This is a genomic window from Klebsiella sp. Lac1, assembly GCF_009825425.1.
Classification (GTDB): domain Bacteria; phylum Pseudomonadota; class Gammaproteobacteria; order Enterobacterales; family Enterobacteriaceae; genus Klebsiella; species Klebsiella electrica.
Window position 1 is genome coordinate 57,672 of the sequence record NZ_VJZJ01000001.1, and the last position, 113,330, is coordinate 171,001.

A 113,330-nucleotide genomic window follows, 5' to 3' on the forward strand; every position below is an offset into this window, starting at 1 on the left:
TTTTGGCTGTTCCGCAGCGCCAGCCTGCCATGCCATCATCATTCCCGCGACCGCGGCGGATATACGAACTGCACCAGTGATGTATTGTTTCATTATATTGTCCGTGTGAGTGGAAATTAATGCAATTGGCTAATTTCATCCCCGTACAGCCGATGCAGAATATCCTGAGTCAGCCGTAAGGGATGGTCGTCAAAAATAATGTTGCCCTTCGCTACGCCAATCACCCGCGTGCAATACTCTTTCACCAGTTCCACCGAGTGCAGGTTCACCATCACGCTGATGCCCTGTTCACTGATTTCGCGCAGTACGTTCATGATGCGCTGGGTGTTTTTCGGATCGAGAGAGGCGACAGGCTCATCGGCCAGCAAAATACCGGGGTTCTGCATCAGCGCGCGACAAATCGCCACGCGCTGCATCTGCCCGCCGGAGAGGTTTTCTGCCCGCTGCAGGGCATGGGGCAGCATATTCATCCACTCCAGCAGCGAGATGGCGCGCGCGCGGTCGGCGTCAGGGAAGATCTTAAACAGGGATTTCAGCGTGGAAGTCTGGCTCAGCCGGCCCAGCAGGACGTTGGTTAACACGTCAAGACGCGGCACCAGGCAGAAGTCCTGGAAAATCATGCCGCACTCGCTACGCCAGGCGTTCAGCGCGCGGCCTTTTAGCTTCGCCACATCGTGCGGCGTGCCCACTTCCGGGTAGCTGAGGATCTCACCGCTGGTGGCGCTGTGGGTGCCGTTCAGCACATGCAGCAGCGTCGACTTCCCGGCGCCGGAGCGGCCAATCACGCCCACCAGCTCGCCGGCATGCAGATCAAAACTGATGTTATCGAGTACGGTTTGCTGCGCGCTGTAAGACTTATTCAGGTTACGCACGCTTAAGACTTTCCGCTGCCGGTCGGTATTCGGCTGACCAAAATGCGGATAATCGGTTTCGGTTACCGCGGCAAGAGAACTATTCATAAGAGCGTCCAGATTCGTCATTAAACTGGGCACTATTAATGGTTTTTTATGTGATCGTTATATGACGGTAAGACGAAAAAACGGTGAACGGTGCGGTTATTGCGCGAGCAATGTCGCGCAATCCGTCGGGACGAAGGGCCAGACCGGCGGCGCAGGGGTGGATGCGCCGCCGTGTCTTAGCCGCGGGCGTAGCGCCGGAGATAGCGACGGTTAGCCAGCAGGCTCAGGCCGCAGCACAGCAGGTAATAGACCGCGCCGGTGAAGACAAAAATCGCCAGCGGGTAGATTTGTACCCGGTTATTGACCTGGCCGGCGACGGTGGTGAGCTCCGGCACGTTGACAATAAACGCCAGCGAGGTGTCTTTCAGCAGGTTGATAAAAATCCCGACCAGCGAGGGCTGAACATTGCGCAGCGCCTGCGGCAGCAGGATCACACGCAGCGCTTGCCCGGCAGAAAATCCCTGGGTTCGCGCCGCTTCAAATTGCCCGGCGGGCAATGACTGCAGCCCCGCCAGCACCGAGTGCATCACCGAGGCGGCGGTAAACCATGCCAGCGCCAGGGTGACGGTCACCGCCCCCGGCAGGTCGCTCCCGGTCAGCATCGGCAGCAGATACCAGAGCCAAAAAATGACGAAAATAAGCGGAATGCCGCGAATCAGCTCCGCCCACAGGAACAGCAGCCGGCGCACCAGGCCGCCATAACGCCAGGCGGCGCCTGCCAGCAGAATACCGAGGGGAAGCGCCAGCGCCGCGGCGCCGAGCGCCATCATCAGCGTCAACGCCACGCCGCCGGGAATGCCGTCCGCCAGCCGTCCCCACAGCAGGTAATCGAGGTTATCGGCGATAACCGCCAGATTAGCGTTCATGCTGTGCGCTCCTGTGCTGCGTGTTGCCCGGACCCAGACGCGCCAGCGCCATCCCCATCACCACCCCAAGCGCCAGATACAGCGCCGTGCCGACGGCGAAGGCTTCCAGCGCGTGGGCGTTATAGCTTTCGATTTGCCGCACCTGGTAGGTCAGTTCGGCAAAGCCGATGCCGCTGGCCAGCGACGAGAGCTTCATCAGGTTCAGATACTGGCCGATAATCGGTTGCCAGGCGTTCGCCAGCCCCTGCGGCAGCAGAATATGACGCAGTTCGCCCCACGGCGTAAAACCCTGCGCGAGGGCAGCTTCTCGCTGACCGTGGCTGACGGCGCGCAGCCCGGAGGCGATCTCTTCGACCAGAAACGCCGAGGTGAATACCCCCAGCCCCCACATCGAGCAGAGAAACTCCGGGGTCAGCCACCAGACGTTACCCGGCAGAATGGACCAGGCGTGGTCGGCATTGATGAAATCTCGCGCCGTCAGCGGCAGCAGGTTCCAGGCGGCGAAATACCAGAACAGCAGTTGTACCAGCAGCGGCGTATTGCGAAACAGCGAGACCCAGCAGGCCACCAGCCCGCGTCCGGCGCGGCCGCCGCCTAAGCGCAGCGCCAGCAGCAGCACCGCCAGGAGCGTGGCCAGCACCATCCCGGCGAGGCTGACCCGCACGGTGGTCAGAAAGCCGGAGATTATCCACTGCAGCGGCTGCCCACTCAGTACGCCGTGCCAGTCGAGACCCGGGGTCACTCGAGACTCTCCTGGTGCAGCGGATTGAGCAACTTTTGCAGAAAACGCCGCGTGCGGGCGTGCTGTGGCCGGGCGAAAAAGTCCGCCGGCGGCGCCACTTCGAGAATATCGCCACCGTCGATAAACACCACCCGGTCGGCAATTTCACGGGCAAACTGCATCTCATGCGTCACCACCACCATGGTAATGCCGCTGTGCGCCAGCTGCTTCATGACCAGCAACACTTCGCCGATCATTTCCGGATCCAGCGCCGAGGTGGGTTCATCGAAGAGAATAATTTGCGGCGACGAGGCGAGGGCGCGGGCAATGGCCACGCGCTGCTGCTGGCCGCCGGAGAGCTGGGCCGGCATCTGGCGGGCTTTATCCTCCAGCCCGACCTGTTGCAGCAGCGCCAGCGCGCGTTCGCGGGCGGCGGTTTTTTCCCAGCCGTGCACGCGCTCCAGCGCCAGGGTGATATTTTCCTGCGCCGTCAGATGGGCATAGAGGTTGAACTGCTGGAAAACAAAGCCCACGCGGCTGCGTAACTGACGCAGCGCGCTGTCCGTAAGGTGGCGAGTGGGTTTGCCGTCGATCAGAATCTCGCCTGCGCTAAGGGATTCGAGCTGATTGACCAGGCGGATCAGCGTTGATTTCCCCGATCCTGACGGCCCGAGGATCGCGACCACTTCCCCGGGTTCGACCTGTAGATTGATACCGTTGAGCACCTGATGGTCGCCGTAGCGTTTTGCCGCCTGGCGAAATTCTATACTGGCGCGCTGCAAATGCGAAAAATCCGCGGACGAAGCCGCGGAGCGTGAAAACAGACCCGATAACATATTATTTAGCTTCTATGGTAAACGCGCGCGGCTGTGGAGTTTTGGTGGCAGGGCCAAACCAGACATCATAGATTTTGGCGGCCTGGCCCGATTTTTCCAGATTGACCAGTTCGTCGTTGACTGCTTTCAGCAGCGCCGGTTCGCCTTTCTTGACGCCAACGCCAATCTCTTCTTTGCTCAGCAAATCGGGGATGATTTTAAAGTTGGCTTTGTCCGGCGCCTCTGCCAGCAGGCCGGCGAGAATGGTGCTGTCCTGGGTGATGGCCTGCACGTTACCGTTACGCAGGGCGGTCAGCGCCAGCGGGATATCGTCATAAGAGAGCACGCGTGATTGCGGGAAGCGCTGATGCAGCGCCTGTTCGCCGGTGGTGCCTTTTACCGCGCCGATGCGCGCTTTGCTGTAATCATCAAGCTTGTCCGCCGATTTCACCGGGACGAGGAACTGCTGGCCGGTAACGAAGTATGGTGTAGAGAAATCAATAACCTGTGCACGCTCCGGCGTAATGGTGATATCGGCGACGATCAGGTCGGCCTTACCGGATTGCAGCAGCGGGATACGGTTCGCCGGGTTAGTAGCGACCAGCTCCAGTTTTACGCCGAGCGATTTCGCCAGCGCCTGAGCGAAATCAACGTCATAGCCCACCAGCTGGTGAGTTTTGGGGTCGACCGAACCAAACGGCGGGTTCGCATCGAAGGTGGCAACTTTTACCACGCCAGCGGCTTTGATATCTGCCAGCTGGTCTGCCTGAGCCTGGGCGGTCAGCGCCAGAATCCCCAGCGCCAGCGCGATTTTTGTTTTTGCAATGCGCATGATTATTTCCCCTGAATCCCTGTTTTTATGTTGTGGCTGTTACGCTCCCACAAACCGACCGTCTCCGACAAAGAAGAAAAAGTTCTTATCTATATCAAAAAAGAACTTAGAGATAGCGTGGGTATTTCCCCGGTGGCGCTGCGCTGACCGGGCTACGGGTTCGCCGCGATGTTGTGGCTTTGTCGCCCGGACAGGCGCGCAGCGCCGCCTCCGGGGCAGACTGGAATGGGGGCAATATGCGTCTTCCGGGATTGAAAACCCGGAATTGATATTTCCAGCCAGGCGCCTTCTGTGGTTGAAATACGTTCAGGCAAATCGCTTCCCGACGGAGGAGAAATGAAAGTAGCACTATGGCAACGATTAACGCGCTGGCTGGCTTTTTTATCTAACGGTGAAGCCGGGCAGCAGGATACCCAACGGATGATGGAGGCAATATTGCCGGTCGCCAGCCTTTACGGCGTGGATATCGGCAATGTTGAAACACGGTGGTTCCGTCATGATAAAACATACTGAGCGACGCAGGACGCGTGAAGCCTACTGGAACGAGGTGTGCTTTGTGTAGCGCGAGGCTGCTGGAGGTTGCGGCGAGCGGGATGCCATGCCGCAGCCTCCAGCAGCTTTAAATTTGTTGAACCCCCAGCGGTTTCACCCTGCCATGCAGCGCCGGGTTATCGCTCTCATCCTTAAGGCGCACGCCGGTCAGACGACGTAAAAAAGCCTGCTCCAGCAGCCACGCCAGCTTAAAGGCGGCGGCATCATAGTTCAGCCCGTCCGGGCGAATATTCGAAATACAGTTACGCTCCGACTCCAGCCGCTGACGATGCGGTTGCCAGGTCAGATAGACGCCAAGGCTGTCCGGCGAAGAGAGCCCCGGCCGCTCGCCGATTAATATCGCCACCGCTCTGGCCTTCAGCGTTTCGCCAATATCATCCCCCAGCGCCACCCGGGACTGATGGGCAAGCACCACCGGCGCGAGGCTGATGCCCAGCGTGTGCAGATAGGGCAGCAGCGCGCGAATCAGCGGCAGGGCCTGACGATGCACGGCATATGAGGAGAGCCCGTCGCCAATCACCAGCAGCAGATCCGCCGGACGCACGCCGCTGGCGGCGAGATCGGCGCGGCTGGCCTCATCCAGCCGCCGCCCGAGATCGGGACGGTTAAGATAAATATGCCGATCGCTGGCGGCGCTGCGCACCGTGAGCGTCGAGAGGCCCAGTTCCGCCAGCGGCGCTTCCAGCTGCTCGCTTTCAAACGGCCGGTGGATGGCGTCGCGCGCCCGGGCATGAGCCAGACCAAAGTTGAGCACTTCGCGCGTCGGCAGGCTGGCGCCGCTGCGCCCCAGCGCAATGCGCGCATCGGTAAATTCACGCAGCGGGTTCCAGGCGTCGGGGGGATTCATACCGGTTCTCCTTACGGCAGGACGGACAGCAGCGGATGGAGGGCATCGGTCAGACGCAGGGTGCCATCCGGGTCGATAATGCGCATTTTCGCCAGCCAGGCGGCAAACTCCGGGGCGTGCTTCAGGCCGAGCAGGCGACGGGCGTACAGCGCATCGTGAAACGAGGTGCTCTGATAGTTGAGCATGATATCGTCCGCGCCCGGCACGCCGATTAAGAACGTCAGTCCGGCGGTGCACAGCAGAGTCAGCAGCGTATCCATATCATCCTGATCCGCTTCGGCGTGGTTGGTGTAGCAGACGTCGCAGCCGATCGGCAGCCCCATCAGCTTGCCGCAGAAGTGATCCTCCAGACCGGCGCGGATGATCTGCTTACCGTCGTAGAGATATTCCGGGCCGATAAAACCGACCACCGTATTGACCAGCAGTGGGTCGAAGTGGCGAGCCACGGCGTAGGCGCGCGCTTCGCAGGTCTGCTGATCGACGCCGTGATGCGCATTGGCGGAGAGGGCGCTTCCCTGGCCGGTTTCGAAATACATCACGTTATTGCCCAGTGTGCCGCGATTAAGGCTCAGCGCCGCCTCGCGCGCCTCCTGCAATAAGGCCAGATTAATACCAAAGCCGCTGTTGGCCGCTTCCGTGCCTGCCACCGACTGGAACACCAGATCGACCGGCGCGCCGCGCTCAATCAGCTGCAGGGTGTTGGTGACGTGGGTCAGAATGCAGGACTGGGTAGGGATGGCGAAGCGCTGAATAATATCGTCGAGCATATGGTTGAGCTGCGCCAGCACCGGCAGGCTGTCGCTGGCCGGGTTAATGCCGATCACCGCATCGCCCGCGCCGTACAGCAGGCCGTCAAGCATGCTGGCGGCAATGCCCTTCATATCATCCGTCGGGTGATTAGGCTGCAGGCGGACGCTAAGGTGGCCCGGCAACCCTATCGTATTGCGAAAGCGGGTAATGACCTGGCACTTACTGGCGGCGAGGATCAGATCCTGATTGCGCATCAGTTTGCTGACTGCCGCCGCCATTTCCGGCGTTATCGCCCGCGCGACCCGTTGCAGGGTGGCGGTATCGGTCGCGTCATCCAGCAACCAGTCGCGAAAATCGCCGACCGTCAGGTGGCGAATGGCGGCGAAGCCACCGCTGTCGTGGGTGTCGATAATCAGCCGGGTGACTTCGTCCTGTTCATACGGGATCGGCGGGTTAGCCAGAATCTCGCTTAGCGGGACATCCGCCAGCGCGATTTTCGCCGCCATGCGCTCCTCGGCGCTCCCGGCGATCACGCCCGCCAGCGCATCGCCGGATCGCGCCGGCGACGCTTTCGCCATCAGCGTTTTCAGACTATCAAAGCGCCAGACCTGGCCTGATAGCGTTGTTTTATACATGTCGCCTCCTCAGGAGACAATGCGCAGCTGTGGATCCGCCGGCGCACGTTCGCGGGAGGATGCGGTTTTGCGAAACCACAGATAGCCTCCCAGCATCATCGCCGCGAAAATCAGCGCCAGCAGCGGGTTATACCAGACCATCGCCACCAGACAGAGTACCGCCATCGCCAGGGCGAAGGCCGGTGCCCACGGGTAGAGCGGCGCGCGGAACGGACGAATCAAATTCGGCTCGCTGCGGCGCAGCTTAAACAGCGCCGCCATCGAGGTGATATACATAACAATAGCGCCAAATACCGACATGGTGACGATACAGGCGGTCAGCGGCATCCCGCTGATGGTGATCAGCGAGTCGGAGAAAATGGCCGCGATACCGACCACACCGCCGGCGAGGATCGCCAGATACGGCGTGCGGGTGCGGCGGTTGAGGGTGGCAAGACTGGCAGGGAGATAGCCCGCCCGCGCCAGCGAGTAGATCTGCCGGGAATAGCCCATGATAATGCCGTGAAACGAGGCCACCAGACCGAACAGACCCAGCCATACCAGCATATGCAGCCAGCCGCTGCTGGTGCCAACCACCATTTTCATTGCCTGCGGCAGCGGGTCGTTGATGTTAGCCAGGGTGCGCCAGTCGCCGACGCCCCCGGCAAACACCATCACGCCGATGGCCAGTACGGTGAGGGTCAGAATACCGCCGCCCAGCGCGCGCGGGATGGTACGCTGCGGGTCTTTGGCCTCTTCCGCGGCCATCGATGCGCCTTCAATCGCCAGAAAGAACCAGATAGCAAAGGGAATCGCGGCAAACATCCCCGGCAGCGCCAGGCCGCTGAAACTCTCTGCCCCGGCCCAGCCGTTGGCGGTAAAGTGGCTCCATGAGAAGCCCGGCGCCACCACGCCCATAAACACCAGCAGCTCGAAAATCGCCAGCAGGGTGACGATCAGCTCGAAGGTGGCGGCAATGCCGACGCCGAGGATGTTCAGCGTCATAAAGATAACGTAGGCGCCGCAGGCGACCCATTTGGGGTCCAGCGCCGGGAACTGGACGTTAAGATAGGCGCCGATCGCCATGGCAATCGCCGGAGGGGCAAAGACAAACTCAATCAGGGTGGCGAAACCGGCAATAAAGCCGCCGGTGGGGCCGAATGCGCGGTAGGCGTAAGCGAATGGCCCGCCCGCGTGCGGAATGGCGGTGGTCAGCTCGGTAAAGCTAAAGATAAAGGCGCAGTACATGGCGGCAATCGCCAGCGCGACAATCATAAAGCCCAGGGTCCCGGCCTGCGACCAGCCGTAGCTCCAGCCAAAATACTCACCTGAAATCACCAGCCCGACGGCTATCCCCCATAAACGGAAACTGCCGAGCGTTCTTTTTAGCGTTGTGGTTTGCTCTGTCATTGTCGATGCCTCGCCAGATAAAGTTACCCGGCTCACCACGCTATTTTATTTGCCAGTTTAGGCCTGGGCAGTGCGCAACAAAATACGAGAGTATTTTGAACGCCCTTTAGGGCGGCCCGCAGGGTGAGCGCAGCGAATAAATCCTCACGTACTACGTGTACGCGCCGGTTTTTGCTCGCTGTCGATGCTCAAACTGCCTGCAAATAATGACGGCTGGTGAGCCTGGTATTTCAGTTATGTGGAGGCTTGCAAAGAGAGTGCCAGGTCATACCACGGATAAACGCGGTGCTTTAAGCAAACGACGATCAAAAAAAGGGCAGACCACACCTGGCGAAAGAGTCGCAGTGGTGCAGCTGCCCGCAAATGTGGCGTGAGGGGGGCAGCACGGCGCCGGCGTTTTTTTTGCTCCATTGAGCCAGGCCGCTTTGCAATTTAGCAGTGGTCGCGGTATAAGGAATGTCTTATCTGGATGTTTAGATGTCTATACGCCCATGAGGTCAAATGCAAACAACACAACAACAAGGTGGGCAGCTTAAGCGCACCATGAAGACGCGCCACCTGATCATGCTGTCGCTGGGCGGCGTCATTGGCACAGGGTTATTCTTTAATACCGGCTATATTATCTCCACGACCGGTGCGGCGGGTACGCTGCTGGCCTATCTGATCGGCGCGCTGGTGGTCTGGCTGGTGATGCAGTGCCTGGGCGAGCTGTCGGTGGCGATGCCGGAAACCGGCGCTTTTCACGTCTATGCCGCACGCTATCTCGGTCCGGCGACCGGTTATACCGTGGCGTGGCTCTACTGGCTGACCTGGACCGTGGCGCTCGGTTCAAGCTTTACCGCCGCCGGGTTCTGCATGCAGTACTGGTTTCCGCAGGTGCCGGTGTGGGTCTGGTGCGTGGTGTTCTGCGCGGTGATTTTCGCCCTCAACGTCATCTCCACACGCTTCTTTGCCGAAGGCGAATTCTGGTTTTCGCTGGTGAAAGTCGTCACCATTATTGCCTTTATCATTCTTGGCGGTGCCGCCATCTTTGGCTTTATCCCGATGCAGGATGGCTCACCGGCGCCGGGGCTGCACAACATTACCGCCGAAGGCTGGTTCCCTCACGGTGGGCTGCCGATTCTGATGACCATGGTGGCGGTGAATTTCGCTTTCTCCGGTACCGAGATTATCGGTATCGCCGCCGGCGAGACGCAAAACCCGCATCAGGTCATCCCGGTCGCTATCCGCACGACCATCGCGCGACTGATTATCTTTTTTATCGGCACCGTTTTTGTGCTGGCGGCGCTGATCCCGATGCAGCAGGCGGGGGTGGAAAAAAGCCCGTTTGTGCTGGTGTTCGAAAAGGTGGGTATCCCCTATGCGGCAGACATTTTTAACTTTGTGATTCTCACAGCTATTCTCTCCGCGGCGAATTCCGGGCTGTATGCGTCCGGGCGGATGCTGTGGTCGCTGTCGAACGAAAAGACGCTGCCGGCCTGTTTTGCCAAAGTGAACAAGAACGGCGTGCCGCTGATCGCGCTGTCGGTCAGTATGCTGGGCGGTGTACTGGCGCTGTTTTCCAGCGTTGTGGCGCCGGATACGGTCTTTGTCGCGCTGTCGGCGATTTCCGGTTTTGCGGTGGTGGCGGTCTGGCTGAGCATCTGCGCAGCGCACTTTATGTTCCGTCGCCGCCACCTCCAGCAGGGCAAAGCGCTGAGCGAACTGCACTATCGCGCGCCGTGGTATCCGCTGGTGCCGGTGCTGGGCTTTATTTTGTGCCTGGTGGCCTGCATTGGCCTCGCCTTTGACCCCAGCCAGAGAATTGCGTTGTGGTGCGGGATCCCGTTCGTCGCCCTGTGTTATGGTGCGTACTATCTGACTCGTTCACGGACATTGACCCAGGAGCCTCAACATGTCGCAGAATAATCCGTTAACCGCCATCCTGGACGCACAGCCCTTTATCTTGCTGGACGGCGCGATGGCGACGGAGCTGGAAGCGCGCGGCTGCAATCTCGCCGACAGTCTGTGGTCGGCGAAAGTGCTGGTCGACAACCCGGAGCTTATCCGCGAGGTCCACCTCGACTATTTCCGCGCAGGTGCGCAGGTGGCGATCACTGCCAGCTACCAGGCCACCCCGGCGGGGTTTGCCGCCCGTGGGCTGGATGAAGCGCAGTCGAAGGCGCTGATCGGTAAGAGCGTTGAACTGGCGCGCAAGGCTCGGGAAGCGTATCTTGCCGAAAACCCGCAGGCGGGCGCGCTGCTGGTTGCCGGTTCGGTCGGGCCGTACGGCGCGTATCTTGCCGATGGTTCGGAGTATCGCGGCGATTATGTCCGTAGCCACGAAGCGTTTCAGGCGTTCCACCGTCCGCGCGTGGAAGCGCTGCTGGACGCCGGCGCCGATCTGCTGGCCTGTGAAACTATGCCCAATGTTGCCGAGATTAAGGCGCTGGCAGAGCTGCTGACCGCGTACCCTCGCGCGCGGGCGTGGTTCTCGTTTACCCTGCGCGATGCACAGCATCTCAGCGACGGCACGCCGCTGCGGGAAGTGGTTGCCGTGCTGGCAAACTACCCGCAGGTGGTGGCGCTGGGGATTAACTGTATCGCGCTGGAAAACACTACCGCGGCGCTGGAGTATCTGCATAGCCTGACGGCGCTGCCGCTGGTTGTTTACCCCAACTCCGGCGAGCATTATGACCCGGTGACCAAGACCTGGCACCATCACGGTGAAGCCTGCGCCACCCTGGCAGGTTATTTGCCGCAATGGCAGGCTGCGGGCGCGAAGCTGATTGGTGGCTGCTGCCGCACGACGCCGAAGGATATCGCTGAATTGAACGCGCAGCGCTGAGTTTGTGCCGGGTGGCGCTGCGCTTACCCGGCCTACAAGGTATCCAACCCCCAGGCGCGTCACCCGTCCTGCAACGTACACGAACCGTAGGCCGGGTAAGGCGAAGCCGCCACCCGGCGTCAGTTACGCCGCATCGGCCAGCACAAACATCCCGTACGGATGGATGTCGAGGTAACACAGCTCACCCGACCGGCTGCCGAACCGCCAGCGCGGTGGCGCGATGCTCACCCGACCCGCAACGTACACGAACCGTAGGCCGGGTAAGGCGCAAGCCGCCACCCGGCGTCAGTTACGCCGCATCGGCCAGCACAAACATCCCGTACGGGTGGATTTCGAGATAATACTGTTCGCCGACGTCCGGTTGCAGCCGCGTCGCATTTACCTGCAATAGGATCTCCTGCCCGTGCCACTCCACCGTCACCTCATACTGCGGCCCCATATAGGCCACGTGGCGGATGGTGCAGCGCTGGCTCTCCTCGCCGCGATCGCTCAGGGTAATCGCCTCCGGACGTACGCCGACGCTGCCTTCGCCCTGGGCGGCAAAATGCGGCGGTCTCGGCAGCCGATAGCCGTAGATATCGACAAAATCCTCGCTGAAGGCGGCCGGGAACAGGTTGGCATCGCCCATAAAACTCGCCATAAAGCGCGATGCGGGCTGACGATAAAGATCCTGCGGCGAGCCGATCTGCATGATATGCCCCTTGTTCATCACCAGCACGGTGTCGGACACCGCAAAGGCTTCGCTCTGATCGTGGGTCACGTACAGCGAGGTGATATCAAACTGCTTTTGCAGCTCGCGGATCTTATCGCGCATACTGCGCCGCAGGTTGGCGTCGAGGTTACTCAACGGCTCGTCAAACAACAGTACCTTCGGTTTGAGGATCAGCGCGCGCGCCAGCGCCACACGCTGCTGCTGACCGCCGGAGATCTGATCGACATAGCGGTCCTCGAATCCTTCCAGATCGACCATCGCCAGCGCTTCTTTCACCCGCGCTTTCACTTCGCTGCGCGACACGCCCAGCATCTTCAGACCGTAGCCGACGTTATCCCCCAGCGACATATGCGGGAACAGGGCGTAAGACTGAAACACCATGCAGATATCGCGCTGCTGAATCGAGCGATGGGTAACGTCTTCGCCGTCGATAAAAATCTGCCCTTCGCTCGGTTTTTCCAGCCCGGCCACCAGGCGCAGAATCGTGGTCTTGCCGCAGCCGGACGGACCAAGCAGCGTCACCATTTGCCCCTGTGGGATGGTGAGATTGATTGTGTCGATGACCGTGTTGCTGCCGAATCGCTTGGTGACGTTGCGCAGCTCAACAAAATTTTTCTGACTCATAGTGCGCTCCATTACGCCTGGTTTTTGGCTTTAGACCGGGAGATACGCGCTTCCCCAATCAGCCAGTCAAAGATGAAAATAATCGCCAGCATCACCACGATCAGAATCGACCCGTAGGCGATCGCCACGCCGTATTCGCCGTCTTCCACGCGGTTGAGGATGTAGGCGGTGGCGACACGGGTATCCGGCGTGACGAGGAACACAATGGCGCTGACGGTGGTAATGGCGCGCACAAAGCTGTAGATCAGCGCCGAGAGAATAGCCGGACGCAGCAGCGGCAGCAGAATGTGCGTAATGGTGCGTAGGCTCCCGGCGCGCAGGCTGAGCGAGGCTTCATCCAGCGATTTGTCTATCTGCCCTAAGCCCGCGATCCCGGCGCGAATACCGACCGGCACGTTACGCATCACCATCGAGATAATGACAATCGCCGCGGTTCCCGTCAGGTACACCGGGGCGCTGTTAAAGGCCAGGATGTAGGAAACACCTGCCACGGTGCCCGGCACCGCGAAGCACAGCATAGTGGTAAACTCGATGGTCTTTTTGCCTTTAAACTGCTGGCGCACCACGATCCAGGCGATCAGCAGGCCGAAGGCGGCGGTGATCGGCGCGGCGATCCCGGCGTAGAGCAGGGTATCGAGCAGCGAAGGCCATGCGCCGTCGCTCATCCCCTGACCGAACAGCTTGATGAAGTTATCCAGCGTCAGGGTGTAGTCCACGCCCCAGTTAACGGTAAAACTGCCGTAGAAAATGCTGCCGTAGAGCAGGGCGTTGAAGGCCACCCACACCGCCAGAATAGCGATCACGCCCCAGACCAGCGTCACCGGCAGCGGCTGTACGTCGCCGCGATAGGATTTACCGGAGACCGTGACGTAGGAGCGCTTGCCGATCCACATATACTGAATGCAGAACACCAGCAGCGAGAACAGCAGCAGGAACGCGCCCAGCGTGCTTGCCGCCTGATAATCGAGCTGTGAACCGGTGATATAGAAGTAGATCTGCGTCGCCAGCACATCGAAGTTGCCGCCGAGCACCAGCGGGTTGCTGAAGTCGGCCAGCGACTGGACGATGACGATTAAAAACGCATTCGCCAGCGCCGGTTTCAGCAGGGGGACAAACACGCCGTTAAACGTCTGCCAGCGACTGGCGCGCAGGGTGTACGACGCCTCTTCCAGCGACGGATGAATGGTTTTAATGGCCCCGTCGAGGATCATAAAGGCCATTGGGGTAAACGCCAGCACCTGCGCCAGCCAGATGCCGGTAAACCCGTACAGCCAGTTGGTATTGGTCAAACCGAACCACTCGACCATCAATTCGGTGACGTAGCCGGAACGGCCCATCATCAGGGTGACGCCGAGGCCGACGACGAACGGCGGGGTGACGATCGGCAGAATCGAGAAGATGCGGCCGATAACGGCGCTGCGTTGAGCGATGCGGGTGGTGTAAATCGCCAGCACCAGGCCGAAGAAAGTGCAGCCGATGCCTACCGCAATTGACAGCGCGATTGAGTTGAGGATCACCTGAATGATATGCGCCTGCGATAGCACATTCATAAACGCCAGCGGGGCAAACTCGCCGGCGTCGTTGGTGAACATCGGGATGAAAATGGCGATGCTCGGCCAGACGATAAAGACGCCGATTAACGCCACGATGGTGACCAGCGAACCGATCACAAAGCGGTCGCCGCCCAGCCATTCGAGGCGGGTGAGCGCCAGGGTCATGACAGCCCCCAGCGCGACAAACAGCACGATAGTGGCGTAGCCTAACCCGCGCCCTTCAACGGTGGCGCTGATGACGATAAACGCCATACATAACAACGCCCAGCCCGCGTCGAGGTAGTGGCGGCTGCGCTGCTCCCGCGCGGCTTCCTGCCATGGACGAAGCAGCAGCAGGCTCGGTAAGAGATACCACAGCCAGCTGACATTCAACTGCGACCAGCCGTAGGCCGCGACGATTTCATCGCTCGTGGATTCCAGCAGGCCGTAATCCAGGCTCCAGCTCGGCAGCAGGGCGAACGCCAGCCAGCCGAACAAAACCCAAAGGAATATCGCATCCCGTTTTTTCCCGGGATGGAGTGCAAGTGTGTGTGACATACGTTTTCCGCTGTTCAATCCCGAACAGGCCGGATAAGCGTGAGCGCCATCCGGCATTCAGGGTGACGATGATTGCCGGGTGGCGGCGTTGCCTTACCCGGCCTACGTAACCTTAACGTCAGGAAGTCATGGTGTGGGCTTATTTACCCATTTTCACTTCGCTGACCCATTTATTGATCAACGCTTTACGGACGTCGGTTGAGCCGTATTTATCCATGTCGTAGTTGATAAGCTTCAGGTCGTCGAGCTTCAGCGAGTTCGGCGAGGTTTCGGCGCTGGTGTTGGTCAGGATCTGATAGGATTTGCCCTTTTTCCACGCCAGCTCCTGGGCCTCTTTTGACAGCACCCAGTCGACGAACAGTCTGGCGTTGTCGAGGTTGCGCGCGCCCTTGAGGATGCTGACGCCGCCAATTTCATAGCCGGTGCCTTCGCACGGTGAGATCAGCTCCAGCGGCGCGCCCTGTTCTTTTTCCAGCGAGTAGTCATGCAGGAAGCCGATGCCGATGGCGGTTTCACCACGGGCGGCGTTGCGCGCCGGGGCGATACCGGATTTGGTGTACTGCGAGACGTTGGCGTTGAGCTGTTTCAGGTAATCAAAGGCCTGGTCTTCTCCCCACAGCTGGGCGAAGGTCGCCAGCGCGGTATAGGCGGTGCCGGAGCTTTGCGGGTCGGCTATCTGGATTTCGCCTTTGTATTCCGCTTTCGTCAGATCCTTCCAGCATTTTGGCACCGGCAGGTTTTTCTCTTTCAGACGCTGGGTGTTCACGCCGAAGCCGAGGATGCCGACGTACACCGCCGAGGAGTAGTTGCCTTTCAGCTTCGCCGGATCGCGGAACTGCGCCATCACCTGCGCAAGATTGGGCGACTTATAGGGTTGCAGCAGACCCATTTCACCGGCCTGGGACTGCGGATCGAGGGTACCGCCGTACCAGACATCGGCCTGCGGGTTTTTCTTCTCGGCATCGACTTTCGCCAGCGTGCTGCCGGAGCCGTTGCGGATAAACGAGGTTTTCACGTCATATTTTTCGCCGAAGGCTTTGGTTTCGGCTTCACACATTTCGTTGGTGGCGCTGCAATAGACCACCAGACGACCTTTGGCCTGCGCCGCGCCGCTTAATGTCGCCAGCGCAATGCCGGAAGCTATCAGGGTAGTGAGCAGAGTTTTTTTCATTATTTTATCCTTTGAGCAGCAGAGGTAGTAATGCTCGCCATCAGCAGCGGCATCAGCAATAAACCCATCAGTACCGCGGCGACCGAGAGCAAACTGAACATCCCCGACCAGCCGTAGCGTTCAATGACCAGCGACAGAGGCCAGCCCGCCAGCGCTGCCCCCAGATAGGCGAACAGGCCGAGAAATCCGCTGATTGAACCCGCCGCCGCTTTGTGTCCGCACTCCACCGCCGCGAGGCCAATCAGCATTTGCGGGCCAAAAACGAAGAAGCCCACCGTAAAGAAACAGACTGCCAGCAGCGCGTAGTGATGCACCGGCGCCAGCCAGAGGGCGGCGACGGAGACCATCAGCCCCAGGGTGAACAGCAAAATCATCGGCGCCCGCTGGCCGCTGAACAGCAGATCCGACCCCCAACCGGCGAACAGCGCGCCAAGCAGGCCGCCCGCTTCAAACAGCATCACCGTGGCATTGGCGCTGAGTAAATTGACGCCGTGGCTCTCGGTTAGCCAGATGTTGCCCCAGTCGTTGAGCGCAATACGGATCAGGTAGACCAGCACGTAAGAGACGCCCAGCAGCCAGATCATGGAGTTCTTCAGCATCGTGGTACGCAGCATCTGCCACAGTCCCATCGGCGGGCTTTGCTGCTCCTGACGCAGTTCTAAGGGGTCGTTACGCCAGGTGCCCACTGACGGCAATCCCTCTTCCTCTGGCGTGCCTTTCAGTTGCAGCGTTAACCAGATTCCCAGAGCCATGCTGATTATCCCTGGCATCAGCATCGCCGCCTGCCAGCCCCACCAGTGGGCGGCAAAGGCGCTAATCAGCGGGATAATCGCCCCGCCAATGTTGATAGACATATTCCAGCAGCCCCACCAGAAGCCGCGTTCGTTGCGCGAATACCAGTGGGTCAGCAGGCGGGCGCAGGGCGGCCATCCCCAGCCCTGAAAGAAGCCGTTCAGCGTCCAGACCGCCAGCAGCAGTGGTAACGACTCGCCAAAGGCGAACACCACGTTCAGCAGGCCGGTGGCGAACAGGCCTGCGCCCATAAACCCGCGCTGCCCGTGGCTGTCATGCCACAGCCCGGCGGTAAATTTCGACAGGCCGTAGGCCAGGTAAAACAGCGACCCCAGCAGGCCGATATCGCCTTTATCCAGCCCCAGATCCGTTTGCAGCGCCGGTAGCACGTAGTTGACGCTTTTACGCGTCAGATAAAACGCGGCATAGCCGATCACCATGTACATCAGCAATTGTGGACGCAGCGTCCGGTAATGTTGGGTGATGTCGCTTGCTGAGCGTGCGTGCATGGCCGTCTCCGTTTTGCTGACTATAAGAAAGTGAATTCGAAAGGGGATGAGAGAAAGTCCGCAGTGGCTAAGACTTTTTCCTGGTCAGAAGGTGATTTGTTGCAAATTTGTGGGCAGGTTAACAATTACCCGCGTCCCGCGCTGCGATTCCAGCGTCAGCTCGCCCCCGAGGGCGCTGACCCGCTCGCGCATCCCCTGAATGCCAAAACCGGCCATGTTGTCGGCACTGATCCCCACACCGTTGTCGGTCACGTCCAGATGCAGCACATCTCCCTGCTGACGCAGGACAATCCGCACCTCGCTGGCTCCGGCGTGTTTACAGACGTTGTTGAGCAACTCCTGTAACAACCGGTAGAGAGTGAAGCGCACCGTTTCATTTTCGGGCGTGGCGGTAAGCTGATAGTCAAACTGGCAACGAATACCGCGCTCGGCAAAGGCAAACTCGTTGAGCAGATGGTGCAACGCTTCTTTAAACGACAGTTCGTCCAGGGCCGGGGGGCGTAGCTGGCGCAACAGCTGGCGGGTAGAGTGGTGGATCCGGCGGGCGAGATCGTTGATCTGGCTGGCGGCGGCCTGAGTCTGCGCCGGATCGCGCGCCCGTTTCACCAGCTGCGACTGGATCTGAATGGCGGTGATGTTCTGGCCGATTTCGTCGTGCAGTTCGCGCGCCAGACTCTTGCGCGTATCTTCTTCGGTATGCACCAGTTTCTCGGCCAGCGCCCGTCGCGCCGCCAGCTCCGTTTCCAGCCGCTGGCGGTAGTGGTGCAGGTTTTGCGCCAGGTGCTGCTGGCGGCTGATGGCGATCCCCAGACCAATCCCCAGTAATGCCTGGGTCGCCAGGAAAATTTCCAGCTCCACCAGATTGCTGAAGCCGACGCCAACCTGGCGGGCGATGGTGATCATCATGCTGCCCAGCAGGCCGGAGAGGACGCCGCCCTGCCAGCCGAACTTCCACGCCATCACCACGTTTGGCAAAAACACCACAATTAACAGCAGGCGCTCGATTTCCGGCGACAGCACCATTTGGGTGCCGATGCCGATGATAAAGAACAGGCTGCACCAGATAATTAACGAGGTACGCAGCGGCGGGTTGTTAGTATCCAGCCCCAGCAGATGATAGCGGTGCTGCTGGCGCAGAAATTCAAAAACCAGATAGACGAACGGGGTCAGCAGTACGCCGCCGGTAAACGAGGCCAGCCCGAGCATCATCGCCGGGCTTTTGACCCACGGCGAGAGCAGGACCGTGTTGATTAACGAACTTGCGGTCACCGTCGCCAGCAGCAGCGTCAGCCGCTGCCAGTAGAGGGGAAAACGATGCCAGAACTGTTGGGCGAGAGCGGCAGGGAGCAGGCTAATCAACGGCGCAGCCAGCAGAATATAGCCGTTCAGCAGCTGTTCGCCGCGCAGCCAGAGCAGCATCAGCAGAGGGGGGATCACCAGTGCGGGCCAGTAGCGGCGCGAAAGCAGGATCAGCAGCGCCAGATAAACGCCGTGCGGTAAAAACAGCGCCGCCTGCTGGCCGCTATGGGTCAGGTAAAACCCCAGCGTCCACAGCATCAGCCAGCCGCTACCCCAGGCCAGGACGATGAACAGCGAAATGACCCCATGGCGAAGGCTGCGCGACATCAATGCCCTGCCAGCAGCTGATGGTCGAGAGCGAAGTGCACCAGTTCAATCGTGCTTTGGCATTGCAGCTTGCCCAGCACGTTGGCGCGATGAACATGTACCGTTTTGTGGCTGAGGTCGAGCTGGAAGGCAATCTCTTTTACGCTGTCGCCTTTGACCAGTAAATCAAACACTTCGCGCTCGCGCGGGGTGAGCACTTCCAGCACCTGCGCCGGCTGTTGCCCGCCGCGCAACGCCCTGAGTGCATCGGCGCACAGGTAATGGCCGCCCATGCCGACGGAACGTACCGCCTGCACTAACTCTTCCGGTCCGCAGCGCTTGGTCAGATAGCCGCTGGCGCCCGCATCAAGCGCGCTCTGTACGAACGTCGGGGTGTCGTAAATGCTGAGAATAATGGCGCGAAACTGCGGCTTTTGCGCGCGCAGACGCTTGAGCAAACTAAGGCCGTTTTCATCCGGCATGGCGATATCCATCACCGCCACGTTGATGTCATCGCGCAATAACGCAGGCCAGGCTTGCGCCGCGCTGCTGAACTGGCCAACAACGTCAAGATCCTCTTCGAGGCTGAGTAGCTGCGCAAAACCGGAACGCACCACCACATGGTCATCGACCAGCACCACACGAATCATGTTTCTGCTCTCTTACTGAATCATGGCCCTATGATGCCTGCCGCCGCTGTGCTGGCAATCTTCGAGGTGCGGATATGTAACGAATGTAACGAAATCTTAATACACGTCATCCTTCAGGCTGCCTCTCTGCGAGGGCAGCCTGCGGCTGTACAAATTCGTTCCCTTGCCGCCTCGACGCATCTTGAATGATTTTGTGTATAAGCATTGCCGTTTTTTTTCTAAAAACGCTTTGTTCTTAGCCAGAATTTTTAATTACTTCATCAAACGTATCGCACCGGAAATACTGCACCCATAACAACTATGGGAAGCAGACACTATGGCACTATCATCGCGTATCACACTTATCGCCACACTGGCGCTGGCGGCATTTCAGGCGCAGGCGGTCAACGTCACCGTCGCGTATCAGACTTCCGCTGAACCGGCGAAAGTCGCCCAGGCGGATAACACCTTTGCCAAAGCGAGCGGCGCCACCGTCGACTGGCGCAAATTCGACAGCGGTTCAAGCATCGTGCGGGCGCTGGCTTCCGGCGATGTGCAAATCGGCAACCTCGGCTCCAGCCCGCTGGTGGTCGCCGCCACGCAGCAGGTGCCGATTGAAGTGTTCCTGCTGGCGTCAAAGCTTGGCAACTCTGAAGCGCTGGTGGTGAAGAAGAGCATCAGCAAACCGCAAGACCTGATCGGCAAACGCATCGCTGTCCCTTTTATCTCCACCACCCATTACAGTCTGCTGTCGGCGCTCAAACACTGGGGCATTAAGCCGGGCCAGGTGCAGATTATCAACCTACAGCCGCCGGCGATTATTGCCGCCTGGCAGCGCGGCGACATCGACGGCGCCTACGTCTGGGCGCCGGCAGTGAACGAACTGGAAAAAGAGGGCAAAGTGCTGACCGACTCATCCCAGGTGGGGGAATGGGGCGCGCCGACGCTGGATGTCTGGGTGGTACGCAAAGATTTTGCCGAGAAACACCCTGAGATTGTGAAAGCCTTTGCCAAAAGCGCTATCGATGCCCAGCAACCGTATATTGCCAACCCGGATGCGTGGCTGAAGCAGGCGGATAATATTAGCAAGCTGTCGCGCCTGAGCGGCGTGCCGGATGCCGATGTTCCGGGGCTGGTAAAAGGCAATACCTATCTGACCGCCGCCCAGCAGGTGCAGGAGCTGAACGGGCCGGTGAATCAAGCCATTATCGACACCGCGAAGTTTCTTAAAGAACAGGGCAAAGTGCCCGCCGCCGGGAACGATTACAGCCAGTACGTTACCGACCGTTTTGTGAAGTAAGGGGGCCACGATGCTGCAAATCTCGCATCTTTCCGCCGACTACGGCGGCAAACCAGCGCTGGCGGATATCAACCTGACGCTGGACAGCGGCGAACTGCTGGTGGTCCTCGGCCCCTCCGGCTGCGGGAAAACCACGCTGCTGAATCTGATTGCCGGATTCGTGCCTTATCAGCACGGCAGCATCACCCTTGAAGGCCTGCGGGTACAAGGGCCGGGCGCCGAGCGCGGCGTGGTGTTTCAGCATGAAGGGCTGCTGCCGTGGCGCAACGTACAGGATAACGTCGCGCTGGGACTCCAGCTGGCGGGCGAGGATAAAGCCGTCCGCCGGGAAACCGCGGCGCGGATGCTGAAAAAAGTCGGCCTCGAAGGCGCGGAAAAGCGCTTTATCTGGCAGCTCTCCGGCGGCCAGCGCCAGCGGGTCGGCATCGCCCGTGCGCTGGCGGCAAACCCGCAGCTGCTGTTGCTGGATGAGCCGTTTGGCGCGCTGGATGCCTTCACCCGCGAACAGATGCAAACCCTGCTGCTTGCCCTGTGGCACGAGACCGGCAAGCAGGTGCTGCTGATTACGCATGATATTGAAGAGGCGGTATTTATGGCGACCGAACTGGTGCTGCTGTCGCCGGGACCGGGCCGGGTGCTGGAGCGGCTGCCGCTCGATTTTGGCCGCCGCTTTGTCGCCGGCGAACCCTGCCGCAGCATCAAATCGGACCCGCAATTTATCGCACAGCGTGAATATGTCCTGAGCCGGGTATTTGAACAACGGGAGGCCTTCTCATGAGCGTGGTGATTCATGACAAACCACAGCCGCGGACGCTGAAGTGGCGCTGGCCGCTCTCCCGCCAGCTGACGCTGAGTTTCGCCACGCTGGCGGTGCTGCTGGCGATCTGGTGGGGGGTTACCGCCCTACAGCTGATTAGCCCGCTGTTTCTGCCGCCGCCGCAGCAGGTATTACAGAAACTGATCGCCATTGCCGGTCCGCAGGGCTTTATGGATGCCACCCTCTGGCAGCATCTGGCGGCGAGTCTGGCGCGGATCGCGATCGCTCTGGTCGCGGCGACGATCCTGGGCGTACCGGTCGGGATCGCCATGGGCCTGAGTCCGACGATCCGCGGGATTCTCGATCCGTTGATCGAACTGTATCGACCGGTGCCGCCGCTGGCGTGGCTGCCGCTGGTGATCATTTGGTTCGGCATTGGCGAAACGCCCAAAATCTTACTGATTTATCTCGCGATTTTTGCGCCGGTGGTGATGTCGACGCTGGCGGGAGTGAAAAGCGCCCAGCAGGTGCGTATTCGCGCCGCGCAATCTTTAGGCGCCAGCCGGGCGCAGGTGCTGTGGCTGGTGATTTTGCCCGGTGCATTACCGGAAATTCTCACCGGCCTGCGCATCGGGCTGGGGGTGGGCTGGTCAACGCTGGTGGCTGCCGAACTGATTGCCGCCACCCGCGGATTAGGTTTTATGGTGCAGTCCGCCGGTGAGTTCCTCGCCACCGATGTGGTGCTGCCCGGCATCGCGGTGATTGCGATCATCGCCTTTTTACTGGAACTGGGGCTGCGCGCGTTGCAGCGTCGCCTGACGCCCTGGCATGGAGAAGTCCAATGAGCGAACGTTTAAGCATTACCCCGCTGGGGCCATATATTGGCGCGCAGATATCCGGCGTCGATATCACCCGCCCGCTGAGCGACAACCAGTTTGAGCAGCTGTATCACGCGGTGCTGCGCCATCAGGTGGTGTTCCTGCGCGAGCAGAATATCACCCCCCGGCAGCAGCGGGATCTCGCCCTGCGTTTTGGCGACCTGCATATTCATCCGGTTTATCCCCATGCGCCGGGCGTGGATGAGATTATCGTTCTCGATACCCACGACGATAATCCGCCGGATAACGATAACTGGCACACCGATGTCACCTTTATCGAGACGCCGCCCGCCGGGGCGATCCTGGCGGCAAAAGAGCTGCCTGCAACCGGCGGCGATACCCTGTGGACCAGCGGTGTTGCGGCGTATGAGGCGCTCTCTGAACCCTTTCGCCAGCTGCTAGGCGGCCTGCGGGCGGAACATGATTTCCGTAAATCGTTCCAGGAGTATAAATACCGCAAAAGCGAAGAGGAGCATCAGCGCTGGCAGGAGGCGGTCGTGAAAAACCCGCCGCTGCTGCATCCGGTGGTGCGGACTCATCCGGTGACCGGCAAGCAGGCGCTGTTTGTTAACGAAGGGTTCACCACCCGCATTGTCGACGTGACGGAAAAAGAGAGCGCGACGCTGCTCAGTTTCCTGTTTGCCCACGTCACGAAGCCGGAGTTTCAGGTGCGCTGGCGCTGGCAGCCGAACGACGTGGCGATTTGGGATAACCGCGTGACGCAGCATTATGCGAATGCGGATTACCTGCCGCAGCGCAGGATTATGCACCGGGCGACGATTCTGGGGGATAAGCCGTATTACCGGGCGGGGTAATTTTTATCGCCTGTACCCGGCTAAGGCGCAATGCGCCGCAAGCCGGGAAATGAGCAAGTTACCGGGCAAACGCAACGCGCCGCCTCCGGGAAGAGGCTTTTATGCCGATTTTGGCGCGTCTAAATGGGTGCCAATATAGCGCTGATAGCGATTGGCCTTCAGATAGGTCAAATCCACCAGCACCAGACCATCGACGCAATTGTTGAAATCCGGGTCGCTGCCGAAATCGATAAACTGCACGCCGCCCGGTTCGCACACTTCAGAATACTGCTTATACAGCGGCGGAATCGCACAACCGAGGTTGCCGAGCAGGGATTTCAGTCTGGCTAAGTCATCGTTGTAATCCTCGCCACCAAACTGCGCCAGCACATCGGGGAGTGAGGCCGGATAAGGGCGACGAGACTTTGCTAACGAATGGGTCGCCGGGAACCACAGGCGATAGAAAGCCACCAGCAGATCGCGCGCCGCGGGCGGCAGGCCACCGGAAATGGATACCGGACCGAACAGATAGCGGTAGTGCGGATACCGCGCCAGCCAGGCGCCGATGCCCGACCACAGATAGTCCAGACCGCGACGTCCCCAGTAGCGCGGCTGAATAAAGCTGCGCCCGAGCTCGATGCCGTGCTTAAGAATATCATCCATGCGCTCGTCGTAGTGGAACAGACTATAGCTGTAGATACCTTCCAGACCGCGTTTTTCCAGCTGCATGGCGGTGGGCATAAAGCGATAGGCGCCGACGATTTCCAGGTCCTCTTCGTCCCACAGAATCAGGTGCAGGTAATCGTCATCATACCCGTCGATGTCGCGGCGTTTGCCGCTGCCTTCACCGACTGCGCGAAAGGCAAATTCGCGCAGGCGACCCAGCTCACGCAGCAGCGGCGCATCTTCCTGACCGCTGCGCTGCCACAGGTAGATGATTTTGCCATCTGCCGTGCGCCCGAGACACTCCGCCTGGTTGAGTTCGCGTTTAAGCAGGGCGCGATCCTCGGGGCGCGCAATTGCGCTTTCGGTTTTGAATACCCCCGCAAGCCCCTTGCCGAATTGCTCCAGGTGGCGATAGCAACGCTCAGTCAGCTCGCGAGAAGAGCTCTGAGGGTCGAACCAGCTTGACCAGGCAATCTGTTGACCAATATTGACCGGCAGGCTGCTGTTGCGACGGCGGAACATTTGCTGCATCAGCAGGAGCAGGGGGAGGTTTTCTGAAACCAGAGTACTGGCGTAAAACAGCGCGCTGTTGTGCGCGCGGATCCACGCCGGCAGGAGCGGGGCGCGGTATTTGGCCGCCAGTTTAATAAAGCCAGAGTGCCATTTTTTATCGCGGATGCCGCGGCGCGTCAGGCGTGAGACTTCCCCTGCCGGGAAAAAGATCAGCACGCCGCCGTTTTGCAACTGGAGATCCATCTGTTGCAGCGCGGCTTTGGCGGTACGGCCGTTGATATTATCGACGGGAATAAACAGCGAGCTCAACGGTTCAAGATGAGTCAACAGGCGGTTAGTCACGACCTTGACATCGCGGCGTACGCGGGAAACGGCATAGAGTAGCGCAAGGCCATCAAGCGTGCCGGTGGGATGGTTAGCGACGATCACCAGCGGACCGTGTTCAGGGATTTGTTCCAGATCGTGCGCCGGAATAGCGCAGCGGATATTGAGATGTTCAAGCACCTGTTCGACCGTATCAAGCCCTTTCAGGTGGCGATGGCGAGCGGCAAATTGTTGAAACTCTTCCTCATGAAGTAATTTTTTGAGTAGTTTTTTTTGCCAGGGTGCAGGCCTCGCCTGAGGCCACAGGTCGTCGAGTACATTGTCGAGACTAAACATAGCGCTTCCTCCTCCGTCCTGCCCTGACAGTAGAAGGTGCAGATGTCGCTCAGATTACAGTTGAGTGAAGATTTGGGATTGGCGCGAGTTCATGTCCCCGGGTTGCGGCTGACGCCTGACCCGGGCTACGGGGCTACCGGAGCAGGCCGTAACCCCGGTAAGCGCAGCGCCACCGGGGGAAGTCTGGAGCCGTATTTAAATACCGGAGCTGTCCCGGGTTGCGGCTGACGCCTGACCCGGGCTACAGGGCTACCGGAGCAGGTCGTAGCCCCGCTAAGCGCAGCGCAACCGGGGGGAAGACAGGAGCCGTATTTAAATGCCGGAGCAGTCCCGGGTTGCGGCTGACGCCTGACCCGGGCTACAGGACTACCGGAGCAGGCCGTAGCCCCGGTAAGCGCAGCGCCACCGGGGGAAGTCAGGAGCCGTATTTAAATGCCGGAGCTGTCCCGGGCTGCGGCTGGCGCCTGACCCGGGCTACAGGGCTACCGGAGCAGGTCGTAGCCCCGGTAAGCGTAGCGCCACCGGGGGAATGGCAGGGAATTAACGCAGGATTTTCTTTTCGGCCAGATCGAGGGCGAAGTAGCTGAAGATCAGATCGGCACCAGCGCGTTTGATAGCGCCGAGGCTTTCCAGCACCACTTTCTCTTCATCAATAGCCCCCGCCTGGGCGGCAAATTTAATCATCGCGTATTCGCCGCTCACCTGATAAGCCCCCAGCGGCAGGTTGGTACGCTCGCGCAGGTCGCGCAGGATATCAAGGTATGGGCCGGCGGGTTTGACCATCAGGCAATCTGCGCCCTGAGCTTCATCCAGCAGCGACTCACGAATCGCTTCGCGGCGATTCATCGGGCTCATCTGATAGGTTTTACGATCGCCTTTCAGCGCGGTACCGGCGGCTTCGCGGAACGGGCCGTAAAACGAAGAAGCAAATTTGGTGGAGTAGGACATGATGGCCGTCTGCGTAAAACCGGCGGCGTCGAGCGCCTGGCGAATCGCCTGCACCTGGCCATCCATTGCGGCGGAAGGCGCAATAAAGTCGGCGCCAGCAGCGGCGGCAACTACCGCCTGCTTGCCAAGATTTTCCAGGGTTGCATCGTTGTCCACGCCGTGTTCGCAGAGCACGCCGCAGTGACCGTGCGAGGTGTATTCGCAAAAACAGGTATCGGACATGACGATCATCTCCGGTACGGTATCCTTACAGATGCGTGACATGCGTGCGACAAGGCCGTTCTCGTTCCAGGTATCGCTGCCGATGGCATCGGTGTGATGGGAAATACCAAAGGTCATGACCGAACGAATACCGGCGTTGGCGATACGTTCGATTTCACGGGCCAGGTATCTCTCGGGAATTCGCATCACGCCTGGCATCGCGTCAATGGTTTTGTAATCGTCGATTTCTTCTTCAACAAAGATCGGCAACACGAGGTCATTCAAACTCAGTGTTGTCTCTTCAAACATGGCGCGCAGCGCGGCGGATTGACGCAAACGGCGGGGGCGAGTGATTAAATCTGTCATGTGTTTGCCTGATTTTGTGAAATGAAAGCGCGCAGTATACCTGAATTTGCGTACGGGTGTTTTACGAAAGTGGCTCAAAAGCTGCCTGTGCAGAAGGAAGGGATAATGAGAGTGTGAAGCTACTGTGTGTGATAGCGTTAAATATATTTGCAGATGATGTTTTTATTTTTGGTATGTATTAACTATTGATGAATTTATTGATTGTTGACGAAGATAGAATCTGCTTTTAATTTATTCATTGGAATTTTGTTTTAGGTTTAAATATTCACTTGTTGTATGATATGTCTGCTCCCCTTTAATTTACTGAAATTTTTTATTTTCTTTTCTAAACTAACGACTTGTATCATGAGGCCATTGTCCGGTTTCGGACTTTAGGTGAAGAATAATTGAACCTTTCTCTGGTGATACCGCATAATCGTTGTCGCGAAGCATAATAATATTCTTCTATGCATAAATAATTGATGGATCAACGATATTACGTCCCGAGGAGGGATGACAAATGCACCCCTGGAAAAAGAAATTTGTAGTTTCACAATTAGCATTAGCCTGTACGTTGGCAGTCACCTCTCAGGCAAATGCTTCTAATGATATTTCTGGAACCGCCTACACAACATTTAAACATTATAATGACGCTGCCTATGCTGACGGTGTTTACTATAATGGTTATGTCGGTTGGAATAATTACGCGACTGATAGTATTTATAACGGTGATATTTATCCGGTAATTAATAAAGCTGTCGTCAATGGCGTGATCTCTACTTACTATCTTGATGATGGGCTTGCGACCAACACCAATAGCAATAGTCTGACCATTAAAGACAGCACAATTCATGGGATGATCACCTCTGAGTGCATGACTACCGTTTGTGTAGATCGCGATGCGACCGGTTATGTTTATGACCGTCTGGCGCTGACCGTTGATAACTCAACCATTGATGATAACTATGAACATTATACCTATAACGGTACGCAGGCTGATGGCACCGTAGATACCCATATTGTTGACGTTTACGATCTGGGGACGGCCATTACGCTGGATCAAGAGGTGGATCTGGTTATCAAAAATAACTCCCATGTCGCGGGTATTGACCTGACTCAGGGTTATGAGTGGAGAGATATTGACGATAATACTGTCATCACGGGCGTCGACAGCAGCGAAGTGTTTCATAATACAATCAATGTGATTGATTCTACCGTGACGTCAGGTTCATGGTCAGATGAAGGCACCTCCGGTTGGTTCGGTAACAACAATAACGCCAGCGATTATAGCGGTAACGGTTTTAATGCTGATGATATTGCGATCTCTGCCATCGCAAATCCGAATGCGGATAACGCGATGCAGACGACCGTTAACCTCAACCATTCTACCCTCATGGGCGATATCCTGTTTTCCAGCAATTTTGACGAGAATTTCTTCCCGAATGGCGCAGACAGCTATCGTGATACCGATACTGCGGTAGACACTAACGGCTGGGATGGCACTGACCGTATGGATGTCACGTTAAATAACGGCAGTAAGTGGGTTGGGGCAGCGATGTCCATGCATCAGGTAGATTCTGATGGCGATGGCGTTTATGACAGCTTTGACGTGGGCACTGAAGCAACGGCTACGCTGCTTGATATTACCGCGAATAGCCTATGGCCATGGTCAACTTATGGTATCAATAACAGCGACACGGCCTATGATGAAAGCGGTCATGTTATTGGCAACGAAGTCTACCAGAGTGGTCTGTTTAATGTGACGCTGAACGGCGGCTCGCGCTGGGATACCACCAAAGTTTCTCTGATTGATACCTTGAGCATCAACAGCGGTTCTGTCGTGAGCGTCGCGGATTCCACCCTGGTTTCTGACACCATCTCTCTGACCGGCGGCTCTGCCCTGAAGATCAATGAAGATGGTCATGTGGCGACCAACGCGCTGACTATTGATAACAGTAACGTAACGATTGCCGATGATGTCTCCGCCGGCTGGGGTGTGGACGATGCCGCACTGTATGCCAACACTATCAACATCACGAATAATGGTATGTTGGATGTGGGCAACAGCACGGCGTACGCGCTGCAGGCCGATATGCTGAATCTGACCAGTTCGACGGATGCAAACGGGAACGTGTACTCTGGTGTGCTTAATATCGGCAGCAATAGCTTCGTGCTGAATGCCGATCTCACGAACGATCGTACTCATGACGCCACTAAGGCTAACTACGGCTACGGCACAATCGCGATGAACTCCGATGGCCACCTGACCGTGAACGGTAATGGCGACGCCGACACCTCTTTCGATCAGTCCGAAGTGGATAACGCAGGCGACAGCGTTGCGGCCGCGACAGGCAACTACAGAGTTCGTATTGATAATGCGGATGGTAAGGGCTCCATTGCTGATTACAAAGGCAAAGAGCTGATTTATGTGAACGACAAAAACAGCACGGCTACCTTTTCTGCGGCTAACAAAGCCGATCTCGGTGCTTACACCTACCAGGCTAAGCAGGAAGGCAACACCGTTGTTCTGGAGCAGAGCAGGCTGACCGACTATGCGAACATGGCGCTGAGCATCCCGTCTGCCAACAGCAATATCTGGAACCTGCAGCAGGATACCGTGGCAACTCGTCTGACCCAGTCGCGTCATGGCCTGGCCGATAACGGCGGCGCCTGGGGAAGCTACTTCGGCGGTAGTTTCAACGGCGACAATGGCACTATCGGCTACGATCAGAATGTTAACGGCGTCATGGTGGGTCTTGATAGCAAAATTGACGGTAACGATGCTGAGTGGATCGTCGGTGCCGCTGCGGGCTTTGTGAAAGGGGATCTGAGCGATCGTACCGGTCAGGTGGATCAGGACAGCCAGACGGCTTACCTCTACACTTCTGCTCATTTTGCAAACAACTTCTTTGTTGACGGTTCTGTTAACTACTCTCACTTCAACAACGAACTGTCGGCAAACATGAGTAACGGTCAGTACGTTGACGGCAGTACCTCTTCAGATGCCTGGGGCTTTGGTCTGAAACTGGGCTATGACGCGAAGCTGGGTAATGCCGGCTATGTGACGCCGTACGGCAGCATATCGGGTCTGTTCCAGTCTGGTGACGACTATCGCCTGAGCAATGGCCTGAAAGTGGGTGGTCAGTCTTACGACAGTATGCGCTATGAACTGGGCGTTGATGCGGGTTATACCTTCACCTACGGTAACGATCAGGCGCTGACGCCTTACTTCAAGCTGGCTTACGTGTATGACGACGCCAGCAACCACGCTGACGTAAACGGTGATTCTATCAATAACGGTACCGAAGGTTCTGCGGTTCGTGTTGGGCTGGGTACGCAGTTCAGTTTTACCCGCAATTTCAGCGCCTACTCGGATGTTAGCTATCTCGGTGGTGGTGATGTGGATCAAGACTGGGCCGCTAACGTGGGCGTTAAATATACCTGGTAAGATTATTTACAGTGAGAAAAGCATTGTAGATATTTAATCGAAGACTATGCCCGTCAAGGATTTGACGGGCATTATTGTCAGGAACGTATCAATGTTATCGCTGAGTAAACCGCTTGATGCATTTGGTCAGCTAGATCAATACTTGTCCAGATATGGCACTCACTTCGAATTTTGTCGTGAAAAACAGCTTATATTCGTTAATGATATACATTGCGCCGAAACGGTTGTCATTCTGGAAGGCGTGATTTCTCTGCGTAGAAACGAAAATATCCTCATTGGCATCACCCAGGCTCCTTTTATTATCGGGTTGGCTGATAGCGTGATGAAAAATGAGATGCGATATCAATTAATGACGGAAGGGAAATGTAAGGGTTACCATCTTCCTTCTTTACAAGCGCTTAAAATAGTTGAACAGAATAATTTGTGGCGCGACGCATTCTGTTGGTTGGTATGGCATAGTCGTATTATGGAACAACGCGATTTGCAATTGATTGGGCATAATTCCTATGAACAAATTCGCGCGACGCTGCTGTCGATGATTGACTGGGATGAACAATTGCGTTTTCGTATTGGGGTAATGAATTATATTCATCAAAAAACGCGTATTTCACGCTCTGTTGTTGCCGAGGTACTTGCCGCCCTGCGCAAGGGCGGATATATCGAGATGGATAAAGGCAAACTGATTAGCATCAACCATTTGCCTGCAGATTATTAATTTGGTCGCGAGACTAAATCAGGATTCCGGGATCGGCGCCGGTTGCCTGCCGCTGAGTTCGCTGACCAGATCGTTAATACCGTCGCTCATATTGCTAAAGCGGGTCAGCGATGAACGGGTGACCACCACGAACGCGCCGACGTTCGCCTGCGGATTCATCGCCATATAGGTAATGAATCCACCGCCGCCGCCGGTTTTTTGAATAATACCCGGATGGCCATCTTTCGGTTTCATATAGACCCAGCCAAGTCCCAGAGCGTCGGCTTTGCCCGGCACATCCATACCGATAACCCGTGTTAGCTGACTACGTTGATAAATCAATGTCTGCATACGGTCAGCCTGCTGCCCGCGGGTATAGAAATCGGAGGAAAGGAACTGCTGCATCCAGCGCATCATATCGCCTGGCGTCGAGTAGACGCCGCCGCTGCCGATCGCCGCCAGCGTATTGTTGCACGGGCTGGCGCCTTTCTCGGCGACCATCAGCCGGCGGCACTGATCCGGTGAGGGCGTAAAGGTGGTGTCTTTCATACCCAGCGGCCGGGTAATTTGTTCTTCAAACAGCTGCGGATAAGGTTTTCCCGCCGCGGTGGAAAGGGCGTCTGCCAGCAGATCAAAGGCGAGATTGGAGTAGGCGGCCTGCGAACCCGGGGCGGCTTTCAGCGAGGCAGTCGACAACCACGACCAGCGATCCTGGCGCGTTGGCCAGACGAAGACCGGACGATGGGCAGCACCACCGGGCTGTTCGCGCGGCAGCGCGCTGGTGTGAGTCGCCAGATTGACCAGCGTAATCGGCGTGCCCTGATACGTCGGCACCCGGGCACCCGGCGGCGCGTATTTGCTGAGCGGGTCGTTGAGCTTCACGACGCCCTGATCGAGCATTTTTACCAGCATCTCGCTGGTCATCAGTTTACTCAGCGAAGCAATGCGGATAACCGAATCCAGCTGCGGATGCTCATTATTGCCCGGACGCGTTTCACCGAAGCTGCGAAACACACGCTGATTGCCGTCGATCACCACCAGTGCCATGCCGGTGGCGCCGCTACCATAATAGATATGGTTTGCGTAACGATCGACAACATTAGCGGCAAATTCCGGGTCAACGATCGGTTGAGCTGCCTGGACCGATGTCCATGACGCCGCACACAGCGCAGCAAAAATAAGCAGACTACGTTTCAACTGGGGTATCCATAATCATAAGAAAATATATAGGGCATATTTATACTACGAAGCGCGGCTGAACGAAGTGGAATAACGGCAATATTTAGCATAAAAACGTAACCGTGCGTAAAAAGGACTTTTTTATGCTTTCGGACATCCTCTTTCCCCGGCGGGCGGGTATGATGAGCGTTTGATTTATCGGGTGACGAGAGAGAAATATGGCGGCTCAACGAGTAGTGGTGGTAGTAGATATGCAAAATGGCGTCTTTGCGACGCCGCGTATTGAGCGCGAACGCTGCGTCGCGCATATTAACCGTCTGATTCGCGCCGCGGATCGCGTGATTTTTATCCAGCATGCCGAGGACGATGGTCTGGAAGAGGGGAGTGAAGGTTTTGCGCTGCTGGCGGAGCTGGAACAACCCGCAGACGCCCTCTATGTCACCAAAACCGCCTGCGATGCGTTCTATAAAACACGTCTTGCGCAGGTTCTGAGCGAGCAGCAGATCCAGCAGTTCGTGGTTTGCGGCTGTGCGACCGATTATTGTGTCGATACCACCATCAAAAACGGCGCCAGCCGCGGCTATGCAATTACCGTTGCCGAAGATGCGCATACCACTGCCAACCGTCCGGCTGCGCAGGCCACAACGCTTATCGATCACTACAACGATGTCTGGCGTACGCTTACCGTACCCGGCAATCCTGTCCGCGTGAAATCCATAGAAACAATTCTGGCCGAATGGCAGACGAACTAAGCTGCTGATATTTGGTCTCATCATCCGACCGTCCTCCCCAGACTGCTACAGCAATGCGGCGGGCGCTCTCGTGGCACACAGCATAGCCAGAACGATAAAGAAGTTAGCAGGAGTACATGATGTTTAAATCTTTTTTCCCCAAACCGGGGCCGTTTTTTCTCTCTGCCTTTGTCTGGTCGCTGCTTGCAGTGATCTTTTGGCAGGCGGGCGGTGGCGACTGGCTGCTGCGTTTAACCGGGGCATCACAAAATGTTGCCATCAGCGCTGCGCGATTCTGGTCGCTGAACTATCTGGTGTTTTACGCCTACTACGTTTTCTGCGTGGGCGTTTTTGCGCTGTTCTGGTTTACCTTCTGTCCACACCGCTGGCAATACTGGTCAATTCTTGGCACCTCGTTGATCATCTTCGTAACCTGGTTTCTGGTGGAAGTCGGGGTGGCGATCAACGCCTGGTACGCGCCGTTCTACGATCTGATTCAGTCCGCGCTGGCGACGCCGCATAAAGTCAGCATTAACCAGTTTTACCAGGAAACCGGCGTGTTCCTCGGGATCGCGGTGATCGCGGTGATTATCGGCGTGATGAACAACTTCTTCGTCAGCCACTACGTTTTCCGCTGGCGTACGGCGATGAACGAACACTATATGGCCCACTGGCATCACCTGCGCCACATCGAAGGTGCCGCTCAGCGTGTGCAGGAAGATACCATGCGCTTTGCTTCCACTCTCGAGGATATGGGGGTGAGCTTTATCAACGCCGTGATGACGTTGATTGCCTTCCTGCCGGTGCTGGTTACGCTGTCTGAACATGTGCCGGATCTACCGATTGTGGGTCATCTGCCGTATGGCCTGGTGATTGCTGCGGTGGTGTGGTCACTGATGGGTACCGGTATGCTGGCGGTTGTGGGGATCAAACTGCCGGGACTGGAATTTAAAAACCAACGCGTGGAAGCGGCGTATCGTAAAGAGCTGGTGTACGGCGAAGATGATGAATCCCGCGCCACGCCGCCGACGGTGCGCGAGCTGTTTAGCGCCGTTCGTCGCAACTATTTCCGCCTCTATTTCCACTACATGTATTTCAACATCGCCCGCATTCTTTATCTGCAGGTGGATAATGTTTTCGGTTTGTTCCTGCTGTTTCCGTCGATCGTTGCCGGTACGATTACGCTGGGCCTGATGACGCAGATTACCAACGTGTTCGGCCAGGTACGCGGCTCGTTCCAGTATCTGATTAGCTCGTGGACGACGCTGGTGGAACTGATGTCCATCTACAAACGTCTGCGTAGTTTTGAACACGAACTCGATGGTAAAGAGCTGCAGCCCGTCACCCAGACGTTGAACTGATTTAGCGAACCCTACCCATAGCAGAGGCAGATTGAAGGATGATACAGAGACAAGGACAGTGCAGAACAACCGCGGTACCACGTCGGGTTTCCTGCGCTCTGACGCTGCTGGCTGGGGGGATTCTGAGTGCCTGTACCAGCAATACAGCGCCGGCGCTGAAAGAGGGCGAAAAGGCCGTTGACGTGGCCGCCGTGGTGCGGCAAAAGATGCCCGCCAGCGTGAAGGACAGGGACGAGTGGGCGCAGGCGATTGCCAAAACCTTCGCCAGCCAGAAGCTGGCGCCGACGGAGGAGAACGTCTGTTCGGTGCTGGCCGTCGCGCAGCAGGAGTCCAACTATCAAGCCGATCCGGTAGTGCCGGGGCTGAGCAGAATCGCCTGGCAAGAGATAGACCGCCGGGCCGGGAAGATGCACATCCCGGTTTTCCTTGTGCACACGGCGCTGAAAATTCCGTCACCCAACGGCAAAAGCTACAGCGAGCGGCTGGATAACGTGAAAACGGAAAAGCAGCTTAGCGCTGTGTTTGACGATTTTATCGGCATGGTGCCCATGGGGCAGAAACTGTTCGGCTCACTTAACCCGGTGCATACCGGCGGCCCGATGCAGGTGAGCATTGCGTTTGCCGAACAGCATACCGATGGCTATCCGTGGAAAATCAGCGGCACCGTGCGCCAGGAAGTGTTCAGCCTGCGCGGCGGCCTGTGGTTTGGTACCTGGCACCTGCTCAACTATCCGGCGAACTACAGCGCGCCGCTGTATCGTTTTGCCGACTTTAACGCGGGCTGGTATGCCAGCCGCAATGCGGCGTTTCAGAATGCGGTCAGTAAAGCGAGCGGTGTGAAGCTGGCGCTGGACGGTGATTTAATTCGTTATGATAGCGATGACGCAGGGACGACGGAGCTGGCGGTACGCCGTTTAGCCGGGCAGCTGGCGATGAGCGATGATGACATCCACCGGCAGTTGAAAAAAGGCGACAGCCTGGCGTTTGAGAAAACCGAGCTGTATCAGCAGGTTTTCCGTCTGGCGGATAAGAAAGCAGGCAAAGCGCTACCGCGAGAGATACTGCCGGGGATTCAGCTTGAGAGCCCTAAGATTACGCGTAATCTGACCACGGCCTGGTTTGCGAAACGGGTCGATGAAAGGCGGGCCAGCTGTATGGCGCGTCGCTAGCGGTTATCGCTCCAGCGCAGGATAAGCCCCAACATGCCGATCAACAGGCCGCCGAACAGGAAGGGGATCAGGCCAAACAGGGTCCCCACCGCCAGCCCAATCTTAATTCGCGGCGAGCTGCTGTCTTCGATTTGCATCAGGTGCTCGAAAACACCGGGGGCATGTACCAGCATGCTTAACATCTGCGCGCCGGCCCAGAAACAGAACAGCACAAACAGGGCATAGGCAATATTGCTGCGGGTGATGGCGCTTCTTTTTTTCGCGGCAATAAGTGATTTTGAAAAGGCGAACTCAGCCATCTTCCCCTCCGAACTTGACTGATCTGCTGGTTTGCATCGTGGCATAGCGATGATTCTGGCAGCGGGAAGGGGTTCTCAGTATCAGATTGCTGGTAATTTACGACCAGGAATATTCCTGTTTTCTGGCCGGGAGCGGGTGGGCGGATCATTTTGCGGAACTTAGAGCGATATCCCAATGTGTGATAATTCTCTCCGGGGCTACAGACCGCGGATTCCGGCTGTGCGAAGATGCCTTTTTTGTTGTCGGAGGGGTTATGAAACTCACTGAAAAAATCCGCCGTGACTGGCATTACTACGCGTTTGCGCTGGGATTAATTTTTATACTGAACGGTGTGGTGGGGCTGTTGGGCTTTGAAACGCAAGGCTGGCAATCCTATGCCGTCGGGCTGGTGACCTGGGTGATTAGCTTCTGGATTGCCGGAAAGATTATCCGCCGCCAGACCGGGGTTGAGGAAGCGTAGGCCGGACACGCCCGCCGTGGCGGGAGCAGTGCCGGGACTGAGGCGCAGCGCCTCAGATAACCCGGGTAAGGCGCCATGCGCCATCACCCGGGAAGACAATCAGTTCATCGATGTCTTCAGCGCACGGTCTGCCGCATGGCGCTCCAGCGCCAGTTCAATCAGCCGGCTGATCAGGCTGGTGTAGTCCAGGCCGCTGGCCTGCCACAGCTTCGGATACATACTGATGTTGGTAAAACCTGGCAGCGTATTGATTTCGTTGATAATGACCGCGTTTTCTTCCGTCAGGAAAACATCAACGCGCGCCATGCCGCTGCATCCCAGCGTCTGGTAGGCCCGAACGGCAATATCGCGGATTTTATCGTTGATATCGCTGGCAATGGCCGCAGGAACCACCACTTTCGCCCCCTGATCGTCGATATACTTGGTATCGTAGGCGTAGAACTCGCTGTTAAGGACGATTTCGCCGCAGGTACTGGCCTGAGGATGATCGTTCCCCAGCACCGCACACTCAATTTCCCGTCCTTTAATTCCTTGTTCCACCACCACTTTATGGTCGAATTCAAAGGCCAACGCGACCGCCTGCTGGTACTGCTCTTCGCTGTTGACCTTGCTGACGCCGACCGAAGAGCCCTGGTTGGCCGGTTTGACAAACAGCGGCAGGCCAAGCTTGTCTTTCACCTGCGTAAAGCTGAACTGCTGGCGGTTGGCGCGGGTCAGAGTGATGAACGGGGCAATCGCCAGTCCGGCATCGCGCAGCAGGCGCTTAGTGACGTCTTTGTCCATGCAGGCGGCGGAGCCGAGGACGTCGGAACCGACGAAGGGCAGATTAGCCATCCGCAGCATGCCCTGTAGCGAGCCGTCTTCCCCGAGGGTACCGTGGACAATCGGGAAAATCACGTCGATGGCGGCCAGCGGTTGGCCGCTGTCGGCGTTGATCAACTGCTGCGCGTCACGACCGGGAATTTGCGCCAGCGTGATGTCGGAAGGGCGCAGCGCGATACGGGCAGGATCCTGCGGGTTTAACAGATAGTTACCAGCATCGTTGATATGCCAGAGCCCCTGTTTATCAATGCCGAGCAGAACGACATCAAAGCGTGTTTTATCAATTGCTTCAACGATATTTTTCGCCGACTGCAGCGACACTTCATGTTCTGCCGACTTACCGCCAAAAACGATCCCAACCCTCAGCTTAGCCATTTCAACTTCCATCCTGATGACAACAAAACACATAACATAGCATGTGCAATGCACGCATGGCTGCCAGAATGTTGAATGCGGAAAACGGCAGGCTAAAAGCTGTTCGATTGCCGTCCCCGGTGCCCGGCGCGTCAGCAGAACGCGCTGAGGGGGCGGCGGTTAATCCTGATAATGTTCGACAAAAAGTGTTATCGAGCGATAAAACACTAAACTCAGCATCAGCGCATCTCTGGTAATACGTCGATGAGTGGAAATTGCTAAGCTAGGTAATAATTCACAAAAAATTAATGAATACGTGTAGTTATGGAATCCTGGAAGGTCAATCTCATCTCCGTCTGGTTTGGTTGTTTTTTCACCGGCCTGGCTATCAGTCAAATTCTGCCTTTTTTGCCGCTTTATGTTTCCCAGCTCGGCGTGACGTCTCACGAGGCGCTATCGATGTGGTCGGGGCTGACGTTCAGCGTCACCTTCCTGGTGTCGGCTATTGTCTCACCCATGTGGGGCAGTCTGGCCGATCGTAAAGGGCGTAAGCTGATGCTGCTGCGCGCCTCCCTGGGCATGGCGATTGCCATTCTGCTTCAGGCCTTCGCCACTAACGTCTGGCAACTGTTTATCCTGCGTGCGGTGATGGGGTTGACCTCAGGCTATATTCCCAACGCGATGGCGCTGGTGGCCTCCCAGGTGCCACGGGAACGCAGCGGCTGGGCGCTCAGTACGCTTTCGACGGCGCAAATCAGCGGGGTTATCGGCGGACCGCTGCTGGGCGGTTTTCTGGCCGACCATGTCGGGCTGCGGGCGGTCTTTTTTATCACCGCGATTTTGCTGACGGTCAGTTTTCTCGTCACGCTATTTCTGATTAAAGAGGGCGTAAGGCCGCAAACCGGCAAGGCCTTACGCTTAAGCGGCAGGGAAGTGCTGGCGTCGCTGCCTTATCCGGGGCTGGTGATTAGCCTGTTTTTCACAACCCTGGTCATTCAATTGTGCAATGGCTCTATCGGTCCCATACTGGCGTTGTTTATCAAATCAATGGCGCCGGACAGCAGCAATATCGCCTTTCTCGCCGGGATGATTGCCGCCGTGCCCGGGGTTTCCGCGCTGATCTCCGCGCCGCGTTTAGGCAAACTTGGCGATCGCATCGGCACCTCGCGCATCTTGCTGGCCACCTTGTGTTGCGCGGTGGTGATGTTCTTCGCCATGTCGTTCGTCACCACCCCGCTGCAGCTGGGCATTTTGCGTTTCCTGCTGGGCTTTGCCGACGGCGCAATGCTGCCAGCGGTGCAGACTCTGCTGCTCAAATACAGCAGTGATAAGGTGACCGGACGTATTTTCGGTTATAACCAGTCGTTTATGTACTTGGGCAATGTGGTCGGGCCGCTGATTGGCGCGTCGGTATCGGCAATGGCCGGTTTTCGCTGGGTCTTTATTGCCACCGCGGTTATCGTGCTGATTAACCTTTGGCAACTGGCCGTGATGCTGCAACGCAGTCGCCGTACCGCCGCCTAGCCTCTTTCCCCCGGCATTGACGCCCGAGCGTGAATGCCGCCCTCAGATCTCCGCTTCCTACAAATGTCGTCCTGATCACAAATTAATCATTTCTCTTCTTTTCCCTCTTTAAAATACAACTGTTACGCGTATACAGTTACGCATAACAGTACATGGGAAAGAGTTTTTTATGAAAAATTTATTCGATTTATCCGGCAAACGCGCGCTGATCACCGGATCAGCCAGGGGGATTGGCTATCTGCTGGCGGAAGGCCTGGCTGCGTATGGGGCGGAGATTATTATCAATGACCGCACGCAGCAGAAAGCAGATGACGCGGCGCAGGCGCTGCGTGCGCAGGGCTATCGTGCGACGGGCGTGGCTTTTGATGTTACCCGCAGCGTTGAGGTTGAACAGGCCATTGCGCGGATTGAGGCGCAGATTGGGGCGATTGATATTTTGATTAACAACGCCGGGATCCAGCGTCGTTATCCCTTCACCGAGTTTCCAGAGGAAGAGTGGGACCAGGTGATTGAGGTTAATCAGAAAGGGGTTTTCCTTGTTTCACAGCAGGTGGCTAAATATATGATGACGCGCCGCTCGGGGAAAATAATTAATATTTGTTCAATGCAGAGTGAATTAGGTCGTAAGACGATTACACCGTATGCCGCGTCGAAAGGGGCGGTCAAAATGCTGACGCGTGGCATGTGTGTGGAGCTGGCAGAATATAATATTCAGGTTAATGGTATTGCGCCGGGTTATTTTGCCACAGAAATGACCGCGGCATTAGTTAACGATCGGGATTTTTCTGCCTGGCTTTATCAAAGGACCCCGGCCGCGCGCTGGGGAAAACCGGAAGAATTAATTGGCGCCGCGGTCTATCTGGTCTCCCCGGCGGCCAATTTTGTCAATGGACATCTGTTGTTTGTTGATGGCGGGATGCTCGCCGCTGTTTGAGCCGTGCGTCGCCTTTTAGCGGCCGGGTCCGGCCGCCAGAAAGCTGACGAATAGATAAAATAATGACCCCCGTTTGATTATGCACTTTATCTGAGGATGGCATATGCAAATGCTCGCGAAATTACCAGCGCGTCGCTGGTGGTATTTAATGCCGGTGATTTTTATTACCTATAGTCTGGCGTATCTCGATCGTGCGAATTATGGTTTTGCCGCCGCTGCCGGTATTGAAAGTGATTTAGGAATAACTAAAGGGACATCATCGCTTATTGGCGCTCTGTTCTTCCTGGGGTATTTCTTTTTTCAGGTTCCCGGTGCGATGTACGCCGTAAAACGCAGCGTGCGAAAAATGATTTTCTTCAGCCTGGTATTATGGGGCTTTTGCGCGGCGGCCACCGGGTTTGTCAGCAATATTCCGATGTTAATGGTTATTCGCTTTACTCTCGGGGTAGTCGAGGCGGCGGTGATGCCGGCGATGCTGATTTACATCAGCAACTGGTTTACCAAAACCGAGCGTTCACGCGCTAATACCTTCCTGATTCTTGGCAACCCGGTGACGGTATTGTGGATGTCGATTGTCTCCGGCTACCTGATTCAGTCCTGGGGCTGGCGGGAAATGTTTATTATCGAAGGCATTCCGGCGGTGCTATGGGCTATCTGCTGGTGGATTCTGGTGCGCGATAAACCGTCGGAAGTCTCCTGGCTGACTGCGCAGGAGAAGCAGGTTCTGCAACAGGCGATGGATAGCGAACAGAGCCATATCAAACCGGTGCGTAACTATGGCGAGGCGCTGCGTTCACGAAATGTGATTATGCTTTGCGCCGTCCATGCGCTGTGGAGTATCGGGGTTTATGGCTTCATGATGTGGATGCCGTCGATTCTGAAAAATGCGGCGCAGATGGATATCGTGGCGGTAGGCTGGCTGGCGGCGGTGCCGTATCTGGCGGCGATTTGTCTGATGCTGACGGTCTCCTGGCTGTCGGATAAATTCCAGAATCGTAAACTGTTCATCTGGCCGCTGTTGCTGATTGCCGCCGTGGCGTTCTTCGGTTCCTGGATGACAGGCAATCAGTCTTTCTGGTCCTCCTACGGGCTGCTGGTTATTGCCGCCGCCTGTATGTATGCGCCCTATGGTCCCTTCTTCGCGCTGATCCCGGAGCTGCTGCCGCGCAACGTATCGGGGGTGTCGATGGGGTTAATTAATAGCTTTGGCGCGCTCGGCGCTTTCCTTGGCGCCTGGCTGGTGGGGTATCTCAATGGCATCATGGGCGGTCCTGGCGCGTCGTACACCTTTATGGCCATCGCGCTGCTGGCATCGGTGGTGCTGATGTACAACGTGCGGGCCAACGACGCCAGCACTGCCGCGCTGACGACGACAAAAAAGCTTGCGGGTTAACAGAATAGAAGCGGCTGTGGTAAGGTTCTCTGCGAGCATATGAGTCGTTTGTCGCAGAGAACCCGATGAAAAACAACCGGATGACATTACAGGATATCGCGAACCTGGCCGGTCTTAATAAAATGACGGTCAGCCGTTATTTACGAGACCCGGGCCAGGTATCGCAGCGCAGCCGTGAATTGATCGCTAAGGTCATGGAAGAGAACAACTATATTCCTAACCGGGCGCCGGAAATCCTGCTCAATGCCCGCAGCAAAACCATCGGCGTGCTGATTCCCTCCTTCCGTAACCAGATTTTCGCCGATGTGCTCGCCGGCATTGAATCCGTCACTTCCGCGCACCAGTATCAGACCCTGATCGCCAACTACGGCTACGATCCGCAGCGTGAAGAGCGCGAAGTGCTCAATTTGCTCTCCTACAACATCGACGGGCTGATTCTGACCGGTAAGCAGCACACCGACCGCATGATCCAGTATGTCCGCGCCAGCGGGATCCCGGTGGCGGAGCTGATGGATATCGGCGGGCAGCCGCTCGATATCCAGGTGGGGTTTGATAACGAGAAAGCCGGCTGGGATATGGCCCATGCGTTTCTCGAAAGCGGCAAACGAAAAATCGCCTTTTTTGGTTCAATGGACGATCCCCGCGATCTGAGCCGTTTCCGCGGGACAGAGCAAGCGGTGGCGGCCTGTGGCCTGAAGGCGTATCACATCACGCCGCGCACCATCTCCTCGGTGGCGCTGGGCCGCCAGATGTTCCTGCAAATGCAGCAGTCGCATCCGGATATTGACGCGATTTTTTGTACCAATGACGATCTGGCGGTCGGCGTGCTGCTGGAGTGTCAGGCGCAGGGGATTGCGGTGCCGCAGGAGATAGCGATTGCCGGCTTCCACGGGCTGGAGATTGGCCGCGCGCGGCTGCAAAAAATCGCCAGCGTCATTACTCCTCGTTATGACATCGGTAAAACGGCGAGTGAAATCCTGATAGCCCGTCTGGTGGGTAAAGATGCGCCAGATAGCGTGAATTTGGCCTATCAGATCTATTATGGCGATACGTTATAATTATTACCGCAATAGCAATATTCTTTTTTATGATTATCTATTGAATTTAGTTATGCAACGTATGATGCCTGCCTTAAGTTTATTCCTGGTGGCGGTCGGCGAATGAGCAAAACGTTTCGCTTATTATATTGCGAGATAAGCGATCATTTTTAAAAAATAATACTGGTATCTGATGGCTAATGTATGACATAACTAGCAAATAATGGAACCTGCATAAGGATACAGTGCTGTGAAGAATCTCATTGCTGAATTACTGGTAAAGCTGGCGCAAAAGGAGGAAGAAGCAAAGGAGCTGACGGTGCAGGTTGAGGCGCTGGAAGTTGTCGTGACGGCGTTGCTTCGCCATATGGCGCAGGATGCGCAGCAGGCATTAATTAACGATATTGAGCACGCTATTGAGCAGGCAAGTCCCGGCCCGCTGGTGGACGATCGCGACGCCCAACTGCTGCAGCAATATATAAAAAAGCTGTTACGGCATCCGCGTAATTAGTTCTTTTGACAGGATATGGATGCTGTCATTTTACTGTCATCTCGCTTTTATAAAGTCTCCCTCGTTTTGTTTTTTAAGTATTTTTTACATGGAGACGACAAAAGTGAAATTCAACGCCCTCTTTATTGCCCTGTTACCTCTGCTGGGCTCCCCGGTTATTCATGCTGAAACCACGACTGCCCCGCTTCTGGAAAATCGTGCCGCTCAGGGCGATATCACGACGCCCGGCGGTGCGCGTCGTTTAACCGGCGATCAAACGGCCCTGCTGCAGGCTTCGTTAATCAACAAACCCGCCAAAAATATTATTCTGCTGATTGGCGACGGGATGGGCGATTCTGAAATTACGGCGGCACGCAATTATGCCGAAGGCGCCGGCGGTTTCTTTAAGGGCATTGATGCGCTGCCGCTGACCGGTCAGTACACGCATTATTCTCTGGATAAAAAAACCGGCAAACCGGATTACGTGACCGATTCCGCCGCGTCCGCTACCGCCTGGACGACCGGCGTAAAAAGCTATAACGGCGCGCTGGGGGTCGATATTCATGAAAAAGATCATCAGACCATCCTCGAACTGGCGAAAGCCGCAGGGTTTGCCACCGGCAACGTCTCTACGGCAGAACTGCAGGATGCCACGCCAGCAGCTCAGGTCGCACATGTGACTTCACGTAAATGCTACGGTCCGAGCGTCACCAGCGAAAAATGTCCTGGCAACGCGCTGGAGAAGGGCGGTAAAGGCTCGATTACCGAGCAGTTGCTGAATGCCCGCGCTGATGTGACCTTAGGCGGCGGGGCAAAAACATTCGCCGAAACCGCGACGGCCGGTGAATGGCAGGGCAAAACGCTGCATGAGCAGGCTATTGCCCGCGGCTACCAGATTGTCACCGATGCCAGCTCGCTGGCCGCGGTCAGCGAAGCCAACCAGGGCAAACCGCTGCTGGGTCTTTTCGCCGACGGCAACATGCCGGTTCGCTGGGAAGGACCGAAAGCGTCTTACCACGGCAATATCGATAAGCCGGCGATAACCTGTACCCCGAACAGCAAACGTGACGCTTCCGTGCCGACGCTGGCGCAGATGACCGAGAAAGCGATCGGTCTTCTGAGCAGCAACGAGAAAGGATTCTTCCTGCAGGTTGAGGGCGCCTCCATCGATAAACAGGATCACGCGGCGAACCCGTGCGGTCAGATTGGCGAAACTGTCGACCTTGATGAAGCGGTACAAAAAGCGCTGGAGTTTGCCAAAAAAGAGGGGAATACGCTGGTTGTGGTCACCGCGGACCACGCGCACGCCAGCCAGATTATTCCGGCCGATTCCAAAGCTCCGGGCCTGACTCAGGCGCTGACGACCAAAGACGGTTCGGTGATGGTCATCAGCTACGGCAACTCGGAAGAGGAGTCGATGGAACATACCGGCACGCAGCTGCGTATTGCCGCTTATGGTCCGCATGCCGCTAACGTTGTGGGCTTAACCGATCAGACCGATCTGTTTTACACTATGAAAGCCGCACTGGGCCTGAAATAAGCCGCTGCCGATGGTGAATTATTGCCATCGGCTGGTTTTTTTTCCCGCCAGTGACCAGGCTTACAGTGATTGACTGACAAAAGGATGGTGTGATGAAAATAACAATGTTGGTGACCCTGCTTTTTGGTCTTATCTTCATGACGGCGGTGAATGCTGCGGAAAAAACGTTAACGCCCCAGCAGCAAAAAATGGCGACCTGCAACAAAGAGGCCTCGTCGAAAACGCTGAAAGGGGACGAGCGTAAAGCGTTTATGAGTCAGTGTCTCAAGAAAGAAGCGCCAGCGCCGGAAAGTAAGGGTCTGACGCCTCAGCAGCAAAAAATGCGCGAGTGCAACGGTCAGGCGACCCAGCAGTCTCTGAAAGGGGACGATCGTAACAAGTTTATGAGTGCCTGCCTGAAGAAACAGGGTTAACGGCGCGGGTGTCGAAACTGACGCGATAAAAACGGGTGAGGAGTCTCCTCACCCGTTCTCGACAGGAGGGGATCAGGAGCGGCTGAGCTTCTCTGATTTTTCCATGCATTTGACCATGGCCTCGATGACCGCAGAGCGGAACCCTTTCTCTTCCAGTACCCGCACGGCTTCGATGGTGGTCCCGCCTGGCGAGCAGACCCTGTCTTTCAGCGTTCCCGGATGTTCTCCGCTTTCGAGCACCATTTTGGCCGACCCCATCACCGCCTGAGCGGCAAATTTGTACGCCTGAGCGCGCGGCATACCGCCGAGAACGGCGGCATCCGCCATCGCTTCAATAAACATGAAGACATAGGCTGGCGCGGAACCGCTCACGCCCACCACCGGGTGGATCATCGGCTCGGCGATAATTTCGGCCTGGCCGAAGCAGCGGAAAATCGTCAGCGTTTCGGCGACCTCTTCGCTGGTGACCAGCGCGTTAGGCGTCACAGAGGTCATCCCGGCGTTAACCAGCGATGGGGTGTTCGGCATCGCGCGGACGATCTTGCGATCGTGGCCCAGCGCCCGCGCCAGCTGATCGAGCGTGACGCCAGCGGCAATTGAGATAACCAGCGAGTCTTTATTCAGGCTGGAGGCGATTTCACTGAGCACTTTAATCATGATCCCCGGCTTAACCGCGCCGAAGATGATATCGGCGATCTGAGCGACTTCCTGCGCGCTCTGCGCGGCATTAATGCCGTACTGGTCGTGCAGGGCCGCCACTTTGTCCGGCGACGGGGTGTAGACCCAAATTTGCCCAGGCTGCACCTGTCCGCTGGCGATCAGACCGCCCAGAATGGCCTTACCCATATTCCCGCAGCCGATAAAGCCAATTTTCTTCTCCATCACCGTTCCCCTTTGCTTATTTTGTCGTGAGTTATCTAGCTTATCACTCCAGCGCTTCCCCGGGGGACAAAAGCAGGTGACAATGACGCCTCCCTTTTTCGTCGACAGGAGCCGGAATGGCTATTTGGGTTGATGCGGACGCGTGTCCGAACGTCATTAAAGAGATTTTATTCCGCGCCGCCGAGCGTACGCAGACCTCGCTGACGCTGGTTGCCAACCAGCCGCTGCGGGTACCACCGTCACGGGTGATCCGCACGCTGCGCGTGCCGCAGGGGTTTGATGTGGCCGATAACGAAATCGTCCGCTTGTGTCAACCGGGCGACCTGGTGATTACCGCCGATATTCCGCTGGCGGCGGAAGTGCTGGCCAAGGGCGGCGCAGCCTTAAATCCGCGCGGCGAGCGCTACAGCGAGGCGACCATTCGCGAACGTCTGACGATGCGCGATTTTATGGAAACGATGCGGGCCAGCGGCGTACAAACCGGCGGCCCGGATAGTTTGTCGCAGCGCGACCGGCAACAATTTGCCGCCGCGCTGGAGAAGTGGCTGTCAGAGACGAAACGCCAGCAGGGTTAAACCCAGCTGTCGTCATCGCCGCCGAAATCGTCGTCGTTACCCATACCGGCGTCGAAGTCAGAGTTCCAGGTGTTATTATCCGCGAGGAACTGATTATCGTCCTGACGGAACGGATCGTCGGCGCCGGACAACTCCTGCGTCTGACTGAGGTCGGGCTGCGGTTTTTCTTCAATAATATTGACGATCTCCTGCGGATGCGAGCCGCTGAACATATTGGTCAGCATATTGCCCAGCACCACGCCGCCTGCCACGCCTGCCGCCGTTTGTAGCGCCCCGGCCATAAAGCCGCCGCCGCTGCGCGCCGCCTGTGGCGCATAGTTCTGCTGCGGCGCTTGCGGCGCATACTGCGGTTGCGCGCTGGCCTGCGGGCGGCCATATTGTTCGGCCCCGGGAATGGGGTCGGATCCGCGGGTCTGACCGCCGCCAAACAGGCCGGAGAGGAACCCACCGCTGCTCGGTTTTGCCGCCTGGAGCTGCGTCACCTGGCTTTCCAGCGCCTGGATACGATCGTTGAGCTGCTTGATGGCGGCTTCCTGGATCAGTATCGTTTGCGCCATATAATAGGGCGCGGCGGGCTGCTCTTTCATGTGTTGCGCAATCCGCTCCTCGGCGCTGGCATCGCGCGAAGCGCTCTGCGTCCCGGCCTCTTTCAGGCGGGAAAACAGTCCATCAATAAGGCGTTGTTCTTCAGATTGCATGGTACTTTCCTCTGTCATACTGGTCGTTTAGCGTCAGAGTGCGACTGAACGTACCATGTTGTAAATATGTTGATGCGTAAAGCTATGCATAAATGTGTTACCGTTTACGCCAGCCGGCGGCTGAAAAATAACCTTGTTGAATAAGTAAATCTGGAATAACACTTAATGCAATGATAGGTTTACGCGATAAATCCTTTTGCTATCTGTGGTAGCCTGGATTTTTCATATTAATGTAACGTTTTTTTTACGATTATTGCCGGCGATTTTGCAGGCACCATTGCTTACTATTCGTATTCATTTTCCCGCGATATGCGGAACCAGGGGGTCTTCGGTAATGACATTGCCAATCTTTCTCATCGGGCCGCGCGGCTGCGGTAAAACGACAATCGGCCATGCGCTGGCGCGGGCGCGTCATTACCAGTTCACCGATACCGATCATGCGCTGCAGGAGCGTGAGCAGCGTACGGTCGCGACCATTGTTGAGCAGGAAGGCTGGGCGCGTTTTCGCGAGCTGGAGTCAGAGGCGCTGGAAGCGGCCACGCTGCCGCAAACGGTGGTGGCGACCGGCGGCGGTATTATTCTGGCTGAAGGTAACCGCCAGTTCATGCGCGAAAACGGCGTGGTGATTTACCTGCAGGTGCCAGTTGCGGCCCTGATTGACCGTCTTGAAGCGTATCCGAAAACCGAGCAGCGTCCGACGCTGACCGGCAAACCGGTGCGCGATGAAGTCGGCGAAGTGCTGGCGCAGCGAGAAGCGCTGTATCGCGCCACCGCGCATCATATTATCGATGCCACCGCGACACCGGATGACGTCGTCGGGCAAATTCTGGCGACGTTGCAGAATGCCTTCGCGCCGCAAGAAGCGCAGTGCGCTGAGGCTGCAAGAGAGTAAGGGACGCTGTCCCGCGCTGCGAGTTAAGACTTTACTGACGGTAAAGGGCGCAGGGGCTCCTATACTTAATAGCTCTGATGGCCGAAGAAGGAAGAGCTATGCCCACCCAACCTCCCTATCCGAGAGAAGCGCGTATCGTTGCCGTTGTGAAAGGTCCCGCAGGCCAGGGGGAGACCTGGTACCAGCTGCGCGCCGATTTCCCGACTGCCGATTCACTGATCAGTGAACACCCTACGGAACAGGAAGCGCTGGATGCTAAACAGCGCTACGAAGACCCGGATAAATCATAATCTCGCCCGCCCGGAATGCCCTTTGCGCAGAGGAATACCGGGCCTCCATCACATTTTTCATTCATCAGCGCTGCTGATGATTCCCTAACGTACGGATTTTTCAGGCAGGCGCCTGAGGCTATATTAATCTTTACATTCAACGGCGGCGCTAAGCTGCTACGCTTCTGGACGGTTGATTTTTAGTCAACAGGGGGGCGGATGTCGTATGTAGTAAGCCTGTGCTGAAGCAGTGGTAGTGAAAAGGTACGTGATATGAGTACAACGATGGCGATTTTAACCGTTGGCGTGGTACCGGTGGCGGAAGTTTTGCCGCTTTTAACCGAACATATCAGGGAAGAGCAGATCACTCATATTAGCCTGTTAGGCAAAATGACGCGTGAAGACGTTATGGAAGATTATGCCCTTGATTCCGGCGATGAATGCCTGCTGACGTTATTGAATGATAACCTGCCGGTCGAGGTTTCGCGCCAGAAGGTCGAGCGTGATTTAAAGCATATTATCGCGATGCTCGACAGGCAAGAATATGATGTCATTCTGTTTTTGAGTTCCGAAATGCTCAGCGGCCTCACGGCGCGCAAGGCTATTTTACTGGAACCACAGCGGATTATTCCGCCGCTGGTGGCGTCGATTGTAGACGGGCATCAGGTCGGGGTTATCGTTCCCGTTGAGGAGGTGCTGCCCATGCAGCAGCAAAAATGGCTGTCGTTAGAACACGCGCCTTACTATGCGTTAGCCAACCCGATCAGCGGCAGCGATAGCGATTTATTACGCGCCGGACGGGCGCTGCTGGAGCAGGGCGCCGATGTGCTGGTGCTGGACTGCCTGGGTTACCACCAGCATCATCGCGACGTATTGCAAAAAGCGCTGGATGTGCCGGTTCTGCTGTCAAATGTGCTGGTTTCCCGGCTGGCTGCAGAACTATTAGTTTAACATGGTCCGATAGCGTAATTTTGCGTGACAGGGGCAAGGAGCGCCCCCTATATTGAGGCTTCAACAAAAGATCATAAGGGCTTGTTTATGCTTCAAAGCAATGAATACTTCGACGGAAAAGTGAAATCTATTGGCTTCACCAGCAGCAGCACCGGTCGCGCGAGCGTCGGGGTGATGGCAGAAGGGGAATATACCTTTGGTACCGCGCAGCCGGAAGAGATGACGGTGGTGAGCGGTGCGCTGAATGTGCTGCTGCCGGGGGAGACCGAGTGGAAAGTGTATGCCGCCGGTGAAGTATTCAATGTACCAGGCAATAGCGAGTTTCATCTGCAGGTGGCTGAGCCAACCTCTTATCTGTGCCGCTATCTGTGATTCAACGCCTTCCTGCCGCGGCAGGAAGGCGTTTTGCCCGCTTTGTCGGGCGCTGATTAGCGCTGCGCTTCGCCACCCAGAGCTTCTACCAGATTCTGAATCAACGCCGCCAGTTCGCCGGTCATCAGAATAAAGTCGGCGTCAAAACGCTGAGCGAAATCTTCCCGGTCAATATCTTCATTCTGGTCACGCAGTTCGTCGCAGAACTTCAGGCGCTTGATCGAACCATCTTCGCACATCAGGAACTGAATACGCTGCTGCCAGTCGAGGGCCAGCTTAGTGACCACTTTGCCCGCTTCAATATGTACGGCGATTTCATCGCTGACCAGATCCTGTTTCTTCGCCCGAATGACGCCGCCATCTTCCAGCATGGCCTTCAGTTCAGCTTCATCCAGCAGCTGGAAGCCCTGAGCGACGGACCCGGAGCGGACCCATTCGGTGAGCGTCAGCTCGATCGGGTTTTCCAGCGCCAGCGGAACGACCGGCAGCGATCCTAACGTTTTACGCAGCAGCGCCAGCGTATCTTCCGCTTTCTTCGCGCTGGCACAATCCACCATGATCAGCCCGTTGACGGTATCGATCCACATCATGGTCTGGCTGAAGCGGCTAAAAGCACGGGGCAGCAGAGAATGCAGCACTTCGTCTTTCAGCGAATCTTTCTCGGTTTTTTTCAGCTTACGGCCCTGATCGGCTTCCAGCTTGAGGATCTTGGCTTCCAGCGCCTGTTTGATAACCGGTGACGGCAGGATCTTCTCTTCTTTGCGTGCGCAGATAACGATCTGGCCATTTGCGGTATGCGTCAGCGCATCGCTGTGTGATCCCATTGGCGATACCCAGCCGGTCTTCGCCATATCCTGGCTACCGCAAGGGGTAAATGTCAGCCCGGCCAGCTGTTTTTCCATCTCCTCGGCACGCAATGAAATGTCGCGGCTGAGACGGTAAACCATTAAATTTTTGAACCACAGCATGATAATTTCCACGGCGTTATCGTTAAATCCAGCGGGCATAATAGCGAATTGTCGCTATGCTTGCATTGTTAATCGGGGAGAGGAGCTTACAGTGCGTATTGGTATCGATTTGGGCGGCACGAAAACGGAAGTCATTGCCCTGAGTGACCATGGAGAACAGTTATTTCGCCACCGTTTGCCGACTCCACGCGAGGATTATCGGCAAACGATCGAGAATATCGCCACGCTGGTGGAGATGGCCGAGCAGGCGACCGGGCAGCGCGGCAGCGTCGGCGTCGGGATCCCCGGCTCGATTTCGCCCTATACCGGGGTCGTGAAAAATGCCAACTCCACCTGGCTCAACGGTCAGCCGTTTGACAAAGACCTGAGCCAGCGCTTAAACCGCGAAGTACGCCTGGCAAATGATGCCAACTGCCTGGCGGTTTCCGAAGCGGTAGACGGTGCCGCCGCCGGGGCGCAGACCGTGTTTGCGGTGATTATCGGTACCGGATGCGGGGCCGGCGTGGCGATACAGGGGCGTTCCCATATTGGCGGCAACGGCACCGCGGGGGAGTGGGGTCACAACCCGCTACCGTGGATGGATGATGATGAACTGCGCTATCGCGCCGAAGTGCCGTGCTATTGCGGTAAGCAGGGATGTATTGAAACCTTTATCTCCGGGACCGGTTTTGCCACCGATTACCAGCGTTTGAGCGGCCAGTCGCTAACGGGCAATGCGATTATGCAGCGGGTCGGCGCGCAGGACCCGCTGGCCGAGCAGGCGTTAAAGCGTTATGAGAGGCGTCTGGCAAAGTCGTTGGCCCACGTGGTCAACATCCTCGATCCGGATGTGATTGTCCTCGGCGGTGGGATGAGCAACGTCGAACGTCTCTACCAGACGGTGCCTGAGCTGGTGAAATCATGGGTATTCGGCGGGGAGTGCGAGACGCCGATTCGAAAAGCCGTACACGGCGACTCCAGCGGCGTGCGCGGCGCGGCCTGGCTGTGGCCGCTGTAAATCAGCGTGACCCCGTTGCCCTGGTCAGCAGGGGCAACGGGGGGGTAATCACAGATCGGGGATCTCATCCAGGTGAGAGTAAATCGTCAGCCCCCTTTTTTTCCCTTCCTCGACATCAAGATCGGCGCCCCGGGACTCCCCCGGTATACGCAAAATCGCGTCGCAGCGGCTAATCAAACGATGGGCGACGGGATATAAAAACTCTTCGCTGATCGGATCGCCTGTTTCCTTTGAACCAGCGGCTTTGGCCAGAGGTAAAGCGAGCCACTCGCCAATAACGGGAATATGCCCTTTACGATAAATATTCAGCGCAACCTGTGCCATGACGTTCAGGTTGGCAGCAATCAGTTCCGGGCGATCATTGGTGCCGCTGCGGACGGGACCCGCAACCAGGATAAGACAACTTTTCATCTCTCAGACCTTCTTAATATGTGAGCGGGAAGACGGGAAACCCGATGGATATCCGCAAAGGCGTTTTTACCTGGCGCACACCTGTCGGGGACATTGCATCTGCACGTTTGTGCACGAATGGCGGTGATAATAGATTTTTTCCGCCTTTAGTGCCTGAAACGTCATGTTTGTGCCTGTTTATTCGCATTATAGAAATTAAAATGAAATTATCATGCATGTTCGTGCGATATCAAGATAATTCGTGAAATTACGGCAAGGATAATGCACCGGAGAAGTGCGACCTTTCCTCGAAAGGAAAGGTCTGTAGCGAGGGAAATACTCGGGGGTTACTCGACGGAAAACATTTTATCCAGCCGGCTGTAGCCAAGCCCGTTGATTTTCTTAACTTTGATCTGCACCGGAATGCGCTCTTTCATGGCTTCAACGTGGCTTATCACGCCGATCACCTTACCGCTGGCATTGAGAGCGTCGAGCGCATCCAGCGCCGTATCCAGCGTTTCGCTATCGAGCGTGCCGAACCCTTCATCAAGGAACAGCGAATCAATGCGCGTTTTGTGGCTCACCAGATCGGACAGCGCCAGCGCCAGCGCGAGACTGACCAGGAAGCTTTCACCGCCGGAGAGGGTGCGGGTATCGCGTACCGCATCCGCCTGCCAGGTATCAACCACTTCCAGCTCCAGCGCCTCGCTGGCCTTGCGCTGGAGTTGATAGCGCCCGTGCAGGCGATTCAGCTGATGGTTCGCCAGCCAGACCAGGTTATCCAGCGTTAGCCCCTGGGCGAATTTACGGAACTTATCCCCTTCTTTAGAACCGATCAGCGCATTAAGCCATGCCCAGTCTTCGAGCTGCTGCCCGGCAAGCGCGATCTCCTGCTGCAATGTTTGCTGGCGTTGTTGGTTCACGGCGTTGTGTTTCAGCTGCTGGTGGAGTTCTCCCTGGCGGGCGCTGTTTTCTCGCAGCTGCGGCGCCAGCTGGAGCAGACGAGCCTGGACCTGTTCCAGCGGGAGGGTGAGGTCGACATCGGCCGGCGGCTGTTGTTGATGCCGGGTGAGCGCATCGCGGGCGCGCAGCGCCAGGGCATTATTTTGCTGTAAGGCATTTTCCAGCGTCTGTTTGAGCTGCTCCAGCCGCTGGCGCGTCTCTTCATCGAGCAGGGCGGCGAGAAAGGCCCGCTGGTCGGCAAACGGACTGCGGGAGAGTGCGCCAGCGAACTGAGCGTGCGTCTCGCGCAGCGCTTCCTGCTGCTGGCTTTCCTGTTGGCTCAGCGTCCGCCACTGGCTGTGCAGTGCCAGGCAGTCGTCATGCACCTGACGCCAGCCCGCCAGCGGCGCCGGGGAGGCTACCTCGTCCGTCGACAGGAGTTCTGGTGCTATCTCCGGAAGCGTTTCCAGCAGCGGCGTCAGCTGTTGCAACTGCTCCTGAAGGGCGACGAATTGGTTCTGCTTTTCCTGCCACAAGCGGGTTTCCGCTTCCCGCAGCTCCAGCCACTCCGCCGTCCGATCGGCCTGCGGAACGCTGAGCGCGAAGGGCGAGAGTTCTGCCTCCAGCTGCGTGCGACGCTGTTCCTGCTCCTGTCGGAGCTGCCGCAGCTGTTGCTCGCCCGCCTGCTGCTGGGCCTGCCAGGCCAGCCGCTGCTGGTGCTGGTACAACTGCTGTTCGTTCTCTTGCTGGGACGCCAGCCAGCCGGGAATATCATCCTGCGGCTGCAGGTCGCAATGCAGTCCGCTGACGGTTGTCTGCCACTGTGAGGTGAGCGCTTGCTCCTGCTGGAGGAGTGAGTCCAGCTCCTCTTTCTCTTTAACCTGTTGTTTAAGCAGCGCCTCAAGCTGGCCGCGTAGCTGGGCGCCTTCTTCCGCCAGCTGTTTGACTTCACGCTCCAGGCTATCCCGGCGGGCCTGATTCACGCCGGGCTCCAGCGCCCGGTATTGCGCGACGGCCGGGTGTTCGCTGGAACCACAGAGCGGACAAGGGGCGCCGGGCTGCAGGCGAGCGCGCTCTTCTTCCAGCCCGACAATGCGCGCTTCCAGCTCACAAATAGCCTTCACATCGCTGAATTGCTGATGTTTTTCTTTGTATGCCAGGCGGAGCTGGGCCAGGGTTGTTTCCAGCTTTTCCTGTTCCTCGCGACGGGCCTGCTCCGTGGTTTGCAGCTGCTGCTGGCGCTGGCGAAGCGGCAACAGGCGGCTATGCAGCGTCGAAAGCTGCTGGCGCAGCGGACGGGCGGCGGTATGTTGTGCCAGGCTGGCGGCGACCTGGTCGGCATCCAGCGTCAGCGTTGCAGGCGGCAGCTCCGCCAGCTGGCGGATGGTTTCCGTCAGGCTCTGTTGTACGACGTTGTGCTGCTGTTCATCGCGCGTCTGCTGCTGGAAAGCGGCCCGCCAGCCCGCCAGCGCGTTGCCCCACTGGCGATAGCGATCGTGCTCTTTAAGCCACAGGTTGAGGGCGTGATGGGCATCCTGTAAGCGCGCCATCTGCTGGCTGGCGGCAAGACGTATCCCAGCGCGCAGCCGCAGTCTGTCCTGTAAGCGAGTATTTACTTCCCCTACCTGGCGGTGGGTTTGCGCCAGCGCGGCGGTTTGCTCCTGCTGTCGGGTCCACAGCGGGCGAAGCTGCTCGGCCGGCTGGGCGTTGAGCAGCGTGGCAAGCTGCGGCTGGGCCTGTTCCAGCGCCTGCTGTGCGTCCTGTAACCGGACCTGAGATTGCGAGGCTTCCGCGCTCAGCTCTTGCTGACGCAGCAGCCACTGCTGCGTCGCCTGCAGGCGGGCTTGCTCCGTAAGCTGTAGGCGTTCTTCATCAGTAAGCGCTTGCAAACTTTGCTGTAGGGCCTGCTGCTGCTCATCGCTCAGCAGCACAACGCCGGAGGCCTGAGCCTGAAGTTTCTCCAGTTCGTTGCGGGCGAGCTTATGTTTTTCAAACACCTGTGCGGATATCTGGCCGTATATTTCGGTGCCGGTCAGCTCTTCCAGCAGCTCAGCGCGTTCTTTCGGTTTGGCGTTGAGGAACGCGGCGAACTGACCCTGGGAAAGCAGCATTGAGCGGGTAAAGCGGCCGTAATCCAGTCCAGTGAGCGAGGCGGTAAGTTCGAGCTTATCTTTGACTTTATCGGCGAGGATCTGCCCGTCGTCGCAGCGGGCCAGCTCAACGCGCGGGGCCTGCAGGTTGCCCTCCGGCTGATTGCGGGCGCGGTTCTGGCTCCAGAAGGCGCGATAGGCCGTCCCTTTGACCTCGAATTCCACTTCCGCCAGACACTCGGCGGTATCGCGGGTCATCAGATCGTTTTGCGATTGCGATACGCTGCTCAGACGGGGCGTTTCGTGATACAGCGCGAGGCAGATAGCGTCCAGCAGCGTGGTTTTCCCGGCGCCGGTGGGGCCGGTGATGGCAAACAGCCCGTTGCTGGCGAACGGTTCGGCGGTGAAGTCGATTTTCCATTCGCCTTTTAACGAGTTGATATTTTTCAGGCGCAAACTCAGAATTTTCACAGGTGCTCCTCACCATTCAGACTATGCAGCGTTTCGTTGAACAACTGCTTCAAACGCAGTTGCTGCGCCTCTTCCAGCGTTTCCTGCGCCAGACGGCGTGCAAACACTTCCTCGACCCGCAGTTCGCTCAGCGTTTCCCGCCGCTCTCCCGCCAGGATGCGTTCACGTTGGGCGCGGCTACGGCGAACCAGCAGCACTTCCACCGGCAGATCTTCGGTCTGAGCCTGAATTTTGCGCTGAATATCATGGAGATATTCGTCACTGGTAATTTCGATGTCCAGCCAGACGACCGGCTCTTGCGGCGCATCCCGCCACTGGGTGAGCTGTTCGCTGATGCTGGCGAAATCGCCTTTCAGCACCGCCAGCGGCTGCGTTACCGGCACCGTCAGAGGATGGACCTCGCTCAGATGCCCGTCGCTGAAGGTCACCAGATTGACGCTTTTGCTTTTTCCCGTCTCGTCAAAGCTGAGGGCGATAGGCGAGCCGCTGTAGCGAATATGTTCGCTGCCGCCGATTTTCTGCGCCCGGTGAATATGGCCGAGGGCAATATAATCAACGGGCGGGAAATGGCTGGCGGGAAACGCCTCCAGCGTGCCGATGTAGATATCGCGCACCGCATCGCTTTTGCTGGCGCCGACGGTGGTCAGGTGGCCGCTAGCGACGATCGGCAGCGGACGATCGCCGCGCAGGGCGCAGGCCGCTTCATACTGCTGCTGATAATAGTCGCTGATGGCGCTTAACAGCAGCTGCTGCTTTTCGCCGCTGGAGTGGCCGGCCTGGCTGGTGACCAGTTCACGCGGGCGCAGGAAGGGGACCGGGCAAAATATGGCGCCGGGCGTGCCGTCGCGCTGCGGCAGAATAAAGGGGGCATGGCCGGCGCTGGCCACCACCGTGGTTTTCAGAAAGGCCAGAATATCGCGGGATTCATTCAGCGTCGCCACCGAATCGTGGTTGCCCGCCAGTACCACCAGCTGGCAGCCGGTCTGCTGTAGCTGAACCACAAAGCGGTTATACAGCTCGCGGGCGTAGCTTGGCGGCGAGCCGGTATCAAAGATGTCGCCGGCGACAATAATGGCATCGACCTCGTGCGCCTGCGCGCTGGTCAACAGCCAGTCGAGAAAGGCCGAGTGTTCGGCGGCGCGACTCTTGCTGTAAAAGTTCTGGCCAAGATGCCAGTCAGAGGTGTGGATGATGCGCATAAGTATTCCCTGGCGAAAAAGCATTGGCGCATTATATACCTGTCATCCCGCAGGTTGCCCTCTAAACACAGGCAGGATCGATTGTTACTCCTTGTCATTATTCAAAATCCGCTATCATATGACGGTCATTTTCTTCATAAATCTGTCACAAAACTGACGCATAATGGCGCCGCACTCTATACTGATGGCTAAAAAATACAGGGTAAATAATGGCGAGAAGAATTCTGGTCGTTGAAGATGAAGCTCCGATCCGCGAAATGGTCTGCTTTGTTCTGGAGCAAAACGGCTTTCAGCCCGTCGAGGCGGAAGATTATGACAGTGCGGTGAGTCAACTCAATGAACCCTGGCCTGATTTGATTCTCCTCGACTGGATGCTGCCGGGCGGATCGGGTCTGCAGTTTATCAAGCTGCTGAAGCGTGAGGCGATGACCCGCGATATTCCGGTGGTCATGCTCACCGCGCGCGGCGAAGAAGAGGATCGCGTGCGTGGTCTGGAAACCGGCGCCGATGATTACATCACCAAGCCTTTTTCACCGAAAGAACTGGTGGCGCGAATCAAAGCGGTGATGCGCCGTATTTCGCCGATGGCAGTGGAAGAAGTGATTGAAATGCAAGGGCTTAGCCTTGATCCTTCCTCCCACCGCGTGATGACCGGTGAAAGTCCGCTGGACATGGGGCCGACGGAGTTTAAATTATTACACTTCTTTATGACTCACCCGGAACGCGTCTACAGCCGCGAACAGCTGCTGAATCACGTCTGGGGGACCAATGTGTATGTAGAAGACAGAACGGTGGATGTGCATATTCGTCGTCTGCGCAAAGCGCTGGAACATAGCGGACATGACCGGATGGTACAGACGGTCCGCGGCACGGGATATCGTTTCTCCGCCCGTTTCTGAATCTCGACAGGAGTGTGAACCGTGCTGGAACGGCTGTCATGGAAAAGGCTGGCGCTTGAGCTTTTCTTATGTTGTATCCCGGCCCTGATTCTCGGGGCGGTAGTGGGTTATCTGCCGTGGTTTTTGCTGGCGGCAGTCACCGGACTTCTCATCTGGCATTTCTGGAATTTATTACGTCTTTCATGGTGGCTATGGGTCGACCGTAGCATGACGCCGCCGCCGGGGCGAGGCAGCTGGGAACCGCTGCTCTACGGCCTCCACCAGATGCAGATGCGCAATAAAAAGCGCCGACGCGAGCTGGGCAATCTGATCAAACGCTTTCGTAGCGGGGCGGAATCTTTGCCCGATGCGGTGGTGCTGACGACGGAAGAGGGGGCTATTTTCTGGTGTAATGGCCTGGCTCAGCAGATCCTGAATCTGCGCTGGCCGGACGACAGCGGCCAAAATATTCTCAATCTCCTGCGCTATCCTGAATTTGCTAACTACCTCAAAAACAGGAATTTCTCAAAACCGCTCAATCTGATCCTCAATACTTCCCGTCATCTGGAGATCCGCGTGATGTCCTACAGCGACAAACAGTGGCTGATGGTGGCGCGCGATGTGACGCAGATGCATCAGCTGGAAGGCGCGCGGCGCAACTTTTTTGCCAACGTCAGCCACGAGCTGCGCACGCCGTTAACGGTGCTGCAGGGTTATCTGGAGATGATGCAGGAGCAGGAGCTGGAAGGGACGACGCGCGAAAAAGCGCTGCATACGATGCGCGAACAAACCCAGCGCATGGAGGGCTTAGTCAAACAGCTGCTGACGCTGTCGCGGATTGAAGCGGCGCCGACGCTGGTCATGAATGACAAAATCGACGTACCGATGATGCTGCGGGTGGTGGAGCGAGAAGCGCAGACGCTCAGCCAGCAGAAGCAGACGATCCACTTCCACGTCGATGAGACGTTGCTGGTACTGGGTAACGAAGAGCAGCTGCGCAGCGCGGTGTCCAATCTGGTGTATAACGCAATCAACCATACGCCAGCGGGGACAGAGATTACCGTCAGCTGGCAACGGGCGCCGCATGGCGCGTTGTTCAGCGTTGAGGATAATGGTCCGGGGATTGCGCCTGAGCATATTCCGCGTCTGACCGAGCGATTTTATCGCGTGGATAAGGCGCGTTCGCGGCAAACCGGCGGCAGCGGCCTTGGGCTGGCCATCGTGAAACATGCGGTGAATCATCACGATAGTCGCCTGGAAATTGAGAGTACGGTAGGCCTGGGGACGCGGTTTAGCTTCTTACTCCCGGAACGTTTAATTGCCAAAAAAAGCGCCTGAGCGCGCCGTTGTCAACATGACTTGCCAATGACCAGCTTCGGCTGGTCATTTTCGTTTGTCGTCACTTTTTAGCCGCGTAATTAATGAACGTCCGCTGCTTTTTTGTTCGCATGATTAGCCGGATGTTTTCCTGTGATATGGTCAATAATCCCACTCCTTAAAGTAGACTTAGCATAATCATCTGCTTTTGCGATCCCGCCTTGCATTAAAACGTTATAAGCGTTTAAATTGCCCCCCATGCTGTCGCAGACAGACTGTTTTTGCGTGGTAATTCAAAAAACAATTCTTTCCCACGCGTATTCGGGAGCATATCCCGCTGATTTTTCCGGCAACCACCGCGGTATCCTCCCTCAGGGGAAGACACGGTTTTTTTCCGTTTGTTAACAACACCACATCCACAGGCAGTAATGAATTTATGACCCATCAGTTAAAATCTCGCGACATTATCGCGTTGGGCTTTATGACCTTCGCGTTGTTCGTTGGCGCAGGCAACATTATCTTCCCTCCGATGGTCGGTTTACAGGCTGGTGAACACGTCTGGACCGCCGCTATTGGCTTTCTGATTACCGCCGTGGGTTTACCGGTGCTGACGGTGGTGGCGCTGGCGAAAGTCGGCGGTGGCGTGGAAAGCCTGAGTACGCCGATCGGCAAAGTGGCCGGCATCCTGCTGGCCGTGGTCTGCTATCTGGCCGTTGGCCCGCTGTTTGCGACGCCGCGTACCGCAACGGTCTCTTTTGAAGTCGGGATTGCCCCGCTGACCGGCGATGGCGAGATGCCGCTGATGATTTACAGCGTGATCTACTTCGCGCTGGTGATCCTCGTCTCGCTCTATCCGGGCAAACTGCTGGATACGGTGGGCAATTTCCTTGCTCCGTTGAAAATTATCGCCCTGATCATTTTGTCCGTTGCGGCAATGATCTGGCCGGCTGGCCCAATCAGCAATGCGCTGGAAGCTTACCGCACCGCGCCGTTCTCTAACGGCTTCGTCAACGGCTATCTGACCATGGATACGCTTGGTGCAATGGTCTTCGGTATCGTCATTGTTAACGCCGCGCGTTCCCGCGGCGTAAGTGAAGCGCGCCTGCTGACTCGCTACACCGTCTGGGCCGGGCTGATGGCCGGTGTGGGGCTGACGCTGCTGTATCTGGCGCTGTTCCGCCTCGGGTCTGATAGCGCAACGCTGGTGGAGCAATCCGCCAACGGCGCGGCGATTCTGCATGCCTATGTCCAGCACACCTTCGGTGGCGCGGGGAGCTTTATGCTGGCGGCGCTGATTTTCATCGCTTGTCTGGTGACCGCGGTGGGCCTGACCTGCGCTTGCGCAGAGTTCTTTGCGCAGTACCTGCCGTTATCCTATCGTACGCTGGTGTTTATCCTCGGTATTTTCTCGATGGCGGTCTCCAATCTCGGTCTGAGCCATCTGATTCAGATTTCGATTCCGGTATTGACGGCTATCTATCCGCCTTGTATCGCCCTGGTGGTCTTAAGCTTTACCCGCAACTGGTGGCATAATTCGTCCCGCGTCATTGCGCCGGCCATGTTTATCAGCCTGATGTTTGGTATCATCGACGGCATTAAATCGTCGGCGTTCGCCGACATGTTACCGGCCTGGACCTCGCGTCTGCCGCTGGCTGAACAGGGTCTGGCCTGGCTGATGCCTACCGCGGTGATGATGGTTCTGGCGGCGATCTGGGACCGCGCGGCAGGACGGCAGGTGACCTCCAGCGCGCATTAAGCGGCGGTTTTAATCAGTGTTAAGCCACGGGGCTTTGGGTCCCGTGGTTTTTTGTTTTTCAGGTAATCCTCTTTTAGGGCTTGCTCCGCTGAAGACCTGAAGAGAAAAACGGCATGGAATACGATGGAAAGTAGTAACAAACTTAAGCGCGGGCTAAGTACCCGGCATATCCGCTTTATGGCGCTGGGATCCGCGATTGGTACCGGCCTGTTCTATGGTTCAGCCGACGCCATTAAAATGGCCGGCCCGAGCGTCCTGCTGGCCTATATTATCGGCGGGGTGGCCGCGTATATCATTATGCGCGCGCTGGGCGAAATGTCGGTACATAACCCTGCCGCCAGCTCATTTTCGCGCTATGCGCAGGATTATCTCGGCCCGCTGGCGGGCTATATCACCGGCTGGACCTACTGTTTTGAAATTCTGATTGTGGCGATTGCCGACGTGACGGCGTTCGGGATTTATATGGGCGTCTGGTTTCCGACGGTCCCGCACTGGATCTGGGTGCTCAGCGTGGTGCTGGTTATCTGCGCCGTCAATCTGATGAGCGTTAAGGTCTTCGGCGAGCTGGAGTTCTGGTTCTCGTTCTTTAAAGTCGCCACCATCATCATCATGATTATTGCCGGTTTCGGCATCATTATCTGGGGTATCGGTAACGGCGGGCAGCCTACCGGCATCCATAATCTGTGGAGCAATGGCGGCTTCTTCAGCAACGGCTGGCTGGGAATGGTCATGTCGCTGCAGATGGTGATGTTCGCCTACGGCGGGATAGAGATTATCGGCATCACCGCCGGCGAGGCGAAAGACCCGGAGAAATCCATTCCGCGCGCGATTAATTCGGTTCCGATGCGCATCCTGGTGTTCTATGTGGGCACGCTGTTCGTGATTATGTCCATTTATCCGTGGAATCAGGTGGGTACTGACGGCAGCCCGTTCGTTCTGACTTTCCAGCATATGGGTATCGCGTTTGCTGCCAGTATCCTTAACTTTGTGGTGTTGACCGCCTCGCTGTCGGCGATTAACAGCGACGTATTCGGCGTCGGGCGTATGCTGCACGGGATGGCCGAGCAGGGCAGCGCGCCGAAGATTTTCGCCAAAACCTCGCGTCGCGGGATCCCGTGGGTGACGGTGATGGTAATGACCGTTGCGCTGCTGTTTGCGGTCTATCTTAACTACATCATGCCGGAAAACGTCTTCCTGGTGATTGCGTCGCTGGCCACTTTCGCCACCGTCTGGGTGTGGATAATGATCCTGCTGTCGCAGATTGCTTTCCGCCGTCGTCTGTCGCCGGAAGAGGCGAAAGCGCTGAAGTTTAAAGTGCCGGGCGGCATAACCACCACCGCCGTGGGCCTGGTGTTCCTCGTCTTTATTATTGCGCTGATTGGCTACCATCCGGATACCCGTATCTCGCTGTACGTCGGTTTCGCCTGGATTGTGCTGCTGCTGGCTGGCTGGCAGTTGAAAACCCGCCGCGACCGTCAGCTGGCGCAGGCGCAGTAACGTGTCCCCGCGCCTGCCGGATTTGGCAGGCGCGTTCTCCACCCCCGTTATCCTCCCCCAATAATTTCTGTGATGATGAGTCATACGCCTGTGGGCTGTGGCAAGGTGTGCCCATTCTAAAGAGAGAGGAATGACGATGTTGAAGGCATGGCACCTGCCTGTGGCTCCGTTTATCAAGGAGCAGCAGGAACGACTCTTTATCACTTTATGGCTCAGCGGCGATAATCTGCCGCAGCGGGTGACGTTGCGTGCGGAAGAAGACAATGAAGAGCTCTCGCTGCCGATGCGCCGACTGCGCCAGGAGCCGTATCCGGGCGTTGTGGCGTGGCGGGGCGAACTCAATCTTGCCGGCGGTCAGCCGCGTCGGCGCTACAGTTTTAAGCTGCTGTGGGCCGATCGTCAGCGCTGGTTTACGCCGCAGGGCTTTAACCGTTTCCCGCCGGCGCGACTGGAACAGTTCGCCGTCGATCTACCGGATAGCGGCCCGCAGTGGGTGGCCGATCAGGTCTTTTATCAAATTTTCCCTGACCGTTTTGCGCGCAGCGAGCCGCGAGAAGCGGAGCAGGATCGGGTCTATTATCATCACGCCGCCGGGCACGACATCGTGCGGAAATCGTGGAATGAGCCGTTAACCGGCGAAGCGGGCGGGTCGACATTCTACGGCGGCGACCTGGATGGGATCAGCGAGAAGCTGCCGTATCTCAAACAGCTTGGCGTGACCGCGCTCTATCTGAACCCGGTATTTGTCGCCCCCAGCGTGCATAAATACGATACCGAAGATTACCGCCGCGTCGATCCGCAATTCGGCGGCGATGGCGCGCTGCTGCGTCTGCGCCACAATACGCAGCGGGAAGGGATGCGTCTGATCCTCGACGGCGTGTTTAACCATACCGGCGATTCGCACGCCTGGTTCGACCGCCACCAGCGCAGCAGCAGCGGGGCGTGTCACCATGCCGATTCGCCGTGGCGCGACTGGTTTACCCTCTCGCCAGAAGGGGAAGCGCATAGCTGGCTGGGCTACGCCAGTCTGCCTAAGCTGGATTACCAGTCCGCGAGCCTGGTGAATGAAATCTACGCCGGAGAAGACAGCATTGTCCGCCACTGGTTGAAGGCGCCGTGGAGCATGGACGGCTGGCGGCTGGACGTGGTGCATATGCTGGGCGAAGGCGGCGGGGCGCGCAACAACCTGCGCCATATTGCCGGTATTACCGCGGCGGCGAAGCAGGCCCAGCCCGACGCCTTTGTCTTTGGCGAACATTTTGGCGACGCCCGCCAGTGGCTCCAGGCGGACGCTGAAGATGCCGCCATGAACTACCGCGGTTTTACCTTCCCGCTGTGGGGGTTCCTCGCTAATACCGATATCTCTTACGACCCGCAGAAGATTGATGCGCAGACCTGCGTCGCCTGGATGGATAACTACCGCGCCGGGCTGTCGCATCAACAGCAACTGCGGATGTTTAACCAGCTCGACAGCCACGATACCGCGCGCTTTAAGTCGCTGCTGGGCAAAGATATCGCCCGCCTGCCGCTGGCGGTCGTGTGGCTGTTTTGCTGGCCGGGCGTACCGTGCATCTACTACGGCGATGAAGTGGGCGTCGATGGCAACAACGATCCCTTCTGTCGTAAACCCTTCCCGTGGGATCCCGCCCTGCAGGATACCGCGCTGCTGGGGCTGTATCAGCGAATGGCGAAGCTGCGCAAAGCCAGTAAGGCATTGCGATACGGCGGCTGTCAGGTGATTTATGCCGAAGAGAACGTGGTGGTCTTTGTTCGCGTGTATAAGCAGTTGCGCGTGCTGGTAGCCATCAACCGCGGCGAGGCCTGCGAAGTGGTTGTCGAGGATTCGCCGCTGCTGGACGTTGGCGAGTGGCAGGTGAAAGAGGGCGTCGGCGCGTTGCATGATGGCGTCCTGAGCCTGGCCGCTATTTCCGCCTGCGTCTGGTTTAGCCGTTAGCCGTAGAGCGGGTTCAGAAACGGGTCGTGGAGAATCGCCTCCCGCCACCAGCGCTGGGCGAGGCCGTCGTTATCGCTACGCCAGGCGATATTCAACGACCGTAGGGCGTAGGTGGTGGTTTGTTGATGGCGCCGAGAATCATATCTGCGCCGGTCCGCTCTTCCCTGGCTCCAGCCAGCTCCCAGCTGTACGGACTGTTTTTCCAGATCTTTTGCGGCGTTGCTCAATGAGGCCGATCGCCTACGGCAAGATCCTCGCTACCGGCAGCAGCGATCGGATCATGAGTTTTGCTGCCCAGGGGACGCAGATAGTCGATCTGCAAGGCCATACGGTGATCCCCGGTCTCAACGATTTCCACCTGCACCTGATCCGCGGCGGACTGAATTATAATCTCGAGCTGAGCTGGGAGGGGGTTCCGTCGCTGGCGGACGCGCTGTGGATGCTGAAAGATCAGGCCGATCGCACGCCGTCTCCGCAGTGGGTGCGCGATGGCCGCGGTAACCCCACCGGGATGCTGATCGCTAAACCTAACGCGATGATCCTCTACGCGACCCTGGCGAAAGGGCCGAAACTGCCGCTGGAGCAGCAGGTCAATTCGACGCGCCAGTTTATGCGTGAGCTGAACCGGCTTGGCCTTACCAGCGCGATTGATGCCGGGGGTGGTTTCCAGAACTATCCGAAAGATTATGAAATTATTGAACAGCTGCATGCGCAACAGCAGATGACCGTGCGTATTGCCTATAACCTGTTTACCCAGCGGCCAAAACAGGAGCTGGATGATTTCGAACGCTGGGCCGATATGCTGAAACCGGGGCAGGGGACCGACTTTTTCCGCGCCAACGGCGCTGGTGAAATGCTGGTCTTCCCGGCGGCGGATTTTGAAGATTTTCTGCAACCGCGCCCTGACCTGCCGGAAGGGATGGAAGATGAGCTGGAGCGGGTGGAGCACCGCTGGCCGTTCCACCTGCATGCCACCTATGATGAATCCATCAGCCGGATGCTGGATGTTTTTGAGAAGGTGAACCGCGATATTCCGTTTAACGGCCTGAACTGGTTCTTTGACCATGCGGAGACCATTACCGAGCGGAATATTGAGCGCGTGAAGGCGCTCGGCGGCGGTATCGCGGTGCAGCACCGAATGGCTTTCCAGGGCGAATATTTTGTCGATCGCTATGGCAAAGAGGCGCTTAAGCATACGCCACCGGTGGCGAAAATGCTGGCGCTGGAGGTGCCGGTGGGACTGGGGACCCTGCGGCGGCGAAAGTCGGGGCGATAGCCCAGATGCACCAGTGCTGCGGTAGCTGCGGCGTGCACGGTCATCAGCATGATATTGCCCGTCAGTCGTCGCTGCCGATGTCGGACGAGCAGGCGTTCCGGGGCGTGATGGGCTGCTCCTGCTTCGCGTTTTAGCCTCTGACAGGTTAGCGCACTCCCCCGGCGAGACTCCGGGGGAGTGCGTAGCGCGACCATCTGATGACGCATCAACGATATGCCGGGCTTAGCCCCGGTTCTGAGAGCCAAATAGCGGGATCCGGCGGGCGACCATCTCGCGCACGGGCAGCAAGCCTTGCCGGATAACTTTGCGCGGATCGTTAATATCGTGACCGTTATCGGCGGAGAACGGCGCCTTCACGGTCCCGTACCTGGCGTACATATTTCCGTGTTGATGTTAATTTTTGCCGTGGCTAGTCCTGATATCGGTTGACAGTTTTCTGCCTGTAAAACGCCTGATGAATATCATCAGGCGTTTTGTATTTCAGGGGCAGATGCTCAGACCGGATGTGGTTAATAGCATCGCGGGATTTCAGTGCATTTCATCTCACACCGGAAACGCTCAAAAATACCTCCTGGAAAAAGCCAGGATTGACATGACATGGAGAGAAAAATTCGCTCCTTAAGGGGGCGTATCAAGTTTGCTTGTCCCTGGGGAGCATTGTTCGAAATACTTGAATAAACGGAATAGCATTTTACTGACTAATTTCTCCTGCTGCCTGACCTTTCTTCTGTCCAGGTCATTGACCCGTTCTCCGCGCCTGGATACTTTCCTGAAAAATACGCCGTCTGGTGTATTATGCGCCCCGTCCAGTATCAGAATGGATATTTCCATGTTTTTATTAATGTTTTTTATCTGACGGTCAGCGACCGTCACGGAGGTGCTCCATGAGCAAACGTAAATTTCTAACCTGGCGTGAAGTCAGCCACATGATGCAGGCCGTCTCCGGCGGGCAAACCGGTGCCCGCGATTGCTGCCTTATACTGCTGGCCTTCCGTCATGGTTTGCGCATCAGTGAACTTCTTGGACTACGGTTCCGGGATCTTGATCTGCAGGGAGGTCGCATTATCGTGAGCCGCCTCAAACAAGGCTTTTCCACTGTTCACCCGCTGATGCCCGATGAACGACGGGCTCTGGAGGCCTGGATGCGGGTCAGGGAGACCTGGCAGAAGCCGATCCTGCCGGAAATCGTGTTTATCTCCACTCGTGGAACGCCGCTGTCGCGCCAGCAGGCGTGGCGCATTGTCCGCAATAGCGGCGAGCGTAGCGGGCTGAATACCGCCACTCACCCGCATATGCTGCGACATGCCTGTGGTTACGAACTGGCAGAGCGGGGCACTGATACCCGGCTGATTCAGGACTATCTCGGGCACAGAAATATACGCCACACGGTCCGCTATACGGCCAGCAATGCTGCGCGTTTTACCGGATTATGGGAGCGAGAAAACCGTCTTGACATTGATTTACACAAGAAAAAAAGGAGGAATAAGTGATTGATATTTCGTATAAAAAAAAGGCGAGGTGTAAACAATTAGGACCAAACTGTCTACAGTCTGGATTGAACTGTAAAATTTTGCAATAGTCATTTCAGTATTTCTTCAGAAACTAACTTTAACTATATGAATGTTAACAAATTAAATTTCCACTGAATTTACACAGACCTTACATTTCAGCCACATCTCGCCATGTTTTTCCGGGCTTTAAATCATCGCACCTCCGTCCATTTCCATTTCATTCCATTTTGTCAGCATTTTATTCCTTAAATAATAAATTTTTATCTTTTTAATAGTATTTAATTTTTAAATTTTTCTATTCCTTAGCATGGAATAACAGTAAACAGTTTGGTCCTAACTGTTTCATTGTTGGGTGAAAACTGAACGGAATATGGCGGTCCAGCTGAAGGGGTAAAACGGGCTGCGAAAAAAGTCCGGGGGACTCTGACAGGCTGTCAGGACGAAGTGCGACCGTCACGCATTTCATGTTCATGAAACGTTAATTTAATCAAGGAAAACAGTATGAAAAAAATTATTGCGCTCTCCGCTCTGATGGCATCCCTTTCTTTCGCCGGAGTTTCTGCGCAGGCGGCTACAAACATCGTCAATGGCGGTACTGTGCACTTCACTGGTTCGGTGGTAAACGCTGCCTGTGCCGTGGACGCTAACTCCGTGAACCAGACCGTCCAGATGGGACAGGTTAAATCCAGCACTCTGGGCTCAGCCGGTAAAACTAGCTCCAAAGTTCCGTTCAATATCCAACTGGATGACTGCGACCTTACTGTTTCCACTCTGGCATCCGTCGGCTTCAGCGGCGTGGCCATTAACAGCGCCAACCCGACGGTGCTGTCGCTGGACAGCTCTGCAGCGGGTAATGCCACCAACGTAGGTATCCAGATCCTTGACCGTACCGGCGCTGCTCTGGGGCTGGACGGTAACACCTTCAGCGCGACCACCACGCTGAGCACCGGCACTAACCTTATTCCGTTTGAAGCCCAGTACTATGCGACCGGCGCGGCGACGGCAGGTAACGCCAACGGCCAGGCAAACTTCAAAGTGCAGTACCAGTAATTTATCCAGCGAAAAATATGCCGGGCAAGGGAGTGCCCGTTTCGCAACTCGTCGGGGGAGTGAATGATGCTAAAGCTACGAAACAGTGCCGGAATGGCACTGCTGTTACTGCTGGCTTCTTCCACCGCCATGTCCAGAGGCTGGCATGTTTATCTGCCTGGTGGGCAGATGCGTTTTCAGGGGGAAGTCATTGCTGACGCTTGCGAGGTACAGGCCGGTGACCGGACTTTGACGGTTTCAATGGGACAGGTCAGCAGCAACCGTTTTCATCGGGTTGGTGAGGATACTGATCCGGTCCCTTTTCATATTCAGCTGTTGAATTGTAATACGAACGTCAGCCGCTATGTGGCTATTCAGTTTCGTGGCGTGGGTGATGGCAAACAGCCGGATGTGCTTTCCATCGGAGAGGGGCCGGGGATTGCCACCAACGTGGGGGTGGCGCTGTTTGATCGTCAGGGGGTGCTTATTCCCGTCAACAGTCCGGTGCCAACAACCCGGCAGAAACTACAGGCGGGACCCGTGACGCTTGACCTGGTGGCGAAATATCGGGCGACGGGGCGGGTCGTAACCGGCGGTCAGGCGAATGCCCAGGCATGGTTTTATCTCACATATGAATAAATGACCGGTGATACCGGTGAGTGGCGCAGGGGATGGCTCGGGCCGCCGCCTGTCCGGATTAAAAGAGCAGGACGAGAACATCACAATGACAATACGCAGGACAGTGGCAGGAGTCGCAGCCGCTCTGATGGTGGCCGTTTCGGCACAGGCGCAGGCTGGTGTAGCGTTGGGCGCAACACGGGTGATTTATCAGGCAGACCAGAAGCAGGTTTCTCTGGGGGTGAACAACAGTGATGACCGCAACACCTTTCTCATCCAGTCATGGGTGGAAAACAGTGACGGGAAGAAAGATGGTCGGTTTGTGATAACGCCACCCCTGTTCGTGATGCAGGGTAAAAAAGAGAACACCCTGCGGATTATTGACGCGACAAACCACAGTCTGCCTGCGGATCGGGAAAGCCTGTTCTGGGTCAACGTTAAAGCCATTCCATCTGTGGACAAAAGCCAGATGAAAGCTAACACCCTGCAACTGGCTATCACCAGCCGTATCAAGCTGTTTTACCGGCCGCTGGGGCTGAACCCCGCACCGGATAAAGCATGGGAACAGCTACGCTTTCGCCGCAGTGCTGGCGTGCTGACGGTGATCAACCCCACTCCCTATTTTCTGACAGTGGTTCAGTTGAATGCAGGCACACGCATCCTGGGAAACACCATGGTCGCCCCGAAAGGGGAGAGTACGGTGAAGCTGCCGGCGGATGCCGGGCAGGACATCACATTCCAGACCATTAATGATTACGGTGCGCTGACGCCGAAGACCCGGGGCATCATGCAGTAAGACGGTCCGGCCGGCATGAAAGATGAATTCTACACAGTCAGCAGGTACGCAGGGCGAAAGAATGAAAAAACAACGAAGAATCGCAGGAGTGACGGGGAGATCCCCTCGTTTTCTGATAGCGCCTCTGGTGCTGATGATGATGGCTGCAGGCTGTGAGCCTGTCCGCGCTGACAGTTATTTTAACCCACGCTTTCTGTCTGATGACCCGTCGGCGGTGGCTGACCTGTCGGCATTTGAAAAAGGACTGGAGGCTCCACCGGGACGTTACCGGGTGGATATCTACATCAATGACGGTTACTTCACTACCCGGGATGTGACGTTCAGCGCACCGGCGAAAGGCGGCCACCTGGAGCCGTGCCTGACGCGGGGCCAGATAATGGCGATGGGGGTGAAAACGGCGGCGGTTCCGGGGATAGCTGCCCTGGCGGCGGATGCCTGTGTACCGCTGACGACGCTGATAGCGGATGCATCGACACGCTTTGATGTCGGCCGGCAACGGTTGTATGTCAGCGTTCCCCAGACATTTATGTCCGCCAGCGCGCGGGGCGCCGTACCGCCTGAACTGTGGGATAACGGGATTAATGCCGCCCTGCTGAATTACAGCTTCAATGGCAACACGGTGACCTCACAGGGGACAAACAGCAACTATGCCTACCTGAGCCTGGATGGTGGTTTCAATCTTGGGGCCTGGCGGTTTCGCGACAACAGTACCTGGAATTACAGCAGCGGTGGCAACACCGGGGCGCAGAATAAATGGACGCATGTGAACACTTATGCCGAGCGTGACATTGCGTCCTGGCGCTCGCGGCTGACGCTCGGGGACAGCTACACCCCGGGAGATGTTTTCGATGGGCTGAACTTCCGCGGTGTGCAGATAGCTTCAGACGATAACATGCTGGCAGACAGCCTGCGGGGGTTCGCCCCGGTTATTCATGGTGTCGCCAGGGGAACGGCGCGGGTCAGCATTAAACAAAACGGGTATGAGATTTACCAGACCACCGTACCGCCGGGTCCGTTCACTATCGGTGATCTTTATGCGGCGGGGAACAGCGGTGATTTGCAGGTGACCGTGCAGGAAGCCAATGGCTCCACGCAGGTGTTCAGCGTGCCGTGGTCTTCTGTGCCGGTCCTGCAGCGTGAAGGACGGGTTAAATACGCCGCCACGGTGGGACAGTTCCGCAGCGGTAATCAGCAGCAGGACACACCGACTTTCGCTCAGGGGACAGTACTGTGGGGGTTGAATGATGGCTGGACGGCATATGGCGGCACTCAGTTATCGGATAACTACCGGGCATTTAACCTGGGCGTGGGTAAGAACATGGGGGTGTTCGGGGCCGTGTCAGCGGATATCACGCAGGCGAATGCCACACTCCCGGATGACAGCTCCCGCCAGGGGCAGTCCCTGCGTTTCCTGTACAGCAAGTCGCTGACTGAGCTGGGCACCAACATTCAGCTGGTTGGTTACCGGTATTCGACCCAGGGGTATTTTACCCTGGCAGATACGGCGTACAACCGGATGAGCGGGTATACGGTGGTTACTGAGGATCAGGCCATCCAGGTAGTGCCGAAATATACCGATTATTACAATCTGCGCTACAACAAACGCGGGCGGTTACAGCTGACGCTGTCCCAACAGGTGGGACGTACGGCAACCTTGTATCTGACCGGAAGTCACCAGAGTTACTGGGCGACGGACCGTAACGATGTGCAACTGCAGGCGGGCTACAGCGGCGATGTTTACGGGGTGAACTATACACTGGGCTACGGGGTGTCGAAGTATGCCTGGCAGATGAACGGGGGCTACGACCAGACGCTGTCGCTGAACGTGAACGTGCCGTTCAGTCTGTGGATGCGTTCTGACAGCCGGTCTGTCTTCCGTAACGCCAGTGCCAGTTACAGCATGACGGATGACCTGAAAGGTGGAATGACCAACCAGGCCGGGATTTACGGCACCCTGCTGGAGGGGAACAACCTGAGCTACAGCGTACAGAGCGGGTATGCGAGCGGGGGAAATGCCGGCAGCAGCGGCAGTACCGGGTCAGCGTCGCTAAGTTACCGCGGGGCGTCGGCGAACAGTAATGTGGGCTTCAGTCGGGGCAGCGGCTTTAACCAGCTCTACTATGGCCTGAGTGGCGGGGTGTTGGCGCACGCAGATGGTGTGACGCTGAGTCAGCCGCTGAACGATACCGCCGTGCTGGTGAAGGCGCCGGGGGCGGGGAATGTGGCGCTGGAGAATCAGTCCGGGGTGAAAACGGACTGGCGGGGGTATGCCGTTCTGCCATATGCCTCGGATTATCGCGAGAACCGGATTGCGCTGAATACGAACACGCTGCCGGATAATGTGGACCTGGATGATGCCGTGGCGAATGTGGTACCGACGCACGGGGCGATAGTGCGGGCGGAATTCACGGCGCGGGTGGGGATGAAGGTGCTGATGACGCTGATGCATAACGGGAAACCGGTACCGTTTGGTGCGCTGGTGTCCACGGAGGACGGGAAGAACAGCAGCATCGTGGCGGACGGCGGACAGGTGTACCTGACAGGGCTGGCGCAGAAGGGAACGCTGACGGCGAAATGGAATGACAGTGCAGACGGGCAGTGCCATGTCGCTTACAAACTGCCGGTGGACAGTCAGAAACAGGCCCTGAGTGATGTCACGGCGGAATGCCGGTGAGGAGCAGATCAATGATGAAAAGAACAGTAATGGCGTTGATGCTGCTGTCCCCCATTACCGTCGGGCTGCCGGTGCAGGCGGCTGACAGCACCATCACCATTACCGGTTATGTCCGGGACAACATGTGCCGCGTTGCTGCAGGCTCCCAGAATCAGACCGTGGACCTGATGACGAACTCTGCGAAGCAGCTATTTAAACCCGGAGAGACCACCTGGTACCCGGTACCGTTCAGTATCACCCTGTCACCCTGCGGGGCGGCGGCCACGGGGGTGAAGGTGGGGTTTACGGGGACGGCGGACCCGGATAACGCGACCCTGCTGAAAATTGATGGCGGCAGCGGGGCGGCGGCGGGACTGGGGATCCAGATACTGGATGCGGGTAAGAATCCGCTGGCGATTAACGCCAGCTCCCAGAACCTGAACTGGTCGGCGCTGAGCGGAGGGCAGGCCAACACGCTGAGTTTTTATGCCCGGATGATGGCAACGCAGACGTCGGTGGTGGCCGGTGCGGTCAGTGCAACGGCAAATTTTACACTGGAGTTTCAGTGAGGAGCGGCAGATGAAGAACAATTTAACGGCATCCCGGTGGTGTGGTCTGTTGGGGGCGGCCCTGCTGCTGGCCAGCGGTGTGCCGGCCCGGGCTGCCGACGTGACCATTACCGTGAACGGAAAGGTGGTGGCCCGGCCATGTACGGTATCGACGACGTCCACCACGGTGGATCTGGGAAATTTATTTACCTTTGATCTGGTTTCTGCCGGTTCGACGTCGGGCTGGCAGTCGGTCAGTCTGGATCTGACGAACTGTCCGGTTGGGACTTCGCAGGTGAAAGCGACGTTCAGCGGGACGGCGGACAGCTCCGGACTTTACTATGCCAACCAGGGCGGGGCGGGAAGCATCGCTCTGCAGCTGGCGGACAATGCCGGAACCAACCTGCCGAATGGGGCGACAAAGCAGCTGGCCGTGAGCTATCCGGCGCAGACAGTGAGTTTTCCGCTGCAGGTACGGGCGATCACGGTGAACGGGAATGCCACGCAGGGGAGTATTCAGGCTGTGGTTAATGTTACTTATACTTATGCCTGATATGGAGGTAATAATGAGCTATAAACCTCACAAACTTAAATTCATATTCTTTAAAAAGATAAGTCGTATTTTTTTCGGGGTTATATTATTGCAGTGTCCTTTTTTTGCCAGTGCTTTTTCATGTATTAGTCCAGCTGGCGTAGTGCCCGGCTCTGGTGGTCAAAATTACACTGTTAGTTTTGGTGTTAATTTGTCTCCTCAGGTAGGCGTTAATCAGAACCTTGTTGTGGATTTATCAAGTTCCATCCGATGCGCTAACCAATCTAACTCACCATTTCAGGATATACTTAGTGCAGAAGCAGGTTCGAGTTTTTCAAATGGGCTGGCAAGTTTTTCAGGAACACTCAATTATTATGGGAATTCTTATGCATTTCCTTTGCAAGGTGCAACAAGTTTTGCTATGCCTGGCCCCCCTTTTTCTTTTCAATATTATCCCTGGCAAGCAAAGTTATACCTTACTCCAATTTTAACAAATTCCGCTGGAGGCGTTGTTATTAAAACAGGTGAGTATTTCGCAAGCATCAGACTTCGCAAAAGAAATATTGTCTATAGTACCGGGGCGCAAACTGTACCTGATGACACCTATACATGGAATTTATATGCGCTTAATGATGTAGTTGTGCCTATAGGTGGCTGTGATGTTTCATCACGAAATATTATTGTCCAGCTACCTGATTATCCGGGTGGTGCAACTCCAGTGGGTTTAACGGTAAACTGCCCTTCTGGTAATAAAAATCTGGCCTATTATCTCACGGGGACTACCACCAATGCGGCTAACGGAAATAATATTTTCTCTAACACCGCCGGTTCATCGCCTGCTCAGGGCGTGGGGGTGCAGATTTCCAATGCTAACGGTGTGATAGTTGCCGGCAGTAATGTGTCTTTGGGTATCGTGGGGACATCTGCAGTTAATCTGGGGTTGACAGCAAATTATGCCACTACCGGTGGTCAGGTTATTGCCGGTAATGTGCAGTCGATCATTGGCGTGACATTTATTTACCAGTGATGTGAGTTTTAATATCCAGAGAACGTGTCGCTTTTATTTTAATGAGCCTCACTGAAGCTGGCTTCAGCCTGGGTGGGGTGTTTTAAAACGATTTATATTCTGCTTTTTGAATAATAAACGATGGTCGTTTAATTTATGCGGCCGTGCGTTGTCATGTTTCGGGCTGAATAAATTAACCGGTGGTGAGGAAAATATGATGAATAAATTAGTACTGGGGATTGCCGTTATTCTGGCCGGGCATACCGGAATGGCCAGTGCATCCGGATTTTATGTTGCTGCAAAAGCCGGGGCCACGCAGGTGCGCTCAACGGAAAATACTCTGTCCAGCTCCATGCTGGCCGGGGGACTGAATAATACCGTCGGGGAGATCGATGTTCCGTCGGCCAACAGAATCAATTTTACCCCTTCTTTTGCAATGGGGTATGAGTTTTCTACCGACTGGGAGCAGCCTGTCCGCCTCGAACTGGCATATCTTGCCGGTGGAGAGGTCAGTCAGAACAGCACGCTGAACACTACCATGACCAGTGGCTGGGTCGATAGTGGCAAATTCATTCAGAACCTGCCCGTATCAGTACAGCGTCAACAGAAGACCCGGGTCAGCACACTGATGCTGAACGGTTATTACGATTACACCACCGGGACGCCATTCACGCCCTATATCACAGGCGGGGTTGGTGTGGCATTGCTGAAAAATGCCGCTTCGCTGAGTCAGTCGTCTGCCGGGCTATCTTTTAGCTCTGACACCTTCAGTCAGAACAACACTCAGATGGCATGGTCTTTGGGGGCCGGGGTTGCCTGGGCTCTCACGCCTGCTCTGTCGCTTGATGCCGGATATCTGTTCACTAACGCCGGTGATGTCACCACTGAGGGGACGGCCAGTAACGGCATCATCACCTCGACCTGGAAAAGCCACACTCATCTTCAGTTGCACACGCTTCAGTTGGGCCTGCGCTACACCTTCTGATGCTCCTGCTGTCCTGTCTCATTTTTCCTGGCGGGAGAGCGGGGCCGTAAAAAATAACAACAGTGCGGTGATGGAACCGTCACCGCCATCTCTCCGGCGCCACACCAGGGAGCCAGAGAACGGGTCAGGCACCGGGGGAAACCCTGCCTGACCACATCGCTGATATCAGTATATACACCAGCGCCGGAGAATACCGGCGGAGAGAACAACATGGTAATAACCCGCATCCCGGTACCGGATATGGTGACGTCATCACTGCTGCTGACCGTTCCGGCCTTTGGCCGGGTCTGGCAGCTTTCGCCGGTCTTCGGACCGATTTTTTCCCCTGACGGTAGCCTGATAGCCCTGGAGATGCTGTCGCGTATCGCCGATCGTGACAGCGGGGTGGCGGCCTCCCCGGAGATGTTTTTTGCCCAGATCCCCCTGACGGAACAACGACGCATCCTGGTCTGGCAGCTTGAAGTCCTGACGCTGCTGGCCCCCTGGTGTGCCACCCGACGCCTGTCGGTCAGCCTTAATGTCTCTCGTACTCTGGCTCTGCGGATCCTTGCCGATCCGGATGTATCGGAGTCGGCCAGTCTGCTTGCGCCCTGGCTGCGCCTGGAGGTCAGCGAACGCTTCCTCAGTCCGGATAACCGGCCGGAGCAGGACCCGCTTCTGTCAGCCCTACAGCCGCTGGCGCCGCTGTGGCTGGATGACTTTGGGGCTGGAACCACGGGACTCACCTGGCTGTTGTCCGGGGTGTTTGAGGGCGTGAAGCTCGACCGGCACCTGTTCCGGGACCTGACCGCCTTGCCGGAGGGGCCCTCGTTTCTATGCTCACTTGCCACTCTTGTGCGGGCTCAGGGAGCACAGCTTATCGCTGAGGGCGTTGAGACTCAGGAACTGCTGGAGGTTGTGGCCTGCTCGGGACTTGATGCCTGCCAGGGATGGCTGTGGCCTGAGGTGGCGGCGGCGCAGCTGGCCGACCTGCCGGATCATCTGCCCTCACTGACGGAGCATAACCGATGAGATCTTTTTTTATCTGGCTGATACCTCTCTTGCTGCCACTGCTGGCGATCCTCCAGTCTGGGGGCGGGTATAACAGGCCGACACCGCGTACGGACCGGCCGCTGACGGTGATGTTCATGGTGCCTGCCCGCCACATTCTGGTGCAGATCAGTACCGGCCCCCAGGACCAGGTCTATTCCCTTAATCCGAAGGACGGAAACAGTCCGCTGGACTGGTATGCCCTGCAACCACCGGGCTATGGGGGACGGCATGCCTGAACCTCTTCTGGCTTTTGACCGGACTCTGGTGATGGACAGTCTGGCCCTGACCGGAATGGTGCTGTGCGATCTGGCTGACGAGGCGGCAGGACGACCCTGCAGCGAACTGCTGCCCAGTCTGAGTGCCCTGTACGAACGGCTGGTGGCGTTGCGCGCCAGTCAGCCGGAGGCCCGGGTGCTGATTATCACTGAACTGCTGGATCAGCAGAGCAGTCTGCAGGAAGGGATAGCGATGCTGGATGCACTGCAGGGGCTGTGCCAGGGGGGGCGCTGTCGGGTGATGGTGTGCACGGCGCAGACCGACCCGCTTCTGCTGAAGGCGGTCGTGAACCGCAGTCCGTCAGTCGTGGTTCTGCGCCAGGAATCGCTGGGCGTACTACGGCAGGCTCTGCGGATGGCAGGGGGCGCGTGGCCGGATACCGTCATGAGTCCGGCCGTGACCGAGGGGCTGATGCTGACCCGCGAGGTGAATCTGACGCCACATGAGCTGGAGTGTCTGGTGACACAGGCAGACGGTCTGGGACTGAAGACATCGGCGAAAGTGATGAATATCAGTTACAGGACGGTGGCGGCTTACCGGCAAAACCTGTCGAAGCGGTCAGACCAGGGGCGGCAGATGACGTTTTCATGGCGCATTGCGCAAATGCAGAAACCAGGGGGACCCCGCTGCGGGTATGAAATCCTGGATCTGAAAAAGAAGATCAAAGATGAAAGAACAAGATAAAAGAGCGAGGAGAGGTGGGATGGGACTGTCATTCAGGGGAAAAGTGTGGCTGGCGTGCGCGATGTTCTGCGTGGTGTTCTGGTATGGCGTTGGATGTTTACTGTACCGGTTGTTGCTGTAGGGGGACCGGGGTGAAGAGTGAAAATGAGTCCGGCTCTTTTCCAGAATGGGGGTTAGCGCTGCTGCACAAGGCGATATGGTGCGCGTGGTGTGGTTTTGCCGTGTGGTTTTTCTGGCGGCTGTGGGGGTGAGGTCAGCGTATGAGAGAGAAGGCAGAATTACCGGGCAGGATGGAGCTGGTTCGTAAACTGCGGCGTATTCACAGTAAGGAAACGCTGGAATTAGTGGTGGCACACATGGAAGAGAAACTGCCGTCGGGCCAGCGGGAGGTCCTGCGATCGGCCGCCGACCACCGACGGGCGGAGTTAGTCACGGGGCAGTTTTTTGACCGTGTGCCGTCTTACGTCTGGCGCTATGTGCGCTGAGATGCCATATCGTTCTGGGAAAGGAATCTCAGGAAATAAATATCCGGGTAAAAATTGCGACGGGGATGGCTGCTGGCGCCGGTGGCTGGCTATCTCTGAGGACAGACATAGATGATCACTCCCGCTGTTATTACGGGAATGGCCTAGACGCCGCGAATGGGAAAGTCGTAGTCTCGTCGTCATTACGTTTCCATAAATGGAATCCTTATTATCAATAATGTCTATTTACTTACCTTGCTGCTTACATAAAATAGAATCCCTTATATTTTGAAGTGAACTAAGAAAATAATAAATCAATGCCGGGTATTAATATGAAAAAAAGAAAATATCTCACAGAGCATGAAATAAACTTACTTTTAGATTCTGCAAATAAGGGCATGAATGCAGAGAGGAACTACTGTATGATTTTGATGGCATATCGCCATGGGTTCAGAATAAGTGAACTTCTTGCTCTCACGATGGCGGATGTTGATATACAATCAGGAGTTATTTATGTAAAAAGACTTAAAAATGGTTTTTCAGTATATCATCCGTTGTCAGAAGATGAATGTCATGCTTTAAGTAAATGGTTAAGTTTGAAAAAAATGACATCCACCAGCGTGACATCTGAGGCCATATTTACGACTTCCTCAGGGGCAGCAATCTCGCGTTCGCAGGCCTGGAAAATTATATCTAAATGTGGCGTTGAAAGTAACATAGGTTTCAGAGTTCATCCTCATATGTTACGTCATTCATGTGGATATAAACTTGCTGAACGTGGAACTGATACCAGATTGATTCAGGATTATTTAGGGCACCGGAATATTCGACATACGGTACTCTATACTAAAAGCAACTTTAATCGATTTACCGGGTTGTGGGGGAGTGCTACCACGCCCCCTATAGCTGTGTAAGAGGGCTCAGTGACTATTGAGGATTACACTAAGCTGGCTATTAATATAATCCAGGAAAAGACGAGCGCTTTTTGAAATATTTCTGGTGCCTGTAATGATATATACAGGTAAAGGCTTAAAAGACCACTCTTCCAGAATGGGGACGATAGCCCTGGAGCTCAGCTCTCGGTGAATGATTTCAGGCGTCAAAACAGCAATTCCGCCATTATTCTCCGAGAGTTTTAGCATCATGGATATATTGTTTGCAGAGTAAATGCCAGAGACATTGATTCGGGTAATATCATTTCCTCTGAACAAAACCCATTTTTCCGGCTCTTTCATGTATGAAGGCAGAATGCATTGATGGTGAATAAGATCATCCGGATGTTCAGGGGTTTTATATTGTCTCAGATAAGCAGGGGAGGCATATAGTTTGCGACATAGAAAACCGACAGGCCTGGCGATAAGAGACATATCACTAATGTCACCGATGCGAATGCATATATCTATTTGCCTTTCAGTGATATTGACTTTGACAGGGGTGGTGTCGAAAATAAATCTGATGTTGGGATAGGATGTAGAAAATCTATTCATAAGCGGGGATATAAAATATATACCAAAATCCACCGGTAAAGAAACGCGTAATACCCCGGAAAGAGAATTGTGTGAGTCCTTCATCTCTCGTTCCAGATCTGTCGCGTTTTTAATAATAGCATCCGCGTACTTAAGATAGTGTCTGCCAATTTCAGTCAGAACTATTCCTCGAGATGTTCTGGTGAATAGCTGGATATTAACCCTTTTTTCCAGGGCTGAGATCCTTCTTGATAATGTTGCAACTGGAATACCCGATTCAATACTTGCTGCGGTTATACTTGATGACCTCCCTGTAATCACAAAGTAAATTAAATCCTGTAGGTTTGGTATCGATTTATCCATTAGTGTCTATCTCGATGTAAAAGCATTACATACCAGTCTCAGGTACAAGATATATATCCCTTGCCGGAAAGTTTACGGTGAACAGACAAATAGTATATGAATGCTTCATCGAGAGTATTTATCTATTGCCAGCATTATCTATACTCTCACTCTATTCCCGGTATCACATCTGCCAGTGACTTGAACCCGTAAACGTTCAGACACGCGTCGCGAAAACGGTCATTAAACGACCCGAACGGGGCATTATCTGCTGGTTTACGGACCATGAGAAGCCTACGTCATGCTATTTTTATCTGTCGGTTATAAAGTTCTCCGCCTGTCCGCAATCATTCTGGGCTTCGCGGATTTGGCCATTATTGATGCTTCATCACTACCATCTTCTTCACCCAATGCTCTGGCTCCAATGGGTTATCTGACATTCCTGACGACATCAACGGTTACAGAAAACGACAGGACACTCTTCCAGTTCGTTTCCCGGGTTTAAGTCAGAAACGCGTCTGACGGGTCAAGAAAACAAAAAAGGCCCGCATGCGCGAGCCTTCTTCTGAACATGGGCCGATTACAGGCTGGACACGTTCTCGGTCAGGTATTTAGCCACGCCTTCCGGAGAAGCGGCCATACCTTCTTTTCCTTTTTCCCACTGCGCCGGGCAAACTTCGCCGTGCTCTTCGTGGAACTGCAGCGCGTCAACCATACGCAGCATTTCGTCGATGTTACGACCCAGCGGCAGGTCGTTAACCACCTGGTGGCGAACCACGCCGTTAGCATCGATCAGGAAGGAGCCGCGCAGCGCCACGCCTTCGTCCGGGTGTTCGATACCGTAGGCTTTCTGGATTTCACGTTTGATGTCAGCAACCATCGCGTATTTAACCGGACCGATACCGCCCTGGTCTACCGGGGTGTTACGCCATGCGTTGTGAACGAATTCAGAGTCGAAGGAGACGCCAACCACTTCTACGCCGCGCTTCTGGAATTCTTCATAACGTTTGTCAAAAGCGATCAGCTCAGACGGACAAACGAAGGTGAAGTCCATCGGCCAGAAGAACAGGACGGTCGCTTTACCGCTGGTGTGTTGTTTGAAGTTGAATTTCTCAACGATTTCACCGTTACCTAAAACAGCTGCAGCGGTAAAATCCGGAGCCTGACGAGTGACCAGAACCATATGATTCTCCTGTTAATAATAAGGTTAATTGGAACGCAACGCGGGCAAGTATAGGGACTGGTTCATGCGAACTCAACGTGACGTTGACAATCAATGAGATAGGTTTTGCCTATCAATTTATATCGGGAAATGGTGTTCAGAATAGCCTTTTTGTGAGAAAGCGCAATCTTTATAGTTCACGCCTGGTGGCCTGCGCCATCATGCGCGGATAAAACTGCCAGAACTGCTGCTCGAGTTTATCGTAGTGGGTATCCAGATCCTGCCAGGAGTCGCGCAGGGCATCAAGGCGCGGACGACGGCTGGCCATACCGTTGAGGACGCTCTGAATAAAGTCCATATCCTCATAGCGTTCAAGCCAGCGCTCCGACCACAAATAGGCATTGAGATTGACGAAGCGCGGCGGCGAATCGGCTAATACCGGCGTGACCTGTGCCTGGGCATAGCGGACAAACTCGTTGAGCGGCATATCGGGTGAAATGCGTGCCCAGTGGTGCGACAGGAAGTGATCCCACATGACATCCAGCGTAATGGGCGCCACGCGGCGGGTCTGCGGGCGAAACCAGTCGCGCGCTTCTTTTACCTCCGGCAAATTATCGGTCATGACGTCGATACGCCGGTGCATAAAAATGCCGTCGACAATGTCGGCCGGATAGTCCGCCTGGGGATTGCCGCGAACGAAATCTGCCAACAGATTGCCGGGCAGGGAACTGTCGGCGAGATGGGCTAAATGCAGGTGTGCGAGAAAATTCATAGACCTTTTATCCTTCAAACTGCCTCTTTGTTGGCTAAGCTACCCGGCCCATCTTTGAGCCTCGCCCTCACGGGCCGCCACTCCGCAGCGTTCAAATCTGTTCCTGACGAATTTGTCATTCAACTGCCGCGTCGATGCATCTTGAATGGTTTTGTGTATAGATTATGTTATTCATCCAGAGGGGTAAAGGTTGCAGGGAGGACGCCCCGGCACTAGACTACCCGCCTCTTTATTTCGTCTGAGCCATCGTCATGCGCGTTACCGATTTTTCCTTTGAACTACCCGAATCCCTGATAGCCCACTACCCGCAGCCTGAGCGCAGTCGCTGTCGCCTGCTGTCGTTAGACGGTCCGACGGGAGCGCTGACGCATGGAACTTTCACTGACCTACTCGACAAACTTAACCCGGGCGATCTGCTGGTCTTTAACAATACCCGGGTGATCCCGGCGCGCCTGTTTGGCCGTAAAGCCAGCGGCGGCAAGATTGAAGTGCTGGTCGAGCGCATGCTGGATGACAAACGCATTCTGGCGCACATTCGCGCGTCTAAAGCGCCGAAGCCGGGAGCGGAGCTGCTGCTGGGCGATGATGAAAGCATCAACGCCACGATGGTGGCACGTCACGACGCGCTGTTTGAAGTCGAATTTAACGATGAACGTCCGGTACTGGAGATCCTTAACAGCATCGGCCATATGCCGCTGCCGCCGTATATCGATCGTCCGGACGAAGACGCCGACCGCGAACTGTATCAAACCGTCTACAGCACCAGGCCGGGGGCGGTGGCCGCGCCGACCGCGGGCCTGCACTTTGACGATATGATGCTGGAGAAGCTGCGCGAGAAAGGGATTGAAATGGCGTTTGTGACGCTGCACGTTGGCGCGGGGACGTTCCAGCCGGTGCGCGTGGAGACCATTGAAGATCACATCATGCACTCCGAGTACGCCGAAGTGCCGCAGGAGGTTGTTGATGCGGTGCTGGCGGCGAAAGCGCGCGGCAACCGGGTCATCGCGGTGGGCACCACCTCCGTCCGTTCGCTGGAGAGCGCGGCGCAGGCGGCGAAAAAAGACCTGATTGAGCCGTTTTTCGGCGACACACAGATTTTTATCTATCAGGGATATCAGTACAAAGCGGTTGATGCGCTGGTGACCAATTTCCATCTCCCTGAATCGACTCTGATTATGCTGGTTTCAGCCTTTGCCGGCTATCAGCACACCATGAATGCCTACAAGGCTGCGGTAGAACAAAAATATCGCTTTTTTAGCTACGGGGACGCGATGTTTATCACGTACAATCCGCAGGCTATTTTTGAGCGTGTCGGGGAATAACGCCGCGACATGAGTATTTAACGTCAGACTGTTTTTCTGACGCAGGAGTTAACATGAAATTTGAACTGGATACCACCGACGGACGCGCTCGCCGCGGCCGCCTGGTGTTTGATCGCGGCGTGGTTGAAACGCCAGCCTTTATGCCCGTTGGTACCTACGGCACCGTAAAAGGGATGACGCCGGAAGAAGTGGAAGCCACCGGCGCGCAAATTATCCTCGGCAACACCTTCCACCTGTGGCTGCGCCCGGGTCAGGAAATCATGAAGCTGCACGGCGACCTGCATGATTTTATGCAGTGGAAAGGACCCATCCTGACCGATTCCGGCGGCTTCCAGGTGTTCAGCCTCGGTGATATCCGTAAAATTACCGAGCAGGGCGTCCACTTCCGTAACCCGATTAACGGCGATCCTATCTTCCTCGATCCGGAAAAATCGATGGAGATTCAGTACGATCTCGGTTCCGATATCGTGATGATCTTCGACGAATGTACGCCGTACCCGGCGGACTGGGATTATGCTAAGCGCTCGATGGAAATGTCTCTGCGCTGGGCCAAGCGTAGCCGCGACCGTTTTGATGGTCTGGGCAACAAAAACGCGCTGTTTGGCATTATCCAGGGCAGTGTTTACGAAGATTTACGTGATATCTCCGTTAAAGGTCTGGTAGATATCGGTTTTGATGGCTACGCTGTCGGCGGTTTGGCTGTCGGTGAGCCGAAGGAAGACATGCACCGTATCCTGGAGCACGTTTGCCCGCAGATCCCGGCCGACAAACCACGCTATCTGATGGGCGTCGGCAAGCCAGAAGATCTGGTTGAAGGGGTGCGTCGCGGTATCGACATGTTCGACTGCGTCATGCCAACGCGCAACGCGCGTAACGGCCACCTGTTCGTCACCGATGGCGTGGTGAAGATTCGTAATGCGAAGCATAAAAGCGACACCGCGCCGCTGGATGCCGAGTGTGATTGCTATACATGTCGCAATTATTCACGCGCTTACTTGCATCATCTCGATCGTTGCAACGAAATATTGGGCGCGCGCCTCAATACCATTCATAACCTTCGCTACTATCAGCGTTTAATGGCTGGTTTACGTAAGGCTATCGAAGAGGGTAAATTAGAGAGCTTCGTGACCGATTTTTACCAACGTCAGGGGCGACCTGTTCCTCCTTTGAACGTTGATTAATTTTAATAATGAGGGAATTTGAATGAGCTTTTTTATTTCTGATGCGGTAGCAGCAACCGGTGGCGCGGCGCAGGGTAGCCCGATGTCTCTGATTCTGATGCTGGTGGTGTTCGGTCTGATTTTCTACTTCATGATCCTGCGCCCACAGCAGAAGCGCACCAAAGAACATAAAAACCTGATGAACTCTATCGCCAAAGGCGATGAAGTGCTGACGAATGGCGGCCTGGTGGGTCGCGTCACGAAAGTTGCTGAAAGCGGATACATTGCTATCGCGCTGAACGACACCACTGAAGTGGTTATCAAACGTGACTTCGTAGCTGCCGTTCTGCCGAAAGGCACCATGAAGGCACTGTAATCCACTTTTCCCTAAGGGAACTGCCGTGTTAAACCGTTATCCTTTGTGGAAGTACATCATGCTGGTCGTCGTGATTATCGTCGGCCTGATGTATGCGCTCCCCAACCTGTATGGTGAGGATCCGGCCGTTCAAATCACTGGCGCGCGCGGTGTCGCCGCCAGTGAGCAAACGCTGATCCAGGTCCAGAAAACGTTACAAGAAGAAAAAATTACCGCTAAGTCTGTGGCACTGGAAGAGGGCGCAATCCTTGCGCGCTTCGATACCACCGATGTCCAGCTGCGCGCACGTGAAGTGCTGGTGGACGCGTTAGGTGATAAATACGTCGTGGCGCTGAACTTAGCTCCGGCGACGCCTCGCTGGTTAGCGGCTATCCATGCCGAGCCGATGAAGCTGGGTCTTGACCTGCGCGGCGGCGTACACTTCCTGATGGAAGTGGATATGGACACCGCGCTGGGCAAACTGCAGGAACAAAATATCGACAGCCTGCGCAGCGAACTGCGTGAAAAAGGCATCCCTTACGCTACCGTGCGTAAGGAAGACAATTATGGTCTGAGCATCGCTTTTCGCGATAGCGCAGCGCGCGATCAGGCCATCTCCTGGCTGAGCCCGCGTCACCGCGATCTGGTTATCTCCACGCAGGGCGCTACCGGCCTGAAAGCGGTGATGACCGATGACCGCCTGAAAGAAGCTCGCGAATACGCCGTACAGCAGAACATCAACATTCTGCGTAACCGTGTGAACCAACTGGGTGTTGCCGAGCCGCTGGTACAGCGTCAGGGCGCCGACCGTATCGTGGTTGAACTGCCGGGTATTCAGGATACCGCGCGGGCGAAAGAAATTCTGGGCGCCACGGCGACGCTGGAATTCCGTCTGGTGAACAGCAACGTTGACAGCGCCGCTGCCGCTTCTGGCCGTGTCCCTGGCGACTCGGAAGTGAAATATACTCGCGAAGGTCGGCCGGTTGTGCTGTACAAGCGCGTGATTCTGACCGGTGACCATATCACCGACTCCACTTCCAGCATGGACGAGTTCAACCAGCCGCAGGTTAACATCTCGCTGGACAGCGCCGGTGGTAACATCATGTCTAACTTCACCAAGGACAACATCGGCAAACCGATGGCGACCCTGTTCGTGGAGTACAAAGACAGCGGTAAGAAAGATGCCAACGGTCGTGCGATTCTGGCGAAAGAGGAAGAGGTGATTAACATCGCCAATATCCAGTCTCGCCTGGGCAACAGCTTCCGTATTACCGGTATCAGCAACCCGAATGAAGCGCGTCAGCTCTCTCTGCTGCTGCGTGCGGGGGCGCTGATTGCGCCGATTCAGATCGTTGAAGAACGTACTATCGGCCCGACTCTGGGTATGCAGAACATCAAACAGGGTCTGGAAGCGTGTCTGGCCGGTCTGGTGGTGTCTATCCTGTTCATGATTTTCTTCTACAAGAAATTCGGTCTGATCGCGACCTCTGCGCTGGTGGCTAACCTGGTCCTGATCGTCGGTATCATGTCCCTGCTGCCTGGGGCTACGCTGAGTATGCCGGGGATTGCGGGTATCGTGTTAACCCTTGCGGTAGCGGTCGATGCTAACGTACTGATCAACGAACGTATTAAAGAAGAGTTGAGCAACGGACGTTCCGTTCAGCAGGCGATTGATGAAGGTTACCGGGGTGCATTCAGCTCGATCTTCGATGCGAACATTACGACGTTGATCAAAGTTATCATCCTGTACGCGGTCGGTACCGGTGCAATTAAAGGGTTTGCGATTACCACCGGTATCGGTGTGGCAACCTCGATGTTTACCGCTATCGTCGGCACCCGTGCCATCGTGAACCTGCTGTACGGCGGCAAGCGCGTTAAAAAGCTGTCTATCTGAGGAGTGCGTTGTGGCACAGGAATATACTGTTGAACAATTGAACCACGGCCGTAAAGTCTATGACTTTATGCGCTGGGACTACTGGGCTTTCGGCATTTCAGGTTTTCTGCTGATTGCCGCCATTGTCGTGATGGGCGTGCGCGGATTTAACTGGGGTCTGGATTTCACCGGCGGTACGGTGATTGAAATCACCCTCGAAAAACCGGCCGAACTGGACCAGATGCGTCAGGCGCTGCAGAAGGCGGGCTTTGAAGAGCCGCAGGTGCAGAACTTCGGCAGCAGCCGCGACATCATGGTGCGTATGCCGCCGGTGCATGATGTCAACGTCAGTCAGGAGTTGGGCAGCAAGGTCGTTAGCGTGATTAACGCATCGACCAGCCAGGACGCGACGGTTAAGCGTATCGAGTTCGTGGGGCCGAGCGTCGGGGCTGACCTGGCACAAAGCGGCGCGCTGGCGCTGCTGGCGGCGTTAATCTGTATCCTGGTGTACGTTGGTTTCCGTTTCGAGTGGCGTCTTGCCGCCGGGGTGGTTATCGCGCTGGCGCACGACGTGGTCATTACGATGGGCATCCTCTCGCTGTTCCATATCGAGATTGACCTGACCATCGTCGCTTCGCTGATGTCGGTTATCGGCTACTCGCTGAACGACAGCATCGTGGTATCTGACCGTATTCGTGAAAACTTCCGTAAGATCCGCCGCGGTACGCCGTATGAGATCTTCAACGTGTCGTTGACCCAGACGCTGCATCGTACCTTGATCACCTCCGGAACCACGTTGGTGGTGATCCTGATGCTGTATCTTTTTGGTGGCCCGGTTCTGGAAGGCTTCTCGCTGACCATGCTGATCGGTGTCTCTATCGGTACGGCCTCGTCTATCTACGTTGCGTCCGCACTGGCGCTGAAGCTGGGCATGAAGCGTGAGCATATGCTGCAGCAGAAAGTAGAAAAAGAAGGGGCGGATCAGCCGTCTATTCTGCCGTAAGGCAGTCCCGTTCTGATAACGCAATCCCGGTCGCAAGGCCGGGATTTTTTTATTACAGCCCGGCCAAATTTCGCTACTCTCCACTCTTAGCGCTTAATGAGATGGAGATCCCCCATGGCCGCCATAGTCCTTTCTGCCGTCGCCCAACCGACCGTCTGGCACGATGTGCCTTCCGTTACGCTCAGTGATGAAACGCTACGCCAGCGTAAAGCCAGGGTGCTTGCGCAAATGCGCCAGCATGGCTACGACACGCTGATCGTGTATGCCGATAAAGAGCACGGCGGAAACTTCGAATATCTCACCGGCTTTATCCCGCGGTTTGAAGAAGCCTTGCTGGTATTGCATCGCGAAGGGGAGGCGGTGCTGGTGCTGGGCAATGAAAATCTCAAGCTGGCGGCCTTTGCTCGCCTGGAAAACCGGGCGATCCATGCGCCGTGGTTCTCGTTGCCGAATCAGCCGATGAGCAATGAAAAAAGTCTGCCGCAGCTGCTGCAGGATGCCGGTATCAGCCGCGGGAAAAGGCTGGGCCTGGTGGGCTGGAAGCTGTTTACCGGCAGCGCTGACGACCGCTCGTCGCTGTTCGATCTGCCCGCTTTTATCGTGGACGCGATTCGCCAGGCCGCCGGACAGCAGGCGGTGGTGCTCAATGCCACAGCATTATTTATCGCTCCGGATGGCGGAGTGAGAACGGTCAATTCTGCCAATGAGCTGGCCCACTATGAATATGGCGCCAACCTGGCGTCGACGGCGATCCTCACGGCGTTGAATGCCATCGAGCCGGGAAAAACGGAAAAACAGATCGGCGCGCTGCTGGCGGCAGATGGCCAGCCCAACAGCGTGGTGATGATTGCCGCCACCGGCGATCGCTTCGCCGATGCCCGTCTCTATCCTGACGATAAGGTTATCCGTCGCGGCGATAAATTTTCGCTCACCACTGGGTTTAAAGGCGGCTTAAGCAGTCGGGCCGCCTACGTGGTCAGCGATGAGACGGAGCTGGCGCCGGAGGTGGCGGACTACCTTGATGTGCTGGCGAAACCCTATTTCCGGGCGGTGGTCAGCTGGCTGGAGCATCTGCGTATCGGTATGCCCGGTGGCGAGATGTACGCCCTGATCGAGCGGGTTCTGCCGAAGGCGGAGTATCATTGGCATCTTAATCCAGGGCATCTGGTGGCTGATGAAGAGTGGCTCTGTTCGCCGATCGGGCCGAACGCCGACGCCTGTTTGCGAAGCGGGATGATCCTGCAAATCGACATTATTCCTTCGCGAGCGGGTTACGCCGGTGTCAGCATTGAAGACACCGTGGCGCTGGCGGACGAGTCCCTGCGCCACGAGCTGGCGCAGGCGTATCCGGAGCTCTGGCAGCGTATCGTCACCCGACATCGCTATATCCGGGAACGACTGGGGATTGCGCTACCGGAGGCGGTGCTGCCGTTGTCGAACACCGTCGGCTATCTCCGCCCCTGGCTGCTTGATAAGCAGCGGGCCCTGGTTTGCACGGCGGGTTAATCGCCAGCGGCAAACGGTGTGGCCGCTGGGATGCCGATCCCTACTGACAGTACGCTGTCAGTAGCCCTGCCATACACTCCTCCTGAACCCAAACAATGGACAGGAGGATGTATGAGCAACGTAATTAACTGGTTTGAAATTCCGGTCGTCGATATGGATCGTGCCGTGGCGTTTTACGAGCCGGTGCTGCAGGTGACCCTGCGTCGGGAAAATATGGATTGCGCTGAAATGGCCGTTTTCCCGTATCAGGACCCGGCACCCGGCGGCGCGCTGGCAAAGTTTGACGGGGTTAAACCTGCCGATCAGGGATGTATTATCTATCTGCATACTGACAATCTGGCCGCCACGCTCGACCGCGTGAATTCCGCTGGCGGGAACTGCGTCTTTGGCCCGCTTGAACTGGCGGACGATATTGGCACCATCGCGCTGTTTATGGATAGCGAAGGGAACCGGATTGGCTTGCATCAACCTAAACACCTGTCCCACTAACGCTCTTGACGCCAGTGGGCAGGCTTAAACCATGAGATAAGTTAAAAATGAGCCGACGCGCCGACCGCCTTTTTCAAATCGTGCAGATCCTGCGGGGGAGAAGATTAACCACCGCCGGGCTGCTGGCGGAGCGGCTCGGCGTATCGGAGCGCACTATCTACCGGGATATCCGCGACCTGTCGCTCTCCGGCGTGCCGGTGGAGGGCGAGGCCGGAAGCGGATATCGCCTGCTGGCAGGCTACAGTTTACCGCCTCTGATGCTGACGACCGAGGAGTCGGAAGCGCTGGTGGCCGCCATTCGGCTACTGCAAACCTGGGGAGGCGAATCGCTGTCCCAGTCACTGGAGTCGGCCCGGGAAAAGGTGCTCGCGATTTTACCTGAAGAGAGTCGGCGTAAGGCCGAGCAATCGCGGCTGTTCGCGCCGGATTTTGGCGCTCAGGGGTACAGCAAAGCGCAGTTTGATCTGGTGCATCGGGCGGTTTCCGGCCAGCGGGTGCTGGCGCTGCATTACCGCGATGAAGCGGGAAAGGTGTCGCAGCGCGAAGTGCTGCCGCTGGGGCTCTTTTTCTGGGGGGAGCGCTGGCTGCTGGTGAGCTGGTGCGAGCTCCGCGACGATTATCGCTGCTTTCGTCTCGATCGCTGCCTGGACGTGGCTGCCACCGGGCGCCTTTTCAGCGAGCGGGCCGACCGGTCATTGAGCGATTTTCTGCGTAAGGTGAGGTGTGAAGAGCGTGAGCCATAAGGCGGGTCAAGCGATATCCCCGGCGCCGAGGCCGGGGATCATCAGGCAGGATTAGAAGTTGTAACCCACCACGAAGTAACCACCCCAGCCGGTAGAGCGAACGTTGAAATCGCCATCGCCGAAGTTCAGCTTCGCATCATCGGCCCACTGGCCGCCGTTATGGAAGTAACGAGCGACGATCGAGTAGTGCCAGTGCGCGTAGTTCAGCGCCAGGATATGGCTGGAGGCGATGGAGTTGCCGGTGCGCGCGTGCTTGCCGTTCAAGTCATAGAAGTTGTCATTGCCCAGATCGGAACCCCAGTCAAAGTTGGTGAAGCCGATATAGCTCAGCGAACCGCCCCACAGGTCGGTCAGCGGGACAAAGTATTTCACTTTGAAACGGTAGCCATCCCATTCGTTTTCGTTGGATGCGCCGTAGTTCTGCCACTGATATTTCGCATAGACGTTCAGAGACAGGCTCATCGGCAGACCGGTATCGATATCGGTACCGAGACCCATATACCAGGTGCTCTGACGACCGGACGCGTTGCGGCCCATGTCGTAGATATAGTTGTTGGCGAAATACCACTCTTTGAACGGGCCGAAGCTGAGATCGGTATTGGTCAGCTTGTCGATAGAGAAACGCGGCTCAATTTCCATAAACAGTGGGGAACCGTGGTTCCAGATACCTTTGGCCGTGCTGTTACCGCCGAAGAATACCGGCGCATCCATGTAACCGTAGAAATCAAACCAGTCTTTTTTGGCAAACGCTTCGTATTCCAGATAGGTATCGTTACGAATTTGCGGTCCAAAACGGGTGTGGTAGCTACCCACCACGTTCACACTCTGGTGCCACCAATCGGACAGATACTGCGGTTTGTCGTTTTCTGCCGCGCCAGCAGTGAACGATGTGGACAGCGCCAGTACGGCGCCTGCTGCCAGTAATGTTTTTTTCATAAGGATGCCACTGTTTTGAATTAAGCCAAAAGGCGTGAAGAACGCTGCCGAAGCGTTTCTAAATATTTCGTATCTCTGTGGGGGTCTATTATAGAAATCATTGCTCACAAAAATACGTGTTGTTTCACATAACGTAAACATACGTAATCGATTGCGTTCACGATTCTATGCATTTCCTGGCAGAATGCCACTGAAATTGATCCAGACGGTCAATTTTTACTGAACTGTTTGGAAAAACTGTAAATGGATTTTGGGGCGGTCGAATCCGGGTATCGGCGACACCCGGCGAAGGCGATTATTGTGCGCTTGCGGGCTGGATATCGTGAATACGCAGGAAGCCAAGCTGCTGCGGCGTGACGCCGTTCAGGCGGAGCGGAATATCGACGTCGCTCGGCGCCAGGATGCTGGCAGGGGCGCTAATCAGCCGATCGCGCACGTTAACCTCCCGGTAATTCTGCGTGGTGCCGGTGAGTTGCCCCCAGGCGACGGTGGCGCTGAACGCCGGTAGCGGGTCGTTTGATTCCCCCTGAATACGCAGCGTCAGGCGGGTACCGTCGGCGTCGGCGGCGATATCACGCAGCGACATACGCAGTGTGCCTATCTGGCTTTCGAGGCGCGCCGGGGTCCTGGCGCCGGGCAAAAGATAAACGCCGCTGCTCGATTTCGCATTCAGTGCGTTTTGCTGGGTGATTTTCACCGTCTGCTGATTAAGCTGAGTCATCTCTTTGCTCAATGTGCTCACGCTTTCATGCATCTGACGGACTTCACTTTGCTGTGCGCAGGCGCTGAGGGTAAACAGCGTGGTCAGCATCGCCAGCTTCAAATAACGTCTTGTCATGGTCATGGATTCCGTTTTCAGGGGGATATTTCATGGTAGATCGTCTCCGTCCACGAGCCATAGATCCTTTGTCTCAAAAGCTCTTTCTTTGTTGTCGCGGCACTTCGCGGTAAACTACCTGTCAGTTTAACTTCCTGTCAGGACGCGCTATGCATTGCCCTTTCTGTTTCGCCGTAGATACCAAAGTGATCGACTCTCGTCTGGTGGGCGAGGGCTCTTCTGTGCGTCGTCGTCGGCAGTGCCTGGTTTGTAACGAACGTTTCACCACCTTCGAGGTGGCGGAGCTGGTGATGCCGCGAGTGGTCAAGAGCAACGATGTGCGGGAGCCCTTCAATGAAGATAAACTGCGCAGCGGAATGCTGAAAGCGTTGGAAAAACGGCCGGTCAGCGCCGATGATGTGGAAATGGCGCTCAATCATATCAAAACCCATTTACGTGGTACCGGCGAGCGCGAAGTCCCGAGCAAAATGATCGGCAACCTGGTGATGGAGCAGTTGAAAAAGCTCGATAAAGTCGCCTATATCCGCTTTGCTTCCGTCTATCGTAGTTTTGAAGATATCAAAGAATTCGGCGAAGAGATCGCCCGCTTACAGGATTAAGCCATGCATGACGAAATGTACATGGCGCGAGCGCTTAAGCTGGCGCAGCGCGGGCGCTTCACCACCCATCCCAATCCGAATGTCGGCTGTGTGATCGTCAAGGACGCTGAGATCGTCGGCGAAGGTTTTCACTATCGCGCCGGCGAGCCGCATGCGGAAGTGCATGCGCTGCGTATGGCCGGCGAAAAAGCCCGGGGCGCCACCGCCTATGTGACCCTGGAGCCCTGTAGTCATCATGGCCGCACGCCGCCGTGCTGCGACGCGCTGATTGCCGCGGGCGTGACCCGCGTCGTGGCCGCTATGCAGGACCCCAACCCGCAGGTGGCGGGGCGCGGCCTGTATCGCCTGCAGCAGGCCGGTATTGACGTCAGCCATGGCCTGATGATCGGCGAAGCCGAAGCGCTGAACAAAGGTTTCCTCAAGCGGATGCGCACCGGTTTCCCCTACGTACAGCTAAAAATGGGCGCTTCACTGGACGGTCGCACCGCGATGGCCAGCGGAGAAAGCCAGTGGATCACCTCGCCGCAGGCGCGACGTGACGTGCAGCGCCTGCGGGCGCAAAGCCATGCGATCCTGACCAGCAGCGCGACCGTGCTGGCAGACGATCCGGCATTAACCGTACGCTGGGAAGGGCTCGGTGCCGATATTCGCGCCCGCTATCCGCAGGAAAATCTGCGCCAGCCGCTGCGTATTGTTGTCGATAGCCATAATCGCGTTACCCCTGAGCACCGCATCGTGCAGCAGCCCGGAGAGACGCTGTTCGCTCGCACTCGGGCCGATGACCGCAGCTGGCCGGAAAGCGTGCGAACGCTGATGGTGCCGGAACACAACGGCCATCTCGATCTGGTGTTGCTGATGATGCAGCTTGGCAAACAGCAGATTAACAGCATTTGGGTGGAAGCGGGCCCGACGCTCGCCGGCGCGCTGTTGCAGGCCGGGCTGGTGGACGAGCTTATCGTCTATATTGCGCCTAAACTGTTAGGCAGCGACGCGCGCGGGCTATGCGTGCTACCGGGGCTTGAGAAACTGGCCGATGTCCCCCATTTCAAATTCAACGAGATACGCCAGACAGGTCCCGATCTTTGCCTGCATTTAGTCGGCGCATAATCTCCCTGACCGACAGGGAAAGCAGCATCGCTACACGCATTCATTCAGGATGCGTCGAGGCGGCCAACCGGAGAATCCTGCTTGCTTACGGCGGTAAGCGACCGGGGTCGACAGGCGCTGCCAACGCGCAGGCAGTTTGAAGGATGAAGTGTATAAATTATTATGATAGAATCCGCCCCCCTTGCGGGGCTATATGAACCCGAAGGAAGAGTATGAACATTATTGAAGCTAACGTTGCTACCCCGGACGCTCGCGTCGCCATCACCATTGCGCGTTTCAACAACTTTATCAATGACAGCCTGCTGGAAGGCGCTATTGACGCTCTCAAGCGCATCGGTCAGGTAAAAGATGAAAATATTACCGTTGTTTGGGTTCCAGGCGCGTATGAGCTGCCGCTGGCGGCTGGCGTGCTGGCTAAAACCGGTAAATATGACGCGGTGATTGCTCTGGGTACGGTGATTCGTGGGGGTACCGCGCACTTTGAATATGTGGCTGGCGGAGCAAGCAATGGCCTCGCACATGTCGCGCAGGACAGCGAAATCCCGGTAGCCTTTGGTGTTCTGACGACAGAAAGCATTGAACAAGCCATCGAACGCGCTGGTACCAAAGCCGGTAACAAAGGCGCAGAAGCTGCGCTGACCGCGCTGGAAATGATTAACGTATTGAAAGCCATCAAGGCCTGAATTTTTTTGTAAGGGGAATTCCGTGAAACCTGCTGCTCGTCGCCGCGCCCGTGAGTGTGCTGTCCAGGCGCTTTACTCCTGGCAGTTGTCCCAGAACGACATCGCTGATGTTGAATACCAGTTCCTGGCGGAGCAGGATGTCAAAGATGTTGACGTTCTGTATTTCCGCGAACTGCTGTCCGGAGTGGCGACTAACAGCGCATACCTCGACGGCCTGATGAAGCCGTACCTGTCCCGCCTGCTTGAAGAGCTGGGTCAGGTAGAGAAAGCGGTACTGCGTATCGCCCTGTTCGAGTTGTCTAAACGTGACGATGTGCCGTACAAAGTTGCGATTAACGAAGCTATCGAACTGGCGAAAACCTTCGGCGCCGAAGATAGCCACAAGTTTGTTAACGGCGTGCTGGACAAAGCAGCCCCGGCAATTCGTCCCAACAAAAAGTAAACTCCAGGCCGGGTCTCGCGGGATGTCATCCACGCAAGGTCCGGCCTTATTCTTTTCTTTTGCTGAGGCATAACGTATGGCATGCGGCGAATTTTCCCTGATTGCCCGTTATTTTGATCGCGTAAAAAGCAGGCGTCTCGATGTGGAAACCGGCATCGGCGATGACTGCGCTCTCCTGAACATTCCCGAGAAAAAAACGCTGGCAATCAGCACCGACACCCTGGTGGCGGGCAACCATTTTTTACCTGATATCGATCCTGCCGATCTCGCTTACAAGGCGCTGGCGGTCAATCTGAGCGATCTCGCGGCGATGGGCGCTGAACCGGCGTGGTTAACGCTGGCGTTAACGTTGCCGGCAGCGGATGAAGCCTGGCTGGAATCGTTCAGCGACAGCCTGTTCATGCAGCTCAACTATTACGATATGCAGTTGATCGGCGGTGATACTACTCGCGGTCCGCTGTCGATGACCCTGGGTATTCACGGTTTTGTCCCGCCGGGGCGCGCTCTGAAGCGTTCCGGGGCGAAACCCGGCGACTGGGTATATGTCACCGGCACCCCCGGCGACAGCGCCGCAGGGTTGGCTATTTTGCAGGACCGTCTGGTGGTGGAGTCAGCCGCTGACGCCGACTACCTGCTGGCGCGCCATCTGCGCCCGATGCCGCGCGTGCTGCAAGGGCAGGCGCTGCGCGATCTGGCCAGCTCGGCTATCGATCTGTCCGACGGTCTGATCTCCGATCTGGGGCACATTCTGAAGGCCAGTGGCTGCGGCGCGCGGATCGACCTTGACGCAATGCCGTTATCCGATGCGCTGCTGCGCCATGCAGAGAGGGAGCAGGCGCTGCGCTGGGCGCTCTCTGGCGGTGAAGACTACGAACTGTGCTTTACCGTGCCGGAGCTTAACCGCGGCGCGCTTGATGTGGCTATCGGCCAGCTTGGGGCGCGCTTTACCTGCATCGGACAGATTAGCGCCGAGGCGGACGGTCTGCAGCTGATGCAATCCGGTAAACCGGTCCAGCTGGATTTACAGGGGTACGATCACTTTGGTGCGTAGTAAAGATGTCGCAAAAAGTCGCCTCAATATGCGCAATCCGTGGCATTTGCTGGCGACCGGTTTTGGTAGCGGGTTAAGCCCCGTGGTGCCCGGCACGATGGGCTCGCTGGCCTCAATCCCGTTCTGGTATCTGATGATATTTCTCCCCTGGCAGCTCTATTCGCTGGTGGTGATGATGAGCATCTGTATCGGGGTGTATATTTGCCACCGCACGGCGAAAGATATGGGCACCCACGACCACGGCAGTATTGTCTGGGATGAGTTTGTCGGGATGTGGATCACCCTGATGGCGCTGCCGACGCTTGACTGGCAATGGGTCGCCGCCGGGTTTGTGATTTTCCGTATTTTTGATATGTGGAAACCGTGGCCCATTCGCTGGTTTGACCGCAATATTCACGGCGGGATGGGGATCATGGTCGATGATATCGTCGCCGGGGTGATCTCCGCCGGCGTGCTGTACGTCATAGGCCATCACTGGCCGATTGGTCTTTTCTAAATACGGTCCTGCGTAGCGCCCCTGGGAAATCGAGCAGGCAGGCGTTTCCCGGAGGCGGTGCTGCGCACCTGTCCGGGCTACCGGCCCGCAGGCGTTGGTGAACCTGTAGCCCGGCTAAGCGCAGCGCGAGCCGGGAGCCGGGAGTCGGGAGCCTCGTGGGAATAATGAGTTACTTGAACCCGACAATCGGATGCGGCTTATACGGCGCTTCCAGCTTTTCTACCTGTTCGGGCGTCAGCGTTAAATCCACCGCGCCCAGCAGGTCGTCGAGCTGCTCTTGCCTGGAGGCGCCGACGATTGGCGCGGCGATACCCGGTTTACTCAATAGCCAGGCCAGCGCCACCTGGGCGCGGTTGGCACCGACTTCTTCTGCCACTTCAGCCAGATTCTGCGCAATCAGCGCATCGTTCTCATCGCTGGCGCTGTAGAGCGATTTGCCAAACTCATCGGATACCAGCCGGGCGGTGGTTTCGCCCCACGGACGGGTGAGTCGGCCCCGCGCCAGCGGACTCCAGGGAATGACCGATACGCCCGAGCGCTGGCACAGCGGCAGCATCTCGTTCTCTTCTTCGCGATAAATCAGATTGTAATGATCCTGCATGGTCACAAAGCGCGCCCAGCCGTTGCTCTCCTGAAGCTGTAGCGCCTGCGCAAACTGGCGAGCGTGCATCGACGAGGCGCCGATATAGCGTGCTTTCCCGGCCTTAACGACCTCATTCAGCGCTTCCAGGGTCTCTTCAATCGGCGTGGCGTAATCCCAACGATGGATCTGCAGCAGGTCGACATATTCCATACCTAAGCGGCGCAGGCTGTCATCGATAGAGCGCAGGATCTGCGCACGCGAGAGGCCCTCCGGCAGATCCCCGACCTGGTGATACACTTTTGTCGCCACCACCACTTCGTCGCGGCGGGCGAAATCGCGTAGCGCGCGGCCAACAATCTCTTCGCTGCTGCCGTCAGAGTAGCTGTTCGCGGTATCAAAAAAGTTGATGCCGCCTTCCAGCGCACGCTGAATAAGCGGTCGGCTGCTCTCTTCCGGTAGGGTCCAGGCGTGCTTGCCGCGATCCGGCTCGCCAAAGGTCATACAGCCGAGACACAGCCGGGAAACTCGCAGGTGGGTGGCTTCAGGCGTGATGTATTGCATTGATTTGCTCCTGCTATGCGCTTAAAAAAGGGGGTCTTTTAAGCATAGCAGGAGCCGTTGCGGGGGTTATGCGAGCCAGGTGGTGATTTTCGCTTCGATACCGGCGGCATCCAGACCGAGGTCGGCGCGCACTTCTTCTTGCGTTCCCTGGGGAATAAAAACGTCCGGCAGGCCAATATTCAGCACCGGAACCGCACGGCGATTGGCCATCAGCAGCTCATTCACGCCGCTGCCCGCGCCGCCCATAATGGCATTCTCTTCCAGCGTCACCAGCACATCGTGGTCGGTGGCCAACTGCAAAATAAGTGCATCATCGAGAGGTTTGACAAAACGCATATCGACCAGCGTGGCGTTGAGCTTGTCTGCCACCTGCGCCGCTTCCGGCAGCAAAGTACCGAAGTTGAGGATCGCCACTTTTTCGCCCGTGCGTTTTACCACGCCTTTGCCGATCGGCAACGAGGCCAGCGGCTGCAGGGTGGCGCCGGTGCCGGTCCCGCGCGGGTAGCGAACCGCGCTTGGCCCTTCATTGTAGTGATAGCCGGTGTAGAGCATCTGACGGCACTCGTTTTCGTCGCTCGGCGTCATGATCACCATATCCGGGATACAGCGCAGGAAGGAGAGATCGAATGCGCCCTGATGCGTTTGTCCGTCGGCGCCGACGATTCCCGCGCGGTCGATGGCAAACAGAACCGGCAGCTTCTGGATAGCGACATCATGGATCACCTGATCGTAGGCGCGCTGCAGGAAGGTGGAGTAAATGGCCACCACCGGCTTGTAGTCGCCGATCGCCAGGCCGGCGGCAAAGGTCACCGCGTGCTGTTCCGCAATCGCCACATCGAAATACTGGTCAGGGTATTTCCTCGAAAACTCGACCATCCCCGAGCCTTCGCGCATTGCGGGCGTAATGGCCATCAGCTTGCTGTCTTTCGCCGCGGTTTCGCACAGCCAGTCGCCAAAAATTTTCGAGTAGGAGGGCAGGCCGCCGCTGCTTTTCGGCAGAACCCCGCTGGTATGGTCAAATTTTGGCACCGCGTGGAAGGTAATCGGGTCTTTTTCCGCCGGCTCATAGCCGCGACCTTTTTTGGTCATAATATGCAGGAACTGCGGCCCTTTCAGGTCGCGCATATTTTTCAGCGTATTGACCAGGCCGAGTACATCGTGGCCGTCCACCGGGCCGATGTAGTTGAAGCCCAGCTCTTCAAACAGGGTACCGGGCACGACCATCCCTTTGAGATGTTCTTCGGTGCGTTTGAGCAGCTCTTTAATCGGCGGCACGCCAGAGAAGACCTTTTTGCCGCCTTCGCGCAGCGTGGAGTACAGTTTGCCGGAGAGCAGTTGCGCCAGATGGTTATTCAGCGCGCCGACGTTCTCCGAGATCGACATTTCGTTGTCATTGAGCACCACCAGCAGATCGGGTTTGATATCGCCCGCATGGTTCATGGCTTCAAACGCCATACCTGCGGTAATCGCGCCGTCGCCAATGACGCACACCGCACGTCGCTGTTTATCTTCTTTCGCGGCGGCGATCGCCACCCCGATGCCCGCAGAAATGGAGGTTGATGAGTGGCCGACGCTCAGGACGTCATATTCGCTTTCGCCGCGCCACGGGAACGGATGCAGTCCGCCTTTCTGCCGAATGGTGCCGATTTTATCGCGGCGTCCGGTCAGAATTTTATGCGGGTAGGCCTGGTGGCCCACGTCCCAGATTAAACGGTCAAAAGGCGTGTTATAGACGTAGTGAAGCGCCACGGTCAGTTCGACCGTGCCGAGGCCGGAGGCAAAATGCCCGCTGGAACGGCTGACGCTGTCCAGCAGGTAGCGCCGGAGTTCGTCGCACAGTTTCGGCAGGCTGTCTTTCGGCAACAAACGCAACTCCTGGGTGGAATCCACCAGCGCCAGGGTCGGGTATTTGGCAATATCAAAACTCATCAGAGACTCTTATTGTTTATTTATCACGCTGAATTATGTAATTCGCGAGCGCTTCCAGTGCCGTCGTATCCAGAGATTGCGCGGCCAGCTCACTCAGCGACTGACGGGCGTCTTCAATCAGGTCATGCGCTTTTTTACGCGCTTGTTCAAGTCCCAGAAGCGCAGGATAGGTGCTTTTGCCTAGCTGCTGGTCAGCTCCCTGGCGTTTGCCAAGGGTCGCAGTATCCCCTACCACGTCAAGAATGTCATCCTGGACCTGGAAGGCGAGACCGATATTTTGCGCAAAGCGATCGAGCGCCGGCAGGGCCGCCCGGCCGCGTTCACCTGCGCTCAGCGCGCCCATACGCACCGCGGCGCATATCAGCGCGCCGGTTTTGTGGCGATGGATACGCTCCAGCGCCTGCAGGTCAACCTGGTGGCCTTCGGCTTGCAGATCCAGCGCCTGTCCGCCGCACATTCCGGCGACGCCGCTGGCCTGCGCCAGCGTCGAAACCATGGCCAGACGATCGCTGTCCGGCACTTCAGGCATTGGCGCATCACTCAGTATAGAAAATGCCAGCGTTTGTAGGGCATCTCCGGCAAGAATTGCGTTTGCTTCACCAAATTTAATGTGGCTGGTCGGCAGACCGCGACGCAGATCGTCATCGTCCATGGCAGGCAGATCGTCATGCATCAGAGAGTAAGCATGGATGCATTCGACGGCGGCGGCCGGGGCGTCCAGCGTCGCGCGGCTGACGCCGAACATGTCGCCGGTGGCATAGACGAGGAACGGGCGCAGGCGTTTTCCGCCTAATAGTGCGCCGTACTGCATGGCTTCAACCAGTGGAGTGTTCTGAAAAGGCAGCGGAGCGAGGAAACGACGTAGCGCGTCGTTGGCCTGCTCAACGCAAGCATGTAATTGTTGCGAGAAGTCCATTTATTCAGCATCCGGTGTAAACGGCGTCAGCGGGCTATCCTCGCTGTCGGCCAGCAGAATCTGGACGCGCTGTTCGGCCTGCTGCAATCGGGCCTGCCCCTGACGCGCCAGCTGTACGCCGCGCTCAAATTCGCTGAGCGCCTCTTCTAGCGGCAGCGCGCCGCTTTCCAGACGATTAACAATCTGCTCCAGCTCGCCCAGGGCGGTTTCAAAGCTGGCCGGGGCCTCATTTTTCTTTGGCATAGTGAATATAGACTCTTGTAATGTCGCGACAGCAATATGGTAACGAAGTCACGTGGTTAAGCAAATATACACCTCATCCTTTCGCGGAATCGTTGCCGAAAACGCGCAAACGGGTGGCTGACAAGTGGGTTATGCCCCTGCCGCGCGGGCGCATCCTGAATGATTTTATGTAAAACGCGCAATGCGAGGCGCAATGTACGCAATGGTGATATACTGCGCTCCCTGGATGCAGGCACCGCGGTGCGCTGCAGTACAACTTTTGCTTAAAGCCCGTCGGGCTTGCCAACGAACTATTGTCGCCATGAAGTTTATCATTAAATTGTTCCCGGAAATCACCATCAAAAGCCAATCCGTGAGATTGCGCTTCATTAAGATCTTAACCGGGAACATTCGTAACGTTCTCAAAAACTATGATGAGACGCTTGCCGTCGTTCGTCATTGGGATCATATCGAAGTTCGCGCGAAAGACGAAAATCAGCGTCCGGTGATTCGCGATGCGCTGACCCGAATCCCGGGTATCCATCATATTCTGGAAGTCGAAGACGTCCCGTTTACTTCACTGCACGATATTTTTGAGCAAACGCTGCCGCTGTGGCGTGAAACGCTGGAAGGCAAAACCTTCTGCGTGCGCGTAAAACGTCGCGGGAAGCATGAGTTTACCTCTATCGAAGTGGAGCGCTATGTTGGCGGCGGTCTGAACCAGCATATCGAAACGGCGCGCGTGAAGCTGACTGACCCGGACATTACGGTCAATCTGGAAATTGAAAACGACCGCCTGCTGCTGGTCAAAGGGCGCTACGAAGGCATCGGTGGTTTCCCGATCGGCACGCAGGAAGATGTGCTGTCGCTGATTTCCGGCGGCTTCGACTCCGGCGTCTCCAGCTACATGCTGATGCGTCGCGGCTGTCGCGTACACTACTGCTTCTTTAATCTCGGCGGCGCGGCGCATGAAATCGGCGTTCGTCAGGTGGCACACTACCTGTGGAACCGCTTCGGCAGCTCACACCGCGTGCGTTTCGTGGCGATTAACTTCGAACCGGTGGTGGGGGAGATCCTCGAAAAAGTCGACGACGGTCAGATGGGCGTAGTGCTGAAGCGCATGATGGTCCGTGCGGCGTCGAAAGTCGCCGAACGCTATGGCGTGCAGGCGCTGGTGACCGGTGAAGCGCTGGGCCAGGTGTCCAGCCAGACCCTGACCAACCTGCGTCTGATCGACAATGTCTCCGACACCCTGATTCTGCGCCCGCTGATTTCGCACGATAAAGAGCACATCATCGATCTGGCCCGTGAAATCGGCACCGAAGATTTTGCCCGCACCATGCCGGAATATTGCGGCGTGATTTCGAAGAGCCCGACCGTGAAAGCGGTGAAGGCGAAGATTGAGGCGGAAGAAGAGAACTTCGACTTTAGCATCCTCGATAAAGTGGTGGCGGAAGCGAATAACGTGGATATTCGCGATATCGCCCAGCAGACTCAGCAGGACGTGGTGGAAGTAGAAACCGTGACCGGCTTTAGCCCGAACGACGTCATTCTGGATATTCGTTCCGTAGACGAACAGGATGAAAAGCCGCTGAAGGTTGAAGGCGTTGAAGTCGTGTCATTGCCGTTCTACAAGCTGAGCACCCAGTTCGGCAATCTCGACCAGAGCAAAACCTGGCTGCTGTGGTGCGAACGTGGCGTGATGAGCCGTCTGCAGGCGCTGTACCTGCGTGAGCAGGGCTTTGAGAACGTGAAGGTTTACCGCCCGTAAGCCGCTTCGCGTGAAGAGAATCCCGGATAGCGGCAGTCATGCCTTATCCGGGCTACCGGTTGCGTAGCCGTCTGTGGCTCAGGCTTCGTAGTAGTTATAAATCCCCGCCGCCATCACCAGTTGCGATGCAACCTCATAAGCTTTTTCACGCCCGACCAGCAGGTCGATCATTTTGAGCGCAAAATCAATCGCTGTTCCCGGCCCCTGGCTGGTGAGCAGGTTGACCCGCGGGTCCCAGACCACGCGTTTGTCCTGCCACTGATCTTCAGGGATACGATCTTTGAGGGCCGGAAAGCCGGTCATGTTGCCGACTGGAAAAAGGTTATGCGGCACCAGTACGGTCGCCGTCGCCGCGCAGATGGCGGCAACAATGCGTCCGGAAAGATGAAACTGGCGGACCGTTTCCACCAGCAGCGGGCTGTCGCGGAAATACTCCGCGCCTTTTATCCCGCCGGGAAGGACGATAATGTCATAATCGCCGTCGGCGACTTCGACCAGCGGCGCATCGGCCAGCAGCTTGACGCCCCGCGAGCAGACGATAGTCAGGCTGCCATCGCTGGCGACGCTGGCCGTGGTGACCTGCACGCCGCCGCGGACCAGTAAATCCATGGTGGTGACCGCTTCGGTCTCTTCGCTACCAGGGGCGAGGCAAATCAGTGCTGACGCGCTCATATTCATTCTCCTTACGCTTTACCAGTTCAAACAAACGGGCGTTTTCCGGTACGGCAAGGCCGTGAGCGCGGGCGCGCTTCAGTAGAAAACCGGTGATATAGTCGATTTCCGTACGACGCTGCGCGCGGATATCCTGCAACATCGAAGAGATATTTTCTGCCGTACTTTCAATGACCTGATGAACATAAAATAACAGGTTTTCCGGTGAAGTATGAATACCTTCACGCTCCATGACCGCGGCGACCTCCCGGCAGATGACCTCAACTTCCTGCGGATAGTCGCGCAAATCGCCGTTGCGGCACTCCTTCAGCGCCGTCAGCGGGTTAATCACGCAGTTGACCGCCAGTTTGCTCCACGTTGCCGGGCGGATGTTATTATGCCAGGCGACGTCCGGCAGGACGCTTTGCAGGGTATCGGCCAGGTCGCTGTAATCCTGCGGATAGTCTTTCGCCGGGCCGATATGCGTCGTGCCGCTGGCGACGTGCACAATGACGTTGCCGTCGCGGCGCGCAGCCTGGGTCGTGGAGCCCAGCAGCAGCGGCTGCTGCACGCCTTTCAGCTCATCGACGGTTCCCATGCCGTTATGGATAAGCAGGATCGGCGACGAGGCGGGTAGCGTCTGGGCCAGATTTTTTACCGCGTTAGAGACCTGCCAGGCTTTCAGGGTCACCAGCAGCAGGTCGCTACTGGCGAGAAAGTCAGGATCGTTGGCGGTTAGCGACTCATTAAAAATTGTCCCGTCGGTCTCAATCAGATTGACGCTACAGAAGGGTTGTGGGACGCGCAGCCAGCCCTGGACATCGTGTCCGTGTTTGCATAACGCGGTTAGCCACAGTTGCCCCAGCGCACCGCATCCGAGTACGGTTACTTTCATTGTTCCTCCTCACCTGCGACTACCCCAGGCATTTATAGCTAAAGTATATACTCGTTGCGCTGCCGGCTGCAGCCGCGCCTTGAGCATCAGAACATCGGCTATGCTTGCGGGATAACCAGTTGAGTTATGTCGCGTTGCGGGTATTATGCAACGCAAAAGAAACAGAAGGAGAGGAAAAGATGCCATCTTTCGATATTGTCTCTGAAGTCGATCTTCAGGAAGTTCGAAATGCCGTAGAGAATGCGACCCGTGAAGTGGAGTCGCGTTTTGATTTTCGTAACGTTGAAGCAAGCTTCGAACTGAACGAAAAAAACGAGACCATCAAGGTCCTCAGCGAGTCTGATTTCCAGATTAACCAGCTGCTGGATATTCTGCGTGCCAAGCTGTTAAAACGCGGCATTGAAGGCAGTTCTATCGAAGTGCCGGACGAGTTCGTGCACAGCGGGAAAACCTGGTTCGTCGATGCGAAGCTGAAGCAGGGGATTGAGAGCGCGACGCAGAAAAAAATCGTCAAGCTGATCAAAGACAGCAAGCTGAAGGTGCAGGCGCAAATTCAGGGCGAAGAGATTCGCGTCACTGGTAAAGCGCGCGACGATCTGCAGGCGGTGATGGCGCTGGTGCGCGGTGGCGACCTGGGACAGCCGTTCCAGTTCAAAAACTTCCGCGACTAAGCCGGAGCGGCGCTGGCGTATCATCTGCAAACGTCAGCCAATAAAAAAGCGGGGAAGTCCCCGCTTTTTTTACGCCCCTTTGATGGCCTGCTCAATTTCGAAGCGGTTGGTCACCTTGCTGTCGATCTTGATATACACCGAACGTTCGTCGGGGACCACCAGCACCTGTTTGACCCCTTCTGTGCTCTGCAGACGCTCCTGCAGCGCGCTATCAGCCACCACCTGATCGGGAATTTCGACCCGCAGGCTGCTGACGTACGGCGGTTCGCTCATCGTCCCGGCAACCAGCAGCCACAGCATCGCCAGCAGCGCGCCGAGCAGGAATACGGTTTGCGAATCAAAGAAGCCGTCTACCCAGCCGCCCAGCGCGCCGCCAATCGCCACGCCAAGGAACTGACTGGTCGAATAGACGCCCATCGCGGTGCCTTTATAGCCCGCCGGCGACTCTTTACTGATTAAAGAGGGAAGCAGGGCTTCCAGCAGGTTAAAAGCGAGGAAGAACAGCTGAACGCCGGCGACCAGCTCCCAGAAATAGCCGCCCGCGCCCCACAGGACAATTTCGGCCACCAGCAGCAGCGCGACGCAGAACAGGAACACGTGTTTCATCTTGCGCTTCACTTCGGCGTAGATGATAAACGGCACCACCGAAACAAACGAAATCAGCATGGTGACCAGGTAAATTTTCCAGTGCTCGGCGGCGGGGAAACCGGCGGCTTCCAGCTGCCCTGGCAGGGCCACAAAGGTGGACATCAGCATGATATGCAGGCACATAATGCCGAAGTTGAGCTTCAGCAGCTTCGGCTCGGCAAGCACTTTGCTGAAACAGCCCTTCACCATACCGGATTCGCGGTTCAGGACGTGGTTGTGACTGTTCGGCACTACCCACAGCGTCAGCAGGATGCCGATCGTCGCCAGGATGGCGATCATCCAGAACAGCGCATGCAGGCCCAGTTGGTGAGTAATAATCGGCCCCAGCACCATGGCGATGGCAAAGGTGACGCCGAAACTGACGCCAATAAAGGCCATCGCCTTCGTGCGGTTCTGTTCGCGGGTTAAATCGGAGAGGAGCGCCATGACCGCCGCGGCAATCGCGCCGGAACCCTGCAGCGCGCGTCCAAGAATGATGCCCCAGATGGAGTCGCTCAGCGCAGCTAGCATGCTGCCGATAACGAAGATTAACAGGCCGCCGACAATCAGCGGTTTACGGCCAATGCGGTCGGAAAGCAGGCCGAACGGAATCTGGAATATGGCCTGAGCCAGACCATAGATACCAATAGCCAGGCCAATCAGCGCTTCGCTGGCGCCCTGTAACGCCATGCCATAGGTGGTCAAAACCGGCAAAACCATAAACATGCCGAGCATACGCAGCGAGAATACGGTCCCCAGACCCCAGGTCGCGCGCAGTTCACCTGGCGTCATTTTATTGTCGTTCATTACCACCTCAATCTACAAACTGCGACTAGTGTAGTGGTGGCAGCCAGAAGCGTAAATAAATGTTTGTTTAACAGATATTACCGCTGTGTTGCATGATGCGGTAAGCGCGGGGAAAATAAAGAAACCAGTGGCGAAGGCTCCACTGGTTGATGGCATTTATTGTAAATTAAAGTCAACCCATTGGCTGCCGGCGTCGGCGGATTTCACGCATTGCTCCACCCAGTAGACGCCGTGCAGACCGGCTTCAACATCCGGGTACCAGAAGTGCTCCAGAAACCCACGATCGCCGCGATCCATCGCATCGATGGCTATCGCATAGCGCCGATAGAGGTTTGCCCACGCTTCAAACAGCCCTTCCGGGTGACCGCCACCGATCCGATCGTCGGCCAGGGCCGCGGCTCTGAGATACGGCATGCCGCGCTCAAGCACCCGCGCCGGCTCACCTTGTACCTCATAGCTGAGCTGGTTGGGATGCTCATCCCACCACTCGATGCTGGCTTTCTCTCCGACGATCCGCACCTTTTGCGAGTGCATAGCGCCGCTGTTGACCGCGCTGGTCCACATTGATCCGATGGCGCCGTTGTCGTATTCCATCAGCACAAAGGCGTTATCTTCCAGCGGCGCGCGCGATGCGACGAAACTCTGGCGGGAACACATCAGACGGCGAATGTTGAGGTGCGGCGCCATCGTTTCGGCGACAAAGAGCGGATGCGTTGCCAGGTCGCCCAGCACGTAGCTTGGTCCGGCATACTTCGGCGTGACGCGCCAGCGGGTGGACTCCGCCTGCAGTTCGACGGCTTCATTATGAAAACCATGGGCAAACTGCATATTGATAATCCGAATCTGCCCGAGCAGCCCGTCGGCAATCATCTGCCGCGCCTGCTGAATCATCTGATACCCGGCATAGCCGTAAGTGACGCCGACGATTTTGTTATGCTTGATGCTCAGCTCCCGCAGCTCCTGGGCTTCGGCGGCGCTAAAGCAGAGCGGTTTTTCACAGACCACGTGCAGTCCGGCTTCCAGCGCCGCTTTGGTAATGGCGAAGTGGGTATTGTTCGGCGTGGTTACCGATACCACTTCTATACCGTCAGGACGCAGCGCCTCTTCGCGAAACAGCGTTTGATAATCGGCATAACAGCGCTCCGGCGCGATCCCGAGCTGTTCACCAAACTGGCGTCCGCGTTCGGCATCAATATCCAGGGCGCCGGCCAGCAAGGTAAAGACATTGTCACGCAGCGCGGCCGAGCGGTGGCTGTAGCCAATCTGGCTGGTGGCTCCGCCGCCGACCATTCCCCAGCGCAGGGAGCGGGGCAGGGGTTTCATGCCGTTTAACATGGTGTTCTCCTTGATACAAAGTACGGATGTCTGATGAGATTTGCTCCCTGCATGAGGAAGCGGGGCAGGACTCTGGCGCCAGCCTGGCGACCAAACGGCGGCCTGAGGAAGGTTAAAACAGGTATAAAAATATTTATTTCATTTTTTTCATTATATGAAATTAAATTTTTATTTATGCGAGAAGGATCGAAAAATCATCAAGATTATCCCACCGTCCGCTGGGCACCTGATGAACGGCCGTTTGGTTAAAAACGCATGAAATGAGATGATTAACGCTGGTTTAACTGGTGCGTCTGGCCGGGAAAGCGTGATGCTGCAACGTGGGACGCTGAGATAATGAACGATTAATATTCATTTTATCTTTAAATGAAATTTATTTTTCTTTTTCCTCGCACGCCAAAGCGCGCTGAAAAGTCGGCGCAATGCGGAATTGCGCCGGTGCCTGTGGATGCGGATTAGGCCGCCTGGCCAGCCGCCCGCTTCGCATAGCGCCAGCACTGCATCTGCGGGATCGCCAGCGCGCAGGGCACATGCAGAAGATTGGGCGTGGCGTTATCACGCCCTGCGGCTGTACCGCATCCAGCATGGCTTCAACATTGTCATACCCTGCGATATCCAGGCGCCTGCGCTTCGGGCAAAGGATCGGCGAGGGCGACCAGCTCAGCCCGTGGGTTAGCGCGAAGCACCGCAATATGTTTGCGTCCGATGGCGCCCGCGCCAATGACGGCAAGACGAATTTAGCTCACGACAGACTCCTCAGTGAGGGGGAGGGGGTCGGGGAGGCAGATTCGGCATCGCTGGCAAACAGCCCCTTTACCACCAGACCGACGACGGTGAATGCTGCCGGGATCCCAAGGATTAAAAAGACACTTTCGAAGCTGAGATTGAGCGCCATCATTTCCGCGCCGGCAAAGGCGCTGAGGATGGCGCCCATTCGGCCGACGCCGTGCATCCAGCTGGAGCCGGTAGCGCGCGCCTGGGTCGGATAATAGCGGGCGGAGAGCGCATTCATCCCGGTATTCGCGCCGTTCAGGCAAGCACCGCTGACGAAGGCCAGCAGGCACAGCAGCGCAAAACTGGCGGCGGCGTAGCCTATGGCCATTGTAAACAGGCCGCCGATGGCGTAAATCAGCCCCAGTGCCCGATGGGGGTTAATGCGGTCCATTAGCCACCCGGCGAACAGAGAGCCAATGGTGCCGCCGGCCTGATAAATCGCCGTCATCACCGCGGCCTGGCTGACGGTCAGCCCGACCTCTTTGACCAGCGTCGGCAGCCAGCTGCCGAGGATATAAACCAGAAACAGGCCCATAAAATAGACCAGCCATAACATCAGCGAGCCGAGGCGGTACTGGCGCGAGAGGACAAGGCGCATGGCGTTGGCGTTGACAGGCTGTGCCGGGAGCGTAAATTCAGCGTTATCCGCAATTTGTCCCGGGTAGAGCCGTTGTAATATCGCCCGGATACGTGCCGCCGGCGCGCGTTTAACCACCAGAAAGCGCACCGACTCCGGCAGCAGCCAGATGAGCAATGGCGCAAACAACAGCGGAAGAATCCCGCCGAGCGCCATCAGCGAATGCCAGCCAAAGCGCGGGATCAGCCACGAGGCGGAAAAGCCGCCCGCCGCCGCACCGAAGGTAAAGCCGCAAAAAATCACCGTAATCAGAAAGGAGCGCCGACGCTCGGGGGCATACTCCGATACCAGCGTGCCGATATTGGGCATCGCCGCGCCGAGTCCCAGTCCGGTCATAAAACGGAAGAAAATCATCTGTTCGATGTTCTGCGAGAAGGCGGTGACGATAGTCCAGAAGCCAAAGAAAAAGACGCTGTTGACGATGATTTTTTTTCGCCCCAGCCAGTCGGCGAGCGGCCCGGAGAGGATCGCCCCCAGGGCCAGGCCAATCAGCGCCGCGCTGATGACGAAGCCGAGCTCATAGTTAGTCACGCCCCATTCATGCTTCAGCGTCGGCGCGATAAACCCCATAATCGCAATATCAAAACCGTCGAGCGCAATCACGCAAAAGCCTAAGAAAACCACCAGTTTCTGAAAACGGCTGAGCGGATTGTTGTTGATTAACTCTCTGACATCCAGGCGTTGGGTCTGAGTCATAGGGTTTTCCTTATGCGCAAGCGTGCAGGTAAGACTGGGCGGCATTGAACAGCAACCGCGCGCGGTTGAGGGCCGGTAGAGCGCCCTGGGCGCCGCTTAACGGCACTTCCAGCGATACCGGTAGCGTCGTCGGCAGCGCGGACATCAGACCATGCAGATCCAGCCCGCCTTCGCCCGGTACCTTCCGCGCGGCGCGGGCCTGATGGATCAACTCCTGTTCGTTATCGGGAATCTGCGCCGGAGCGTCGCACAGCTGCATATAGTTGAGGCACTCTGGCGGCAGGTCGGCGAGGCTGGAGAGCGACTCTCCCGCGCGCCAGAAGTGGATGGCGTCAATCAGAATCCCGATGTCCGCCCGCCCGCTGGCGGAAATCAGCCGTCTGGCGTCAGCGATGGTACGCAGCTGGGTCCACGGCATCGGCTCCAGATTCATGGTTAAACCATACTTCCGGCCGGTTTCGGCGAGCGCGGCAAGATTTTCAGCGCTGCGGGTCAGGTGGTTATCGTTACCGGCCACCAGCACCTGCCGGGCGCCCAGGCGCGCGGCGGTTTCAAGAAAGCTTTCCAGGCGGGCATTAAGCGAAAAATCGCTCGTCAGACGCACGATTTCGACATCTGATACGCGAATGCCGGTCTCCATCAGCGCAGAGAGGGTCGCGCGAACGGTTGCGGTATCGCCGAGCATAGCGTAGTCAGGATCGGTCGGCGTGGCGGGGAGCAGACGCAGGCCAACGTGAGTAAAGCCGGTTTGTGCCGCGATCCGCACCTGTTCCGGTGGCGGAACGTCGAGCACGGTGAGCGCGGCGAGGGACAGAGTTCGCATGTTCATAAAAGACTCCGGTACAGTTGCAGGTGATTGTTGTTATGTGTACTGCCGTCCCTGGTAAGATGTCGGTTACGATGCTGTTTTTGTTATCCTGGCGGCCAGCGTTTTCCCCACCAGATAGCCAAAGGTCATGGCCGGGCCGAGCGTAATACCGCCGCTGGGGTAGTACCCCTGCATCACGCTCGACATATCATTGCCAATGGCGTAGAGACCAGCGATCGGCTGTTGACGCGCATCCAGCACGCGCGCCTGTTCATCGGTTTTCAGCCCGCTAAAAGAGCCCAGCGAACCCGGTAAAATACGCACCGCATAAAAGGGCGCGTGGCGCAGTGGACCCAGCGTGGGATGATGAGGATGCCTGGCATCTCCCTGCGCCCGGTTATAGGCCGAGGCGCCGCGCTGAAATTCCGGGTCTTCCCCTCGCGCGGCGTAGTCGTTAAAGCGCGCTACCGTCTCCACCAGCTGCCCGCCATCGATGGCGCATTGCTCCGCCAGCGCCGCCAGCGTGGGGGCCGAGCGGAGATAGCCCGTGCGCAACCATGCTGCGGGTGAAAACGGAAAGGGGCGGGCGTGGCCCAGACCGTAGCGACGTAGCGTCCGGCTATCGGCCAGCAGCCACGCTACCGGCTGTTCTCCCGCAGGCGTTGCGGCGAGCAGCGCGGCAATAAAGTCGTGGTAGGAGTCGGCCTCATTGGTAAAACGCCTGCCGTTGGGCAAGACGGCGATAAACCCCGGCTTAGCGCGTTCCACCAGGTGCGGGAAGACCAGTTGCAGGCCGCTCGCGAGGGTGACGCGGGAGACCGGCGCCCAGGCCATGGCGTGTTTGAGCGAGGCGTCGAACTGACCGCCGACCGATTCCCCGAGCCGGATACCGTCGCCCTGATTACCCGGCGGCGCGGCGGAGAAGTGACCGTAGCCGCCCGCCGCGTGCGGAACCTGCTGCGCCAGGCGCTGACGATCGTGCGGAAAGCCGCCGCAGGCGAGGATTACGGCATCGGCCTGAACCTCAATATCGCCATCATCGCTGCGCAGTACCGCGCCGCTGACCCCAGCCGATGATGTCAGCAGGCGAACGACAGGGGCATTCAGTTGAATACTGACGCCTGCGTCGAGCGCCGACCGCAGCAGGCGGCCAATCAGCGCGTTACCGTTAACCAGATGCTGCCCGCGGCCAGCGCGCAGTCGTTGCCAGCCGTGACGCAGCAGACGCCGGGCGGCATACACCGCCGATCGCGGGGAGCGGGTGGCATTAAAAAAGTGCGCCATATCGTTGCCGCCAGCGATGCCCATCCCGGCCAGGCTGATGGTCTCCAGCGGCGGGCGCAGGCGGTGCAGCCAGTCACCCAGCAAGCGTCCATCAAACGGTTGTGCCGTCACCGAACGCCCCCCCTGGGCGTAGCCCGGCGACATGTGAAAATCCGGCATCTGACTGCCGGAGAGAAACTGCACCGCCGTATGGCGGCGGAAGAAGTCGATCATCTCCGGGCCCTGCTGCAGGAAGGTGAGCAGGCGGGCATCGGCGGGCTGGCCGCCCATCTCGTGCTGCAGATAGGTCAGCGGCGCGTCCTCTTGCTCCTGAATGCCCTCTTCGCGGGCGAGCGGATTGCGCGGTATCCACAGCCAGCCGCCTGACCAGGCGCTGGTGCCGCCGATAACCGACTCCTTTTCGGCCAGCAGGACGCTGGCACCCTTGAGGGCGGCGGTCACCGCGGCGGAAAGCCCCGCCGCGCCGGAACCGACGACCAGCACATCCACCTTTTTATGCCCGCTCATCTCCGGCCCCTTATTGCAGTGGTGAAAAATCAGCAGGACGCAGCAGGACCGACTCCAGCCGCTCAACGGCCGCCAGCTCGCGGTTTTTACGCGAGAAGGTCAGCCAGCGTTCGTCCTGCGCCATGCGCGCCCGGCGTACCAGGCGATCGTCGAGGCTCTCGTAAGCCCAGATATGCACGACCTGATTGACCACGCCGATTTCGGTGAAGAAAAAGCCGATCAGCTTACCGAGGTGCTCGGTCTGGACGGCGTAAGCATCGCTTTTGTACAGCGCCAGCCAGTCGGCCATTTTCAGCGGATTGAGGGTGTAGGTGCGTTTTTCATAGATCATGGTGTTTCTCCTGTTATGGGGTCTGTTGTTGTGCCATATGGCGGGCAGAGAGATAGCCGAAGGTCAGCGCCGGGCCGAGCGTGATGCCGGGACCGGGGTAGGTGCCCGCCATCATGGAGTCCATATCGTTACCCACGGCATACAGGCCTTGGATCGGCTGACGTTGTTGATTAAGGACCTGGGCATTCTCGCTGGTGACCAGCCCGCGCGAGGTGCCCAGATCACCGGTGTAGAGGGTGATGGCATAAAATGGAGCGTTCAGCAGCGGGGCATTGCAGGCGTTCGGCAGATGGGCCGGATCGCCCATCGCGCGGTTATAGCTGTTGCCGCCTTTGGCGAATTGCGGATCTTCTCCCTGCGCGGCATCGCGATTGTAGCGGGCCACCGTCCCGGCGAGCGCTTGTGCGTCAAGCCCCAGCTGTTGAGCAAGCCGGGCGAGGGAGTCCGCTTTGTGCAGGTAGCCGGCCTCGATCAGCGCATCGTTGTTCACCGGCGCGGGCCGGGCAAGACCGAGGCCGTAGCGTTTCATCGCCAGGGCATCGCAGATCAGAAAACAGGGGGCGTTTTCGGGTTGGCTTTGCATGGCGCTGGCGAAATGGTGGTAAGAGTTTGATTCGTTGACGAAACGTTCCGCCTTTTGGTTGACGGCGATAACCCCCGGCCTGGCCCGGTCGGTGACCAGGTGCGGGAAGCGTTCTTCGCGCCCGTCGGCGTGGCGCAGTACCGACACCGGCGCCCAGAAAAAATTGGACGACAGGTCGGCGCCTTCACAGGCATGGAGTGCGCCGGCGAGACGGAATGCGGCGCCATCATTGGCGGCAGGCGACATGGAGTAATGCTCGCGGGTATGCGGCCGGTAGCGTGCCGCCAGCGCTCCTGCGGCAAAGCCGCCGGCGGCCAGCACCACGCCGCAGCGCGCCTGTAAGGTCTCCTGTTGGCCGTCGCATTCAATATTGACGCCGGTGACCGCGCCCTCGTGTTCAACCAGCGAAAGGACGTTGACGTTGAGCCGGAGCGTCATGCCTTTGCGCAGCGCCACGGTGGCCATGCGGGCAATTAGGGCGTTACCCATCGCCAGCCGGGTACCGCGCGGGTGGCTGAGGCGATCGCGCGCATAGCGCAGCAGCAGCTTCGCGCAGTGCGATAACGAGCGCAGCGAGCGGCGCATCTCCAGAAAATGCTGGATATCCACGCGGTTGACCATCATGCCGCCAAATAACAGCATCCCCGGTGGGGGAGAGCGCAGATCGCGAAAGCGATCGCCGAGCTGGCGCCCGTCGTACTCCACAACTTCCAGCGCGCGTCCGCAGTCCACGGCGCCTGGTTCATCAGGGTAATAGTCCGGTGAGAGGGGGCGCAGACTGTACTTCACCGCGCCCTCTTGTTCGAGGAACGCCAGCGCCTCGCGCCCGGAAGCGACAAACGCATCGACGATGTCCGGACGATAGTTCTGTTCGCCGATGATGGTTTTCAGGTAGGTTTTGATCGCGTCCGCGGTGCCGCTTTTCCCCTGCGCGCGTGCCTGGTCGGTATCATTGATCCATACCGCTCCGCCGGAAATCGCCGAGGTGCCGCCAAACTGCGGCGCTTTTTCCAGCATCAGCACCGACAGCCCTTTGCAGCAGGCCGTGACGGCGGCGGCAAACCCGCCGGCACCGCTGCCGATGACAATCACATCCCAGCTTTTCATGCCGCGGCTCCTTGTTCCTGCGGGATGGCTCCGATGAACTGCCCCATGAGTTTCATCTGCGCCAGCGCCATTTCGGGGCCGGTTTGTACTACGCAGCCGCGCGCCTGGGCGAAAGCCAGCAGCGGCGTGATCGCCGGTGCGGTCACGACGTCCGCGACGTGGGTTGTCGGACTCAGACTCTCCAGTAAAGCCTGCGGCAGCGGTAGCGGATCGAAGTTTGCCATCCCGGCCGGGGAGCCGTTCACCAGCAGATCAAGGCCGCTCAGGGTGTCGGGCAGCGTAGTGAGATGGACCTGGGGGAAATGGGTGGCGAGACGGTTATGCAGCAGCTGTAACGTGGCCGGATTCTGGTCGTGTAGCGCCAGCTGGCGAATCCCGGCTTCACACAGTCCCCAGGCGATGGCGCTGCCGACGCCGCCGCAGCCGGAGAGCAGCGCGGTCTTCCCTTCAGCCTGAAAACCGTGGGCCGCCGCGGCAAGCGAGAAGCCGACGCCATCCAGCATATCGCCCTGCAGGCGGCCATCCGCCAGTTTGCGAATGACATTC

General features: G+C 56.9%; 109 protein-coding genes and 3 pseudogenes (2 of these 112 cut by a window edge). 63 read left to right on the plus strand and 49 right to left on the minus strand.

Annotated features, from left to right (window positions below; genetic code table 11):
- The 6 genes from phnD to FNY10_RS00265 form a co-directional block, all read right to left on the minus strand.
- Nucleotides 1–93: the start of a phosphonate ABC transporter substrate-binding protein gene (gene phnD, locus FNY10_RS00240; protein WP_131049942.1), read on the minus strand. Its footprint begins 849 nt before the window's first position; 93 of the gene's 942 nt are visible here — the first part of the coding sequence; its start codon is at nt 91–93; its stop codon lies off the left edge, out of view.
- Between the two features lie 23 nt (nt 94–116).
- Nucleotides 117–959 (minus strand): phosphonate ABC transporter ATP-binding protein, encoded by an 843-nt coding sequence (gene phnC / locus FNY10_RS00245; RefSeq protein ID WP_100686545.1) that lies wholly within the window; start codon nt 957–959, stop codon nt 117–119.
- A gap of 176 nt (nt 960–1,135) precedes the next feature.
- Nucleotides 1,136–1,825: an amino acid ABC transporter permease gene (locus FNY10_RS00250; RefSeq protein WP_100686544.1), complete on the minus strand. Its 690-nt coding sequence runs from the start codon at nt 1,823–1,825 to the stop codon at nt 1,136–1,138.
- Nucleotides 1,815–2,567: an amino acid ABC transporter permease gene (locus FNY10_RS00255; RefSeq protein WP_160702239.1), complete on the minus strand. Its 753-nt coding sequence runs from the start codon at nt 2,565–2,567 to the stop codon at nt 1,815–1,817. The genes FNY10_RS00250 and FNY10_RS00255 overlap by 11 nt, the downstream gene beginning before the upstream one ends.
- Nucleotides 2,564–3,382, minus strand: a complete 819-nt coding sequence (locus FNY10_RS00260) for an amino acid ABC transporter ATP-binding protein (protein ID WP_160702237.1) — start codon at nt 3,380–3,382, stop codon at nt 2,564–2,566. The genes FNY10_RS00255 and FNY10_RS00260 overlap by 4 nt, the downstream gene beginning before the upstream one ends.
- Nucleotide 3,383: 1 nt before the next feature.
- The gene (locus FNY10_RS00265) at nt 3,384–4,193 is read right to left on the minus strand and encodes an ABC transporter substrate-binding protein (protein ID WP_131049938.1); all 810 of its coding nucleotides are present in this window, start codon (nt 4,191–4,193) and stop codon (nt 3,384–3,386) included.
- Between the two features lie 336 nt (nt 4,194–4,529).
- Here FNY10_RS00265 and FNY10_RS26530 point away from each other — a divergent pair, with 336 nt between their 5' ends.
- Entirely contained in the window at nt 4,530–4,706 is a 177-nt protein-coding gene (locus FNY10_RS26530; RefSeq protein WP_015585065.1) for a hypothetical protein, read from the plus strand.
- A gap of 106 nt (nt 4,707–4,812) precedes the next feature.
- Here the strand turns inward: FNY10_RS26530 and eutC are convergent, their stop codons facing one another.
- Genes eutC through eat form a run of 3 tightly spaced genes read right to left on the minus strand, consistent with a single transcriptional unit; the run spans nt 4,813 to nt 8,366 of the window.
- Complete coding sequence (gene eutC / locus FNY10_RS00270; protein ID WP_100686636.1) at nt 4,813–5,592, minus strand: ethanolamine ammonia-lyase subunit EutC; 780 nt, start codon at nt 5,590–5,592, stop codon at nt 4,813–4,815.
- 11 nt (nt 5,593–5,603) lie between these two features.
- Entirely contained in the window at nt 5,604–6,977 is a 1,374-nt protein-coding gene (locus FNY10_RS00275) for an ethanolamine ammonia-lyase subunit EutB (protein ID WP_160702235.1), read from the minus strand.
- A gap of 9 nt (nt 6,978–6,986) precedes the next feature.
- On the minus strand, nt 6,987–8,366 hold the full coding sequence (gene eat, locus FNY10_RS00280; protein WP_160702233.1) for an ethanolamine permease: 1,380 nt from the start codon (nt 8,364–8,366) through the stop codon (nt 6,987–6,989).
- 501 nt (nt 8,367–8,867) lie between these two features.
- Here eat and mmuP point away from each other — a divergent pair.
- Both mmuP and mmuM read left to right on the plus strand, forming a co-directional pair.
- Nucleotides 8,868–10,274 carry an S-methylmethionine permease gene (gene mmuP, locus FNY10_RS00285; RefSeq protein WP_141965246.1) on the plus strand — a complete coding sequence of 469 codons (1,407 nt, stop codon included), beginning with the start codon at nt 8,868–8,870 and terminating at the stop codon, nt 10,272–10,274.
- Nucleotides 10,261–11,193: a homocysteine S-methyltransferase gene (gene mmuM, locus FNY10_RS00290; RefSeq protein WP_160702231.1), complete on the plus strand. Its 933-nt coding sequence runs from the start codon at nt 10,261–10,263 to the stop codon at nt 11,191–11,193. The genes mmuP and mmuM overlap by 14 nt, the downstream gene beginning before the upstream one ends.
- A 289-nt stretch (nt 11,194–11,482) precedes the next feature.
- On the opposite strand, the gene fbpC is transcribed toward mmuM, so the two are convergent.
- The 6 genes from fbpC to FNY10_RS00320 all read right to left on the minus strand — a co-directional run bounded on the left by fbpC (nt 11,483) and on the right by FNY10_RS00320 (nt 19,346).
- Entirely contained in the window at nt 11,483–12,529 is a 1,047-nt protein-coding gene (fbpC, locus tag FNY10_RS00295) for a ferric ABC transporter ATP-binding protein (RefSeq protein ID WP_100683043.1), read from the minus strand.
- An 11-nt stretch (nt 12,530–12,540) separates the two neighbouring features.
- Nucleotides 12,541–14,619 carry an ABC transporter permease gene (locus FNY10_RS00300; RefSeq protein WP_141965244.1) on the minus strand — a complete coding sequence of 693 codons (2,079 nt, stop codon included), beginning with the start codon at nt 14,617–14,619 and terminating at the stop codon, nt 12,541–12,543.
- 139 nt (nt 14,620–14,758) lie between these two features.
- Nucleotides 14,759–15,790, minus strand: a complete 1,032-nt coding sequence (locus tag FNY10_RS00305) for an ABC transporter substrate-binding protein (RefSeq protein ID WP_131049932.1) — start codon at nt 15,788–15,790, stop codon at nt 14,759–14,761.
- The gene (uhpC, locus tag FNY10_RS00310) at nt 15,790–17,115 is read right to left on the minus strand and encodes an MFS transporter family glucose-6-phosphate receptor UhpC (RefSeq protein WP_227521261.1); all 1,326 of its coding nucleotides are present in this window, start codon (nt 17,113–17,115) and stop codon (nt 15,790–15,792) included. The genes FNY10_RS00305 and uhpC overlap by 1 nt, the downstream gene beginning before the upstream one ends.
- A 60-nt stretch (nt 17,116–17,175) precedes the next feature.
- Nucleotides 17,176–18,717 carry an MASE1 domain-containing protein gene (locus tag FNY10_RS00315; protein WP_141965243.1) on the minus strand — a complete coding sequence of 514 codons (1,542 nt, stop codon included), beginning with the start codon at nt 18,715–18,717 and terminating at the stop codon, nt 17,176–17,178.
- Complete coding sequence (locus FNY10_RS00320; protein WP_100683047.1) at nt 18,717–19,346, minus strand: response regulator transcription factor; 630 nt, start codon at nt 19,344–19,346, stop codon at nt 18,717–18,719. The genes FNY10_RS00315 and FNY10_RS00320 overlap by 1 nt, the downstream gene beginning before the upstream one ends.
- Nucleotides 19,347–19,662: 316 nt before the next feature.
- On the opposite strand from FNY10_RS00320, the gene tauA reads away from it, so the two are divergent.
- From tauA to tauD, 4 genes are read left to right on the plus strand one after another with little or no spacing between them, the layout of a single operon-like run.
- Nucleotides 19,663–20,625, plus strand: a complete 963-nt coding sequence (tauA, locus tag FNY10_RS00325; protein ID WP_160702229.1) for a taurine ABC transporter substrate-binding protein — start codon at nt 19,663–19,665, stop codon at nt 20,623–20,625.
- Between the two features lie 10 nt (nt 20,626–20,635).
- Nucleotides 20,636–21,403: a taurine ABC transporter ATP-binding subunit gene (gene tauB / locus FNY10_RS00330; RefSeq protein ID WP_141965242.1), complete on the plus strand. Its 768-nt coding sequence runs from the start codon at nt 20,636–20,638 to the stop codon at nt 21,401–21,403.
- Nucleotides 21,400–22,227, plus strand: a complete 828-nt coding sequence (gene tauC / locus FNY10_RS00335; protein ID WP_160702227.1) for a taurine ABC transporter permease TauC — start codon at nt 21,400–21,402, stop codon at nt 22,225–22,227. Before tauB ends, tauC begins: the two co-directional genes overlap by 4 nt.
- The gene (gene tauD / locus FNY10_RS00340) at nt 22,224–23,075 is read left to right on the plus strand and encodes a taurine dioxygenase (RefSeq protein ID WP_100683051.1); all 852 of its coding nucleotides are present in this window, start codon (nt 22,224–22,226) and stop codon (nt 23,073–23,075) included. The genes tauC and tauD overlap by 4 nt, the downstream gene beginning before the upstream one ends.
- Before the next feature lie 99 nt (nt 23,076–23,174).
- Here tauD and FNY10_RS00345 read toward each other — a convergent pair whose 3' ends face one another.
- Together FNY10_RS00345 and hemB are read right to left on the minus strand one after the other, a co-directional pair.
- On the minus strand, nt 23,175–24,893 hold the full coding sequence (locus tag FNY10_RS00345; RefSeq protein ID WP_131049928.1) for a lysophospholipid acyltransferase family protein: 1,719 nt from the start codon (nt 24,891–24,893) through the stop codon (nt 23,175–23,177).
- A 540-nt stretch (nt 24,894–25,433) separates the two neighbouring features.
- A complete protein-coding gene (gene hemB / locus FNY10_RS00350; protein WP_141965241.1) occupies nt 25,434–26,408 on the minus strand; it encodes a porphobilinogen synthase in 975 nt (324 codons plus the stop codon).
- A 499-nt stretch (nt 26,409–26,907) separates the two neighbouring features.
- On the opposite strand from hemB, the gene ehaB reads away from it, so the two are divergent.
- Together ehaB and iprA are read left to right on the plus strand one after the other, a co-directional pair.
- Entirely contained in the window at nt 26,908–29,835 is a 2,928-nt protein-coding gene (gene ehaB, locus FNY10_RS00355) for an autotransporter adhesin EhaB (RefSeq protein ID WP_160702225.1), read from the plus strand.
- Between the two features lie 91 nt (nt 29,836–29,926).
- A complete protein-coding gene (iprA, locus tag FNY10_RS00360) occupies nt 29,927–30,550 on the plus strand; it encodes a hydrogen peroxide resistance inhibitor IprA (protein ID WP_100683055.1) in 624 nt (207 codons plus the stop codon).
- 18 nt (nt 30,551–30,568) lie between these two features.
- Here the strand turns inward: iprA and ampH are convergent, their stop codons facing one another.
- Nucleotides 30,569–31,726: a D-alanyl-D-alanine-carboxypeptidase/endopeptidase AmpH gene (gene ampH, locus FNY10_RS00365; RefSeq protein WP_160702223.1), complete on the minus strand. Its 1,158-nt coding sequence runs from the start codon at nt 31,724–31,726 to the stop codon at nt 30,569–30,571.
- Nucleotides 31,727–31,926: 200 nt separating this feature from the next.
- Between ampH and FNY10_RS00370 the strand changes: the two genes are divergently transcribed.
- The 3 genes from FNY10_RS00370 to FNY10_RS00380 all read left to right on the plus strand — a co-directional run bounded on the left by FNY10_RS00370 (nt 31,927) and on the right by FNY10_RS00380 (nt 34,969).
- Complete coding sequence (locus tag FNY10_RS00370; RefSeq protein WP_160702221.1) at nt 31,927–32,460, plus strand: isochorismatase family protein; 534 nt, start codon at nt 31,927–31,929, stop codon at nt 32,458–32,460.
- A 119-nt stretch (nt 32,461–32,579) separates the two neighbouring features.
- Nucleotides 32,580–33,800, plus strand: coding sequence for a peptide antibiotic transporter SbmA (gene sbmA, locus FNY10_RS00375; protein ID WP_131049925.1), 1,221 nt, complete (start codon nt 32,580–32,582; stop codon nt 33,798–33,800).
- Nucleotides 33,801–33,838: 38 nt separating this feature from the next.
- A complete protein-coding gene (locus tag FNY10_RS00380) occupies nt 33,839–34,969 on the plus strand; it encodes a DUF1615 domain-containing protein (RefSeq protein ID WP_141965239.1) in 1,131 nt (376 codons plus the stop codon).
- Here the strand turns inward: FNY10_RS00380 and FNY10_RS00385 are convergent.
- A complete protein-coding gene (locus tag FNY10_RS00385) occupies nt 34,966–35,268 on the minus strand; it encodes a DUF2755 family protein (RefSeq protein ID WP_100683060.1) in 303 nt (100 codons plus the stop codon). The two genes, FNY10_RS00380 and FNY10_RS00385, sit on opposite strands and share 4 nt — an antisense overlap.
- A gap of 254 nt (nt 35,269–35,522) precedes the next feature.
- On the opposite strand from FNY10_RS00385, the gene FNY10_RS00390 reads away from it, so the two are divergent.
- The gene (locus FNY10_RS00390; protein ID WP_044347132.1) at nt 35,523–35,729 is read left to right on the plus strand and encodes a DUF2754 family protein; all 207 of its coding nucleotides are present in this window, start codon (nt 35,523–35,525) and stop codon (nt 35,727–35,729) included.
- A 99-nt stretch (nt 35,730–35,828) separates the two neighbouring features.
- Here the strand turns inward: FNY10_RS00390 and ddlA are convergent, their stop codons facing one another.
- Nucleotides 35,829–36,926 carry a D-alanine--D-alanine ligase gene (gene ddlA, locus FNY10_RS00395; RefSeq protein ID WP_100683061.1) on the minus strand — a complete coding sequence of 366 codons (1,098 nt, stop codon included), beginning with the start codon at nt 36,924–36,926 and terminating at the stop codon, nt 35,829–35,831.
- Nucleotides 36,927–37,229: 303 nt separating this feature from the next.
- On the opposite strand from ddlA, the gene FNY10_RS00400 reads away from it, so the two are divergent.
- From FNY10_RS00400 to psiF, 7 genes are all read left to right on the plus strand, one after another.
- Complete coding sequence (locus tag FNY10_RS00400; RefSeq protein ID WP_141965238.1) at nt 37,230–38,429, plus strand: multidrug efflux MFS transporter; 1,200 nt, start codon at nt 37,230–37,232, stop codon at nt 38,427–38,429.
- A gap of 169 nt (nt 38,430–38,598) precedes the next feature.
- Nucleotides 38,599–39,363 carry a gluconate 5-dehydrogenase gene (idnO, locus tag FNY10_RS00405; protein WP_160702217.1) on the plus strand — a complete coding sequence of 255 codons (765 nt, stop codon included), beginning with the start codon at nt 38,599–38,601 and terminating at the stop codon, nt 39,361–39,363.
- 103 nt (nt 39,364–39,466) lie between these two features.
- On the plus strand, nt 39,467–40,756 hold the full coding sequence (locus FNY10_RS00410) for an MFS transporter (protein WP_160702215.1): 1,290 nt from the start codon (nt 39,467–39,469) through the stop codon (nt 40,754–40,756).
- Between the two features lie 65 nt (nt 40,757–40,821).
- Nucleotides 40,822–41,814: a DNA-binding transcriptional regulator IdnR gene (idnR, locus tag FNY10_RS00415; RefSeq protein WP_160702213.1), complete on the plus strand. Its 993-nt coding sequence runs from the start codon at nt 40,822–40,824 to the stop codon at nt 41,812–41,814.
- Between the two features lie 229 nt (nt 41,815–42,043).
- Nucleotides 42,044–42,304: an anti-adapter protein IraP gene (iraP, locus tag FNY10_RS00420; RefSeq protein ID WP_131049918.1), complete on the plus strand. Its 261-nt coding sequence runs from the start codon at nt 42,044–42,046 to the stop codon at nt 42,302–42,304.
- Nucleotides 42,305–42,392: 88 nt separating this feature from the next.
- Nucleotides 42,393–43,823, plus strand: coding sequence for an alkaline phosphatase (gene phoA / locus FNY10_RS00425; protein WP_160702211.1), 1,431 nt, complete (start codon nt 42,393–42,395; stop codon nt 43,821–43,823).
- Nucleotides 43,824–43,915: 92 nt separating this feature from the next.
- Nucleotides 43,916–44,236, plus strand: a complete 321-nt coding sequence (gene psiF / locus FNY10_RS00430) for a phosphate starvation-inducible protein PsiF (protein ID WP_100683066.1) — start codon at nt 43,916–43,918, stop codon at nt 44,234–44,236.
- A gap of 72 nt (nt 44,237–44,308) precedes the next feature.
- On the opposite strand, the gene proC is transcribed toward psiF, so the two are convergent.
- Nucleotides 44,309–45,118 (minus strand): pyrroline-5-carboxylate reductase, encoded by an 810-nt coding sequence (proC, locus tag FNY10_RS00435; RefSeq protein ID WP_100683067.1) that lies wholly within the window; start codon nt 45,116–45,118, stop codon nt 44,309–44,311.
- Between the two features lie 116 nt (nt 45,119–45,234).
- Between proC and FNY10_RS00440 the strand changes: the two genes are divergently transcribed.
- Complete coding sequence (locus FNY10_RS00440; protein WP_100683068.1) at nt 45,235–45,693, plus strand: YaiI/YqxD family protein; 459 nt, start codon at nt 45,235–45,237, stop codon at nt 45,691–45,693.
- On the opposite strand, the gene FNY10_RS00445 is transcribed toward FNY10_RS00440, so the two are convergent.
- Nucleotides 45,690–46,391: a DUF2076 domain-containing protein gene (locus tag FNY10_RS00445; RefSeq protein ID WP_100683069.1), complete on the minus strand. Its 702-nt coding sequence runs from the start codon at nt 46,389–46,391 to the stop codon at nt 45,690–45,692. The genes FNY10_RS00440 and FNY10_RS00445 overlap by 4 nt on opposite strands.
- A 334-nt stretch (nt 46,392–46,725) precedes the next feature.
- Between FNY10_RS00445 and aroL the strand changes: the two genes are divergently transcribed.
- The 4 genes from aroL to ppnP all read left to right on the plus strand — a co-directional run bounded on the left by aroL (nt 46,726) and on the right by ppnP (nt 48,875).
- Nucleotides 46,726–47,283, plus strand: a complete 558-nt coding sequence (gene aroL, locus FNY10_RS00450) for a shikimate kinase AroL (protein WP_131049917.1) — start codon at nt 46,726–46,728, stop codon at nt 47,281–47,283.
- A 98-nt stretch (nt 47,284–47,381) separates the two neighbouring features.
- The gene (locus tag FNY10_RS00455; RefSeq protein ID WP_100683071.1) at nt 47,382–47,573 is read left to right on the plus strand and encodes a YaiA family protein; all 192 of its coding nucleotides are present in this window, start codon (nt 47,382–47,384) and stop codon (nt 47,571–47,573) included.
- 252 nt (nt 47,574–47,825) lie between these two features.
- Nucleotides 47,826–48,503, plus strand: coding sequence for an AroM family protein (locus FNY10_RS00460; RefSeq protein ID WP_131049916.1), 678 nt, complete (start codon nt 47,826–47,828; stop codon nt 48,501–48,503).
- 87 nt (nt 48,504–48,590) lie between these two features.
- On the plus strand, nt 48,591–48,875 hold the full coding sequence (gene ppnP, locus FNY10_RS00465) for a pyrimidine/purine nucleoside phosphorylase (RefSeq protein WP_002890284.1): 285 nt from the start codon (nt 48,591–48,593) through the stop codon (nt 48,873–48,875).
- Between the two features lie 56 nt (nt 48,876–48,931).
- Here the strand turns inward: ppnP and rdgC are convergent, their stop codons facing one another.
- Nucleotides 48,932–49,843, minus strand: coding sequence for a recombination-associated protein RdgC (rdgC, locus tag FNY10_RS00470; RefSeq protein ID WP_100683074.1), 912 nt, complete (start codon nt 49,841–49,843; stop codon nt 48,932–48,934).
- 91 nt (nt 49,844–49,934) lie between these two features.
- Between rdgC and mak the strand changes: the two genes are divergently transcribed.
- Entirely contained in the window at nt 49,935–50,840 is a 906-nt protein-coding gene (gene mak / locus FNY10_RS00475) for a fructokinase (protein ID WP_191119578.1), read from the plus strand.
- Between the two features lie 48 nt (nt 50,841–50,888).
- Here the strand turns inward: mak and FNY10_RS00480 are convergent, their stop codons facing one another.
- The 3 genes from FNY10_RS00480 to sbcD all read right to left on the minus strand — a co-directional run bounded on the left by FNY10_RS00480 (nt 50,889) and on the right by sbcD (nt 55,932).
- Entirely contained in the window at nt 50,889–51,251 is a 363-nt protein-coding gene (locus FNY10_RS00480; RefSeq protein WP_131049913.1) for an NUDIX hydrolase, read from the minus strand.
- 326 nt (nt 51,252–51,577) lie between these two features.
- On the minus strand, nt 51,578–54,733 hold the full coding sequence (sbcC, locus tag FNY10_RS00485; protein WP_131049912.1) for an exonuclease subunit SbcC: 3,156 nt from the start codon (nt 54,731–54,733) through the stop codon (nt 51,578–51,580).
- Complete coding sequence (gene sbcD, locus FNY10_RS00490) at nt 54,730–55,932, minus strand: exonuclease subunit SbcD (protein ID WP_131049911.1); 1,203 nt, start codon at nt 55,930–55,932, stop codon at nt 54,730–54,732. Before sbcD ends, sbcC begins: the two co-directional genes overlap by 4 nt.
- A 209-nt stretch (nt 55,933–56,141) precedes the next feature.
- Between sbcD and phoB the strand changes: the two genes are divergently transcribed.
- From phoB to malZ, 5 genes are all read left to right on the plus strand, one after another.
- Nucleotides 56,142–56,831: a phosphate response regulator transcription factor PhoB gene (gene phoB, locus FNY10_RS00495; RefSeq protein WP_100683078.1), complete on the plus strand. Its 690-nt coding sequence runs from the start codon at nt 56,142–56,144 to the stop codon at nt 56,829–56,831.
- 21 nt (nt 56,832–56,852) lie between these two features.
- Nucleotides 56,853–58,148, plus strand: a complete 1,296-nt coding sequence (gene phoR / locus FNY10_RS00500) for a phosphate regulon sensor histidine kinase PhoR (RefSeq protein ID WP_131049910.1) — start codon at nt 56,853–56,855, stop codon at nt 58,146–58,148.
- Between the two features lie 415 nt (nt 58,149–58,563).
- Nucleotides 58,564–59,883, plus strand: coding sequence for a branched-chain amino acid transporter carrier protein BrnQ (gene brnQ, locus FNY10_RS00505; protein WP_100683080.1), 1,320 nt, complete (start codon nt 58,564–58,566; stop codon nt 59,881–59,883).
- Nucleotides 59,884–60,006: 123 nt separating this feature from the next.
- Entirely contained in the window at nt 60,007–61,380 is a 1,374-nt protein-coding gene (gene proY / locus FNY10_RS00510; protein WP_131049909.1) for a proline-specific permease ProY, read from the plus strand.
- Between the two features lie 136 nt (nt 61,381–61,516).
- On the plus strand, nt 61,517–63,334 hold the full coding sequence (malZ, locus tag FNY10_RS00515) for a maltodextrin glucosidase (RefSeq protein ID WP_160702207.1): 1,818 nt from the start codon (nt 61,517–61,519) through the stop codon (nt 63,332–63,334).
- Here malZ and FNY10_RS27250 read toward each other — a convergent pair.
- Nucleotides 63,331–63,423, minus strand: a pseudogene (locus tag FNY10_RS27250) (hypothetical protein); the annotation flags it as partial. The gene malZ and the pseudogene FNY10_RS27250 sit on opposite strands and share 4 nt — an antisense overlap.
- A 146-nt stretch (nt 63,424–63,569) precedes the next feature.
- On the opposite strand from FNY10_RS27250, the pseudogene FNY10_RS00520 reads away from it, so the two are divergent.
- Nucleotides 63,570–64,744, plus strand: a pseudogene (locus tag FNY10_RS00520) (amidohydrolase family protein); the annotation flags it as partial.
- Between the two features lie 88 nt (nt 64,745–64,832).
- Here the strand turns inward: FNY10_RS00520 and FNY10_RS00525 are convergent.
- A pseudogene (locus FNY10_RS00525) lies at nt 64,833–65,017 on the minus strand (fructose-bisphosphate aldolase); the annotation flags it as partial.
- 477 nt (nt 65,018–65,494) lie between these two features.
- Between FNY10_RS00525 and FNY10_RS00530 the strand changes: the two are divergent.
- From FNY10_RS00530 to FNY10_RS00595, 14 genes are all read left to right on the plus strand, one after another.
- Nucleotides 65,495–66,100, plus strand: coding sequence for a tyrosine-type DNA invertase (locus tag FNY10_RS00530; RefSeq protein ID WP_100683085.1), 606 nt, complete (start codon nt 65,495–65,497; stop codon nt 66,098–66,100).
- A gap of 522 nt (nt 66,101–66,622) precedes the next feature.
- Nucleotides 66,623–67,171, plus strand: coding sequence for a type 1 fimbrial major subunit FimA (gene fimA, locus FNY10_RS00535; protein WP_100683086.1), 549 nt, complete (start codon nt 66,623–66,625; stop codon nt 67,169–67,171).
- Between the two features lie 66 nt (nt 67,172–67,237).
- Nucleotides 67,238–67,789, plus strand: coding sequence for a fimbrial protein (locus tag FNY10_RS00540; protein WP_100683205.1), 552 nt, complete (start codon nt 67,238–67,240; stop codon nt 67,787–67,789).
- A gap of 85 nt (nt 67,790–67,874) precedes the next feature.
- Entirely contained in the window at nt 67,875–68,564 is a 690-nt protein-coding gene (locus FNY10_RS00545) for a fimbria/pilus periplasmic chaperone (protein ID WP_100683087.1), read from the plus strand.
- 61 nt (nt 68,565–68,625) lie between these two features.
- A complete protein-coding gene (locus tag FNY10_RS00550) occupies nt 68,626–71,238 on the plus strand; it encodes a fimbrial biogenesis usher protein (RefSeq protein ID WP_160702205.1) in 2,613 nt (870 codons plus the stop codon).
- 11 nt (nt 71,239–71,249) lie between these two features.
- Entirely contained in the window at nt 71,250–71,786 is a 537-nt protein-coding gene (locus FNY10_RS00555; protein ID WP_407081240.1) for a fimbrial protein, read from the plus strand.
- 10 nt (nt 71,787–71,796) lie between these two features.
- Nucleotides 71,797–72,318, plus strand: coding sequence for a fimbrial protein (locus FNY10_RS00560; RefSeq protein WP_160702203.1), 522 nt, complete (start codon nt 71,797–71,799; stop codon nt 72,316–72,318).
- A gap of 13 nt (nt 72,319–72,331) precedes the next feature.
- The gene (locus tag FNY10_RS00565; RefSeq protein WP_160702201.1) at nt 72,332–73,324 is read left to right on the plus strand and encodes a fimbrial protein; all 993 of its coding nucleotides are present in this window, start codon (nt 72,332–72,334) and stop codon (nt 73,322–73,324) included.
- A gap of 193 nt (nt 73,325–73,517) precedes the next feature.
- Nucleotides 73,518–74,288 carry an outer membrane beta-barrel protein gene (locus FNY10_RS00570; RefSeq protein WP_160702199.1) on the plus strand — a complete coding sequence of 257 codons (771 nt, stop codon included), beginning with the start codon at nt 73,518–73,520 and terminating at the stop codon, nt 74,286–74,288.
- 210 nt (nt 74,289–74,498) lie between these two features.
- Nucleotides 74,499–75,299, plus strand: coding sequence for an EAL domain-containing protein (locus FNY10_RS00575; protein WP_100683092.1), 801 nt, complete (start codon nt 74,499–74,501; stop codon nt 75,297–75,299).
- Nucleotides 75,296–75,556, plus strand: coding sequence for a hypothetical protein (locus FNY10_RS00580; RefSeq protein WP_160702197.1), 261 nt, complete (start codon nt 75,296–75,298; stop codon nt 75,554–75,556). The genes FNY10_RS00575 and FNY10_RS00580 overlap by 4 nt, the downstream gene beginning before the upstream one ends.
- Nucleotides 75,549–76,280, plus strand: a complete 732-nt coding sequence (locus FNY10_RS00585; RefSeq protein WP_160702195.1) for a LuxR C-terminal-related transcriptional regulator — start codon at nt 75,549–75,551, stop codon at nt 76,278–76,280. The genes FNY10_RS00580 and FNY10_RS00585 overlap by 8 nt, the downstream gene beginning before the upstream one ends.
- A gap of 260 nt (nt 76,281–76,540) precedes the next feature.
- Nucleotides 76,541–76,765: an Hha/YmoA family nucleoid-associated regulatory protein gene (locus tag FNY10_RS00590; protein ID WP_131047472.1), complete on the plus strand. Its 225-nt coding sequence runs from the start codon at nt 76,541–76,543 to the stop codon at nt 76,763–76,765.
- Between the two features lie 311 nt (nt 76,766–77,076).
- Nucleotides 77,077–77,658, plus strand: a complete 582-nt coding sequence (locus tag FNY10_RS00595; RefSeq protein ID WP_100683207.1) for a tyrosine-type DNA invertase — start codon at nt 77,077–77,079, stop codon at nt 77,656–77,658.
- A 6-nt stretch (nt 77,659–77,664) separates the two neighbouring features.
- Here the strand turns inward: FNY10_RS00595 and FNY10_RS00600 are convergent, their stop codons facing one another.
- Entirely contained in the window at nt 77,665–78,573 is a 909-nt protein-coding gene (locus FNY10_RS00600; protein WP_131047473.1) for a LysR family transcriptional regulator, read from the minus strand.
- 146 nt (nt 78,574–78,719) lie between these two features.
- On the minus strand, nt 78,720–78,839 hold the full coding sequence (locus FNY10_RS27255) for an integrase core domain-containing protein (protein WP_117433772.1): 120 nt from the start codon (nt 78,837–78,839) through the stop codon (nt 78,720–78,722).
- A 14-nt stretch (nt 78,840–78,853) separates the two neighbouring features.
- Here FNY10_RS27255 and FNY10_RS00610 point away from each other — a divergent pair, with 14 nt between their 5' ends.
- The gene (locus tag FNY10_RS00610; protein ID WP_160726279.1) at nt 78,854–79,057 is read left to right on the plus strand and encodes a hypothetical protein; all 204 of its coding nucleotides are present in this window, start codon (nt 78,854–78,856) and stop codon (nt 79,055–79,057) included.
- Between the two features lie 75 nt (nt 79,058–79,132).
- Here the strand turns inward: FNY10_RS00610 and FNY10_RS00615 are convergent, their stop codons facing one another.
- Both FNY10_RS00615 and acpH read right to left on the minus strand, forming a co-directional pair.
- Nucleotides 79,133–79,735, minus strand: a complete 603-nt coding sequence (locus FNY10_RS00615; RefSeq protein ID WP_004099418.1) for a peroxiredoxin — start codon at nt 79,733–79,735, stop codon at nt 79,133–79,135.
- Between the two features lie 169 nt (nt 79,736–79,904).
- Nucleotides 79,905–80,486, minus strand: coding sequence for an ACP phosphodiesterase (gene acpH / locus FNY10_RS00620; RefSeq protein ID WP_160702193.1), 582 nt, complete (start codon nt 80,484–80,486; stop codon nt 79,905–79,907).
- A gap of 251 nt (nt 80,487–80,737) precedes the next feature.
- On the opposite strand from acpH, the gene queA reads away from it, so the two are divergent.
- The 8 genes from queA (at nt 80,738) to FNY10_RS00660 (ending at nt 88,937) form a co-directional block, all read left to right on the plus strand.
- The gene (queA, locus tag FNY10_RS00625; RefSeq protein WP_131047477.1) at nt 80,738–81,808 is read left to right on the plus strand and encodes a tRNA preQ1(34) S-adenosylmethionine ribosyltransferase-isomerase QueA; all 1,071 of its coding nucleotides are present in this window, start codon (nt 80,738–80,740) and stop codon (nt 81,806–81,808) included.
- 53 nt (nt 81,809–81,861) lie between these two features.
- Nucleotides 81,862–82,989, plus strand: coding sequence for a tRNA guanosine(34) transglycosylase Tgt (tgt, locus tag FNY10_RS00630; protein WP_100683099.1), 1,128 nt, complete (start codon nt 81,862–81,864; stop codon nt 82,987–82,989).
- Between the two features lie 22 nt (nt 82,990–83,011).
- Nucleotides 83,012–83,344 carry a preprotein translocase subunit YajC gene (yajC, locus tag FNY10_RS00635; RefSeq protein WP_004099423.1) on the plus strand — a complete coding sequence of 111 codons (333 nt, stop codon included), beginning with the start codon at nt 83,012–83,014 and terminating at the stop codon, nt 83,342–83,344.
- Nucleotides 83,345–83,369: 25 nt separating this feature from the next.
- Nucleotides 83,370–85,217, plus strand: a complete 1,848-nt coding sequence (secD, locus tag FNY10_RS00640) for a protein translocase subunit SecD (RefSeq protein ID WP_100683100.1) — start codon at nt 83,370–83,372, stop codon at nt 85,215–85,217.
- Nucleotides 85,218–85,227: 10 nt separating this feature from the next.
- Complete coding sequence (secF, locus tag FNY10_RS00645) at nt 85,228–86,199, plus strand: protein translocase subunit SecF (RefSeq protein WP_100683101.1); 972 nt, start codon at nt 85,228–85,230, stop codon at nt 86,197–86,199.
- 114 nt (nt 86,200–86,313) lie between these two features.
- Nucleotides 86,314–87,705 carry a M24 family metallopeptidase gene (locus FNY10_RS00650; protein ID WP_160702191.1) on the plus strand — a complete coding sequence of 464 codons (1,392 nt, stop codon included), beginning with the start codon at nt 86,314–86,316 and terminating at the stop codon, nt 87,703–87,705.
- A gap of 111 nt (nt 87,706–87,816) precedes the next feature.
- On the plus strand, nt 87,817–88,194 hold the full coding sequence (locus FNY10_RS00655; protein ID WP_130943276.1) for a VOC family protein: 378 nt from the start codon (nt 87,817–87,819) through the stop codon (nt 88,192–88,194).
- 47 nt (nt 88,195–88,241) lie between these two features.
- Entirely contained in the window at nt 88,242–88,937 is a 696-nt protein-coding gene (locus tag FNY10_RS00660) for a helix-turn-helix transcriptional regulator (protein WP_100683104.1), read from the plus strand.
- Nucleotides 88,938–88,988: 51 nt separating this feature from the next.
- Here the strand turns inward: FNY10_RS00660 and FNY10_RS00665 are convergent, their stop codons facing one another.
- Entirely contained in the window at nt 88,989–89,873 is an 885-nt protein-coding gene (locus FNY10_RS00665; RefSeq protein WP_100683105.1) for a nucleoside-specific channel-forming protein Tsx, read from the minus strand.
- A 295-nt stretch (nt 89,874–90,168) separates the two neighbouring features.
- Nucleotides 90,169–90,711 carry a DUF3251 domain-containing protein gene (locus tag FNY10_RS00670; RefSeq protein ID WP_100683208.1) on the minus strand — a complete coding sequence of 181 codons (543 nt, stop codon included), beginning with the start codon at nt 90,709–90,711 and terminating at the stop codon, nt 90,169–90,171.
- Nucleotides 90,712–90,860: 149 nt separating this feature from the next.
- Between FNY10_RS00670 and nrdR the strand changes: the two genes are divergently transcribed.
- The 6 genes from nrdR (at nt 90,861) to pgpA (ending at nt 95,089) form a co-directional block, all read left to right on the plus strand.
- Nucleotides 90,861–91,310 (plus strand): transcriptional regulator NrdR, encoded by a 450-nt coding sequence (gene nrdR / locus FNY10_RS00675; protein WP_004858609.1) that lies wholly within the window; start codon nt 90,861–90,863, stop codon nt 91,308–91,310.
- A gap of 3 nt (nt 91,311–91,313) precedes the next feature.
- On the plus strand, nt 91,314–92,417 hold the full coding sequence (ribD, locus tag FNY10_RS00680) for a bifunctional diaminohydroxyphosphoribosylaminopyrimidine deaminase/5-amino-6-(5-phosphoribosylamino)uracil reductase RibD (protein WP_160702189.1): 1,104 nt from the start codon (nt 91,314–91,316) through the stop codon (nt 92,415–92,417).
- 212 nt (nt 92,418–92,629) lie between these two features.
- Nucleotides 92,630–93,100 (plus strand): 6,7-dimethyl-8-ribityllumazine synthase, encoded by a 471-nt coding sequence (ribE, locus tag FNY10_RS00685; protein ID WP_004858618.1) that lies wholly within the window; start codon nt 92,630–92,632, stop codon nt 93,098–93,100.
- Between the two features lie 22 nt (nt 93,101–93,122).
- The gene (gene nusB / locus FNY10_RS00690) at nt 93,123–93,542 is read left to right on the plus strand and encodes a transcription antitermination factor NusB (protein ID WP_004858621.1); all 420 of its coding nucleotides are present in this window, start codon (nt 93,123–93,125) and stop codon (nt 93,540–93,542) included.
- Between the two features lie 76 nt (nt 93,543–93,618).
- A complete protein-coding gene (gene thiL, locus FNY10_RS00695; protein WP_141965222.1) occupies nt 93,619–94,593 on the plus strand; it encodes a thiamine-phosphate kinase in 975 nt (324 codons plus the stop codon).
- Nucleotides 94,583–95,089 (plus strand): phosphatidylglycerophosphatase A, encoded by a 507-nt coding sequence (gene pgpA, locus FNY10_RS00700; protein ID WP_202395162.1) that lies wholly within the window; start codon nt 94,583–94,585, stop codon nt 95,087–95,089. Before thiL ends, pgpA begins: the two co-directional genes overlap by 11 nt.
- Before the next feature lie 169 nt (nt 95,090–95,258).
- Here pgpA and FNY10_RS00705 read toward each other — a convergent pair whose 3' ends face one another.
- The 4 genes from FNY10_RS00705 to xseB all read right to left on the minus strand — a co-directional run bounded on the left by FNY10_RS00705 (nt 95,259) and on the right by xseB (nt 99,321).
- Nucleotides 95,259–96,233: an aldo/keto reductase gene (locus FNY10_RS00705; RefSeq protein ID WP_160702185.1), complete on the minus strand. Its 975-nt coding sequence runs from the start codon at nt 96,231–96,233 to the stop codon at nt 95,259–95,261.
- Nucleotides 96,234–96,299: 66 nt separating this feature from the next.
- Nucleotides 96,300–98,162, minus strand: a complete 1,863-nt coding sequence (gene dxs / locus FNY10_RS00710; RefSeq protein WP_160702183.1) for a 1-deoxy-D-xylulose-5-phosphate synthase — start codon at nt 98,160–98,162, stop codon at nt 96,300–96,302.
- Nucleotides 98,163–98,178: 16 nt separating this feature from the next.
- On the minus strand, nt 98,179–99,078 hold the full coding sequence (ispA, locus tag FNY10_RS00715) for a (2E,6E)-farnesyl diphosphate synthase (RefSeq protein WP_100683111.1): 900 nt from the start codon (nt 99,076–99,078) through the stop codon (nt 98,179–98,181).
- The gene (gene xseB / locus FNY10_RS00720; protein WP_004858644.1) at nt 99,079–99,321 is read right to left on the minus strand and encodes an exodeoxyribonuclease VII small subunit; all 243 of its coding nucleotides are present in this window, start codon (nt 99,319–99,321) and stop codon (nt 99,079–99,081) included.
- A 301-nt stretch (nt 99,322–99,622) separates the two neighbouring features.
- On the opposite strand from xseB, the gene thiI reads away from it, so the two are divergent.
- A complete protein-coding gene (gene thiI / locus FNY10_RS00725; protein WP_100683112.1) occupies nt 99,623–101,071 on the plus strand; it encodes a tRNA uracil 4-sulfurtransferase ThiI in 1,449 nt (482 codons plus the stop codon).
- Nucleotides 101,072–101,149: 78 nt separating this feature from the next.
- On the opposite strand, the gene yajL is transcribed toward thiI, so the two are convergent.
- Nucleotides 101,150–101,743, minus strand: a complete 594-nt coding sequence (gene yajL, locus FNY10_RS00730) for a protein deglycase YajL (protein ID WP_141965219.1) — start codon at nt 101,741–101,743, stop codon at nt 101,150–101,152.
- The gene (gene panE / locus FNY10_RS00735; protein ID WP_100683114.1) at nt 101,706–102,617 is read right to left on the minus strand and encodes a 2-dehydropantoate 2-reductase; all 912 of its coding nucleotides are present in this window, start codon (nt 102,615–102,617) and stop codon (nt 101,706–101,708) included. The genes yajL and panE overlap by 38 nt, the downstream gene beginning before the upstream one ends.
- Nucleotides 102,618–102,796: 179 nt before the next feature.
- Here panE and FNY10_RS00740 point away from each other — a divergent pair, with 179 nt between their 5' ends.
- Complete coding sequence (locus FNY10_RS00740) at nt 102,797–103,288, plus strand: YajQ family cyclic di-GMP-binding protein (protein ID WP_004858653.1); 492 nt, start codon at nt 102,797–102,799, stop codon at nt 103,286–103,288.
- A gap of 69 nt (nt 103,289–103,357) precedes the next feature.
- Here FNY10_RS00740 and FNY10_RS00745 read toward each other — a convergent pair whose 3' ends face one another.
- From FNY10_RS00745 to FNY10_RS00785, 9 genes are all read right to left on the minus strand, one after another.
- A complete protein-coding gene (locus tag FNY10_RS00745; protein ID WP_100683115.1) occupies nt 103,358–104,722 on the minus strand; it encodes an MFS transporter in 1,365 nt (454 codons plus the stop codon).
- 156 nt (nt 104,723–104,878) lie between these two features.
- A complete protein-coding gene (locus tag FNY10_RS00750; RefSeq protein ID WP_131047487.1) occupies nt 104,879–106,057 on the minus strand; it encodes a Gfo/Idh/MocA family protein in 1,179 nt (392 codons plus the stop codon).
- Between the two features lie 599 nt (nt 106,058–106,656).
- Nucleotides 106,657–106,794, minus strand: a complete 138-nt coding sequence (locus FNY10_RS26715) for a Gfo/Idh/MocA family oxidoreductase (protein ID WP_321197132.1) — start codon at nt 106,792–106,794, stop codon at nt 106,657–106,659.
- A gap of 5 nt (nt 106,795–106,799) precedes the next feature.
- Nucleotides 106,800–108,164 carry an MFS transporter gene (locus FNY10_RS00760; RefSeq protein WP_160702181.1) on the minus strand — a complete coding sequence of 455 codons (1,365 nt, stop codon included), beginning with the start codon at nt 108,162–108,164 and terminating at the stop codon, nt 106,800–106,802.
- A 10-nt stretch (nt 108,165–108,174) separates the two neighbouring features.
- Nucleotides 108,175–108,993 carry a sugar phosphate isomerase/epimerase family protein gene (locus FNY10_RS00765; protein ID WP_131047489.1) on the minus strand — a complete coding sequence of 273 codons (819 nt, stop codon included), beginning with the start codon at nt 108,991–108,993 and terminating at the stop codon, nt 108,175–108,177.
- A gap of 66 nt (nt 108,994–109,059) precedes the next feature.
- The gene (locus FNY10_RS00770; RefSeq protein ID WP_160702179.1) at nt 109,060–110,763 is read right to left on the minus strand and encodes an FAD-dependent oxidoreductase; all 1,704 of its coding nucleotides are present in this window, start codon (nt 110,761–110,763) and stop codon (nt 109,060–109,062) included.
- Nucleotides 110,764–110,773: 10 nt separating this feature from the next.
- Complete coding sequence (locus FNY10_RS00775) at nt 110,774–111,094, minus strand: NIPSNAP family protein (RefSeq protein WP_131047491.1); 321 nt, start codon at nt 111,092–111,094, stop codon at nt 110,774–110,776.
- A gap of 13 nt (nt 111,095–111,107) precedes the next feature.
- A complete protein-coding gene (locus FNY10_RS00780; RefSeq protein ID WP_131047492.1) occupies nt 111,108–112,784 on the minus strand; it encodes an FAD-dependent oxidoreductase in 1,677 nt (558 codons plus the stop codon).
- Nucleotides 112,781–113,330, minus strand: partial view of a shikimate dehydrogenase family protein gene (locus FNY10_RS00785; RefSeq protein ID WP_100683122.1) — the 3' portion only. 272 nt of this gene lie beyond the right edge of the window; 550 of the gene's 822 nt are visible here — the last part of the coding sequence; the start codon falls outside the window, past its right edge — the gene reads right to left on this strand; the stop codon is at nt 112,781–112,783. The genes FNY10_RS00780 and FNY10_RS00785 overlap by 4 nt, the downstream gene beginning before the upstream one ends.

Excerpts from the sequence above, each read along its gene's own strand:
- FNY10_RS00595 (WP_100683207.1), top strand. The coding sequence starts at position 77,077 with ATGAAAAAAAGAAAATATCTCACAGAGCATGAAATAAACTTACTTTTA.
- ribD (WP_160702189.1), top strand. The coding sequence starts at position 91,314 with ATGCATGACGAAATGTACATGGCGCGAGCGCTTAAGCTGGCGCAGCGC.
- FNY10_RS00265 (WP_131049938.1), bottom strand. The coding sequence starts at position 4,193 with ATGCGCATTGCAAAAACAAAAATCGCGCTGGCGCTGGGGATTCTGGCG.
- panE (WP_100683114.1), bottom strand. The coding sequence starts at position 102,617 with ATGAAAGTAACCGTACTCGGATGCGGTGCGCTGGGGCAACTGTGGCTA.
- sbcD (WP_131049911.1), bottom strand. The coding sequence starts at position 55,932 with ATGCGCATCATCCACACCTCTGACTGGCATCTTGGCCAGAACTTTTAC.
- FNY10_RS00275 (WP_160702235.1), bottom strand. The coding sequence starts at position 6,977 with ATGTATAAAACAACGCTATCAGGCCAGGTCTGGCGCTTTGATAGTCTG.
- FNY10_RS00565 (WP_160702201.1), top strand. The coding sequence starts at position 72,332 with ATGAGCTATAAACCTCACAAACTTAAATTCATATTCTTTAAAAAGATA.
- FNY10_RS00705 (WP_160702185.1), bottom strand. The coding sequence starts at position 96,233 with ATGCAATACATCACGCCTGAAGCCACCCACCTGCGAGTTTCCCGGCTG.
- FNY10_RS00400 (WP_141965238.1), top strand. The coding sequence starts at position 37,230 with ATGGAATCCTGGAAGGTCAATCTCATCTCCGTCTGGTTTGGTTGTTTT.
- FNY10_RS00320 (WP_100683047.1), bottom strand. The coding sequence starts at position 19,346 with ATGATTCGTGTGGTGCTGGTCGATGACCATGTGGTGGTGCGTTCCGGT.
- FNY10_RS00370 (WP_160702221.1), top strand. The coding sequence starts at position 31,927 with ATGGCGGCTCAACGAGTAGTGGTGGTAGTAGATATGCAAAATGGCGTC.
- acpH (WP_160702193.1), bottom strand. The coding sequence starts at position 80,486 with ATGAATTTTCTCGCACACCTGCATTTAGCCCATCTCGCCGACAGTTCC.
- tauD (WP_100683051.1), top strand. The coding sequence starts at position 22,224 with ATGAGCGAACGTTTAAGCATTACCCCGCTGGGGCCATATATTGGCGCG.
- FNY10_RS00615 (WP_004099418.1), bottom strand. The coding sequence starts at position 79,735 with ATGGTTCTGGTCACTCGTCAGGCTCCGGATTTTACCGCTGCAGCTGTT.
- thiI (WP_100683112.1), top strand. The coding sequence starts at position 99,623 with ATGAAGTTTATCATTAAATTGTTCCCGGAAATCACCATCAAAAGCCAA.
- phoB (WP_100683078.1), top strand. The coding sequence starts at position 56,142 with ATGGCGAGAAGAATTCTGGTCGTTGAAGATGAAGCTCCGATCCGCGAA.
- ehaB (WP_160702225.1), top strand. The coding sequence starts at position 26,908 with ATGCACCCCTGGAAAAAGAAATTTGTAGTTTCACAATTAGCATTAGCC.
- eat (WP_160702233.1), bottom strand. The coding sequence starts at position 8,366 with ATGACAGAGCAAACCACAACGCTAAAAAGAACGCTCGGCAGTTTCCGT.
- yajL (WP_141965219.1), bottom strand. The coding sequence starts at position 101,743 with ATGAGCGCGTCAGCACTGATTTGCCTCGCCCCTGGTAGCGAAGAGACC.
- FNY10_RS00665 (WP_100683105.1), bottom strand. The coding sequence starts at position 89,873 with ATGAAAAAAACATTACTGGCAGCAGGCGCCGTACTGGCGCTGTCCACA.
- FNY10_RS00260 (WP_160702237.1), bottom strand. The coding sequence starts at position 3,382 with ATGTTATCGGGTCTGTTTTCACGCTCCGCGGCTTCGTCCGCGGATTTT.
- hemB (WP_141965241.1), bottom strand. The coding sequence starts at position 26,408 with ATGACAGATTTAATCACTCGCCCCCGCCGTTTGCGTCAATCCGCCGCG.
- ppnP (WP_002890284.1), top strand. The coding sequence starts at position 48,591 with ATGCTTCAAAGCAATGAATACTTCGACGGAAAAGTGAAATCTATTGGC.
- ribE (WP_004858618.1), top strand. The coding sequence starts at position 92,630 with ATGAACATTATTGAAGCTAACGTTGCTACCCCGGACGCTCGCGTCGCC.
- FNY10_RS00560 (WP_160702203.1), top strand. The coding sequence starts at position 71,797 with ATGAAGAACAATTTAACGGCATCCCGGTGGTGTGGTCTGTTGGGGGCG.
- FNY10_RS00765 (WP_131047489.1), bottom strand. The coding sequence starts at position 108,993 with ATGAACATGCGAACTCTGTCCCTCGCCGCGCTCACCGTGCTCGACGTT.
- FNY10_RS00760 (WP_160702181.1), bottom strand. The coding sequence starts at position 108,164 with ATGACTCAGACCCAACGCCTGGATGTCAGAGAGTTAATCAACAACAAT.
- FNY10_RS00410 (WP_160702215.1), top strand. The coding sequence starts at position 39,467 with ATGCAAATGCTCGCGAAATTACCAGCGCGTCGCTGGTGGTATTTAATG.
- fbpC (WP_100683043.1), bottom strand. The coding sequence starts at position 12,529 with ATGAGTCAGAAAAATTTTGTTGAGCTGCGCAACGTCACCAAGCGATTC.
- rdgC (WP_100683074.1), bottom strand. The coding sequence starts at position 49,843 with ATGCTGTGGTTCAAAAATTTAATGGTTTACCGTCTCAGCCGCGACATT.
- FNY10_RS00740 (WP_004858653.1), top strand. The coding sequence starts at position 102,797 with ATGCCATCTTTCGATATTGTCTCTGAAGTCGATCTTCAGGAAGTTCGA.
- FNY10_RS00390 (WP_044347132.1), top strand. The coding sequence starts at position 35,523 with ATGAAACTCACTGAAAAAATCCGCCGTGACTGGCATTACTACGCGTTT.
- FNY10_RS00570 (WP_160702199.1), top strand. The coding sequence starts at position 73,518 with ATGATGAATAAATTAGTACTGGGGATTGCCGTTATTCTGGCCGGGCAT.
- FNY10_RS00380 (WP_141965239.1), top strand. The coding sequence starts at position 33,839 with ATGATACAGAGACAAGGACAGTGCAGAACAACCGCGGTACCACGTCGG.
- thiL (WP_141965222.1), top strand. The coding sequence starts at position 93,619 with ATGGCATGCGGCGAATTTTCCCTGATTGCCCGTTATTTTGATCGCGTA.
- FNY10_RS00670 (WP_100683208.1), bottom strand. The coding sequence starts at position 90,711 with ATGACAAGACGTTATTTGAAGCTGGCGATGCTGACCACGCTGTTTACC.
- FNY10_RS00440 (WP_100683068.1), top strand. The coding sequence starts at position 45,235 with ATGGCTATTTGGGTTGATGCGGACGCGTGTCCGAACGTCATTAAAGAG.
- tgt (WP_100683099.1), top strand. The coding sequence starts at position 81,862 with ATGAAATTTGAACTGGATACCACCGACGGACGCGCTCGCCGCGGCCGC.
- FNY10_RS00250 (WP_100686544.1), bottom strand. The coding sequence starts at position 1,825 with ATGAACGCTAATCTGGCGGTTATCGCCGATAACCTCGATTACCTGCTG.
- FNY10_RS00300 (WP_141965244.1), bottom strand. The coding sequence starts at position 14,619 with ATGTCACACACACTTGCACTCCATCCCGGGAAAAAACGGGATGCGATA.
- tauA (WP_160702229.1), top strand. The coding sequence starts at position 19,663 with ATGGCACTATCATCGCGTATCACACTTATCGCCACACTGGCGCTGGCG.
- FNY10_RS00780 (WP_131047492.1), bottom strand. The coding sequence starts at position 112,784 with ATGAAAAGCTGGGATGTGATTGTCATCGGCAGCGGTGCCGGCGGGTTT.
- FNY10_RS00530 (WP_100683085.1), top strand. The coding sequence starts at position 65,495 with ATGAGCAAACGTAAATTTCTAACCTGGCGTGAAGTCAGCCACATGATG.
- FNY10_RS00585 (WP_160702195.1), top strand. The coding sequence starts at position 75,549 with ATGCCTGAACCTCTTCTGGCTTTTGACCGGACTCTGGTGATGGACAGT.
- FNY10_RS00610 (WP_160726279.1), top strand. The coding sequence starts at position 78,854 with ATGCTATTTTTATCTGTCGGTTATAAAGTTCTCCGCCTGTCCGCAATC.
- FNY10_RS00770 (WP_160702179.1), bottom strand. The coding sequence starts at position 110,763 with ATGAGCGGGCATAAAAAGGTGGATGTGCTGGTCGTCGGTTCCGGCGCG.
- mmuM (WP_160702231.1), top strand. The coding sequence starts at position 10,261 with ATGTCGCAGAATAATCCGTTAACCGCCATCCTGGACGCACAGCCCTTT.
- FNY10_RS00550 (WP_160702205.1), top strand. The coding sequence starts at position 68,626 with ATGAAAAAACAACGAAGAATCGCAGGAGTGACGGGGAGATCCCCTCGT.
- FNY10_RS00455 (WP_100683071.1), top strand. The coding sequence starts at position 47,382 with ATGCCCACCCAACCTCCCTATCCGAGAGAAGCGCGTATCGTTGCCGTT.
- FNY10_RS00555 (WP_407081240.1), top strand. The coding sequence starts at position 71,250 with ATGATGAAAAGAACAGTAATGGCGTTGATGCTGCTGTCCCCCATTACC.
- eutC (WP_100686636.1), bottom strand. The coding sequence starts at position 5,592 with ATGAATCCCCCCGACGCCTGGAACCCGCTGCGTGAATTTACCGATGCG.
- proC (WP_100683067.1), bottom strand. The coding sequence starts at position 45,118 with ATGGAGAAGAAAATTGGCTTTATCGGCTGCGGGAATATGGGTAAGGCC.
- mmuP (WP_141965246.1), top strand. The coding sequence starts at position 8,868 with ATGCAAACAACACAACAACAAGGTGGGCAGCTTAAGCGCACCATGAAG.
- iprA (WP_100683055.1), top strand. The coding sequence starts at position 29,927 with ATGTTATCGCTGAGTAAACCGCTTGATGCATTTGGTCAGCTAGATCAA.
- FNY10_RS00745 (WP_100683115.1), bottom strand. The coding sequence starts at position 104,722 with ATGAACGACAATAAAATGACGCCAGGTGAACTGCGCGCGACCTGGGGT.
- aroL (WP_131049917.1), top strand. The coding sequence starts at position 46,726 with ATGACATTGCCAATCTTTCTCATCGGGCCGCGCGGCTGCGGTAAAACG.
- proY (WP_131049909.1), top strand. The coding sequence starts at position 60,007 with ATGGAAAGTAGTAACAAACTTAAGCGCGGGCTAAGTACCCGGCATATC.
- FNY10_RS00385 (WP_100683060.1), bottom strand. The coding sequence starts at position 35,268 with ATGGCTGAGTTCGCCTTTTCAAAATCACTTATTGCCGCGAAAAAAAGA.
- yajC (WP_004099423.1), top strand. The coding sequence starts at position 83,012 with ATGAGCTTTTTTATTTCTGATGCGGTAGCAGCAACCGGTGGCGCGGCG.
- FNY10_RS00580 (WP_160702197.1), top strand. The coding sequence starts at position 75,296 with ATGAGATCTTTTTTTATCTGGCTGATACCTCTCTTGCTGCCACTGCTG.
- FNY10_RS00660 (WP_100683104.1), top strand. The coding sequence starts at position 88,242 with ATGAGCCGACGCGCCGACCGCCTTTTTCAAATCGTGCAGATCCTGCGG.
- FNY10_RS00445 (WP_100683069.1), bottom strand. The coding sequence starts at position 46,391 with ATGCAATCTGAAGAACAACGCCTTATTGATGGACTGTTTTCCCGCCTG.
- queA (WP_131047477.1), top strand. The coding sequence starts at position 80,738 with ATGCGCGTTACCGATTTTTCCTTTGAACTACCCGAATCCCTGATAGCC.
- idnO (WP_160702217.1), top strand. The coding sequence starts at position 38,599 with ATGAAAAATTTATTCGATTTATCCGGCAAACGCGCGCTGATCACCGGA.
- FNY10_RS00600 (WP_131047473.1), bottom strand. The coding sequence starts at position 78,573 with ATGGATAAATCGATACCAAACCTACAGGATTTAATTTACTTTGTGATT.
- FNY10_RS00655 (WP_130943276.1), top strand. The coding sequence starts at position 87,817 with ATGAGCAACGTAATTAACTGGTTTGAAATTCCGGTCGTCGATATGGAT.
- phoA (WP_160702211.1), top strand. The coding sequence starts at position 42,393 with ATGGAGACGACAAAAGTGAAATTCAACGCCCTCTTTATTGCCCTGTTA.
- FNY10_RS00590 (WP_131047472.1), top strand. The coding sequence starts at position 76,541 with ATGAGAGAGAAGGCAGAATTACCGGGCAGGATGGAGCTGGTTCGTAAA.
- tauC (WP_160702227.1), top strand. The coding sequence starts at position 21,400 with ATGAGCGTGGTGATTCATGACAAACCACAGCCGCGGACGCTGAAGTGG.
- malZ (WP_160702207.1), top strand. The coding sequence starts at position 61,517 with ATGTTGAAGGCATGGCACCTGCCTGTGGCTCCGTTTATCAAGGAGCAG.
- FNY10_RS00650 (WP_160702191.1), top strand. The coding sequence starts at position 86,314 with ATGGCCGCCATAGTCCTTTCTGCCGTCGCCCAACCGACCGTCTGGCAC.
- FNY10_RS26530 (WP_015585065.1), top strand. The coding sequence starts at position 4,530 with ATGAAAGTAGCACTATGGCAACGATTAACGCGCTGGCTGGCTTTTTTA.
- FNY10_RS00480 (WP_131049913.1), bottom strand. The coding sequence starts at position 51,251 with ATGAAAAGTTGTCTTATCCTGGTTGCGGGTCCCGTCCGCAGCGGCACC.
- nrdR (WP_004858609.1), top strand. The coding sequence starts at position 90,861 with ATGCATTGCCCTTTCTGTTTCGCCGTAGATACCAAAGTGATCGACTCT.
- psiF (WP_100683066.1), top strand. The coding sequence starts at position 43,916 with ATGAAAATAACAATGTTGGTGACCCTGCTTTTTGGTCTTATCTTCATG.
- phnC (WP_100686545.1), bottom strand. The coding sequence starts at position 959 with ATGAATAGTTCTCTTGCCGCGGTAACCGAAACCGATTATCCGCATTTT.
- FNY10_RS27255 (WP_117433772.1), bottom strand. The coding sequence starts at position 78,839 with ATGGTCCGTAAACCAGCAGATAATGCCCCGTTCGGGTCGTTTAATGAC.
- dxs (WP_160702183.1), bottom strand. The coding sequence starts at position 98,162 with ATGAGTTTTGATATTGCCAAATACCCGACCCTGGCGCTGGTGGATTCC.
- FNY10_RS00305 (WP_131049932.1), bottom strand. The coding sequence starts at position 15,790 with ATGAAAAAAACTCTGCTCACTACCCTGATAGCTTCCGGCATTGCGCTG.
- ispA (WP_100683111.1), bottom strand. The coding sequence starts at position 99,078 with ATGGACTTCTCGCAACAATTACATGCTTGCGTTGAGCAGGCCAACGAC.
- FNY10_RS00545 (WP_100683087.1), top strand. The coding sequence starts at position 67,875 with ATGACAATACGCAGGACAGTGGCAGGAGTCGCAGCCGCTCTGATGGTG.
- fimA (WP_100683086.1), top strand. The coding sequence starts at position 66,623 with ATGAAAAAAATTATTGCGCTCTCCGCTCTGATGGCATCCCTTTCTTTC.
- FNY10_RS00575 (WP_100683092.1), top strand. The coding sequence starts at position 74,499 with ATGGTAATAACCCGCATCCCGGTACCGGATATGGTGACGTCATCACTG.
- FNY10_RS00460 (WP_131049916.1), top strand. The coding sequence starts at position 47,826 with ATGAGTACAACGATGGCGATTTTAACCGTTGGCGTGGTACCGGTGGCG.
- FNY10_RS00315 (WP_141965243.1), bottom strand. The coding sequence starts at position 18,717 with ATGTCGCGCAGCCTTCGCCATGGGGTCATTTCGCTGTTCATCGTCCTG.
- FNY10_RS00345 (WP_131049928.1), bottom strand. The coding sequence starts at position 24,893 with ATGTTTAGTCTCGACAATGTACTCGACGACCTGTGGCCTCAGGCGAGG.
- idnR (WP_160702213.1), top strand. The coding sequence starts at position 40,822 with ATGAAAAACAACCGGATGACATTACAGGATATCGCGAACCTGGCCGGT.
- brnQ (WP_100683080.1), top strand. The coding sequence starts at position 58,564 with ATGACCCATCAGTTAAAATCTCGCGACATTATCGCGTTGGGCTTTATG.
- FNY10_RS00750 (WP_131047487.1), bottom strand. The coding sequence starts at position 106,057 with ATGTTAAACGGCATGAAACCCCTGCCCCGCTCCCTGCGCTGGGGAATG.
- FNY10_RS00540 (WP_100683205.1), top strand. The coding sequence starts at position 67,238 with ATGCTAAAGCTACGAAACAGTGCCGGAATGGCACTGCTGTTACTGCTG.
- tauB (WP_141965242.1), top strand. The coding sequence starts at position 20,636 with ATGCTGCAAATCTCGCATCTTTCCGCCGACTACGGCGGCAAACCAGCG.
- xseB (WP_004858644.1), bottom strand. The coding sequence starts at position 99,321 with ATGCCAAAGAAAAATGAGGCCCCGGCCAGCTTTGAAACCGCCCTGGGC.
- sbmA (WP_131049925.1), top strand. The coding sequence starts at position 32,580 with ATGTTTAAATCTTTTTTCCCCAAACCGGGGCCGTTTTTTCTCTCTGCC.
- ddlA (WP_100683061.1), bottom strand. The coding sequence starts at position 36,926 with ATGGCTAAGCTGAGGGTTGGGATCGTTTTTGGCGGTAAGTCGGCAGAA.
- FNY10_RS00775 (WP_131047491.1), bottom strand. The coding sequence starts at position 111,094 with ATGATCTATGAAAAACGCACCTACACCCTCAATCCGCTGAAAATGGCC.